The organism is Reyranella sp., from assembly GCF_004297405.1.
In the GTDB taxonomy this organism is placed as follows: Bacteria; Pseudomonadota; Alphaproteobacteria; order Reyranellales; family Reyranellaceae; genus Reyranella.
In genome coordinates this window covers 226,752-341,756 of the sequence record NZ_SCVC01000012.1, presented here as the reverse complement: position 1 = coordinate 341,756, position 115,005 = coordinate 226,752, and the positions used below count along the sequence as shown (strand labels likewise).

The following is a 115,005-nucleotide window of genomic DNA, read 5'->3' as shown; positions in this document are numbered from 1 at the left end:
TGATAGCCACGGCATCGGGCTTCTCACGCGCCCAATGCTCGATCGTTCCCGCCGTTACTGTCGTCATGCGGCAAGGCTCCGCTGCAATGACGAAACGTAGGAGTCCCGCAGGGCTGCAAGCTCGACCCGCTCCTGGTCGGTCGACCATTGCGCCACCGTCGCCCGCAAAGTGCCGAGGATCAGAACGGCCTGCGATGCGGGATCAATGTCATCGCGGATCTCGCCACGCTCGATTCCCTGCTTGATCATGGCGCGCAGACGTCCCACCGAGCGGACCGTCACCTGCTTCATCGGCTCCGCGAGAAGAGGTTCGGTGAGGGCCTCGGCAAGCGCAATCAGGAGCGCGCGGGTCGCGGCCGGGGTCCTCAGGGCGCCATCGAAGTACGATTTGACCGAGTGAAGCAGGGACTCGAGACCCGGATCCTTCGCCGAAGTTTGAGCCAGCCGGTTGGCGAAGCCATCGGCAATGTGGCTGGCGACCGCCGCAATCAGATCGCTCTTCGATCCGAAGTAGTGCCCCGGCAGACCGCGACTATAGCCTGCCGCCTCGCCGACATTTGCCAGGGTCGTTCCTTCGGTCCCGCGATCGGAGACCAGAGTGACCGCGGCCGCCAACAGACGGCGCTCTGCTTCGGTGCGGCGCTCAGCGCGGCTGCGTCCAGATCCGGCTGTTTCTTCCGGCTCGGCCTTCCCTGTGCCGGGCACTGCCTGCTTGGATTTCGTATTGCTGGGTCCGGGCATTCCATCGAGCTCCAGGATCGTCTCTCGGCCGCAAACACGCAGTCGTTTGAGCTTGCTGAATCGAAAACTATATGCTTGCTTATTGGTTAGCAAGTCAAAATCGGATCGGAGGAAGTCGAATGAGCACGCCGGAGATCCTCAAACCAGCCTTGTACGCCGCTGAAGGCACTTCGACCCTGCCGGATCACCCGTCCCTCAGAGGCGGCAAGTGCCAGTGCGGCTATGTCTTCTTCCCACTGCAAACCTATGGTTGCGAGGTCTGCGGCCGCACGGGCGACGCACTCCAACCAGTAGCCCTCAGCGGCGGCGGCATGCTGATCGCCTCCGCAACAGTCCACATCCATGCCGGCAGGACGCCTCCTGCCAAAGCCGACGTCAAACCGCACACGGCGCCTTTCACGATCGGATCGATCAAGCTCGATGATGGGCCGACCGTGCGCACGCTGCTGGTCGATGTCGACGAGCGCGCGCTGAAGCCCGGTCAAAGGATGGTGAGCAAGCTGGTCTCTGTCGGCAGCGGCGCTCAGACGATCGTCGATCTCCGCTTCACCACAGCTTCCTGATCAACAGCAGGACCAGATCAACATGGCCAAGACTCTCAAGGACCTTCGTCCCGTCTATGTCGTCGGCATCGGCTGGCATCGCTATCAACCCCTCAGCGAGACGCCCTACGTCATGCTGGGCTTACCAGCGATTCGCCAGGCCCTGTCCGACGCCGGAATTACCTGGCCGGACGTCGAATCCTCCTACATCGGCACCGGCCTTCTCGGCATGGCAGCCGGTCGCGCGATGCTGAAGCACCTTGGCGCCACCGGGCGCCCGCTCGTGCATATCGAAAACGCATCAGCGTCCGGCTCTGCCGCTTTCCGGCATGCCTGCATCGAGGTCGCCGCCGGGATCGCCGACGTGTCGCTGGCCATTGGGGTCGACAAGCCGGGCGTGGTGCAGCGCGCTTTCACGAAGACAGGCATCGGCAACCTGGCCGACGACGCCATCGTGCCCTTCACCCATTTCGCCCTGCTGACCAACGAATACGCGCACAAGCATGGCGTGAAGCCACAGGATGTCGCCCTGGTCGCGGTGAAGAACCATCGCAACGGCGCCCTCAATCCCAACGCCCATCGTCAGCAGGAGCGCTCTCTCGACGAGATCCTCGGCGGCAAGCCGGTGTCGGGCACGCTCACGGCCCTGCAATGCTGCCCCGTCGGCGAAGGCGCTGCCGCAGTGATCGTCGCCTCCGAAGACGCCATCAAGCGTCTGGGCATCGATCCGGGCCGCGCCATCCGTGTCACGGCATCCGCCGCATCCAGCGAAGGCGCCGGCGCCCATGCGGCGGCCGATGCGGCAATCACCAAAGATACGATCGCCGATGCACTGAAGCAGGCGAGCCTCGCCCCCACGAACGTCGACGTGCTGGAGTTGCACGACGCCTTCACGGTCGAAGAGCTGCACTATGTCGAGGCGATGGGCGTCTGCAAGCCCGGCCAGGCCATCCATCTCCTGAAGGAAGGCGCCTTCGACATCGGTGGGCAGATGGCCGTCAGCCCTTCCGGCGGCCTGATCGCGATGGGCCATCCCATCGGCCCGACCGGCGTCGGTCAGATCGGCGAGATCGCCATGCAGCTCCGCGGCGAAGCCGGCGCTCGCCAGCACAAGGGCGCGAAGGTCGGCCTCGCTCACATGGTCGGCCTGGGGGCGGTCTGCTACGTGCACGTCCTGCAAAGGCCCTAACGGCAAACGAGAACGCAAGGGGCCAGCATGCTGCACGACATCCGGGTGATCGAACTCTCCGGGCCGGAAACGATGATGGCCGGCCGCATCCTCGGCGACCTCGGCGCCGACGTGATCGTGGTCGAACCACCCGGAGGGGCGGCAGGCCGCCGCCTCGACCCTTTCCTCGATGATACCCCCGGTCTGGATCGCAGCCTGACCTGGCATGCCCTCAATAGGGGCAAGCGCGGCATCACGCTCGACCTCGGCAAGGCAGACGGCCGTGCCCTTCTAGCGGAGCTCGGAAGATCGGCCGCGCTCGTGCTGGAAACGGCCGACCGAAAGGCAACGGCACCGAGGGCCGATGTCGCCTTCCCCACCTCGACCGTGCGTTGCCGCATCACGCCGTTCCTGTCGACCGGGCCAAAGCGTGACTATTTCGCCTCCGATCTCATCGTCACCGCGGCCACAGGCGTGCCCGGCATCACCGGAACGCCGGAACGGCCGCCGCTGTTCTACCCCGTACCGCAAGCGATGATGGAGGCGGGCGCCGAAGCGGCCATCGCCTCCCTGGCAGCGCTCTCCGCGCGCGACGTCGACGGGCTCGGCCAGGATATCGAGGTGCCTGCCCGGCTTGCCGGCATGATGAGCGCGCTCAGCGTGCCCATCGTCGTGCCGGCCAACAATCCCGAGCTGCAGCGTACGCCGGCGCGCCAACGGCTTGCGGGCGTGGCGCTTCCCGGCATCTTCGCTTGCAAGGATGGTTTCGTGCTGGTGTCGTTCGCCTTCGGACAGGCGTTCGGCCGCCTGACCCAGCGCCTCATGCAGTGGGCGGTGGAACAGAACTGCCTCGAGGCGCGACTGGGCGCCGTCGACTGGTCGACGGCACCGCAGCAAGCCGAGAAGGGCAGCCTCACCGCCGAAGACATGCGCGCGACCGTCGATGCCATCGCGACACTGTGCCTCCGTCACACCAAAGACGAATTCGGCGCCGAGGCGCGCAAACGCGGCCTGCTGGCCGCCCCGTTGATGGACATGCGCGATATCGGTCAGTCGCCACAGTATCGCGAGCGCGGCTTGTGGTCGTCGCCGGTCACCGTTGGCGCCGAGGGTTGCACGGTCGACGATCCCGCACGCTTCGCCCAGTTCTCGAACTACACGATCGATGTGCGGCGCCCCGCCCCGACGCTGTCGCAGCACACCGCCGAGATTCTCAAGACCGACCTCGGTCTGTCGTCTGCCGAAGTGCAGGCGCTGTTCGTCCACGGCATCATCTGAGGGCATTGCCATGAAGGGACCACTCGACGGCCTACGCGTTCTCGACATGGGCTGGGTGATGGTCGGGCCCGTCACCGGCCGCTACCTCGCCGACCTCGGTGCCGACGTCGTGAAACTCGAAAGCTCGCGAAGGGTCGACCCGCTGCGCACCCTGGGGCCGTTCAAGGACGGCAAGCCGGGACTGGAAAGGTCGATCAGCTATCACAATCTGAACGCCGGCAAGCGCAGTCTCACGGTCGACATCAAGGACTCGCGCGGCCGCGAGGCGATCCTGCGCCTGGTCGAATGGGCCGACGTGCTGATCGAGAGCTTCAGCCCTGGCGTGCTCGACGATCTCGATCTCGCCTACCCGGTCCTGAAGGCGCGCAACCCTGCCCTGATCGTCGCGTCGACCAGCCTGCTCGGCCAGACCGGTCCTCATGCGCGCGGCACCAGCGGCGTCGGCACGATGGGCGCGTCGATGTCGGGCGCCAGCCTGCTGCTCGGCTGGCCAGGGCATGCGCCCTGCGGGACCTACGGGCCGTGGACGGACGCCATTGCACCGCGTTTCATCGTGCCCAGCATCCTCGCCGCCCTGCATCGGCGCCGCGCGACGGGCGAGGGCTGCCACATCGACGTCGCCCAGGCAGAAGCCGGCATCCAGTTTCTGTCGCCGGCCTGGTATCAGTACGCCGCGAACGGCACGGTGATGGAGCGGCGCGGCCATGCCGGCTCGCCGCTGCGGGTGCCACACGGCATCTTCCGCTGCGCCGGCCAGGATCGCTGGATCGCTCTGGATGGGTCCGACGAAGCCGCTTGGCAGGCCCTACGTACGATCGTCGGTGGCCCCCTCCTCGATTCCAAGTTCGATACCCTCATCGGACGCCTACGGGGACGACAAGAGCTCGAAAACGCAATCTCGGCCTGGACCATTTCCCAGCAAGCTGATGAGCTTGAGCGTTCGTTGCAGTCGGCAGGCGTGCCGGCGCATGTCGTCTCCAACTCCAACGATCTGGCGCACGACCCCGACCTGCTCGATGCCCACTACTGTCATATTGACGATCCGATCGTCGGTGACGCGATCGTCGAAGGGCCGCGCTATCGGCTTGGCCGGACACCGGAGCGAGCCACGCGCCGCGGGCCGCGCATCGGCGAGCATACTCAGGAGATCCTTCGCGATCTCTGCGGCTACGACGCCGCCGCCATCGACGAGCTGAAGGCTGCCGGCGTCCTAGTCTGACGCCGGTACCGCAAGCGGATGATGGCAGGCCACGAAATGGCCGGGCCGGCCGACATTCTGGATCTGCGGCTCCTCACGGGCGCAGCGCTCGGTAGCCGCGGGACAGCGCGTACGAAACCGGCATCCTGACGGAACATCCAGCGGCGACGGCGTTTCGCCACGCGCCATCGTCGGACGCTCCTCGCGCCGCCGCGGAACCAGCGACGGCACGGACGCCAGCAGCGTTGCCGTATAGGGATGCCGCGGCGTCGCATAGAGCGAATCAGTCGGCGCGATCTCGCAGACCTTGCCAAGGTACATCACCATCACCCGATCACTGATTCCCTTCACGACCCCCAGGTCGTGCGAGATGAACAGCATGGTAAGCGAAAAGGCTGCTTTCGCATCCTCCAGAAGGTTGAGGACCTGCGCCTGCACCGACACGTCCAACGCCGAGACCGGCTCGTCGCAGACCAGCAGACTGGGCTGCAGCACCAGCGCACGCGCGATGCTGATCCGCTGGCACTGGCCGCCCGACAGCTCGTAGGGCCGCCGGTTGCCGACGACATCGACGTCGAGGCCGACGCTGTGCAGCGTGTCGGCGACGATCCGCCGGCGCTCGGACGCGCTGCTGCGGCCGGCAACCAACAGCGGCATTTCGACGATGTCGAAGATCCGGTGCGCGGGATTCAGCGACGACAGCGGATCCTGGAACACCATCTGCATGCGATGCCGCAGCGCTCGCAGGGCGGCCGCCTTCGCGTCGAAGACCGGCTTTTCCTCGAACTGCACTGCACCGGCGTCGGGTTTCGGCAGGGCGAGGATGGCGCGGGCGAGCGTCGACTTACCCGAACCCGACTCACCCACGACGCCCAGCGTCTCGCCGCGCACGATGTCGAGAGAGACATCTGACAGGGCCTGGACCCGTCGTCCCCCCTTTGCCTTGTACGTCTTCACCAGGTGGGCGGCCGAGAGCAGGGCGTTGCCTTGCAGGTGGGCGGTGCCGCTACCGGCCATGGGCTGCCTCCTCGACCGGGTTCCAGCATGAGAAGCGATGACCAGCGCCGACATCGGTCTCAGATGGCGCTTCCTTCTCGCACCGCGCCAGGCGATGGCCGCAACGCGGCGCGAACCGACAGCCGAGGGGTGGCGCGATCAGGTTCGGCGGCTGCCCCGGAATGACGGGCAAGCGGACATGGCTTTCGCTGTCGAGACGGGGCACCGATTGCAATAATGCCTGGGTGTAACGCATGCGTGGCGCGCCCAGGATGTTGGCCACGCTCGCCTGCTCGACCATGCGGCCGGCATACATCACGGCGACCTCGTCGCACATCTCGGCCACCACTCCGAGATTGTGCGTGATCAGGATCATGGCCATGCGATGCCTGTCCTGTAGATGCCGCAGAAGATCGAGGATCTGCGCCTGCACCGTCACGTCGAGTGCCGTCGTCGGCTCGTCGGCGATCAGCAGGCGGGGATTGCAGGCGAGCGCAATGGCGATCACGACGCGCTGGCGCATGCCGCCGGACATCCGGTGCGCATACTCCTGCACCCGTTGCGCCGGATCGGGAATGCCGACCTCAGCCAGCAGTTCCACGGCGCGCACCTTGGCCTGGGCCGCCGACAGGTCGGTATGCTGCCGCAGGACCTGGACGATCTGCCGTCCGATGGTCATCACCGGGTTGAGCGATGTCAGTGGGTCCTGGAAGATCATCGCGATCTCGCGGCCGCGGATGCGGCGCATCTCGCTTTCCGGCACCTGCCGCAGATCGCGACCGGCGAAGAGGATGCGGCCGGCCGGCCGCCGGGCGAAGCCGGCAGGCAGCAGACCGATGATGCTGCGTGCCAGTACCGACTTGCCCGATCCGGACTCGCCCACCACGCCCAGGGTGCGACCGGCTTCCAGCCGGAACGACACACCATCGACGGCGCGCAATTCGCCATGGGGCAGCGTGAAACAGGTCCTGAGGTCGTCGACCTCGAGCAGCACGTCGCTCATGCCGCCCTCGCCCGCCGGTCGATACGGCGCTGGACCTCTTCGCCCACCATGTTGAGGGCGAAGATGGTGAGGAACAGCATACCCGCCGGAAAGAAGACCGCATGCGGTGCTTCGAGAACGTTGGCCTGCTCCGATGCCATCATCTGGCCAAGTGTCGGCGTCGGCGGCGGCACGCTGAGCCCGAGATAGCTCAACCCTGCTTCGGCAAGTGCGCCCACGGCGACCAGCAACAGGCTATAGGCCAGCAGGGCGGGAACGAGGTTGGGCAGCAATTCGCGGAAGATCAGGCGTGTGTTGCCCATCCCCACGGCCTGCGCGGCGACCACGAACTCGCGCTCGCGGAAGACCATGGTGTTGGCACGGGCGATTCGCGTCACCGCCGGCATGAACACGATACCGAGTGCGATGATCACCTTGACCAGCGGTTGGCCAGGATAGGCGACCATGGCGATGATCAGAACGAGCGGCGGAAAGGCTAGCAGAACATTGACCCCCATCAGGATCGTGCGCTCTGCGGTACCGCGGAAGTACCCGGCGACGATGCCGAGAGCGCCCCCGAACAGCAGTCCCAGGGCGACCGAGCCGAGGCTGACGGCAAGCGTGATCCGGAAGCCGTAGATGGTGCGCGAGAACACATCACGGCCCAGCGAATCGGCGCCGAACCAGAGGCCGGCCGACGGCGGCGCCAGCATGCGCAGCAGGCTCTGCTTGGTCGGATCCTCGATCGGCAGCCAGTGGGCAGTGGCCGCCGCCGTGACCACCAGGGTGAGCCAGGCCAGGGACAGAACGACATTCAGAGGCATGCGCTGCATGATCAGTGTTCGCCGTCGCGCTGCAGGCGGGGATCCACCAGCACATAGACCAGGTCGGTCAGTAGGTTGATGAAGATGAACATCGTGGCGACGAACAGCACGATGCCCTGAGTCATGAGATATTCCTGCTGGTAGATCGACTCGACCAGCAACTGGCCGACTCCCGGCAGGGCGAACATCTGCTCGACGATAATCGCACCGCCCATCAGCCGGCCCATGTTGATTCCGACCACCGTGATCAGGTTGAGCGACGAGGGCCTGAGGGCGTTCTCCAGCAGGATCCGCCAGGTCGGCAGGCCCATGCCGCGCGCTAGGGCGATGAAGTTCTGCTGCAGGGTCCCGATCATCTCGCTGCGCAGCAGCCGCAGGTAGACCGGCACCTCGATCAGGGCCAGCGACACGACCGGCAGAACCATGCTCTCGAGATTGCCGCCGATCCCCTCCCCGAGCGACACGAAGCCCGTGGCCGGCAACCACTGGAGATTGAGCGCGAAGACGTAGATCAGTACGAGGCCAATGACGAAGGCCGGCGTTGACAGCAGGCACAGGCAACCGACCAGGGTGGTCGTGTCGATCGCGCTGCCACGCCGATAGGCGCTCCAGATGCCGAGTGGAATCGCGACGCCCAGCGCCACGAGCTGGGTCAGGAAGATCAGCTCCAGGGTCACCGGCAAGCGCGACAGGATGACGTCGAGCGTCGACTCACCGGAATGGATGGCGTAGCCGAGATTGCCGGACAGCACGTTGCCCAGCCATTGCACGTAACGCACGGCCAGCGGCTGGTCGAGCCCGAGCTGCGCCCTGAGTGCGGCGACACGCTCCGGCGTCGCGGCATCCGCCAGGATCAGGAGCGCCAGATCCCCGGGCAGAAGCGCCACGAGCAGGAAGCTGACGACGGAGACGGCGAGGAGCGTCCCGGCTACGCCGGCGACGCCCCACAGCAGGCGCGAGAGCATCGACTACTGGAGCCAGATGCTGCCGAAGCGAACCAGGCCGTCGGGCACTTCGACCAGCCCCTTCACCCGCTTCGACATGACGATCGTGTCGGCGACGTAGAATAGGTAGGCATAGGGCAGATCCTCGGCGAGGATCTTCGACAGCTCGCCGTAGATTTCCTTGCGCTTGGCCGGATCGACAGTGGAAACGCCCTTTTCGAGCAGTTCGTCGATCTTGGGATTCTTGTAGTGCCCATAATTGGACGACGGCGTGACATCGGCAAACTGCGAGTGGAAAAACGGGAAGGTGTTGATGTGCGGATCGGCACGGCCCGTGAAGCGATAGAGCGACGCCACGAACTGCTTGGACGACATGTTCTGCACGATGCGGTTCTGATCGACTGGCTGCAGGTCGACCTTCATGCCGACCTGCCCCCACATCTCCTGCAGCGACTGCGCCAGGCGCTGCGTCGAGGGTGAGTTGTTGTATTGCAGGGTGAAGGTGACTGGCTTGCCGTAGGCCGCGAGCAGCTCCTTGGCCTTGACCAGATCATACTTCGGATAGTTGGGCACTGGCTGCGACACCGTCATGCCAGGCCCGAACGGGCTGTAGCCCAGTTGCGGGATGCCGAACAAAAGGGTCTTGCGCAGCAGCTCGCGATCCATCGACTGGGCGATGGCCTGGCGCACGCGCTGATCGTTGAACGGCGCTTCGCTGAGGTTCATGTAGACGCCGTCGTAACCGAAACCGCCGGGCTGCAGGACGACGTACTTCTTGTCCTTCTTCATCTGCGCGACGAACTGGAACGATGGCTGCATGATGATGTCGGTCTGCCCCGACAGGAACGCTGCCTGCAGCGTTTCGGTGTTCTGGATACCGCGCAACACCACCTGGTCGAGATACGGCAGGCCGGGACGCCAGTAATCGGTGTTGCGGGTCATCACGAAGCGACTGCCGCGGATCCATTCGACAAACTTGAATGGCCCCGTGCCGACGGGATTGGTACTGATCCCTTTCGGGTCGGCCTTGAAGGCGGTCGGCGAAACCATCGTGCCCGGAGCATCGGCGAGGATCGTCGGAAAGGCCGCGTTCGGCGACTTGAGCACGAACTCGACCGTCAGCGGGTCGATCACCTTCACGTCGACGATCTCCTGCACGAACGACAGGCAACGGCAGCCATTGGCCGGATTACGCGTACGGTCGAGATTGGCGATCACGGCCGCCGCATCCAGCGGCGTGCCGTCATGGAATTTCACATTGGGACGCAGCTTGACCCGGTAGGTCTTCACGTCGTCGGACACCGTGAAGCTCTCGGCGAGGAAAGGTACAGGTTGGCCCTTCTCGTCGATGTCGAACAGGCTTTCGTAGATGCCTGTCGCGAACTGGCGTTCCGTGAAACTGCCCGTCCGGATCGGATCGACGATCGGCGGATCTTGCGCCAGGCCAACGGTCAATGTGCCGCCACGCTTGGGGGTTTCCGCCATTGCGGGCACTAGCACCGCCGCAACCGTTAAAGCGCCAGCAATCCCGGCGCAAATCAGACGCCGTGCGTTCAACATCGTGCCCAAGCTCATCATCTAGCGAATCCTCCTTGGATTGGTCTGTTCGACCGGCTCGCCGATACCGTTTTTGGACGGCCATTTTTCGGGAGTATGTTAATTTGCTTATCAATTAGCAAGCAAACTTATACAGGCCTTGTGCAAGGGCCATCGGACCACCCGCATCGCGCGAGAAAGCTGATCGAACAACAATATTTTGTAGATTTAGCCAGTCGAACGATGTTGGCCTCAGCAAGGGCCTGAGTTTGCTGAGCAACCGCTCCCCATTCGCCACATCTTCGGTGACGCCTCACGCAAAGGCACCGTCGCGCCGACATTCCACTTCTACAATCGGCCAGCTCTCACCCTTGTAGGCAGCGATACATATCCTAAGGGGCAACTGCGAGCCCGGCGGAATGCGTGGTTGCCCCTCGACGTGACCGGGCAAACGCGCCGGGGGAGCAGCCAACCCTCCGGCGAAAGGCTGTGCTAAACGCGCTGGCGGACTCGTACCCTATTTCCTGCGCGAGACGGTCAAGCGACTTCGCTCCACGGCTCAATGCATCCTGAGCCAATGTCATCCGCCAGCGCGAAAGGTATTCCTTTGGAGCACAGCCAAGCGTCTCAGTGAACCGTGCCGCAAAAGCCGACCGCGACATCCCGGCAAGCTTCGCAAGTTCGGCCACAGTCCATGCCGCCTGTACCTTGGAATGCAAGGCGTACAGCACCTTGGCCAAAGCCGGGTCCCGCAATCCCGCCAGCAATCCCGCTGACAAATCGTCCTCACCGATGGCGCCCCAGCGCAGGCACTCCATCATCATGACTTCCAGAAGCCTCTCCAGAATCATTTTGCGGCCGGGAGCGTTGATCGCGCACTCTTCCATGATGAGATCAATGATGCGGGCGAGGCGAAGGGCGTTCTTCTCGGCCGAGCGAATGTGGATCACCTTCGGTAGCAATGCGAGCAAGAGCGGTGCATTGACCGGTTCGATTTCGAAGGTGCCCCCAAGCATCTGAAAGTCGGGTTCCCCTGCCGGATCGCCATGCCGAACGGCGCTGTATGTCGGCTGCGTCTGGACACTTTCGGCATCCGGCTGGCTCAACAGGGAAAAAGCCGGCGTGGAAGGCAGCAGCACGAAATCCCCATGATCGAGAAGCACTGGTTCTGCGCTGTCGACGGCAAGCCAGCACCGCCCCACCAGAACAAGGGCGAATCCGGGTCGGCCATAGGCCGAGTAGCGAACACCCCATTTCCCCCGTCCCGTGATCGGCTTCGAAAAGGCGGCGTGCGGCCGGAGCAAAGCGATGATGTCGCTTAAGGGATCCATTTCTGGACGATCCATAATCTTTCTAGGACGTTCAATTATAGATCGTCTCGATCGATTGTCTATTTAAGGGGCGAAAAGAGAATGGAGCGCCCAATGACAAAGACAGTGCTGATAACCGGAACGTCCTCCGGCTATGGCAAGGCGATTGCCGAGTTCTTTCATGATCGTGGATGGAGCGTGATCGCCACCATGCGACGCCCCGTGCCAGGCGTATTTGCGACTTCCACCAATCGATTGAAGGTGCTTCCGCTCGATGTGACCGACGCCGGCAGCATCGACAAGGCAATCGCTGAGGGTACTGCAGCATTCGGCGCCATCGATGTCCTCGTGAACAACGCCGGAATTGGTCTGGCGTCGGTCGTCGAAGCTACGCCGGACCGCATCGCGCGCGAGATTTTCGAGACGAACACATTCGGTGTTTTCTCTACCTGCCGCGCCATCATCCCGCAGATGCGCCAGCAAGGTCACGGCGCCATCATCAACCTTACGTCGAGCACCGGCATCGGCCCCATGCCACTGGCTGCGATCTACACCGCCAGCAAATGCGCCATTGAGGGCTTCACTGAATCGCTGTCCTATGAGTTGGACGTGTTCAACATCAAGGCCCGGTTGGTCGAGCCAGGCTACGCGCCGACCACGAATTTCAGCGCGAACACCGGGACACGCCTGCAGGGCCTCATCCCCGCCGACTACGATTCCTTCGCTCAATCCTATTTCCAGAAATTGGCCAACTACCCGACCCCTTACTGTACGGAAGCGGAAGTAGCGGAAACGACCTTCCTCGCGGCCACCGACCAGGGCCACAAGATCCGCTATCCAGCGGGCCCCGACAGCAAACTACTCGCCGAGCTGCGCTGGACAACTTCGGAAGATCACTACCTGGCAAAAATGCGCGACATGTTCGCGCCGAGGCTGACGTCCAAATAGCTTCCGCGCGGAAAGGCCAGCCCCAGCTAGCCTTTCCCAAAAGCGAAAAGGAGGACTGAAGCACCGGAAAGTCGAAGGGAGCGTTGCGTGGACGCTTGGTTCTGAGCAGTGAAGACAAACTGACCGGTGCAATTGGCGTCCCCGCTCCGTTATTCATTTGTCCCTGCTATGGCGTTTGCAATCCCTGATCCCCTGATTGGAATTCCCTGTTTCTTTGGGCAGGAGTTTCCGGATCCTGCGAAGGGAATCGCCGCCGATGCTGGGAAAATAGGGCTTTGGGCGCCATTCCAATCAGCCAGTACTTAAAGCATCAGCCCGTTGTTCCCTGCTATTTTCCCTGTTAGCAGGGAATTACCGCGGAGAACGGTTCGTACCGGACTGGCCCCACAGCCAGCCCCCTATGGAATATTCTCAGTGGGTGCCGTCGGCGATTTCTCCCAATTTCCCGGCAGTTGACCCGAGAAGGTGTCAGTCTCGGCGCCCCTTTCCTGCTCACTTTCGCCAGCCTCAAGGCCGTTTCCGCCTTTTCTCTCCGGGCCTCATTCTGACACTTACGTAACAGGACGCAGCGATCGACATCACTGCCCGAAGGCCGCGCGATGAGATCGCTCGATACGGCGGTTAAAGAAAGCCGAAGGCGCGCCGCTGGTCGGTCCAGCTGGTTGGGATGTCGCGTCTCGTCAGCTCAGCCGGGGTTAGCGAGGCTGGCTGCGCCCCATCGATAATGGCCTGGGTGATGCTGGGATCACGAGCTCCGGGGAAGCTGCCAGCTGAGTCTGTATGATTTGGGGTAAGTCGGAGGACAGCTCATGAAGAACATCCTCGTCGCAACAGATTTCTCTACGCGTTCGGACCGGGCAGTTCGGCGCGCGACTTTGCTGGCAAAGAAGTTCGAAGCTCCAATGTCACTTATCCATGTCGTCGATGACGATAGGCCGAAGCGCATCGTTGATGCCGACCGGGATGCGGCTCTTGTGCTTCTGAGCGAGCAAGCTCAATCGCTACGCGAGGTTGATGGTGTGGACTGCAGCGCCAAAGTCACCCTAGGCAGTCTGTCTCAGGAGGTCATCAAGGCCGCCGGAGCAAGCATGGCCGATGTTGTCGTAATTGGCCCCCATCGCCACCGCGCATTCCAGGACGTCTTCGTCGGCACGACATCCGAGCGAATAGTCCGCGCGCGCAGCCATCCCGTCCTCGTGGCAAACGGTGTTCCAGCGAACTCCTATCGGCATGTCCTTGTTGCCGTCGATCTTTCAGATTGCTCCAGGCAGGCGTTGCTCGCAGTAACGGGCCTCGGCTTGGACGCCTACGCAGCAGTCTCAGTGGTCCATGTCTTCGATACGCCAGCTCGCAGTTACATGGCCCTTGCCTCTGCAAGTAGTCGCGCTGTCGAGGACTACCTGGCCAGTGAGAAGGCGCGCGCCGCAGAAGAGCTGGCTGTATTCATGCGCGACTTGGATCGCGTTCCGATCCACCAGGTGTTGAAATTCAGCGAAGGGTCCACGGCCCATGTCATCTGTGCGACTGCGCGCGAAATATCTGCGGACCTCGTCGTCGTTGGCACGCGCGGCCGGACCGGAATCACGAAGCTCTTGCTCGGCAGCGTAGCAGAAGAGGTTCTCCATATCGCGGATCGCGACGTCTTGGCCGTTCCGCCTGCCCGCGTGAATTGACAAACATTTCGCATGCCGCGCCGGTCTTATGCCACACGGTCATCGTCCGGGTATCCAAGCGTTCTAAAGTCGAGACCGCTCGTGTAGAAAAGAGCAATCGGACGCAAGATCGAGCTGAGATTACCCGCAATTCATGCACGCACCGCGAGGCCCATGAGCAAAGACGTCCTGCTGACAATCCTTATCGTGCTCCCCTTCGTTGGCAGCGTTATCGCCGCAACGTTCCGTCCGAATGCGCGCAACTCGGAAGCATGGCTCGCTGGGGGCGTTGCGCTGATCTGCCTGAGCCTGACGGCCTTTGCCTATCCCACAATCGCCGACGGGGGCGTGGTCCGAACCGACGTCGAGTGGATTCCCGAATTCGGTCTGAGCTTTGCGCTGCGCCTCGATGGTTTCGCTTGGATGTTCGCAATGCTCGTGACGGGCATTGGCTTTCTCGTCGTGCTTTATGCGCGCTATTACATGTCGCCCAGCGACCCGGTGCCACGCTTCTTCTCGTTATTGCTCGCTTTCATGGGCAGCATGCTCGGGATCATCATCGCCGGCAACCTGATCATCCTGGTGTTCTTTTGGGAACTGACCAGCATCTTCTCCTTCCTGCTGATCGGCTACTGGCACGGTAATGCTGGGGCACGCGACGGTGCCCGTATGGCTCTCCTTGTTACGGGTCTGGGCGGCTTTGCGCTTTTAGCCGGCGTGATTCTGATCGGCCAAATCGTCGGAAGCTACGACCTCGATATCGTGCTGGCATCCGGCGAGGCCATCCGAGAGCACTCACTATACCTCCCGGCGTTGGTTCTTGTTCTCCTCGGAGCGCTGACGAAGAGCGCGCAATTCCCATTCCACTTCTGGCTGCCCAATGCCATGGCAGCGCCGACCCCTGTCTCGGCCTTCTTGCACTCCGCGACAATGGTCAAGGCGGGCGTCTTCCTGTTGGCGCGCCTGTGGCCAGTCATGGCCGGCACGCCTGAATGGTTCTGGCTGCTCGGTCTCGCCGGAATGGCGTCACTCCTGTTCGGTGCGTTCTTCGCTATCTTCCAGCACGATATGAAAGGGCTCCTGGCCTATTCGACGATCAGCCATCTCGGGTTGATCACGATGCTCCTTAGTCTCGGGAGTCCCCTGGGGGCCGTCGCAGCCATCTTCCACATGATGAACCATGCGACATTCAAGGCTTCGCTGTTCATGGCGGCCGGTATCATCGATCACGAGACCGGCACGCGGGACATGCGAAAGCTAGGCGGGCTCTTCCGTTACATGCCAGTAACGGCGACCCTTGCCATGGTCGCAAGTGCCGCCATGGCCGGGGTGCCACTTTTGAACGGCTTCCTGTCGAAGGAAATGTTCTTTGCCGAGGCGATCGAGACCCATGTCCACTCGGTGCTCGACACTTCACAGCCCTATGTCGCGGTCCTGGCCAGTGCCTTTGCCGTTACCTACTCGCTACGCTTCATTCACTCGGTCTTCTTCGGACGCAAGCCTACCGATTTGCCGCGCGAACCCCACGAACCACCGTTCTGGATGCGCATGCCAAGCATGTTCCTCGTGCTCGCGTGCCTCGTGGTCGGCGTGGCGCCGGCAGCGACCGTAGGCCCTTATCTCTACACGGCTGTAGAGTCGGTGCTGGGGCAGAGGACTCCGAAGTTCAGCTTGGCGGTGTGGCACGGCTTCAATCTGCCGCTGATCATGAGCGCGGTGGCGCTGGTTGCGGGTGCTTTGCTCTATCTGGCGCTCAAGGACTATCTGCGTCACAGCCCGGTGGGACCGCCGCTGCTCCGACACGTGAATGGCCGCCGCCTCTTCGAACGTGGTGTCCTCGTGCCGTCCCTGAAATGGGCTCAGTCCGCGCAGAGGGTGCTCAGCACGCGACGCCTGCAACCTCAATTGCGGATCCTGCTGCTAGCTGCGTTCGCCGCGGCGCTGGCGCCAATCTCTCTCGGCAGCCTTGGCCTGCAATGGCCGGATTGGAGCAACATCGATGCGGTGCTGGCGTTGGTCTGGTTGACGGGCGCCGGCTGTGCGATCGGTGCCGCCTACCAGGCCAAGTATCACAGGCTGGTTGCACTGATCTTGCTGGGCGGTGCTGGATTGTCCACCTGCATCACCTTTGCGTGGTTCTCGGCGCCCGATCTGGCGCTCACCCAACTCGTCGTCGAAGTGGTGACAACCATCCTGATTCTCCTTGGCCTCCGTTGGTTGCCCAAGCGCGTTGAGGACATGAATCTCGGACCAGCCCCGCCCTCCGCTCGGCTGCGCCGCTCTCGGGATGCAGCCATTGCTTTCGTCGTCGGCGCTGGCCTGGCGACGCTCGCTTACGCCGCTATGATGCTGCCGCTATCCGACCCGATCAGCAGCTACTTCCTCGAGCGGTCATACGTCGAAGGTGGTGGCCGTAATGTCGTGAACGTAATCCTCGTCGACTTCCGAGGCTTCGACACGATGGGAGAAATCACGGTTCTGGCGGCGGTGGCGCTTACTGTGTACGCACTGTTGCGTCGTTTCCGCCCGGCCCCCGACAATGTAGGATCACCCGAGCAGCAGATCCGCCAGAACGCCTTCGACGAGGCTGAACCAGACCGTAAGCCCGGCGATACAATCGGCGATTACCTACTGGTGCCGGCGGTTATCATGCAATGGCTGTTCCCGGTCATCATCGTCTTGGCGCTATACCTCTTCCTGCGCGGCCACGATCTGCCGGGAGGAGGCTTTGTAGCGGGAGTCGCCCTGGCGACTGCATTTATCCTACAGTACCTGGCTTCCGGCACGACCCTGGTCGAGGACCGGCTGCGCATCCTGCCGGTCAACTGGATCGGCCTCAGTCTTTTACTCGCCGCGACGACGGGCATGGCGTCGTGGCTGTTCGGCTATCCCTTCCTGACCTCGCATTCGCAGTATGTCGAACTGCCCGTGATCGGTGCCGTCCCTGCGGCCACCGCCCTCTTCTTCGACCTCGGCGTCTTCGGCCTCGTCGTGGGTGCGACTGTGTTGATGCTAATCGCGCTTGCCCACCAGTCGATCCGCAAACTGCGCGCCGCTCGAACGACGACTGCGCGGACTCCGGAGGCATGATGGAGCTTCTTCTCGCGATCAGCATTGGCATCCTGGGCGGTTCCGGCGTTTGGCTTCTTCTGAGGCCCCGCACCTATCAGGTCATCATCGGCCTTTCGCTCTGCTCATATGCGGTCAATCTTTTCATCTTCAGCATGGGCCGACTGCGCTCGGGTGCCGCCCCGATCCTCTCATCCCGGACTGGCAGCCTTGCGGACTATGCCGATCCGCTGCCCCAGGCCCTGGTGCTGACGGCAATCGTCATCGGCTTCGCGACGACCGCCCTGTTTCTTGTCGTGCTGCTGGCCTCCCGTGGCCTCACGGGCACCGACCATGTCGATGGACAGGAACAGTGATGGACGGCTGGGCACATCACCTGATCATCGCTCCCATCGCGTTGCCACTCGTGGCCGGTGCGTTGCTGGCGGTTTACGACGAGCGGCGCCAGTTTCTAAAGGGGCTGATCAATCTCGTCTCCACCCTAATCACCCTCTACATCGCGATCGTGCTGTTGCAGCAGGCCGACACCTCCGCCACAGGCGTCTACCTGCTTGGCAACTGGCCTGCGCCGTTCGGCATCGTCCTCGTCCTGGACCGCTTGTCGGCGATGATGCTCCTGCTCACCGCCGTCCTTGCTTGCGCGTCGCTGATCTTCTCGCTCGCTCGGTGGCATACAGCCGGCTCCCACTTCCACACCCTCTTCCAGTTCCTCCTGATGGGCATCAACGGATGCTTCCTCACCGGTGACCTGTTCAATCTGTTTGTATTCTTCGAGGTGATGCTGGCCTCGTCCTATGGCCTTCTCCTGCACGGCTCGGGCCCGCGGCGCGTCCAGGCGAGCCTGCACTACATCGCCGTGAACCTGACGGCCTCCTTCTTCTTCCTTGTGGGCGTGAGCCTGATCTATGGCGTCACCGGCACATTGAACATGGCCGATCTCGCTGTGCGCATTCCCACCCTGTCCATCGAGAACAGGATGCTGTTTGAGGCGGGCGCGGCAATCCTCGGAATCGCTTTTCTCACGAAGGCGGCGATGTGGCCGTTGGGCCTCTGGCTGCTCAGCGCCTATCCGGCGGCGGCGGCCCCGGTCGCCGCGATTTTTGCCGTTCTCAGCAAGGTAGGCGTCTACGTTCTCCTACGCCTGTGTCCCCTGCTGTTCGGAACGCCAGCTGGCGAAACGACTGGCTACGGCGCCACGTTCTTGCTCGTGGGCGGCCTAGCCACGATCGCCTTCGGCATGCTTGGCGTGCTGGCCTCTCAGGCCATGACGCGCATCGCAAGTTTCAGCCTGCTGGTCTCGTCGGGAACGTTGCTCGCCGCCGTCGGTCTGTCCGATGCCCAGATCACGGGCGGAGCGCTGCTTTATCTGGTCAGCTCGACGCTCACGATCAGTGCCTTCTTTCTCCTCATCGAGCTGATTGAAAGGGGACAGAACCCGGGCGCTGACGTGATCGCCATTACAGCAGAAGCCCTGGGGGAGGAAGAGGACGAAGAGGAACTCAAGGAGGAGGTCGGCACGAGATTTGCCGCTACGCCCGCCGTCCTCGGCGCCTGCTTCGTCGGCTGCGTCTTGCTGCTGACCGGCCTGCCACCGCTTTCCGGCTTCGTAGCCAAGTTGGCGTTGCTCGCCGCACTATTCGCCCCAGCGGAGCAAGGCGCTACATCCGGCATTCCCACCGCCAACTGGGTATTCATCGTACTTCTCCTCCTTTCCGGCCTGACGGCCCTGCTCGCGTTGTCGCGCGTCGGCATTCGTGCCTTCTGGGCCCCTATCGACGCAGTCGTTCCGCGTGTCCTCTTGGTTGAATTTGTCCCGGTCGTCTGCTTGTTGCTGCTGACCCTTGGTCTTGCAATCAAGGGGGGACCGGTGATGCGATATATGGCCGAGACAGCCCGCGCCGTGCACGCGCCCTCCTCCTACGTCGATGCGGTGCTGACGGCGCCTCGTATCCCGCCGGCAGAGACTGGCCGATGAGCCGCCTTCTCCCCTACCCGCTCCTGACGGCGTCACTCCTGACGATGTGGCTTTTGCTGAACGGACTGTCGGTGGGTCAAATCGTGCTGGGCACCGCGATCGCCGTTATGGCGTCGAACGTGACTGCTGCCTTACAGCCTGCCAAACCGCGCTTAAGGCGTTGGTATCTGCTGCCCAAGCTAGTGGCGATCGTCGTGGTCGATATATGGCGCTCCAACCTCGCCGTCGCCCAGCTCATTCTCCGCACCGACCAGACTCGGCGCGTTTCCGGCTTCGTCATCGTGCCACTCGAGCTTCGCGATCCGACCGGGCTGGCAATCCTCGCCTGCATCGTTACCAGCACGCCGGGAACAGCCTGGGTGGAATATGATTCCACTCAGAGCAAGCTGCTGCTCCATGTCTTCGATCTCGTCGACGAAGCCCATTGGATCGACCTCATCAAGAACCGCTACGAGCGTCTTCTCCTGGAGATACTGGTATGAGCGCAACAATCCTCTCCTGGTCGTTACTGATCGCCCAGATCTTGCTCGGGATCGCCATGGCCATCGCTTGCTTCCGCATGGTCCGTGGCCCACGGGCACAGGACCGTATCGTCGCCCTGGACGCGCTCTATGTGAACGCCATGCTGCTCCTGCTGGTCTTCGGCATGAGGACCGGAAGCACGCTTTATTTCGAAGCGGCGCTGGTGATTTCAATACTCGGCTTTGTTTCGACTCTGGCGCTCGCCAAGTTCCTCATGCGCGGGGAGATCATCGAATGATCAACGTAGCAGAACTGCCCGCGTGGGCTGCGCTCGTGACGTCGTTACTCGTGCTGCTCGGCGCTGGCTTTACCATAGTTGGAGCCATCGGTTTGCTGCGGCTGAAAACGTTCTATGAACGCATGCACGCTCCCACGCTCGGTGCCACCTGGGGTACAGGTGGAATCCTGCTTGGTTCCATTGTGTTCTTCTCGGTCCTGCAGTCGCGGCCAGTGCTGCACGAAATCCTCATAGCGGCGTTCGTGACCGTCACGACGCCGGTCACACTTATGCTGCTGGCGCGAACCGCCCTCTATCGTGATCGCAGCGAAGGAAGCCCTGACATACCGCCGCCCGTCAGTGCCAACGGAAAAGCGAAAGCTGCTGCCCCTGACTAATCTCGCCCGGCTCATTCGATAAGCGGAGTTGGGTCATTGATGCTGAGTTAGCTTGAACTCAGTGAAAAAGCGGCGTTGTGCACTACGTCGGCTTTCTTGCGATTCGCAGGTTCGCGCGCATACCGGACGGCCCCTTTACATGTCCGGCGAGGCGTGGATAGGTTCGCACAGGCCGATTGCGGAGGATCCCATGGTTGTTCGTGCGTTCACCGTATTGGCTGCCGTGCTTGGTCTCTTCGGCACGGCGTTCGCTCAGCCCCGGTCCGCCGAGCCATCCCTCATCCTTTTTGAGAACGTCCGCGTCTTCGACGGCAAGAGCGGCTCATTGAGCGCCAACACGAATGTACTCATCCGCGGCAACACGATCGAGAAGATCTCGAAGGATCCAATTCCCGTCAATCTCAGTGCCAGCGACAAGAGGATAGTCGGCGGCGGCCGCACCTTGATGCCCGGGCTGATCGACATGCACTGGCACGCGATGATGGTGCGGCCCACTCTGCCGGCTCTGCTGACCGGAGACATCGGTCACCTCAATCTGATGGCAGGCGCCGAGGCTACGGACACGCTCATGCGCGGATTTACGACTGTACGCGATGTGGGCGGGCCGGTGTTCGGGCTCAAGCGCGCGATTGACGAGGGAATCGTCACCGGTCCGCGTATCTACCCGTCCGGCGCCGTGATCACCGTCACCAGCGGTCATGGCGACTTCCGTCAGCCCTTCGAGGTGCCGCGCGCCCTCGGTGCTACTCAGTCTCGGGGGGAACAGCTCGGTGCCGCCATGATCGCGGACAGTCCCGATGAAGTCCGCGTGCGCGTGCGCGAGCAACTCATGTTGGGCGCGACACAGATCAAGCTGACGGCCGGAGGCGGTGTGGCCTCGCCGCACAGCCCGCTCGACGCGTCCACCTTTACCGAGGCCGAGCTGCGCGCCGCCGTTGAGGCCGCCGAGAACTGGGGTACCTACGTCACGGTGCACGCCTATACGTCGGTGTCGATCCAGCGGGCGATCGCCGCTGGTGTGAAGTGCATCGAGCACGGCCATCTGATGGACCAGCGGACCGCCGAGTTGATGGCCGAGAAAGGCATCTGGCTGAGCACCCAGGCGTTCCCCGACGAGCTGGCGAACGCGTTCCCTCCCGGTTCGCTGGAGAGCATCAAGGCGCGCGTGGTGTTTGCCGGTACGGACAGGACCTTCGAGCTGGCAAAGAAGCACAAGATCAAGACGGCATTCGGCACCGACATCCTGTTCTCCCCGCAACTGGCACAGCGTCACGGAACCTTGTTGGCGAAGCTGGTCCGTTGGTACACGCCGGCAGAAGCATTGGTTATGGCCACCGGGACCAACGCGGAATTGCTGGGGCTGTCCGGCGAGCGCAATCCGTACCCTGGCAAGCTCGGCGTGGTCGAGGAAGGCGCACTTGCGGACCTCCTGCTCGTCGACGGCGATCCGACTGCCAACATCACGCTGATCGAGGATCCGGCCAAGAACTTCGTCGTCATCGTGAAGGATGGGAAAGTCTACAAGAACACTCTGTAAGCCGATGCTGGCCTCGCCTGCCATGGCCTCGCGGTCGCCATAGCGAAGCCTTTCCGATCGTCCAAGGACTCTCCTGGCCCGGTGCCGTCAAGCCCACTTACCCGCTCAGGCGATCATCGCCTAGCCCTGGTGGAGTGGAGTCCGGGTGGTGTCTTGTGCCAAGCCCGGCCTGCGACGGCCTCCCGATAACCATAGTCGAAGAGAGCGCGCATGTACGCTTGATCGAACATGCCGGTCCTTGGCGTTTTGAAATCCCTGCCCACATAGGCGAGGTTGTAGTCGACATCGTCGCGCTTGGTGATGAAGTACGTGCGGACTACATCGTTTTGGCCGCTCGCCGTCAGCATCGTCGCGATGGCGCGGCTGGCGATGGTGAGGGTACGTCGTTCGATTTCGGCGTGCTCGGGATCGAGCCGCGCATTGAGAACAAGGTAGGCGGTCTGCGGACGATTAACCCTGATCACACTGGGGTCGATCGATGCTGGATAGAGAAAGAGTTGGGCGATCGCACCACCGTCGACATGCATCTCCTGGAACCGTGCACCGTCGATCTCGACATCGAGCAGAACGGGCTGGAAGATGCCGGGGATCGAGGCCGACGCCAGCAGGATCTTGCGAAACAGGTCCACCGATCTCGGGTGCCCACTGGCCGCGATGGCGCCCATGTTCCAGATCACGGGGCGCTGGGCGTCGAGGTCGGTAGTGCCGATCATCAGCAGGCGACCCTTGCGATACTCGCGCGCTATGGCGTCCAGCATCTTCTGGTCGGCGTAGCGGGCGATCGTCTCGGCGAGTGGGCTCGCGTCGGCCACGGCATCGCCGAACAGCACCGCGGTGAGACGTCGCCGTAGGAATACCCGCTCGGGCGTCATGGTCGTGTAGACTTCGCGCAGGGCCAGATCGTAGTCGGGCCCGAGAAAAGCGAAGGGTGCGATCAGGGCGCCGGTGCTGACGCCGGTCACCATCGCGAACTCGGGCCGCGTGCCGGTCGTGGTCCAGCCATTGATGAGGCCGGCGCCGAAGGCGCCATTGTCGCTGCCACCGGATATCGCGAGAAAGGACGCTGGCGGCATCGGCGTCGTCGGCTCGCCCGCCGCGCGCAGGGCCGCCTGCTCGCGTTGCAACGCCAAGGTTGCCTCCTCGATCATCGGCCCTGTGTCACCGTCGGCAAAGAACCGCGCATTGGCGATGCCGAGCGGCAGGGCTCGCGTCGTGTCAGCCGAAGGAACCGCCGGACCACGCGCGGGTATGCCACATCCCGTTACGATGCCAAGTCCGATCGCCAGTACAATGTACAAAGCCGGTTTGCGGAAGCTCAAGACGGGCCCTCATTCGATAGGTCATGGCCGAGCTTAGCTCCCGTGAAGGTTGAAGCGTAGAGGGGGGGATTGATGTCACGGTCGAGGCCGCGAGAACACGTGCCGCCCGGCATGAGCGTGCGACTGTTCAGAACGATCCGAATAGGCTGCCGAGTGTGATCACGACGACCAGCGCAAGCAGCGCGCTCACGATGCCCGTCATGACAATGTCGAGGTAGCTCTTGGCGTGCGTCGACCCGCAGACCGCGAGCAGGGTCACCACCGCGCCGTTGTGCGGCAGGCTGTCGAGAGTGCCCGCGCCGATCACCGCCACGCGATGCATCAGCGCCGGATCGATGCCGTGTTCCGCCGCGAGCCTCATGTAGGTCGGCCCGAGCGCATCGAGTGCAATGGTGAGGCCGCCTGACGCCGAACCGGTCAGTGCGGACAGGATGTTCGTGGCGATGGCGAGCGAAACCAAAGGCCCGCCTTCGATGCCCAGCACCCAGTCGCGCACGACGGCGAAGGCAGGCAATGCCGCCACCACCGCCCCGAAGCCGACCAGGCTCGCCACGCTGATCGCCGGCAACACGGAGGCATTGGCGCCGGCATCCATGCTCTGCCGCACCGCGGGCAGGCGCCGCCCGTTGGCGAGCAGCAACACGACGATCGCGGCGGCGAGCGCTGCCGCCACCGACCACACGCCGCCGACCGCTGATAGCGAAGTGCCGCCCCAGCGCGGCTCCGCGAGAAACGCGGTGTCCATGCGCGGCAGGATGACAAACGACATCAGAAGATTTACGCCGATGACGACGACCAGCGGCAGCACCGCCAGCAGAATGGGCGGCGGAGCGTCGGTGGCTCGCGAATGATGAATCTCCGCCGGGTCGAAAGCTTGTGCTGTGGTGGCTCGTTCACGTACCAGCGGATCGTCGGCGGCGACGTCCACGGGTGCCGACGCATCGCTGCCAAACCCCTCGCCGCGCCGTCTCGCCGACGCACGCGCCCGTTCCAGCCACCACAGGCCGAAGCCCAGCATGACGGCCGCGGCGATCACGCCCAGCCCGGGCGCCGCGAAGGGTGTGGTGCCGAAGAACGGCATGGGGATGGCGTTCTGGATCGCCGGCGTGCCCGGCAGCGCCGACATGGTAAAGGTGGAAGTGCCAAGTGCGAGCGCCGCCGGCATCAGCCGGCGCGGAATGGCGGCGGCGCGAAACAACGCCTCGGCCATCGGCGCCAGAACGAAGAAAGCGACGAACAGGCTGACGCCGCCGTACGTCACTAGCGCACCGGCCAGGACCACGGCGAGCATGGCGCGCCTGGTGCCCAGGCGCTCTGTCATCCATTGCGCGATCGCAGTGACCGAGCCGCTGTCCTCCATCAGCTTGCCGAACAGCGCGCCCATCAGGAACAGCGGAAAGAACTGCGCGAGGAATTGAGCGGCGCTGCCCATGAAAGTCTGCGTCCAGTGCGCCAGCAGCGGCTCACCGGCAAAGGCCGCGGCCACGAGGGCCGCCGCGGGCGCGAGCAAGAGCACGCTCCAGCCCCGGAAGGCGAGCCATACCAGAAGGGCCAGGCCGAACAGGACTCCGGCCAGACCCATCAGACGCCTTCCAGCAGTCGGTCGATATCGAGTGTGGAGCGCTGCCCCAGGTCCTTGCCGTGCGCCGCCAGAAAACCGTCCGCGGCGCGACGGCCCTCGTCGCGAAGCAGGCACAGGAATGCCCATTCGGCATTGAGCTTGGACGAGGAGCCGAGCTCGACCAGCATGTCGCTCCTGATCATGTGGACGCGCATGCGCGACCAATGTGCGACTTCAGCATCGGCGGTGGCCGTGACCTGCCGCAGCAACGCCATCATGCGCAGCTCCTTCAGCAGCACGGCGTTGAACGAGACTTCGTTCAGGCGATTGAGGATGTCTCGCGCCGAACGCGGGACACCCGGCCGCTCCACCGGATTGATGGCGACCAGGATCGTGTCGTCCGAGACGCACTCCTGCACCAGCGGCGTCATGGTCGGATTGCCCGAATAGCCGCCGTCCCAGTAGGCTTCGCCGTCGATCTCGACGGCCTGGAACATCGCCGGCAGGCAAGCCGAGGCCAGCAGTACGTCGGGTGACAGATCGGCATTGCGGAACACGCGTGGCCGTCCGGTTCGCACATTGGTCGCCGTGATGAAGAGCTTGATGGGCGCAGCAGCGAGACGCGCGAAGTCGATCGACTCGGAAAGCACTGCGGTCAACGGATTGGGTGCGCCAACGGCGAGATCGTAGGGCGAGAAGAGCCGCGACATCAGATCGAAGGCGATGTACGTGGGTGAGTGATCGAGCGACCAGCGGCCAAGCACCACGTCCATCGGACTGCGTTGCAGGGGGCTGAACGCGGCGGCGCGGGAGACGCGCCGCCAGAAGGCTTCGAGTGCTTCCCGGGCGCGCTCGTTGCCGCCACAGGCATGGCCGTCGACCATCACGGCGGCGTTCATGGCGCCGGCCGATGTCCCGGAAATGGCTTCGATATGCAGCCAGGGCTCCTCCAGGAGCCGGTCCAGCACGCCCCACGTGAAAGCGCCATGCGAGCCACCACCCTGTAACGCGAGGTCGATCAGTTGGGACGGACGCTCGACGGACATCGGCGATCACCTCCGAAGAACTCTGAACTGAGAGGATACCAGCGCTATCGCGACATTATGAGGATCGCCGGCACCGAGCTGGAGGGATATTCGCGGCAATCGGTGGGAACGGCTTGTCATAAAAATCCGACATCAACACGACATGCTCGTTCGACGCGCTGAGCTTTCACTATAGTTATTTCGCGAAAGGCACACAACCTCCGCACGCGTTCGTGTGCTACCATGAGCCGACATGGCGACTAGACTGGTTCGGCTGCTGAAACGCTTGTTGCTCGTGCTGAGCGTGGTCGCGGTGACACTCATCGTGGCGCGGGCTTGGGATTCGCAGCGCGGGCCGCCGCTCGAACTTTGGCACACCTATGTGCCCAGCGACATGCACGCGTCCCAGATCGACAAGGTCGATTGGGCGGAATACATCAAAGCTGAAGAGGCGATCTTCCGCGACGTGCGTGCAGAGGTTGTCGACAAGGTCGATGCCCAGGCCCATGCCCTTGGCAACCGGTTCTACGCAGGCAGCCCGATCTATCCCGGCAACTTCGCCCACGACTGGAATCGCTCCTACATCCTCGAACCCGACGGGGCTCCGGTCGGAGCGGTCGTGCTGTTGCACGGGCTGACCGATTCCCCATACAGCCTGCGCCATATCGCCCGACGCTATCGCGAGCTGGGCTTCGTAGCTGTGGCCATTCGGATGCCAGCTCACGGCACAGTGCCGGCCGCCTTGACCGATGTCGAATGGGAGGACTGGGATGCCGCCACGCGTCTGGCCGTGCGCGAGGCTGTCCGGCGCGCCCCATCGAAGCCGCTGCACATCGTAGGCTTCTCCAACGGCGGTGCGCTGGCAATGAAATATGCCCTCGACGCTCTCGAGGACGAACGACTGGCACGACCTGACCGGCTCATCCTGATCTCGCCCATGATCGGCATCACGAGCTTCGCGCGCTTCGTCGGCATTGCTTCGCTGCCCGCCCTGCTGCCCGCGTTCGCCAAGGCCGCGTGGCTTGGCATTGTCCCAGAGTTCAACCCGTTCAAGTACAACTCCTTCCCGGTCAATGGTGCCCGCCAGTCACACCGTTTGACCGTTGCCTTGCAGGACCGCATCCGGCGCTCTGCGAACGATGGCAGGCTGGATCGCCTGCCACCTGTGCTCACCTTCCAGTCTGTCGTCGACTTCACGGTCAGCACGCCCGCCATTCTCACGGCGCTTTACGCGCACCTGCCAGCCAATGGCAGTGAGCTCGTGCTATTTGATCTAAACCGCGCGGCCGTTGTCGGCCCCCTTATGCGGAACGCGGCCGAATCGGTTTTGACCCGGATTCTGGTCGATCCGCCAAGGAAATTCCGGACAGTCACCATCACCAACGCCGCTGTCGACACCTACGACGTCGTCGAGCGAGTGACGGAGGCTGGCGCCTCGACAGAGCAGACGCGTCCGCTGGCGCTCGCCTTCCCCGCCGGCATCTTCTCGCTGTCGCACGTCGCCCTGCCGTTTCCAATGAGCGACTCGCTGTATGGCATGCAGCCCGACAAGACCGACGAATTCTTCGGCGTCCATCTCGGGTCGATCGCCCCGCGCGGCGAACGCGGGGTGCTGATCCTGAACCTCGACACGCTGCTTCGCGTGTCATCGAACCCGTTCTTCCCCTATCTTCTCGAGCGCATCGAGCAGAGTATCGCCGCGCCTCGCTAGCCGCGATCCTTCAGCCAATCCTCGACGTAGAACCGCAGGACGGCGATCCGGCCGAGTGCAACCAGGGGAGCAGCGAGCGCCATGCCCATTGCCCCGAACATCGCCCCGAAGATCACGATGGCGAACAGGGTCCAGGCCGGTGCCACATTCACGGCGCCCTTCTGGATCAGCGGGGCTATCACGAAGCCCTCGATGGTCTGGATCGTGAAGTAGATGACCATGACCCAGGCGAGCGTCGATAGGCCGAGCGGCATAGCCACCAGAGCCACTGGGAAGGCGGCGATCAACGGGCCGAGATAGGGAATGAAGTTGGCCACCCCCGCCTGCAGGCCAAGCAATCCCGCACCTGGCACACCGAGCAGATGCAAGGTGACCGCCAGCAGTATCGCCACAACGGCGCCACGCAGGAGCTGCCCGAGCAGCCAGCCGCGTAGCATCTGGCCCATCTCGTTCAGGACGGAGCGCACGCGCACCCGTGCGCGTATCGGCACGAGCTTCAGCGCACCCTCTCGGTAACCAGCAGGATTGCCGGCGAAGAACAGGCCTAAGCACACGATGACGATCGTGTTGATCGCGACCGCGTAAGCACCGCTTACGGCATAGTGAACGTGGCCGAACAGGCGCCCGGGGTCGGCGATCAGATGCGAGAGATCCTGTCGCCCGCCCGGTCCGAACAGGTCGATATCGAAAGCCGCAAGATGGCTCTCAAGGACGCCGAGTTGCGTGTCCATCACCCGGAACAGGCTGCGCACCTGCGTTGGCGCTCGATCGATGCCCCAGCTGATCGCCACCGCCGCAGTGCAGCCGAAGACCAGCATGACCAGTCCGAATCGCCAGGGGCGCGTCAGCGGCACGATCCGAGCGAGACCGCGCGTGCAGGCGTCGAGCAGCACGGCGAACAGGATGCCGGCGAACAACAGCAACAGGCTTGTCGCGTAGTACCAGGAGAGCGCCAGCACCGCGACGACAGCAAGTACTGTCAACGCCAAAGCCTGCGGCGCTCCAAGCATGCTGGCCTGGACCGGACCGACTGACGCTCCTTGGGCTTGGCCTGCCGCGCCTGTGCCCAATGGCGCCGATGATGCTGGGGCCTCTGTCGTCATGAACCAGCCCCCCGGGCAGCGGTCTTGGCCGCACGGCTGGCGACTATCGCGCCGTTGGGCTAATATACTGGAAGTTGTAAGGTATCGCGACGTTGTCGAAGTGCCAAGTACCGAACGACGATCACGTCGAGCGGGAGGCTGGATGAGTATCCGATACACAGGGCCAGAGGCACGCCTGCACGCCGCCGAAGTCTTTCGGCTCAAGTGGCCCTGGCTGGTGCTGTTGGGGGTCGTGCTGATCGTTGCAGGCGCCGTGGCGATCGTGTTTCCAGCGGTGTCCGGCGTTCCCGCCAACGAGATACTAGGCAGCGTCCTCATGGTCAGTGGCTTCGTGCAAATCATGCAGGCTGCCAAGATGCTGAACTGGACGGGATTCATCTGGCATCTTCTGCTCGGCATCGTGGCCGCGATCGGAGGTGTCCTGATCTACCTTGATCCCTTTCGGGGCATCGTCACGATCACTATCCTGATTGCGATCATCTTCGCGGTGCATGGCGCAACGCAGATCGCCTTTGCATGGAAGGTTCGGCGTCAGGCCGGATGGCATTGGTTTCTCGTGTCCGGCTGCGTCGCCCTGATCGTCAGTGTTCTGTTGCTGATGAAGCTGCCCTACGGCCATTCGTTTACGCCTGCGACGGTCGCCGGCATTTCCCTGATCTTCGGCGGCTGGGCGTACGTTGCCATGGCGCTTGCGTCACGCAGGACCGATCCACTGTCCATCTAGGAGAGGAGCACAAATGACCGTCTCGGAGACACAGCCCCCAGTCCCCTCGTCCAGCGAGCCGCTGCGCGCGAAAAGTGGATGGATCATAGCTCTCGGCGTCGTTTATCTGGTTGCGGGGATCGTCGCTCTATCGAGCGTAGCCTTCGCCACGGCCGTTACGGTGTTCCTGGTTGGCATCATGATGATCGTCGCCGGCGTGGCAGAGGTCCTCAACGCGTTCCAGCTCAAGTCGTGGGGGAAGTTCCTGCTCTGGATGTTGCTCGGCGCGCTCTACATCGTAGCTGGCATCCTGACCCTGGAGAATCCGCTTCTCACCGCCAAGCTACTCACTCTGATGCTCGGCGCATTTCTGGTGGCCTCTGGCATCGCCAAGATCATCCTCGCCTTCAGCATGAAGGCTGGATCGCCCTGGGTCGTTGTCGTGCTGGCCGGCGTGGTCACCCTGCTCGTCGGCTTGGTGATCGTGGCGCAGTGGCCGGTCGGTGGCATCTACATTCTCGGTATCTTCCTCGCCATTGATCTCATCTTCACTGGAGTTGGCTGGATTTCCATCGGCTTGGGCTTGAAGTCTCGTTCTTGACGAAACGCTCTCATCCAAAGGAGGCGGCGATGAATAGTGGATCACTGACGACAATTTCGTTTTGCCTGCTCGGCATGGCCCTCGCACCCGCTGCGCTGGCGCAGGCACCCAAGAGCGCCGTCGACGTGACAGCCACTACGGGCGCGCCCGAGTTCCGTGATCCCAAGTCCGGAATGGTCTGGACGCCGGAGAATGTCGGCCAGGGCGGCAAGCCGATCCTCCCCGAAGATCACGCCTTCGATCCGACCAGCCAGACCGCGCCGGCACAGGGAGTCGTGCAGAGGGTGACCCCCAGGCCGGTCGGCTCCGTGCCGATCACAGCCGGACCGACGGTGCCGATCGTCAACATGGAGAACCCCACACTCCGAGCCGTGCCTGGGCAGCGCTGGCAGGTCGTCCTTTACCTGAACAACAACAGCAGCAATCCGGTTGAGCCTGTCGTCGAATGCCGCTTCACCAACGGCGGCAATCTGGTGACCGACACGCGCGCCATGGCGTCACAGATCGGACCTGGCGTTCGCGCCGGGATTGCGGTCATGGGGCCAAGGGTCAACTACTTCGTCGACAGGGCTTCGTGTCAGGTGGCGTCACCATAGCGACGCGCGCGCTGAGGCACATAGGCGCCGTCCTGCTCGGGGCGGATGGAAGAGTTTCTGAGCTCAGATCACGATCGCTCACTTTTCGTCCGCGATATGTACGGCCGTCCAATTGAGCGGCGGTTCGAGGGCCAGCGCATTGATGCGCTTGCTCATCATCTCGTAGTAACCCTGCTCCCAGTCAATCGCTGCCGCGGCAGCACGGCAGGCATCGATCGTCTCCAGCGCTTCGGTGAATCTGCCGGCACGATACAGGTGCAGGAACGCCGCCTGTCGGTCCACCAGGGCCCGATAGCCGGCTGACTGCGCGAGGCCAGCATCTCCCAGCAAAGCAAAGATGCACTCGGGCTCTGTCCTGCCCTTCACCATCACGCGGTCGAGTTCGAGTGTGGCGTACTCCCCTACCTGCGCCTGAGTCTTTCCCCCGATGATGATACCGACCGCATAGGCCTTGCATTGGCTTTCGAGGCGCGATGCCAGGTTCACGTCGTCACCGAGGCATGAATAAGTGAAGCGCTGCGCTGAACCGAAGTTGCCGACGGATGCGAGCCCGGTATTCAGGCCGATGCCGATATTGACCGCAATGTGCTTTCTCCCTTCCGCCAGGGACTCGGCTCGCCACTCGTCGTTCAATTCTCTCAGGCGTGCCCGCATAGCCAAAGCCGCATCGCACGCGTGCGCGGCGTGATCGGGTACCGGCAATGGTGCGTTCCAGAATGCCATGATCGCGTCACCCATATACTTGTCGATGGTGCCGCGCCGACCCAGGATCAGGTCGGTCATGGGCGTCAGGAAGCGGTTCATGAAGCGTGTCAGCCCATGCGGGTCGAACTGCTCTGAAATCGTCGTAAAGCCACGCACGTCGGTGAACATCACGGTAATCTCGCGTTGCTCACCACCGAGCTGCAGGAGCCGTGGATTGCGAGCAAGCTGCTCGACGATGTCCGGCGACAGGTAGAGGCCGAAGGCGTTGCGAATCTCGGCTCGCTCTCGCTCTGTGCGCATGAAGGCGGTCGCCGAGCCAGCAATGTAGATCGCCGCCAGCGTCACCGGCGGATAGAGGGGATCGAACAGCAGGTGATACCGGGTAAAGGCGAACCACGGTACGACGATGCCGATGGCGATGAAGAGTGTGGCGACGAGTGCCATCCGGCTGGCGCTGAGCCGCGGCAACAACCAGACGAACAGCAGACCGATGGCGAAGAGATAGAGAAACTCCGCACCATCGGCGAAATCGGGCCGTGCCAGGAATTTCTGCTCGATCATTTGCTCGGCGAGTTGGGCATGCACTTCGACCCCCGGCACTGCGTCCTGCACCGGCGTGTTGCGCAGATCCTTCAGCCCGATGGCGCTGGTGCCCACGAACACCACGTTGCCTTCGATTCGGTCCGCCGGAACCTCCCCCGCCAGCACCGACCGGGCGGAGACGAAACGCGCATTCTGATGGCCGGTGTCGTACAGCGTCACGCGACCACGCGCATCGGTCGGCACCTCCAGATTGCCGGTCTTGATGGCGACGATGCCGGTCCGCTCGCCGAAGGCGAACTCGCCGCTCGCACCCGACGACTTGATCACATAGGAGTTCGCCTCCTGCACGACCCGCAGCGCTTCGATCGACAATGCGGGAAACAGCCCCTCCTGTCCGACGACGCGGAACAGCATCGGGACCCGACGCACCACCACGCTTTCGACGTCTGTGTTCACGCTGCCGTTGCCCTTGGCGGCCGCCTCCAGGATATCGAGCGGCTTCACCACCCCGGCCTGGAGCGGCAGGAATTGGCTGGGATCGTCGCCGGCAAAGGCGACCCCGTGGAACTTGCGCGGCGGGCGCTGACCGCCCTTGAGGTCGAAGCCGAAGCCCAGCACCACCCGCGACTGCGCCATGGCGTCGGCCATCACTTGGTCGTTGTCCTGCAGTGCCGCTGCCAGCTTCTGCACGGTTTCGGGATCGGTATAGGCTACGAGGTCGCGGACCATTCGACGGATCGACGAGCGGTCCGGCTCGGCGAACACCGCATCGAAGGCAATCACCGCCGCGCCCATTTCCGTGAGCTTGTCGATCAGACGAGCCACGATGGTGCGCGGCCATGGCCACTGGCCGAATTCGGCGAGCGCCGCCTCGTCGATGTCGACAATGCGCACCGGCGTTTCGGTCGAATAGGCGCGCGGCTGCATGCGCTGGTAGGTGTCGAAGGCGAAATCGCGCACACGCACCAGCGCTGCCGGATCGATGCTGCGCAGCAGTAGCGCGCTTGCCAGCACGATCAGGGCGACAATCAGCGGCGCGCGCGATGTGTCGAGACGGCCGAGCAGCAGCCTCATGCTCGACTGAAAGCGGCTTTACGATCCTGCCGACCGTGCCGCCGGATCCGAACGTGCAGGCATAGACCGTACAGGCGATGCGTCACGGCCTCTGTCCGGCGAAAGTACCACCGGCCTTGTAGCCCGGCCCGCTGACACCGAAGCTGCCCGCCTGGCCCTTGGCCGGATCGGTCGGCGAAGCGAAGAACGCGCCACCCACCGAACCGGTGCGCCCTGCCCCTGAAATCGCGCCGGTGAACTGCACGGTCCCGGCGGTCAGCGCCGTAGTGCCATTGTAGGTCGCGCCGTCGAAGTTGCCGATCGTGACGCTGCCGGTCTGAGAGCCGAAGTTCCAGGCATTGGTGTAAGTCCCGGCCGCGACATAGCTCTGCGCGCCGTTGCGAACATTACCGAAGGCGTGACCGCTATAGGTCGCACTGCCCGTGTTGGGCAGCTGGACCTGCGGCGTCAGCGTCCCGGCGACGAAGCTCGCGAAATTGAGACGATCGCGGCCGCCAGGATTATAGACGCTGTTAGCATTGTAGCGGATGTCGCCACCCCACACCCCCCAGCTCAAGAAGTCGCACGAGCAGGGCGTCACGCCGGACGCAGCAAAGAAGCTGGCGAGCGAAGCGGTACCTGACGATACGGCAACCGTCCGCGACTGTACGTCCATACCGCCGGAGGTGCTGCTCCCCTTGGTCACGGAGGTGGTGCTGGTCAGGACGTCCGCGGGCCGATCCGCGGTTGCCCAGTTCTTGTCGTCGATGAAGGCGCTGGTCGCGTAGGCGGCGCCGGAGGTGCCCCCCAGACGAAACGACGCCGAAGTGCCGGTATCCCAGTTGTTCACGTTGAACGTCGCCGAAGCCCGATTGGCCGCGGGATCGGTCTTGATGATCACCTTGCCGGGCCCCGTCGCGGTGGAGCCGAGCTGGCGAGTCGTGATGTTGCCGGCGCTGTCGCGCCCTTCGACCAAACCGCCGACAAAGCCGTTCATGGTGCGGTCGGTACGTGTTCCAGGCTGCGTCGGGTAGTCGGGTGAATCGACCCGCAGCGCACCGTTGATCGAATAGTAGGACGAGCCGTTCAGGTTGTTGTAGGGCTGGTCAAACGAAGCCTGTGGCGTCCGCACCGTCGTCGCACCAGTGATGGTGCTGCCATTATCGGTATAGGTCGTGGTCAACCCGTCCGGCGTCAGGACCATCGCCGACGAGTCCGTGCCGTAGATCGAATTCGATGTGCCGGTACTGAAGGTCGAGGCTGCCGATGTCAGGCGGCCGATCGGCTGGTTGGCTGCCAGGCGGTAGGTGCCGCTGTAGCGGCCCGCCAGGGCGACCGACGAGGTCTCGGTATCGCGGAAATACTGGCCGATGAAAACGCCCATGTAGGATTTCTGGTTCGCCCCTTGCCCGGCGACCGAAACCGTCGCCTGCAGGGCAACGGCGCGCTGCGCATTGGGCACCGGGTCGCCGACACCCAGGCCGGCATTGGGCGAGAAGGCAGACTTCAGGGTAGAGACCATCGCATTGCCGGCGAGATCGGCATTGAGCCCAATCGCACCGTTGACGAACGGAACAGTGCCGAGGCTGCTCAGGTTGAGCAGGATATGCTCGGCGAAGCCCGTCTTGGGAAACTGCGCGAAGGTAGTCGGCGTGCCGGCAACGATGCCGAGTGGACGGTTGCTCGAATCGAACAACAGATAGGCGAAAAACTCGCTGCGTGGGCTGACCAGACCAATACCGGCTAGCGTACCGAAGGTCGGGTCGTTGACCATCACCGGGAAGGCGATGTTGGTCGGCTGCCACGGCAGGGTGACGCTGCGACCGTCGTCCAGGGTCAGCGTAACCTGACCGTTGGCGATGGAGCTCGGCGACCGCAGGGCGGCGTTGTTCTGCGGGTTCGGTGCAGCCGCCAGCGTCTGGTTGTTGAACGAACTGACGATGTACGGCTCCTCGCGGAAAAACCGGCCATGCGACACCAGGACGGTGGTCGGTGGTGTCGGCGACGGGCCCGGCCCCGCGGAGGCTGGGCGTGTCTCCCTGATCGCCTGTTGCTGCTGTTGCGAATCGGTGGCGTTGCTCAGCGCATTCGCCGTGCGCTCCGTGAGATTGTCCGGACCGCGCCCCAGGGTGGGCAGCGAGCGCTGGCCATTCGTCGAGCCTGGTGACTGCGCTGAGTTCTGCTGGCTGAGGCCCGAGGTCTGCACGCGCTGTTCTGCAGCGGCCACAGCATTTGCCGGAGTGCCGACGGCCGGGGCACTGCCCTGCTGCGTCCCTCCGCGGCCCTCGAGTTGTGCTAACTGGCCGTTCAGCGCCCCCGGCGGCACCAGGATCGGCCGGCCCGGAAGCGCGCCCAAGCTGGTTGTGACTTGCGAACCCGGTCGGGTGACCGTCTCGGTGCGACCGGCGGCGCTCACCGTCATGTTGGTACCGAACACGAAGGTCGAGATCGTGCGCACTGCCTCGGCATCGACCAGGGTGATGCCGCCGCGAATGCCAATGGTGCTGGACGGCGTGGTGATGGTGATCGGATTGGTCTTGCTGATGCGGCCGCCGACCAGACGGAACACGCCCTTGCTGGCGCTGATCGCCAGGTCACCGGTCTTGCTGTTGGGATCGTAGACAAACCTGTCGATGGTCAGTTGGGCGTTCGGCCCGACCGTGAGCGACGTGCCGTCGAGGAACATCAGATGGGCACGGTCGTTGGCGCGCGTGGTGATCAGCTCATTTGCCTGCACGTCGATGCCGATGCGCAGTATGCGCTCGTTGGCGCTGGGTGGCTTGCCCAGGGGATCGCCGTCGGTCGCCGAGGTCACGCCGACCCGGGCCTCGGCTGTCCCGACAGCCAACAGCGTGACGGACGTCGTCCCGAGCAGCGCTGCGCGCAGAAGGGAAAGGCCGGAAGCGGTCAGTCTGGTCATGGTCATCTCCCTGGGCTCTCCCAAGACCGGCGCTAGAAACGCCAGCTCACGCCGAACAGGACGCTGTTGTCCGTAAACGCATAATTGGGCAGCGACGAGGCGCGGTTGAAACGGCCGGCTGAGACGCTGAAGGTGGTGCGCTCGTCGAATGGCACGGTCAACACCAGGTTGATGATCGTGTCGCTCTGGGTGCGGATCGTGCTGGGATCTATTATCGGGTCGGCGGCGTCATAGGTCCACCATTGCTGGTTGACCGACAGGTTGATGCCCCACGCCATCTGCGACCTGAACAACGGATCGGCGAAGCGGAAGGCCAGCCCACCGCCGACGCCCCACAGAGTATAGTTGAGCCACGTTGTCTGCTGCGTCTGATAGCGCTGTGCGTTGCCGATGGCATAGACCGCCAGCAGATCGTTGATCTGGTACTGGAAGGTCGTGCTGCCCGAGAGCTGCAGGCCGGTATACTGGCTATTGGCCGGCAGATAGCTGGTGTCCGGGTAGTTCTGCTGACGCCACACGAACACCGAGGTATTGCGCACCCGATCGCTGAGCAGCACCCCCGTCTCCAGCCCGGCGCCGTAGCTGCCGTAGTACGGCGTGTCGTTCACCCAGATGTAGCCCAGGGTGGCGAACGGCTTGATCGAGACATCCTCGAACAGGCCCTGCAGGATCTGGAAGCGCGGCCCGGTGGTGAAGTCGAGCAGGCTGACATTGGCCGTCTGCAGGGTGAACTGCCGGTTGGCGTAGCCGGTGAACTGGCTTTCGATGGTCGCTCGATCCTGGGTACCGAGATCGTAGGCGTGGCGCAGTTGGATCGAGCCGACGGCGCCCCAGTCGCCGGTGCCGACAGCCGCCTGATTGAGGTTGGCGACCTGGCCAAACAACCGCACCGAGGAGGTCGGCGGACCGAGATTGGCGTTGGATTGATAGCGTGTCCCCAGGAAGAACTCGCCCGAGAAACGCGACCGGCTTTGCCGCTTCTGGATCTCGGCCATGAACTGCTCGGCGCGGCTGCGCACATCGGGCGGCAAGGCGGACGACTGCAGCGCCGTCTCGAGGTAGGTCCGAGCGACCTCGTAGGAACCCAACCGATAGTAGAGAACGCCAAGTTCCAGCCGCACGCGAGGCAGATCGGGATTGATCAGCAGCATGCGCTCGAGCGCCGAAATCGCGCCCTCCAGGTCGCCATTCTGGCTGGCCAGCGTCGCGAACGTGAAAAGTGCGTCGAGATCGGCCGGCTTTCTGACCATCTCCTCGAAGGCCGCATCGTACCGCTGCTGCAGGTCACCGGCACTGCCGGCTCCCTGACCGGTGGTCTGGGCCCGAGGAGCATTCAACGGCAACAAGCAGACGACAAGGCCGCAAAGCAGGCTACCGACCAGGCCAGCGACAGCGCGACGCAAGCCCCTCCCGCCGAGGCGTGACACGAGGGGCAACAGACCATGGAAGCTCGTCTGACGGTCGGGCCCAGTGGCCCCAGTTTCCCGGCATCCCCCAATCATCCCCACCCTATCCAGTCTAGGCAGTCCCCCTGAACACAATACGCAGCGTATTCATTCACCACTAGCACGAAGCGTGATATTTTCGGCACCAAGGTCCCATCGCGTCCCTCAACTATGGGTGATGCCGGATGCACTTCGTGTGAAGTCACCCAGCGACATCGTCCCGTGCGGAGCGGGACATCCAAGCGCTACCCCCACAGGAGGCACCTAATGACCGCTCCGCGCCCGTCCAAGACGCATATCGGCAACCATGCCCTGAAGCCCGAGACCCTGATGCTCAGCTATGGCTTCGATCCGGTCCTGTCGGAGGGCGCGGTAAAGCCGCCCGTCTTCCTCACCTCCACCTTCGTATTCGGCTCGGCCGAGGAAGGCCGCGACTTCTTCGACTACGCCTCGGGCCGCAAGCAGCCGCCAAAGGGTAGTGCGGCAGGGCTGGTCTATTCCCGCTTCAACCACCCCAACAGCGAGATCGTCGAGGACAGGCTCGCCGTCTATGAGGGCGCTGAATCCTGCGTGCTGTTTTCATCCGGCATGTCGGCGATCTCCACGACGATCCTCGCCTTCGCCCGTCCCGGCGATGTCATCCTGCATTCCCAGCCGCTCTATGGTGGAACCGAGACGCTGCTCTCGCGCACGATGGCAGGTTTCGGCATCGCCGCCGTCGGCTTCGTCGATGGCGTCGATGAGTCCGCCGTCCGCGCGGCCGTGCAAGAGGCGCGTGGCAAAGGGCGGATATCGGTCATCATGACCGAGACGCCGGCCAATCCGACCAACACGCTCGTCGACATCAAGCTGCTGCGGAAAATCGCCGACGAGATCGGGGTCGCTCAAGGCTTCCAGCCTGTCCTGGTGTGCGACAACACCTTGCTCGGCCCGGTGTTCCAGCGCCCCCTCGCCCACGGCGCCGACGTCTCGGTCTACTCGCTGACCAAGTACGTTGGCGGCCACTCCGACCTCATCGCCGGCGCCACTTTGGGCTCGAAGGCGACCATCGGGCCGATCAAGGCGCTGCGCGGCAGCCTGGGCACGCAGCTCGATCCGCACTCCTGCTGGATGCTGGGCCGCTCGCTCGAGACGCTCGGGCTGCGGATGGAGCGCGCGAACTCCAACGCCAGGCTCGTTGCCGAATATCTCCGCGACCATCCCAAGGTCGGCAAAGTCCACTACCTGGAGTTCTTGGAAGAAGGCTCGGCCGCACAGGCGGTCTTTGCCCGGCAGTGTACCGGTGCGGGCTCTACCTTTTCATTCGACATCAAGGGCGGAGAGAAAGAGGCCTTCGCCTTCCTCAACGCACTCCAGATCTTCAAGCTGGCCGTCAGCCTCGGCGGCACCGAGTCACTCGCCAGTCACCCCGCCGCCATGACCCACTCCGGTGTCCCGGCCGAGGTGCGCGACCGCATCGGCGTTCTGGACACGACGATACGTCTGTCGGTCGGCATCGAACATCCCGACGACCTGATTGCCGATCTCACACAGGCATTGGCAGGAACCACCATGAGGTAAGACGTCCCAGAAGTTACCAAGCCGCCACCAACACCTCTCGCAACAGGTCCCTCTCCTTCACGAACTCCTGCTTCGGGTCGGCATTGAAGTTCTTCAGTGAGGGTTCGAGGATCGCATCGACGCTGGATTGAGGCACGTCGAGCGACCCGAGGGTGGCTGGCATGCCGATCGAGGCGAACACCTTCTCGAGCTGATCGGCCGCGCGGAACGGCGCGTCGGCAACCGGGTCGCCCTCCTTCCAGACGCCGAGCGCTTTGGCGATCGCGCACATCTCCTGCGGGTCGCGGTTGCCCAGTCGGCGCATGACCGTCGGCGTCAGCGCGCAATGCGCCGCGCCCTGCGAGACATGGCCGTGGAGATTGAACAGGCTGGACGCGAAGGCATAGACGACGCGGCTCACCCAATGCCGGACCGGCGCGCCACCATCGTCGACCTCGCGGTTCTGCAGGAAGGTCGCGAGGCAGAGATCGTTGCGCGCGGCGACGTCGCGCGGATCGTTGAGACGCGGCAGCGCCCGGCTCATCAGCTCGAACGCCTGCCGCCGGGCGAAGTCAGCCAACGGCGCAGCCTGCGTGTACCCCATGTTCATGATCGCGCGCCAATAGATCGCGCCGCCGCTGGCGCAAACCATCGAGGTCGGCGCCGTCAGCAGCGCGTCATTGTCCCAGTACAGCGCCACCGGCCGCGTCTTGGGATCGAAGAATTCCATGCGGCGGCCGAGGCTCTCCGACTTCACCGCCGAGCCGGCGCGGTTCTGCGCCGAGGAGCCCACGGTGAGGACGTTGATGATCGGCAGCTTGGGCGCCATCAGCTTGGGGCTGATCGCGGGCCGTCCCGGCGGATACTGCGTGATCAGTTGCTCAACTGGCTCCTTCTCGGCCAGCAAGACGGCGACCACGCGCGTGCCCTGGAGCACGCTGCCGGCACCGACGGCGATCAGGAGATCGGCCCCCGCCGCCCGCGCCTTGTCGGCCGCGGCGACCACGTCCTCGATGGGTGAGTCCTTACCCATCTCGTCGTAGAGGCCGGCGAACCGTTCGCCGAGCAGATCGCGGATGTGTGCCACGAGCGGCGTGTTGCGCGATACCGAGCGACCGCAGACGACGAAAGCGCGTTTGGCGCGGTGCCGGCCGACTTCGGCAGGCAGGCTCTCCAGCGCATCCTGCCCGCTATAGACGCGGACGGGATAGCTGACGACGCGAAAATCCAGGGAGGACGCTACAGGGTTATTCATGATGGTCTTTCAGTGACGAGGGCTCCACTATTGGATGCGACTTGCGCGGCGTCCACTGATTGGGCGACGAGGCTTTCGAGGAGTGAGGTCTGCATGCGCCGCTATAGCAAGGCACATCGCCTGTGCAGAATTTACTTTCCAGCCCTTGGACCACTCGTTACCGTTCAGTACTAGGTCAGGAAACGCCTGAAGGCCGCCGGTTTGCAGTTACTCCATCAACACGAGGACGAATCGCTGTTCCTCGTCAAGGCGCCGAGCCCTTAGGCTTTCATGCCATCCCCTCTCGGATTTCTCATTCTTTCGCATGCTGCGCCGGACCAGCTCGCGCGCCTGGTGGCCACGCTTAACCGCCTATACGACCATCCCGCCATCGCCATTCATCATGACTTCTCCCAGACGACCGTTGATACCGCCTGGTTCTCGGACAATGTCGGCTTTGTAGAGCCCAGCATCAAAACCAAATGGTCGGACGTCGCCTGCATCTATGCCGTGCTGGCAGCCTTGAAACTGCTCTACCAGCGCAGTTCACCAGAATGGTTCACGCTTCTGAGCGCCGCAGATTACCCCGTGATGTCGAGCGACGACGTCATATCTGAGTTGCGGCAAGGCCCCTTCGATCTCTATCTCGATCACCAGCTCGCGGAACTGAATCCAACGCCGATCGAGAATCCGGCACATAGCTGCATGGGCACCCATCCGGTGGAATGGCGGCGTATGGTATACGACCGCTACATCTCGAAAGAGTTCCGCTACCCCTCCCTCACCAAGCGCCTGACTTACACGCACCGCCAGATCATCATCCGCAACAGGTTGCTCCTCAGCCCCTTCCAGCCCTTCTCGCCGACTTGGAAATGCTACGCAGGCGATTTCTGGTTTACGGGGAACGGCAAGGTCGCGGACATACTGATGACGGCAGCAAAGGACCACCACAGGACGTTCGAGCACTTCAAGGGGCGACTGTGTCCCGAGGAGGCCGTGCATCACACGATCCTCGCCAACCAACCCGGGCTTAGAATCTGCAAGGACAACAAGCGGTACACGAACTGGCTGGGCCAAGTCTCTCATCCTCGCACGATAGAGATGGAGGACCTCGGGCCAATTCGTAAGCTTCGATCGCATTTCGCCCGCAAGTTCTCACCTGATGGATCGGCCAGTGTCATCGCCGAGATCGATCGCATGCTGGGACTGAAATGACCGGGCAGCGAATCCTTGTCGTCGGCGCCGGTTTTGCGGGGGCGACTTACGCCCGAAATCTTGCCGAAGCCGGCCACTCCGTCACCATCTTGGATAAGCGCGACCATATCGGCGGTAATGCCTACGATTTCGTCGATCAAAGTGGCACGCGCATACATCGTTACGGTCCGCACCTCTTCCACACCAACAACGAGGAGGTCGTCCATTGGCTCGCTCGCTGGGGTGACTGGGTGCGGTACGATCACCGCGTGCGAGCGCTGTTGCCCTCGGGCCTTACCGCGCCCTTGCCGATCAATCGCCGCACGCTGGAGATCGTCTTCGGTGTCCATCTCGCGGATGCTGAGGCGGCACAGGCCCTCTTGGCACGCGTCTCGACCGAGATCGAGCACCCAGCCCATGCAGCCGACTATTTGCACAGCCGAATCGGCAAAGAGCTGACTGACCTGTTCTTTCGTCCTTACACGAAGAAGATGTGGGCACTCGATCTGGAGGAACTCGACGCCGACGTTGTGAAGCGATTGCCGCTCCGTTTCGACGATGAAGATCGATACTTCCCCCAGGACCGCTTCCAGCTCATGCCGCGCCATGGCTACACAGCCATATTCGAGCGGATCCTCGACCACGCGAACATCAAGGTCGAGCTTGGCCAGGCTTTCTGCCGCGGTATGGGGCGAGACTACGAGGCCGCTTTCTTGAGTGTGCCAATCGACGAATACTACTCAGGGTGTTTCGGCCCCTTGCCCTATCGTTCCATCCGGTTCGAACACGCGACAAAGGTGAAGCAGCCGGAGATGAGTTGGGCCGTAACCAACTTCACGGACAGCGGACTTTGGACCCGGGAAACGGCATGGCACATGCTGCCTCATCACGACAATGGACTGGCCAGCGGTACCCATACTCGCGAAGAGGCTTGCGACTACACTGACAATGATTTCGAGCGATACTACCCGGTCCGCACCAGCGATGGCCGTTTCCAAAAGATCTACGAGCAGTACGCCAAGCTTGCTGACGAGACTCCGCAGATCACTTTCATCGGCCGCTGCGGCCTGTACCAGTATCTGGACATGCACCAGGTCATCAACCAATCGCTACTGGGCGTTCGACGGTGGCTCAGAAGGCACGGCTGATTGCGGCCACCCGGACTATCCTTTGAAAGGCCAGCATGGCGACGTCCCCTGGTTCATCGCTCTCAAGGTGATAAAAGCCAGGTAGGTGAAACCCACCACGAAAATCGGAAACAGCGGCATCTGATAGATGTTGAAGCGGACGCCAACGTTGGGAATCACCCAAAGTCCGACAAAGAACAAAAGTTCGAGCGGATAGATCCTTGACGTCATCCGACGGCGAAAAATCGCAACGACAGCCGGCATCAACATCAACATGTCGTAGTTGACCAGGTATGGCGTCAGCAGAAGCGTGCCCGCGGCAAGGACAGCCGTCCGCTCGTTGCTGTGCGAATAGCGCCTAAAGGCGAACCAAACCATTCCGATGCCGGCGAGCGCCCCTGCAATATGGAGCGCCCCCGCGACGTCCGGGGCAACGCCAAGAATGCGTGCGGCAGCCAGGATCGTCGTCATGTAGATCGATACATCCCTGAACATCATGTTCACGATCTCGGGTGACGACGCTTCCCGTGTCATCTCGAAGAAGCGGAGCCAGAAATCAAAGCCGAAGACCAATAGACTGATCAGAGACAGTCCCAGTGCAGTACCGATCGTGTAGGCGAGCGCCTTCCAGTGCCGGCCGGCGACCAAGGCCACTGGAATGAGAATCCAGAGCTGGGGCTTGTATGACAGGATACCCAACAGGATACCGGCGGCCGCCGGAGAGCGCGTCAGCAGGCCCATGCCACCATAGAAAAGGCCGACCGTCAGGAAGGCATTCTGCCCCGAGATCATCGTCCAGAGCGCGGCCGGAGAAGTGATCACGGCCAACCATCCGTAGATATCCGAGCGCCCGACCAGGACGAACGAAATGGCGGCTGTCGTGGCCATGAACGCGCCATACGCAGCCGCAACTCCGAGAAGCGCCACTGGCAATATCAGGAGGAGCCAGACCGGAGGATAGAGGAAAGGTCGAAATCCGACGGGCGATGGAAACCGGTCGATGTAGATCCGATTCTCGTAAGCAACGAACGCCGAGAAATCATAGATGATCGAGAGGTTTCCCTCAAAGAACGCGCGCGCCGCGGCGTGAAACACGAGAAAATCCGGGAACAGAACCCAACGCTGCGGGCCGATCAGAGGCCCCCCGGACAAGAAGAGAGTGATGGTCAGTACATCATAGATGCCGACGACGGCGCAAAAGGCCGCGGCGACGCCCAGCAGCAGCTTTGCCGAACACGCTGTCCGGCCCGAATAGATTGCATTGGCGACTACGGCAGCCTGCTTCATCCAACGCCGCATCGGCGGGCCGATCTGCATGTATCAGGAGCCTGCGTTCCAGCGCGGCTGGCGTCGCCCGCGGTAGAGCCCGGCCAGGTAGGCGAAATGCAAGGGGATAGTCCTCGGGAGATTGTCTCTGTTCAGTACGTACTGACGATAGACCCTCCAGTTGGCCCTCAGAATGGCGGGCAAACGGCCGCCGATAGCCCGGTAGAAGTAGTTCAGGTTATACGCAGCCATCCGGACATAGTCGGCGCCTACATCAGTGCGGCAGCCGCCACTTGGATCCTGGAAATGCACCAATGCGGCTCGGCCAGCATAGTAGATCGTGCCGCCATGCTTTCTGATTCGATAGCAGAACTCGGCATCCTCACCGATGGCGTTGGCCACGAAGTGCTCGTCAAAGCAACCGACCAGAACGGCGGCCGACTTGCGTACGGATAGATTGCAGCCAACAGCCCAACTGCACGGCGAGAAGTCGAAATCGACATTCAGCAGCAGGCGGTCGTCGATCAGCAGCTTCTCGTACTCTTCCTCGGAAATCTCGTCCCGGCTCTTCAATGGCTCTCCCGGGAGAGGCGAAGGACCGGTTACGACCCAGACCTTCTCGTCAGCATAGGGGGCAATATGGGCGGCGAGGAATCCGTCCCCCGTTTCCACGTCGTCGTCGATGAAAACGACGATTTCGCCCTTGGCGACTGCCAAGCCTTCATTGCGCGCGCGCGGCAAGCTCTTGTAGCTAGCGCGTCTGTAGACGATGCGCGAACTCACGCTCTCGAGATATCGATTAGTGGCCTCTTCATGTTGCACGGTCTGATCGATCACGATCAGTTCGAAGGGGGCGTAGTCTTCGCGGCTGAGCAGCACTTCGATCGTTCGACAAAGCATCGCCTCGCGATTGAGTGTTGCAATGACGACCGACACCATTGGTCGCTCAGCCAACTCGATCTCCGACACTATCCGCTCCCCATCACAGAGGGCGGCGCGCGATGGTTATGAGATCGTAGGCCCTCTCCTGCGGGTAGCCAATCCAACCCAGCAGGCGATCGACGAACTGGTGCTTCCATCCATAAGCAGTGATCGAGCGGCCAGGCGTATCGCGCTTGGAACGTACGGGCTCATGAGATTCGAAACGGTTCACGACCATCTCAAGTCCGGCGTCATCGAGCAACGCCTGCATTCCATCCGGAAAGACACGCCAACAATCAATAGGCGCCTCATGATAGGGCCAACTCACCGGGTTGACCGTCACAATGTAGCCCCCAGGTCGAACGACGCGCGACAACTCCCGCATCCATACCCACGGTTTGCGGACGTGCTCCAGAACATTCGCGGCAACGACCGCATCGTAGCTCGCCTCGGGAACCGGGTACTCGTATTCGCTCTTTGCAACGATCTGCAATTGAGGATCTGGCTCCAGTCCCAAGACGTCCCACGCGATACCGGGTCGATGGGAAATATCCTGCAGGGTGGTCGGAAACTTGTCCGGCCCGATCTCCAGAACCCTCATTCCAGGATGAAATAGAGGCGTTGCATACTTTTCGTAGAGTATCCTGCAGTTCGGATGCATTTTTATACTATAGCGAAGCGAAGGTATGGATCAAAGAATTTGCGCACTGCCGGACTTATTCTCCCCTGGATTCCAAACGAGAGCCACTACGACGGATGGCGCCACAACGGGCGCCATCCTGCTCTTACGTTTATGTTCCTAAAGCCGAAAGCTCTTACTTTGCTTTGGCTTTCTCAAAGTCGGGAACTGCCGCCGATGCCGCCGCAAAGCGCGGCGATTTGGTGTGCTTTAGCGCCTCGGCCGCTGCATCGTTCTGCATGATCTTGGCCATGATCGCCTGCTGGGCACGCTCGAAGACGGCGCGATTGTCGATCAGATACTTCTGCGATTCACGCAGCTTGGCCACGTAACCGTTGATCTCGGGGATCACGTAACGCGCCACCATGTCCCAGCTCCGGCGGGTGTCCTCCGGATTGGCCCAATCGTGCACGAAACCGATCACCGTGCCGAAGCCGCCACTCTTGGCGTAGACGTCCTTGATCATCTTCACGAGGTCGTCGGGCGTCCCGATCGTGGCCGCCGAGCCTTCCACGAAGCCCGTCTTGTCCACGGCATCGTCCGGCGAGGAGAAGGGTGTGGCGCCCGGCCGTTGCAGCGTGCCGACGATGTATTCGTTGTGCCAGCGCAACAGCCCATGCCGCGCCTGCTCTCGCGCCTTCTCGCGCGTCTCCGCCACATGCCAGTTCAGCAGCACACGCCAGTTCTTACGGTCGACGGTATGGCCATTCTTCTTCGCCGCATCTTCGGCAAAACCCCACTGGGTCGGCAGCGCCATCAAGCCCTCGCTGGACATCGAGCCGAGCGAGATGATGCCGATGCCGTACTTTCCGGCCAGGGTCATGCCCGACGGGCTGATCTGCGAGGCCACCACGAACGGCATGTCCTCCTGCAACGGCAGGAGCTGAAGGGCAGCATCCTGCATCGTGTACCAGTCGGTCTTGTCGGTGACCCTTTCCCCCTTGAACAGACGCCGGATGATGCCGATCGCATGATCCTGACGATCGCGCTGGACCATCGGATCGATACCGAGCGTATAGGCGTCGGACGGCAGAGCGCCGGGACCCGACCCGAACATCGCGCGGCCACCCGTCATGTGGTCGAGCTGCACCATGCGCTGCGCGACGTTGAATGGATGGTGGTAGGGCAACGAGACCACGCCGGTGCCGAGCATAATCCTCTTGCTGCGCTCACCGGCCGCCGCAAGGAACATCTCGGGCGATGCGATCATCTCCCAACCGCTGGAATGATGCTCGCCGCACCAGAATTCGTCATAGCCCAGCGCATCGAGCTGCTCGACGAAATCGAGGTCCCGGCGGAACTGCAGCCTCGGATTCTCGCCGATCGGATGATGTGGGGCGAGGAAGGCGCCGAATTTGAGCCGATGCATGGGGGAACTCCTGGAGACTGGTTGTATTCCTGATCAGATTAGATCATGGCCCGTTCCGGCGCTGAACGGGAAAGGGTTTGGTCCTCTCGGTTTCGGTCAGCGGACGGACTATCCCTCAGCCAGGGCAGATCGAGCCCTACGCCAAAGACGCTCCAACCGGCTGCCAAACGGCCAACATAGTTGATGCCAGTCTACGTCTGACCTGTCAGAAATTGGCCGAATGAAGCGGCATATTTCCGTCATTGGCCTTGGTTATGTCGGCCTGCCCGTTGCTACGGGTTTCGGCCGTGCCGGCTATCAGGTCCTGGGCTTCGACATCGACCCACGGCGGATCGCCGAGCTCTCCAAAGGCTATGACCGCACCGGCGAGGTGGCACCAGCAGACCTCGCAGCACCTGGCCTGCGTTTCTCCGCGAAGCCCGAAGATCTCGCCGCAGCGGATTTCCACATCGTCACTGTCCCTACCCCGATCGACGCCAGCAAGCAGCCTGACCTTCGGCCGCTCGAGGGCGCCTCGGCGACGATCGGTCGAGCGCTGAAGCGCGGTGATATCGTGGTCTACGAATCGACGGTCTATCCGGGCGTGACAGAAGAGGTCTGCATACCGGTGCTTGAACGAGCATCCGGCCTCAAATGGAAGACCGACTTCAACGTCGGCTATTCGCCGGAACGCATCAACCCCGGCGACAGGGAGCGCCGCTTCGACAATATCCTCAAGATCGTATCGGCCGACACGCCGGAGACGCTCGAGATCGTCGATGCGACCTACAGAAGCGTCATCAGTGCTGGCACGCACCGCGCCGCGTCGATCCGGATCGCCGAGTTCGCCAAGGTGCTCGAGAACACCCAGCGCGACGTCAACATTGCGCTGATCAACGAGATCGCACTGATCTGCGACCGTCTGGGCGTCGATACGCGGGACGTGCTGGAGGCCGCGGGCACCAAGTGGAACTTCCTGCCCTTCCGGCCGGGCCTGGTCGGCGGCCATTGCATCGGCGTTGATCCCTTCTACATCGCCCATAAAGCCGAAGAGATCGGTTACCATCCGCACGTCATCCACTCAGGCCGCCGCGTCAACGACGGCATGGGTGTCTATGTCGCCAACCGGGTGGCCCGCAACATCATGCGTCGGGCCGGCAATGGCCGGCCGGCCGTGACGGTGCTGGGGGTCACTTTTAAGGAGAATGTGCCGGACATCCGCAACACGCGTGTGATCGATATCGTGCGCGAACTCGAGGACTTCGGCATCACGGTACAGCTCCACGACCCGATGGCCGATGGCGACCTGCTGCACGAAGAGTATGGATTGGCGCTGACCCCGATGGACAAGTTGAAACCGGCCGATGCTGTAGTCGTGGCCGTTGCCCATCGCGCTTATCGCGACGGAGGCTGGAAGCTGGTCCAACCACTCCTGAAGCCGTCCGGCGGCTTCGTCGCGGACGTCCCTGCCCTGCTCGACCGCGACGCGACGCCGTCCGGCGTCACGCTCTGGCGTCTCTGAACCTAGTCAGGGCCGCAACGCCTCGACGCAGATCGTGTCCCCGTCGCGCTCGTCGAGAACGAGCGCCCCCGGATCTGAGATGCGCGTCGACGTTCCACCAGCGACTTGGACATCGGCGAAACCCGCTTTCTCGACCAGTTTGGTCAAAGATTGGCGGTCATAAATCCAATGGTGGCCGCGACCGCCCGTCACCAGGCGATTGAGGCGCTGACGCAGGCCGCGTGGCTTGTCGAGGTCGAACAGGAGATAGTCCACGAAGGCGTCGGCATCGTTGTCTTCAAGGTACAGCCGGACGTTGTTGCGCAAGTCCGGCACCGCAAGCCTCAGCACGCCACCAGGCCTCAGCACCCGCAGACACTCCGCCAGGAAGGCCCGGGCTTCGCTGCGGTCGAGATGCTCCATCATGTGCGAAGAATAGATCGCATCGACCGAACCCGTCTCATGCGGGATTCGTGCCGCGGCATTGGCATAACGAACATCATGGCCGCGGCAAAACTCAGCAAACGCGATGCTGTGCTCATCGAGCAGACGAGTCCGACCGAGCAACGCCGTCAGCAGACGCGAGCGTGCTAGCCAGACCGCCGGCGAGTTGTCGTAGTTGAACCACCCTTCTGTCGGCGACTGACCACAGCCTATGTTCAGCCGCACTGCCATGTCCGTTACCGCGCGACGACCAACGTCCGTCGCCCGCCTCTACTTCTTGGAGGCGAGCTTCAGCGGTGGCCGACCGCCGGCATTGGCCGGCACGTCGGCGCCGGCACCGTAGTAGCCGCGATAACGCGAGTAGTAGTCACCATGGTCGCCGTAGCCATAGCGGGCATGCTTGGCGAGGTTCACGCGGTTGATGACGATGCCAACATGGCTCGTCACGCTGAGCAGCGCGCCCACGGCGGTCTTCACGACCTCGCGTGGGGTCTTCGCCCATTGCACGATGAACACCGTGTAGTCCGCGAGCCGCGAGATAATCCGCGCATCCGACACCGCCATGACCGGCGGACCGTCCAGGATCACGAGATCGTAACGCTCAGCGAAGACGCCCAGCGCTGCCTTCATGGCATGCGACTCGAGGATTTCAGGGGCGTTCGGCGTGTTGGGTCGGCCGCAGATGTAATCGACGCCGGAAAGCTCGTGGCGCCGGGTGCACTCTTCGAGCGTCTTCAGCCCCATGAGGTACTCGTCGATCGTACCGCCACGATCCTTGAGGCCGAGGGCGGCCGAGAGGCGTGCCTGGCGCAGGTCGAGGTCGACGATCAACACGCGCCGCGAGGCGTTCATCTTGGTCAGCAGGCCACCCAGCGAGGCAACGAATGTCGTCTTGCCTTCGCTCGGCGTCGACGAGGTGACGGCCACGATGCGTGGCGGCCGGTCGAGGCTGCCGAGACTGATGGCCGTGAACACGGCTCGGATCGATTCGGCGGCGGGCGACGTCGTGTTCTCGAGCACGTGCGCCACCACGTTGGACCGCGTCGCCGCAGCCCCCCGGACTTCCGGCACCATGCCGAGCACACCGACGCCCACCGACTCTTCGACCTGAGCGGCCGAACGGAACACGCGGTCGAGTTTCTCGGCAGCCACGGCGCCGGCCATGCCGAGCATGGAACCGATGATGAAGGCCATCATCAGGCCGCTGCGATAGTTGGGCGACGACGGCGCCCCGGACGGATGGGCATAGGCCAGGATGCGTGCGTCGGCGCGCTGGATGTCCTGCTGCTCGCGCAGTTCCTTGAATCGGTTGAGAAAGCCTTCGTACAGGGTACGGTTCGACTGCGCTTCGCGCTCGAGCTGCTTCTGCTCGGCCTCGTACTGGCTGGCCGTCCCGGCTACGACCGAAGCCTTGTCGACCAATTCCTTGAGGTCGTCTTCCTCGGACTTCGCCGCATCGAGCTCGGCGCGAACAGCCAGGGTGATGCGCTGCGTCTCGGTGAGGAAGCGCGACCGAATCGCGGCAAGCTCGCTGCGGATCTGCTGCATCTTGTAATGGTTCTCGCCGAGCTGCGCGGAGAGTTCCGCGCCTTTGCGGGTAAGCTCGACATCCTGGATGCGCAGCGCCGCCAATGTCGTGTTGCCGGAAACCTCGGGAATATTGGCCAGTTCGCCGGGGTTGAGGCTTGCCTTGCTCAGCGCGACCAAACGCCCTTCCCGCTCGATACGGCGGGCCTTGGCGGCGGTATAGCGATTGTTGAGGTCGGCCAGCGTCTGCGACGAAATCGTGCCCTCGGGACTACCGGCGAGCCCCTTGTCACGCCGGTAGGCGGCAACCGCCTCTTCGGCGACCTGCAGATTGCGGCGCAACTCGGCCAAACGCTGTTCGAGCCATTCGGTGGCACGCCGATTGGCTTCGTTCTTGTTGTCGACCTGATCGGCGAGATAGGCCTCGGCAATCGCGTTGGCGATGCGTGCCGACATGGTGCCGTCGGGGCTTTCCACCGTCACCAGGATCACGAAGGTGCGGCCGAGCAACGACACGCTGAGACGACCGGCGACGGCACCGATCGCCGCGCGGCGGCGCGGATCGCTATCCTCGGCCGGACGGCCGGCGCGCTGCGGCTGCGCTGATGCCTGCTGCGGCTTGGGCGGCGGCGCCAGCAGAGTCGAAATGCCCGTACTCCAGAGGTCACGTAGCGGCTGCAGCGCGTTGTCGATGAAGCCCGGTGGCTTGGTGCCGTTGAATTCCGGATTGTTGGCGAGGCCGAGCTTGTCGACGACACGGCCGATCAGGAACTCCGATTGAATAACTTCGAGTTCGCTTTGGATGGCGCCCATATTGAGCGTGTCGACGCCCGAAAGAGCTGCTTCGGTGCTGACGACCTTGAAGGTCCGGGTGTCGAGCATGATGCGTGCCGTCGCCTTGTAGAGCGGCGTCGCCTGGGCAAGCATCAGCGCCATCAGCGCGGTCGCAATGAGGCCACAACCAACAATCAACGCCTTGCGCCGATTGAGCAGGCGCAGCCACTCCCACAACTCGTTCGGGCTGTCGGCAGGACGCAGAGGCGCAAGCGCCGATGCGTCGGGCGTCGCTACTATCCGGTTCTGATTCGGCTCGTCCAGCATCTGGTCGGCCCTAGACAACGATCCCATCCCACCACACTCCGCAAAATGCCGTCTCGCACGACTGCCGCACCGGCATCGCCGCGGGCGGCCCCTCCTCTACGCCATCCAAGCCTCGAGCGGTCCCACACCGCTCTCCCCAAGTAACTAGACGAGTATCCTTACGCTAAACTGTCAAAACCAACGCTCCGGCACTCGAATGACATCGCCCGGTCCCACGGGCGTATCCTCGTTTACCGTTTCTTCCTGGCCCAGCGTCGCGTTGAAGCGCTGGATCGTGATGCGGGTCTTGGCCGCTCGGCGCGTATATCCGCCGGCTATTGCAATCGCCTGTACCACATTGATGCCCGATACATAGGGGAACGACCCCGGCCGCGTCACTTCGCCGACGATGTAGAACGGCCGCCGTGACACGAGATCCACGCTGAGCCGCGGGCTGCGCAGATAACCGCCGCTGCGATAGCGGTCAGCGAGCGTCGTCTCGATCTCGGGCGTCGACATGCCGAGGACCACGACGCGGCCCGCCATGCGCGGCGAAATCATACCCGTGGAGTCGACCTCGTATTCACCCGACAGCTCGGCATCCGACAGCACGACCACACGCAGCCGGTCTCCCGGTGCCACTCGATATTCTCCAAGCCGCAGGTTCTGCGTGCCCTGCGATGGCTGCTGGATCGTCGCGGTCGAGGTCGGCGGAGTTTGCTCGCAAGCCGAAACAGCCAGGGACATCGCCACCAGAAACACCACGGCACAGCGGGAAAGGATTGTACTGACAGTCACGTGAATCACCGCTTTGCCACTAGACGAATGGAGAATTGGTCGCGCGAGTATTGTGGCCCACCTGAACTCGGGTCGCTGGTCCAGCCGGTCGTGTGCTCATAGAGCGGGCCGATCGAAACTTGGGGGCGCAACATATACTGAAGACCAAAAGAGGCCTTCCAGAAATAGTCGGTGCGCGGATTGGTGTTGGCTACGCCCGGCGCCGGACTGAAGTCAGCAGTATTGATCGACGTTCCACCGACTGCGATCCAAGCGTCATGTATCTCATAGGTAAAATCGACGCCAATCGTGGTCGATACATAATTTTGGTAGGCGCTGTAAGCCGACTCGTTGATGGTCCGGCTGATCGACGGACGGATAGTCAGCGGTTCATAGCCATTCCAGACGCCCGACAAGCCAAACACGGTCGCCGGCGTTGAACTGCCATCGGCGATATACGTCAACGTCTGATAGCCGACAAAGCCTTCGAGCTTGGTCTTCCGCCCGACTGTCCATGTTGCACCGACGTTCAGCCCCCAGCCGGTCGAGTCGCGCGCCTGGCCTGCGGCGTTGATATAGACGTCGTAAACACGCTGCTGAAGGCTCGGCGACACCCAGAACGCGAGATCATCGGAGACTTCGTATCCGAGCCGAATGCGCTGTTCGTACTCGACGCGGTCTCGGCTCGTTGCGGGCAAGCCGCCGGAGAAAATTACGCTGTTATCGTAGTACCAGTAGCGAGTCCCGGCGGCCGTCGCGCGGTAGAAGAACCGGTTGAACCTCTGGTAAAGGCTGAATTCGATGGGAATCGTATCGACCACCGTTGGTGCCGACGCGAATTCGGTGTTTGGTGTGCCGAGCGCCTCCGTCGCCCGTCGGGCAGCAACCATACCCGTGGCATAGAAGTCGTTGCGAATGTCGAGCCGGCCATCGAACTGAAACGTGTAGTTCTGATAGTTCTGACTGGTCGCGGAGGGGTAGAAGCCGAAGCCTCCGTTCGCAAGCAGCCTTATCTCGTGCCTCGACCACTCCGACTTGAGTTCGAGGGATGGACGAATGTAGGTGTACGGCGATCCGACCGTCGGCGCCGGCGTCGCATAGACGTTGGTGTCGTAGCCCACCTGGATGTCCAGCATGGGGTAAAGCGTGAAGGCGCCGATCACGATGCCGAGTTCACCGCGCGTAACCTCCCCACCTCCTCCCGTAGCGGGAGAATTGCCAAGCACTGCAGGAAGATCGACTTGAGGTGTCTGCTCTTGCAACGTCTGAGCGGCAGGCGCCGGCGTAGAGTCCTGCGCCTGGGCCATCGTGGCGGCGCACGACAGCAAGATCCATCCCAGGACGGGGGACCAGACTAATTGCGATCGACTCGCACTAATAGTCATGGGACTGGCATGCCATCCGGGAATGGGTCCGAGCGTCGGCGGGAAGAAATTCCAGCGCGGACTTGGAGCGTCAGCTGCCGCTCGTGCGATTCTGTGGCGGCACATCGAAAACAGGAGGTAGCGGCCCCGTCTGGGTGGGCGGCGGAAGCGTCGGCGAAGGGGGCGACGTCGGCGGCGGATTAGACACCGGCGTGGTTACGGGCGGACTGCCTGGAGACGGCGCAGAAGTCGGCCCCGGTCCTGCGTCAGGTGCGATGAGGTTCACGATGCTGGCCAGTGCCGCAGGCGACGTGCCATTCGGTCCACCTAGCATCTGTGCAACGAGCTGGTTCATGTTACCCGGCGCCACCGGAATCACGGCTTCGCCAGGCAAGCCACCGACAGGACCTGGGATAGGCGGCGTCAACGACGACGCCAGACCGCCGAGTTGCGGTTGCACGCCTTCCAAGCCACCAAGATTACCGGAGCTGGGAGCTGTATTCTGCAAAGGCGCGGCGGCCTGTAGCGGTCCAGCGTTCTGTAGAGGACCGGTGCTCTGCAGAGGCCCCGCACCTTGCAAAGGGCCTGCACCTTGCAAAGGGCCTGCACCCTGCAACGGTGTAGAACCTTGAAGGGGGCCGGCACCCTGCAATGGGCCTGCCGACTGAAGCGGGCCTTGCTGAGCCTGTTGCGGACCGCCTGCGGGACTTTCGGGTGCGCCGTTTTGGAGAGGCAACGCACCCTGGAGTGGACCAGCGCCCTGAAGCGGACCTGCGCCTCCTAGCGGATTCGCGCCCTGCTGCACGCCAAGGTTTTGCTGCGGACCGCCCGGCGCCCCTTGGGCAAGCTCGGGATTGCCCGATTGCGCCTGTGCAAGTTCGGGAGCGCCTGAGAATGCCTGCGCCAGCTCCGGTCCACGCTGGGCTTGGGCTGTGGTAACCGAAAGGAGAACCGACAGCGCAACAAGACCCTGCGTCTTGACTGCAATATTAACCATGACACCCAACCCGATCGTGCAGCGAATTCATGTCACGACCAATTTGAAGGAGCTCGCTCGTCGTCCACTTGGTCCGAATCGATTCGCCCGATTCGGCCCCGCCCAAGTCTTGAGACAAAGTACAGATTTGCACGCAAGAAGCCAAGACCTCACGCAGTCTGCGAACTTGGATGAGTTCTTAGCCTCCACATGCTGATGCCCCGCGAAGCAAATTCTGCATGAACACTTATGGCCCAAGGTCACAAGTCCAGCCTGCAGCAGGCCATATCAAACTCTGCAGCAGCAAACTCTAATCCACACTCAATATGCAAATATAAACTTACGGCTATTTTTGGATAATATCACTCATTTTCAATGGATTGAACCTCACTGTTACAGCAGATGCTTAACGATCGCTCTTCGCCCGATCGGCGAGATTTTCGAGCGCGCTGGCAAAAGCAACCGCATCCCCGCAAGCGACCCGCCAGTAGCCGGCCGCAGCGGAGCGCGCGAGCAGGTCGACATCCGAATCTGCACTGCCGACGAAAAGCACGGGCTTACCCGACCCGATGCAGGCGTAGATCTTCGATGGCAGGACAAAACCCACGAAAGTGTCACGTAGAGTAACCAAGTGGGCTGCCGGTGTGCGCAATAGAGCGGCCAGCTGATCCAGCGGCACGGGGGGTGAGCGGTGGAATGGCAGGCCGCGCTCCTGGAACCTTGCAGCCAGCGTCTCGGCCCCTCCCCCTGTGGCACTAAGCCACAGCCGAACTCGTCCACTTCCTTCCCGGTGATGACGCTCGTAGCCAGCCGCGACGGTTTCGACCTCGTGGGCGATTCCGTAGTTGCCGGCGTAGAGCAGGACGCAGGCGCCCTCGAGTTCCTCGGGTACCGCCATCGCCTTCCCGCCAGCCTCAAACAAAACCGGCGAGCCATCGCGCACGAGCGCCATGCGATCGGCAGCTATGCCTGCCTCCGAGAGACGGCGGACCTGGTCCTGCCCCAAGACCTCGAAGCCATCGACCCGCCGTCGCCAAAAGTTCGTCAGCGCCAGCATGGCGTTCAGCATCCACGACGAACGGGGCTGTGCGGCGATCAGGCATTCAGGATGAAAATCGGTGATTCGATAGATCAGCCGCCCCCGCCAGAGCGGCTTCAGCGGCACGAGAAAGTGGATCAGGAACGGCGGAGATCCCGTGAACAGAATGCCGTCAGCGGCGCGCAACCGGCTGAACGCCGCGGTGAGTAACCGCAAATTGGTCCTTATGGTCCAGAGCAGGCGGCCGGCCATCGACGCACGCGGCACCGGCCGCGTCTGAAGGCGGATCTCCGTCAGGGAGCCCTTGCCCCTCGCCTCGGACACCGTTGAGCTCGAGGTCGACGTGAGTCCAACCAGCGTTACATCGTGCCCCCGCTCCGCCAGCGTCTGCGCGCGCAACTGCATGTATTGGCCGACTGCGCCGAAGTCCGGTGGCAACCAGTCCGCAATGATAACGAGCCGCTTCTCCGCGAGGTCAAAGGGGCTGCGCTCCAGCAGCTCCATCATGCCGCCGCTCTCTCCCTTTTCGAGACGTCGGCGATCGAGCGATAAAGCTCCGCCATTCGTTGAGCGACGGCAGGCCAACCATAGTGATCGATGACATGGCGGCGTCCCGCTTCGCCTCGACGACGGCAGGCTTCGGGATCGGAGAACAGAGTATCGAGCCCCGCTGCAATCGCCTTCGGTGTCGGCTCGACGACGGCACCGGCGTCGATCTCCCGAACGATCTCAGACATGCCGACATCGGGCGTCGCCACCACCGGCAGGCCGCGCCGCATGGCCTCGAAGGCGGCAATCCCGAAATTCTCCGATAGCGACGTCATGGCGAACAAGCGTGCTGCTGCAAAGAGCGCTTCCTTGTCGGCGCCGCTGACATGGCGCGGCAGGATCGTCAGGCGTTGTGCCACGCCGAGCCGCGTCGCCTCCGACGCAAGAAACGCTGCATGGCCATCGGCATCGTCACCTGCAATCACCGCGCGCACCGAAGGTGCGTACACGAGCGCCGCGATCAGCCGATCAAGCCCCTTCTCCCAACTGATCCGGCCGAACGCCAGGACCATTGGCCCACAGGCGATAGCGGCCGCCACATCCGGCGACAGCGGTGACGCGGTTGGCGGCGGCGGATCGTCGACGCCGTGCGGGATCATGGCAATGCGCGGCAGGCGCCAGCCAAAGCTTGCGATGTGCTCCGCCTCCACGGTCGACGTCGCGTGGATCGCCGCTGCGGCTTCGAGGTTCGGGCGCTCGATCAACCCGATCCAGGCCTGCTTCACCCATCGGCTCTTACGCCGGATCAGTTCGGGCACCAGCATGCCTCGCGGCGAGATCACGTAGGGAATGCCATGCGCCCGCGCGGCCCGCGCGCCGGCCAGGATCGGCCAGAGGTAGACGGCGTGCAGATGCACGGCATCGAAACCTGCAACCGATGCCGAAAGCCTCCTTTGCATCGGCGGCGACCAGTAGAGACGGCGTAGAATCCGGCTTGGAAAGTACGTCACTTTCACGCCATCGAGATCGACAGGCTGCAGCAGCGGCACGTCGCTATCGGCGGAGCCATCGACGTTGGTCGTGAAGACCTGGACGTCATGGCCTGCCGCCGCCAGCTCCCGGCACAGCGCATGGACCGAACGGATCGGACCGCCGTATCTCACCGCCGGCAGGTAGGTCGGAACGACATGAAGGAGGCGCAAGAGCTTGTCCGAGGCTTCACTGGGGCTTGAAGTGCCCGGTTGATTGATAGCATAGCTGTTGCAGGGATGGGCTCCGCGATCGAATGAAGCTCCATATTGGGTTCCGGCCGTCGATCGTGGTCGTATTGCTGGCGATCGTGACCGCGCTGCTCTGGCTGGTTACCTGCCAAGCAGGTACAAGCACAGGCGCATTCTGGATCGCGCTTCTCCCTGCCCTTTTCTACACAGGCCTCCTCGGCGTCTCGTGCTTTGCCCTGGCGCGGATCGCAATGATCGAGCGCTGGATGGACTGGAACTCGCCCGGTCGCCTCCTGATCCTCGCCCCACACGAAGACGATTGCGTCATCTCAGCAGGCGGCCTCGGTCTTCGGAACGCCCGCCTGGGCGGCGCCGTGCGTATCGCCTATCTCGCAAGGGACGAAAATCCTGGCCTGCCCGAACGGCGCGCCGCCGAAGCACGTGCAGCCTGGCGCCTGGCCGGCCTCGGCGAGAGCGACCTGCAGTTCCTCAATCTGATGCCGCCGTTGGAGAGCCGCGACCCCGAGAAGCTTCGTCGTGCTTCGGTGGCGCTAAGGGCGCTGATTGACGACTTCCATCCGACTGCGATCGTCATGCCGGCCTTCGAGGGCGGCCACATCCACCACGACATGGTCGCTGCGCTGATCAGCTCCATTGTAACCCCAGCCGATTGCTTCGATCTGTTCGAGGCTCCCGAATACAGCCCCTACGTTTCGCTGCTGAACACCCCCCATCGTGTCCTGTCCCTGGCCGCGCGGTGGCTGTTCTTCGTCATGTATGTCGGCACGCCCGACGGCGTCGATGGCCGGCCCGTGCTCAAGGTGAGGCTCGATCGGGACGAACTCGCGAGCAAGCAGCGCATGCTGGCCGCCTTTGTCAGCCAGAACGCGCCGTCGCTCGTTGCGACTCGCAGCTATCCTGACCGGCTCGTAGCACATGGGCCGCCGCGCCATCGGCGATACCCGTTCGACTTCACATCGTCGTACTTGCGATTGGCTTTGGCCCTGCGTCAGCGCCTACCGGCGTCGATCATCGACCGCCTGTTGCCAGTGCAGCTCGGCACGATCGGCCGCATGGGCACGATCACCGACTGGGAGGCCGAGCAAGGCGCTTCGTCCGGCCGCTGAATCGCCTCAACGTCTTTCGTAAAACTCGAAGACGTGCGGATCTCCCGGAAACTCCTTCCGTGGTCCCCACGGCGTCTTGTCGGTTGGGGCAAAGTAAGGCTCGAGCAGGCCCAACTGGGAAAGAGACTGCGTCATATCCCGGAGATTCCAGCCGACCAGCAGCAGGCCGCCTTGCCGCAGGACGCCATGAAGGACCTTCAGCAACGCCCGAAGATCGTCGTGCTCGATCAGCCCATAATCACCGTGCTCGGGAATGCGATAGGCCAACACGCCACTCAAGACGATGCAGTCGAAGAATCCGGGTGGCCGATACTGTTCGATCTGCTCGATGGGCGCGACGATGTGATGCTTGCTACCCCATACCTTGGTGGACGGATTGCGGTCGATCGTCGTGTAGCGGTTCGGGTCGTCGGCAAACAACCGTTCGTATTGATAGGTATAGACAGCGGTACCGACAAACAGGACCTGCTTGTAGGTAGCGCTCACCCAGGGCAGCGCTTCGTTCTGCAGGAACAGGCGCTCCGGATTCCTCCGCAGCATGTTCTCGTACTGATCGTTCATGCCAACGATACGCAGCAGCACGAAGCGGTGCAGTGACTTCGGGATCAGCGACTTGGCGCCGGGAAAGACATCGTTCACCCAATAGGCGATCTTGCTGAGCGATGTCTTGAGAGTGCCAGTCATCAGGACATTCCACCGAACTGATCGACCAGATCGAGATAGGATCTGGCCCGTTGCTCCAATGTCAAGCTTTCCACGATCATCTCGCGTGGCGTGTAGATCCCCGCTTCGACACCGAACCAGAACTCGTCGAAGGCCGGCAGGAGATCGGCACCGCCCCTGAATTTCACGCCGCAGCGTTCATCCCAGTAGGGAACCGACGTCACTGGCGCGAAGCGCACGCGATGCGGCGCATAGGTCGGGTCCTTCCACAGGCCGCCATGATCCCACGCGAGGATCGGGATGCCGGACGACAAGATCTGCTGTGCCGCCAAGCCCTGCGTCTCGTGATGACTAAGATAAACCATCGAGCGGGCCCGCCGGCTGAGCCTGTGAAGCTGTTCTTCGCGATAGAAACCGTACCGCAGGACCCGGAAGCTGAGATTGCGGCGCCGCAACTCGGCGACCAGTGGCGCGACGATGGTCCGCAGATACCGGCCGCGATGGCGCACGATCTTGTCGTAGACCAGAACATCGACATCCTTGTTGGCCCGCATCGATAACGACCATCGGTCGGTGTCGATGCCGGCCGGCCAGGCGCTGACGAGCCCCGGCCAGACGGTGGAGAACATGCTCGCCGTCCATGCGCATGGCACCAGCACGCGGCGAATCGGCCGCTGTCGTGGCAGGTCGGGATTGTCGTTGGGATGATTGTAGATCGACGTGCCAAAGAGGATCGGCGTCTGCTTCGGCAGCTTGTCGAGTACAAGCGGCTGCCCGATCACACAGGCCAATTCGTTGGGATGCGCATGAAGATAGCGAAAATCGTTGTCGCGGTAGCGCACGCCCAGCCGGTCGAGCCCCGCCCGCAGGTTGAGGTAGACTCGCATCGTGCCGCCGGGCTGCTTGGGCCCCCGTAGCGCCCAACGCGCCATACGCCGCGGATAGCGGTCGAAGGGTGTCCACCGATCCGCATCGGGTTCTTCATAGAAAAGATTGAGAGGCGGCCGTGTGTGCATGGCAAGACTACACAAACTTAAACTGCACTGTCACTGAAGACAAGCAAAGGCGTCAGGTGATGCTCGATACCGCCCTATCCCGTTTTCTGGTCGCCAACATCTTCCTCTCAGCCATGACCTCGCGGTACAGCGCTGCCATATCCGTGGCTACATCGCCGATGCTCCGGCTGCGCTGCATGTTGTTCGAGAGACGCGCGAGTTCGTTACGATCCGTCACCGCCTCAATCATCGCCTCGGCCCATGGCCGTGGGTCGTCAAACGGAAGAAGCCAGCCGTCGATACCGTCGCGCACACGCTCAGCGATGCCACCGAGATCGGCGCCCATGACGGGAATGCCCAGCGCCTGCGCCTCCTGCACGACGATCGGTCCCGTCTCCATGTAGCGAGACGGCACGGTGAGAACATCGATCGTCTCGAGAAACTTCGGCACCTGCTCGTGCTCGACGAGCCCCACCATCTCGATTCGCTTGTCGCGCTTCGCGGCCTGTTCGATCGAGTGCACATACGCAGGCTCGGTGCCGGTGCCCGCGATGCGCAGACGAACCCGTAGATCCTTCGGCACCAGCGCGAGAGCCTTTATGACCAGATCGGCGCCCTTGTAGGCTTCGAGCCGGCCAAGGAAGCCGATAACGATCTCGCGACTGTCGTCACGTTCGCGTACCCGTTCGCTACGCCCGGCAAAGGTCTCGCTGGCAGCCTGCGCAGATACCACGATTTTCTCCGGCGGGATCGCATTGGCGGCGAGCGCAGAGCGCACCCATTGGCTCGGCGCCACAATGCGCTCGGAAAGAGTCGCCATGGATCTCAATTGCCGCGCCTTGGTCGCGGCGCTCGCGGTGATCGAGAGCAATGCCGCGGCTCGCGAAGACATTCGCGATATCTCACTGTCGGTGGCGTCCCACTTCGGCAGCATCGACACCAGCCATGCGGCTGGTGCTGGAAACCCGCGATGTAGCGCCCAGCATCGCGCACACCGCGTGGCGTCGATGCGGCCGTCGCATGGCCCCTTACCGTAGAGCAGCATCGTGCCACGCATGCAGAGTGCCGAAGGCACGTGCATGGTCACCACCGATGGAATGCCCATCCGCGCCACTTGCCGCAGATGGCCAAGGCCCGCGCCGCTGGTCCACGAGTGCAGATGGAAGATATCGGGCTTCGCCTCTTCCACGATGCCCTGGAAGGCCGAGCGGCGGGCCTGCGAGCCGTCCCCTGGCGTTGGTGCGGAAGTTACGTCGGTCGCATCGATCGGATAACGCACGACATCGACACCATGCCACTTGTAGCGATCGTAGCCCTTGTTCGTCGCCGCGATGATCGTGCCATCAATCGAATGACGTGACAGCGCCGTTACGAGATCGCGGACATAGACTTCCGTACCGCCCGTCGAATCGGGAAAGTAGAACCCGACGCAGTGGACGATGCGCAGTGGTCGCCCACCAGCCGGCGCGCCGGCTGACGTCATGGCCAGAGCACTCGAAAGCGCAGCAGCCTCTCGGTCATCGCAAAGCCCAGTACCTTGTATGCGAGGGTCAGAACAGGCCGCACCGGTGGTTTGAAGTCGGGGTCGAGCCTGTAGATCCAGTCGACGATCTCCGCCGCTTCGGTCGGGTAAGCCTTTGCGAAGGAGCGTACGTTCGGCCACATCACGCCGATTGCCGCCCGCTTGCGGCGCAACGTCAGCTCGCCTTGCGCCTCCAGCATCGCCAGGACCTTGCGGAAGATCGAGATGTAGGTCCAGTAGCCGACGTCGCGCTTGAACCCGGCCGTATGCTGCAGCCGCTCGCTGCCATGGCGCCTATGCACGAAGCCGGGTTGGCGATAGACCGCCAATCGCGGCTTACGCATCGAGACTTCAAGAATGAACAGACGGTCGTCGCGCAGGGCGAAGTCCTGACGATGGGGGATATCGCGCACCAGCTCGCGGCGAAACAGGAACGCCGAATAGTGCGACGACCAGACCTCCCCGAGCTGCTGGGCAATGAAGTCGTCGCAGTCGACCCAGTCGTTGACGTGTCGCACGCCAGTGGCATCGTCGTGGTCTTCGTAGCCCGCGACGACGACATCGGCGCCGGTCTGTCGCGCAATGGCAAGCTGCTCGCGGTTGGCCTGCGGTGTGAGCCAGTCGTCGGAATCGAGAAAGCGCACATAGTCGCCATGCGCCATTTCCATCGCCGTCTGCACGGCCCAATCCTTGCCCCAGTTCTCCGTGCGGATCGCAACGACGTCGGTCTGCGCCTGAAGCCAATCCCACGTGCCGTCCGTGCTGCCATCGTCGACCACGATGATCTCGACCCTGCAGCCATTCGATCGACAGGAGCTGATAGCCTGCGGAAGCGACCACAGGCGGTTGTAGGTCGGAATGACAACAGAAATGTCGCTCATGCGGAAGCGGCTGGCGCCCTCAGAGCGTCGTCGTCCGCGGCAAGCCGGCGCGCTGGTCGAGCCAGCGCATGACCATCGGCAATCCGAACTTCGCGATCAGCGACCAAACCAGGAAGAACATCAGCACACTGCCCAGAATCTTCGGCAGCGACATTTCCATGCCGGTGCCGCCGGCATTGAAGACGAACGCCATGACAATGCCCTCACGCAGCATCCAGGGCAGCTGCCTCTGCATGAAATACTTGATGACCAGTGCCAGCAACACGCCGATCACGAAAATTCCGGCCAGCATGCCCGGAAACCCGAGATCGACGTAATTTTCTGCCATGTAACCGACACTGATCGACGTGCCGAGCCGGACCTGTTCTGTCGGATCGGCGCGCGTGAGCCGCATATAAACGTCGGTGTCGGAGAGAGCCGCCTTGTCGGGGAAAAGGATGCGGGGCTGCAGAACGTGAGAGAGCGCGTCCTTCCACTGGCGCATCGGCGTCGTCTCGGGGGTACTGTCGACGACGCTGATCACCGAGCCGAAGATATCGACGTAGGCGAAGCGAATGAGCAGCATGTAGGACGTTTCGCCCCACTTGGTCTCGCCAATGTTCAGCGCCTTGTCACCGAGATAGGCCATGCGCTCACCAAGCGGCACCCGGATCTGCTGGCTCTCGGTCTCGCCCGTGAGATAGTCGCGGTACTCTACCTTCACCGACGTCCAGAACAGGGCGAGCAGGAGGAGTACCGAGAGCCATATCACGGCAGCGGCGCTCGCGGTGAAGGTCCATTTGATGCGCGCGGCGATGGCGGCAAAGGCGACGTAGATGAAGACTGCGCGGAAATCCGACAGGAAGCCCGTGAAACCGACGAATATCTCGATCAAAATTGCCGCCAGCAGCATGCCGCCACCGCGGCCGGTCGTAAAGACGTAGGTGCACAACAAGAACAACGCCACGACTTTGACCTGCGATGCCGCATAGAGCGGCTGATCAAGGCTCCCTACCTGCCGCGAGACAAGGGTACAGAAGACGGAGGCCGCGATTGCGCCAACGTAGACCAGGATCAGATCCTGCGCGCGCCAGCGTTCGTGAGCGTAATAATCGCGGACGGTCGGCAGCTTGATCCCTCCCAGCACCAGCCGGAAAGCGAGCGCCAGCACGATCAGGCTGCACAGCGCGTACCAGTAGGCCGGCAGCACATCGGGGCCGTAGGTGCCGTCGGCCATCGATTCGCCATCGAAGACCGACTGCAGCACGCGCGAGAAAGCCTGCGCCCACTGCCATAGCAGGAAGAAAGCCACCCCCTTGGGCATGGTCGGCATACCGATGATCGACAGCAGCGCATAGGGGATCATGCCGCCGACCGCATAGGAGAAGGGATCCGGCACGAACGGCGCGGCGAAAAGGTTGACGACCGCAAAATAGAACGAGACGCGCTGCAGGAGCGCGAAATCGAGCCGCGCGACGGTGGGCGCCGGCATCGCTGTGGTTGTCGTCATCTTCCGATCGGGAGTTCTCTGGGCGGCACGGCCTTATCTTAGTCGAGTCCGGCCGGCAAGAGCAGTCCCAGCCTGGAGGATGCCCTCCGCCGCCCGTTCAGGCGAATAGACCTTCATGCGTTCTGCCAGATGGCGCCGGGTAAGGGCCGGGTCGAAAGCAAGCACGCGACTAATACCGGCAGCCAAGGCCCCTACATCGTCGAGGGGAACGACCTCGCCGGTCACGCCTGGCTCGACCAGATCGGGCCCGCACCCCATGGCATCGGACACCACGGCCGGAATGCCGCAGGCCATCGCCTCGTTGACCACCAGCCCCCAGGTCTCCTCGGCGCCCGACGGCAGCACGAGGACATCGGCTGCAGCATAGACCTCGGGCAGGCGGCTTTGGTTGACGAAGCCGAGGAAGTTCACGCCGAGCCCGGCTGCCTGGGCCGCGGCCCTGAGACTACCTTCGAGCTCGCCGGCCCCCGCAATGGTGAGCTCGATCGGCCGGCCGTCCGCGGCCAAACGAGCGGCTGCGGCCATGACGTCGAACGGACGCTTGTAGGGAACCAACCTGCCCACGAACAACACGCGGCGACCCGTCACCTCCCCTGCTCCTTGGCTGGCGGCACGAAAAGCATTGTTGTCCACGCAATGCGGCGAGAAGAACAGCCGATCGGCTGGCGCGCCATAATGCTCCAGATAGGCGCGATTGCGCTGCCCGACATAGAGATAGCCGTCAAAGAGCTTCATCACCTGCGAGAAGGCCAGCTCCTTGGCGAGGCGCAGCGCGGCCCGGCGAGGACTGCCGAGCTGGGAATCGCCCCGCACCAAGACGGGAACGCCCAGGCGCCGGCAGGCCCGCACAGCCTGCCAGTAGGATCGCAAGGACCAACCCGGCACGACGAAGGCATCGAAGCGACCTTCGGCGATCCTGTCGGCGATCTCCGGCGTGTTGCAGCCGCCAAAGCGCGACGTCGAGGGTTGGCGCGAGACGTTGGTCAGGAAGCGGCTTTCATAGCCCGACAGCAAATCCACGTCCCAGTCGAAGGCAACGCCGTAGCCGATCTGCGCTTGCTGCTCGGCCGTCTGGCGATGAGCAAAGAAGACCGTGAGGTCGCAACGGGCCGCAAGTTCACGGAAGATCGGCGTGTAGTACTGGATTGGGTGGCTGATCAGGAAACCGATGCGCTGCATCACCCGGTCTTCCTGCCGGCAAGAGCACGGTCGAGCGCCTCCGCAAGCAGGCGCGTCGACTCACGTGCCGAATAGGCCTCGAAGCAACTGCGATCCGCTGTCCCTGCCGAATGGGCCGGCCGCTCCAGGAAAGCCAGCAGCGCCGTTGCCGTTGTCGCCGGATCTGGCAGTGCCTGGTCGGTCAACGTCAACACCTCGCCTGCTCCGGCCTGCCGGATCATCGTCACGGCGGTGCTTTCCTCGTGCAACAGCGCGAAGAGCGGTCGTTCCGACAATATCGCCTGAAAAACCTTGGAGGGGGTGTAGTGCCGCTCGGTCGACCCCAGGACCAGGACGCCGTCGCTCTGCATCAAATGGCCGAGCGTATCGACGTAGCCGATACGATGTGGATGCTCGCTGACCATATCCGCAACGCCTGCTGCCTCGGCACGCGGCAGGACGCGGTGTCCCTGCGGATCGTCCGGCGAACTGCCCGTGCCGACGAAATGCACGCGCAACCGGGAGGCAGCCTGCGGCGCCTGCTCGCGCAGAGCCCGTAGCCCCGCGAGGAAAGCGTCGAGGACCACGAGCCCGGCCGGCAGCAAGGCACCGGCATAGATCAGATGGAAATGTCCGTCGCCCGGCTGGAAGAGGAAGGGCTTGCGCTGCAGGTCACGCACCAACGCATAGTCCTCGGGTGCGCTGCCCATGGACATGTAGGCCAGCACCGACCGACGGGCGACGTCGGGGTTGCGTTCGAGCATGCCGGCCACATAGCCCGGCGCCATGCCGGTGATCAGCGCTGCGTCGCGGACCGACCATGGCTCGAGCAAGCTTGCAAGGCGATACGACGCCCAGGCGCGGCTGAACGGCACCTCGATGCCCGGCCATCGATTGACCCACGGGTCCTGATAGTCGATGCCGAACGGCACGCCGCGGCGCAGATGCAGCAACCGCCCGACCGGCGCGAGATAGTTGGACGGAATGGTGACCAACACAAAATCGAGCTGACCGGCCTTCGCCATGGAGGAGAGCGCGCGATAGCACCCCCAAAAGGCGCGGACGCCGATATCACCGACCAGACGTATTGGCCGCGTCGACAGTGTGGCGGCGTGCACCACCTCGAGACCGGCCGGTACGAGCCGTTCGAGGTCGGGATCGGGCCGCTCCTCGTATTTGGCCGGGTCGCCGGTCACCACCACCGGCTCCCAACCGAACTCCGGCAGATAGCGCGACCACAGACGTGCCCGATGGGCCCCAACCAAATTGCTGGGCGCAAAATGTCCACTGACCAAGGCAATGCGCCGCTTCATACCGACGCCAGTCGAGCGCTGACTTTCCCATAGAGGTCGAGGTAGCGCGCCACGACAGCGTCTGCCGAAAAATGATCCTCGGCGCGACGGCGACACTCGGCGCGATCCAAGCCCCCCACGCGCTCCACGGCCTCACATCCCTCCTCGATCGATTTGATCAGGAAACCGTCGACGCCCCGCCGCACGATTTCCGGCAGTGCCCCGCGCGGGCACGAGATGACCGGCGTGCCACAGGCCAACGCCTCGGCGAAGACGATGCCGAAAGGCTCATCCCATTGGATCGGCACCACCATCGCCCGCGCCTGTCCCAGAAGAACGTTCTTCTGCACGTCGTCGACGGGGCCGACATATTCGATGCCGCCCCTGCCGATCTCCGGCGCAATCCTGCGGCGCCAGAATTCGCCTTCCGGATCGTTTCCGGTCGAGTGATTGCCCGCGATCACCAGGCGCCGCCCGGCGCGGCGGGCGATCTCAATGGCCCAATGCGCGCCCTTGATCTCCTCGACACGGCTCAAGAATACCAGCGGAGCATCGTCCGGCACCGACGGGCTGAGCGTAAGGGCTTCCGTATCGGCAAAATTGGGGATGCCATGCCAGTCGCCACCGGCTGGCCGGCCGCGACGTGCGATGTAGTCGCTGCATCCAGTGAAGGTAATAACTCCTGGCTTCGCGAGTTTTACGGCGAGACCTGACGTACGCAATGTGGGCTCGCGTTGATAGGACATCACCAGCGGTATGCGGCCGCGCAGCAGTGGCAGCAGATAGGCGACGCGCGAGAAGCTGTGCACCAGGTCCGGCTTGAACGCCCTCACGGTCTTCCAGAGGAAGCGCGTATTGGAGATCGTATCGGAACGGGAGAGCGAGCTCAGTCCGGGCCAGGCAAAGAAGGCATCGGCCGGGCACTCCGACCCCGGCCGGGCGGCCAACCCGACCGTATGACCGGCGGCGCGCAGCCGGCGTACCAGCACGTCGACGATGCGTTCGATGCCGCCATAGAGCCGCGGCGGCACTTCGATCTCCGGGTCGGCGGTCAGAAGCAAGCGCATCAGGCAGCCGCCCTTCGAGAGGAGCGCCCTGCTCCATCGAATGCAGAAGCGACTGATGTCAGCAGGATGGCCTGTTCCTTCTCCCAGTTGTAGCGCTCACGGCCAAGCCTCCATGCCTCTGCCGCGGCTTCGGCAAGGGCCGAAGACGATGCCAACTCATCGAGAATCGCTGCCAGTCCCGATGGATCAGCCAGCGAACAAAGACGCGCGGCGGCACCAAGATCAGGCGCCAGCCGGCTTTGGGCAGGCGTGTCGCTCATAACGACCGGAACGCCGGCCAGGAGATAGGTGAAGATCTTGTTGGTGAGGCAGATCCGGCGGTTCTCGCTGACATCCGTCTCAGGGGACAGGCCAATGTCGTATTGCGCAGCCAGCCGGACCATCTCGCCGGGCGGCGCCATCGGCAACAGCTTGACCCGGTCGCCGACGCCGAGCTTTCCGGCCAGCGCGAGGAGTGCATCGCCGTGCCCCCAGCGATTGCTGCCTCGGATGTCCAGCGTGACGGTAGCACGCGTCCGTGCCATCGCCTCGATAAAGGCCTGCAGACCACGATCGAGGCCAATGGTCTGGGAAAACCAGTAAGCCCGGAGGTTTGGTGCTTTCCGCGGCGTTGGATGCGAGGGCGCCATCGATAGCGGGAACACGTTGAGTACGATCGACGGAGAAACTCCGTAGCGCCGCGCATAGGCCTCGCCAATCAACGGCGACGCCGCCGTCGTATAGGCGCAGGACGGCAGGAAGGCACGCTCCACCGTTTCTACCATTCGCATGCGAAAGACTTCGCCAGGCGTTCCCGTGCCTTCGCCGGAGTGAAAATCTTCGGCATCGAAGCCGACCAGCGCACCATGCTGGCGAGCTGCCGCCGCGGCCGCGGGCAATGCGGCAATGTAGTGAGCGATGTATAGATCGGCGTGGGTCTGGCGGGTTGCCCTCGTCAACGCCATGACCGGCGCGCGGGCGCTGCAGGCCGCCACGTTGGCTGGCACCGACAACCCCATCGACAGGAGGCTCTTCGCCAGCATCGTCGCGGCGCGGGCGGTGATGGCCTCCTGCAGCGACCTCTTCACGCGCACGACCTTCCATGGCCTGGAGGCGGCGATCGCGTCATCTTCGCTGCGCAGCGCTTCACTGTAGTCGCAAACGATGGCGGTGATGTCGTAACCGGCGCCATGCAGCGCATCCGCTTCCTTCACTACGCGCGGGTTCGACGCGAGGTTGCCGGGGCTGACGATGCAGACCGAACGCGGCATCGGCGCGGTCAATCCGCCGCCGGCGGCTTCGACTCGATTCGCAGCCGCCCTTCGAGCTGAAGTGCGAGGACGCCATCACCTTGGTTCTGATTGAAATCATAGGCGATGCCGCCGGGGCTGCACGTTGCGACATGGAACAGAATCGCATTGGGCACATCATGGTCAACAACAGCAGGCGGTGAAACTGTAGTGAGATCGAAGCTGTAGTCCCCAGATGCCAAGAACAAGGGCTGCAAATCGAACGTGCAAACATACCTGCCCGGCTGGCTGGGCAAGGTCCGCTGGGAGAATGCGTTGGACGAGTAGAAGCCGACCGGCAAATTGTTGGCGTCGCGCAGTTGCATGTTGAAGCCGAGCCCGAGTGTGTCCGAGGCATCGACTTCCAAGCGGAGGCGAATGGGGGTTCCCGGCTCATAGGCATCAGTCGGCATGCCATGCACGTCGAGCAAGTCAGCAGCGATGATTGCCGAATGACGGCCACGCCCCCAGTCGCGCGAGGCCTTTCCCTTGGCGAGCGAGGCCGAATAGTGCGCGACTGCCGCTTCGACCGGTCCGTCGAAAATAAGCTGCCCGTCCTTCAGGACGATGCCTCGTCGTGTGAGTGCCGTGACTGCAGCGAGATTGTGGCTGACGAACAGCACCGTGCGACCGGCGCTTGCCACCTCCGACATTCGATCCAGACAACGCTTCTGGAATTCGGCGTCGCCGACCGCCAGCACTTCGTCGACGAACAGGATATCGGTCTCGAGATGGGCGGCCACGGAGAAGGCAAGCCGCGCATACATGCCGACCGAATAGCGCTTGACCGGCGTGTCGAGGAATTTCTCGACACCGGAGAAATCAACGATCTGATCGAACTTGGTCAACACTTCCCGACGGGTCATGCCGAGAATGGCGCCGTTCAGGAAGATGTTCTCACGCCCGGTCAGCTCGGGATGGAAGCCGGTGCCCACTTCGAGCAGGCTGGCCACGCGGCCGTTGAGTTCCACTTGCCCGGTTGTCGGCTCCAGGATGCGCGACAGGATCTTGAGCAGGGTCGTTTTGCCGGCGCCGTTGCGGCCGATAATGCTGACGACCTCGCCGCGCTTGATCTCAAAATCGACATCGCGCAGCGCCCAAAATTCCTCGAGCTCATCGCCTTCGACCACGGCGCGGCCGCGCAGCATGTCGGCGCCCTTGCGCACGACGCTACGCGCGCTACGAACCAACGCTTCACCCAGGATCGCACTGTGCTGAAACTTGTTGTGGCCGATGATGAAGCTCTTACCGAGCTTGCCGGCGCGGATAACAGTGTCGGCCATGGTCAGATCATGTCGGCGAAGCGGCGCTCGGTGCGACGGAAGGTGTGGATGCCGAACCATAGCATGCCAGCCGTGACCAGGAGACTGATCGCAAAGCCCGGAAGGTAGAGAGGGCTCTCGCCGCCGAGAATCGCCCAACGGAACCCGTCGATCACGCCGACCAGGGGATTGAGGCTGTAGAGGAGTTGCCATTCCGCCGGGATGATCTTGGCCGAGAAGCCGACCGGCGAAACATAGAGGCCGACCTGGACCGCAAACGGAATGACGAAGCGGAAGTCGCGATACTTCACGATCATGGCAGCCGCCCACAGCGCCGGCCCAATCGCCACCAGAACGGCCAACAGGACAAAGACCGGCAGCAGCAGGATGTGCCAGTCCGGCATCACGCCGTACCAGGCCATGACGCCTGCGAGGATGATGAGGCTCACGCCGAAATCGATCAAACCGACCAGCACCGTGGCGAGCGGAATGATGAGGCGGGGGAAATAGACCTTGCTGACAAGTTGCGCGTTGCCGGTGACGCTGCCGGACGCATCGTTCAGGATCGATGAGGCGAGCGTCCACGGCAGAAGGCCCGCAAAGACCAGCACGGCATAGGGCGCCGTACCTTCGGTCGGCAACTTGGCGATCTTGCCGAACACCACGGTGAACACGACCATGGTCATGAACGGTCGCACGAAAGCCCAGGCAAGACCGATCACCGTCTGCTTGTAGCGAATCGCAACGTCGCGCCAGGCAAGAATGAAGAAGAGTTCACGGTAGCGCCAAAGATCCCACCAATACTGGCGGTCGGCACGCCCGGCCTCGAGGATGAGCCGTTCCGAGGATCGATCGTTCATATGCCGGACTTCTTACGACGCGGCTGGGCAACAAGGCGAGCGTAGAGTGCCCGAGCAGCAGCGGCAAAATGCGACCGCCGATAGGGTTCGACGGCCGAAGAGTCCGCTCTGCCCTGTCCAAGAAGGCATACGATCGTGTTCACGAGGGCTTCGCGGTCGGCAGGATCGACGATCGCGCCAACGCGCTCGTCGGGAATAGCATCGGCAGTGCCGCCACCCCGCCCCCCGACCACCCTGAGACCACAAGCCGCCGCCTCGAGATAGACAATGCCGAAGCCTTCCTCCGTGCTGGGCATCACATAGAGGTCGGCCAGACGATAGAGATCGGGCAGATCGGCATCGGGCACATAGCCGAGGAAGCGAACAATGCCCGGCGCCATCCTGGCAGCGGCAGCTTCCAGGCGGGCACGGTCATCGCCATCACCGGCCACGACATGAACGAGATCAGGGTACTTTTCGCGGAGAGCCGGCAAGACGGCGAACACTGGCTCATGGCCCTTGTAGCGCTCGCTCGCGGCCAGCCGGGCGACCGTCAGCAGTATGGGGCCGGGCCCGAGTTTCAGACTGTCCCGAAATGCCGGTCGTGGCGGCCCCGGTGTAAAAACATCCTGAACGGTATCCGGCAGGACGCGCACGCGGTCCGGCGGCAGGTTGACCCAGGCCAGCAAAATGCGGCGAGTCTCACGGCTCACCGTGCTCACCATGTCGGCAGCTTCGATCAGCCGGCGCGTCAAGCTACGCTGGTCGTTCCAAACATCGGTGCCGTGCGTCTGCAGCCAATAGCGTGCGCCCAAAAGGCGCGAGAGGACGAAGGCGAGCGGCGCCATGAACACATGACCGCAGAAAACCACGTCGACCGGCCGGAAACGCCAGGCGGCCACGAGGGCGGCAATGGAGAACCCCAGGCGATTGAAGATCGCGGTCGCCTGCCGGATACCCCGCGGCAAAGTAAGGCCCGCGGCATCACCGAGCCGCGGCAGGATCAAAATTTCGACACTGCCATCGGCCAGCGATTCGAACAGATCCTGATTATAGCGCGCAATGCCGCCACGGGCGCCGTAGCAGTCACCGACGAGAGCCAGAATGCGAGAGGCCATTGCGTCGTCAGGCAGCGGCCGGGTCGAGCCAGCCGGCACGCCAGACACGACGCGCCCAGGTGCGCGACGCCGCCGAGAAATCGATGTTGTCGCGCGCCGGCTCACCGGCCGTTTCGCGCAACCACCTGCCGACGGGCGTCGAAAAACCGGTCTTGCGTCGATGGCGAATGGTTTCAGGCAGAGGCGTCGATGGCGCTTCGGCTACGGCATCCTTGGCTCCAACCGCCGCCAGCACCTCACCGGGTGGCAGAGCTGCGAGAAAGAACGGGTCAACATAGGGCACGCGAATCTCCACCGAGTGAGCCATGCCCGCCCAATCGGCATCGCGCAGGAGCTGGTTCCGCATATAGAGCGACGTTTCGAGGGCAGCGACACGATCGAAATCGCCGAGCGGCTTACCCGCTTGCAGTGCTGCGGCGATGCGGCTGAGCGGCGCCAGTCGATGCAACCCCTCGTCCACCATCGCAGGCTCCAGCAGGTCGTCGAGTTCCCATGGCATATAGACACTACGCCTGAGCAGGTAGGCACCTGCCCAGTTTCCCCCGTACTGCAGGACGCCAGCCGCCTTGGGATGCAGGCCAATACCAGCGGCAATGACACCGGAAAGGCCGCGCCTTACCAAAGCGCCAAGGCCCGGCACCCATGACACCGGGCGCAACCAGCGGACGCTGCGCGGCACATCGGTGAACGACGGATAGCCACCGAAACATTCGTCGGCGCCCAGGCCGCTCAAGGCCACCTTGATCCCGGCTTCGCGCGCGGCCTTGGCCACGAACCAGGTGTTGATGCCGTCGATGGTCGGCAGGTCCATCGCGTCGAGCAGCGCCGGCAGATCGTGCTCGAACTCAGCATGATCGACCGTGCGCACGATGTGGCGGGCGCCGTATCGCGCCGCGACCTCGGCCGCCAAGGGTGCTTCGTCGAGAGGCAGTCCCTTGAACTCGGCGAAGGCCAGCGTGACAGCCGACACGTTGCGGACGCCAAGATCGGCCATCGTGCCGAGCAACGCACCTGAATCGAGGCCGGCCGACAGGAAGACCGCGACCGGCACATCCGCCACCAGATGATGGCGCACCGAGTCGTGCAGGGCCGCGGCGAGCTGGCCGCGCGCACCGGCGGCATTGCGCGAACCGGAGACGGCTCGATCGGCAAGAGCTGTCGCCACGTCGTAATAGCGCACGGGCTCATGCGGCCCGGTCGCGTCGACGGTGAGCGTCGTCCCGGCCGGCAGAGCATGCACGCCGCGCCAGACGGTGAAAGGCTCCGGCACGCTGCCGAACAAATGGAACCCGACGATGCCGGCCGGATCGGGGTCGCGCGGCACCGCCCCGCCCGCCAGCAGGGCCTTCGCCTGCGAGGCGAAGCGCACGGTCCAGCCGTCGTCCGCCCAATAGAGCGGCTTGATGCCTAGCGGATCGCGCGCCAGCACCAGCGTGCGCTTCGTGGCATCCCACAGGCCGAAGGCGAACATGCCGCGCAACCGGGCGACCATGGCCGTGCCGTACTCGGCGTAGAGCTGCAGCAACACCTCGGTGTCGGACTCGCTCCTGAAGACGTGGCCCTTGGCCTGCAGCTCGGCCCGCAGCTCGCGGTAGTTATAGATCTCGCCGTTGAAGGTGATGCTGAGCCGACCATTGTCGGCATGCATGGGCTGCGCACCGCCCTCGGACAAGTCGATGATGGCGAGCCGCCGATGACCGAAGCCGATGCGGCGGTCATCGGTGATCCAGAGGCCACTGCCGTCGGGACCACGCGCGGCCATACGCTCGTTGATATGCAGCAGTTCGCCGCGATCAACCGGAGGCGCAACGTCGAGATAGGCGTGGATGCCTGCTATGCCACACATGGCTTGTCCGGCGCAGTCTAGCGTGCGCCGGTGCCTTGGAACACCACGGCGAAGGTCCGGAGCACAATCACCATATCGAGCCACAGGGAGCAGTGCTTCAGGTAGTAGAGATCGTACTCGAGCTTGGCGCGCATTTCGTCGGCATCATGGGCATAGCCCTGGTTGATCTGGGCCCAACCCGTCACGCCTGGACGCACGATGCTACGCAACGCGAAGTATTCGATATCCCGCACATAGCGCTTCTCCAGCAAGGCCGCCTCGGGCCGCGGTCCAACCCAGCTCATGTCGCCCCGCAAGATGTTGAAAAGCTGCGGCAGCTCGTCGAGCCGGTAGCGCCTGAGATAACGGCCCACACGCGTGATGCGCGCATCGGATGAGGTCGTGAAACTCGGGCCGGCGGCACCGTGGTACATCGTGCGGAACTTGATCATGCGGAACGGCCGGCCGCGGCGGCCAATGCGTGTCTGCAGGAAGAACACCGGCCCCGGACTGTCGAAGCGCACGAGCAGCCCAACGATCAGAAGCACCGGCAGCAGGAGCGGCAAGACAAGCACGGTGAGGCCGAGCTCGACGAGCCGGCGGACCACGAGATACTGGCGTGACGGCAAGAGCGCGCCGAACTCGTTGGGCGTCAGGCCGCCGAGCGGCGTGCGGCCGGTCAAGGTCTCCACGATATGGCGCCGGTCGAGCACAGGAATACCGGCAATGGCCGCATCCGCCAGCGCCTCGATCTGCCCCTCCTCCAGCTCGGCACTGAGATCGGCCACGATGGCATCGACCCGCAGGCCATCGCGTCGAACGTCGGCGAAGTCGAGCCATCGACAGGTCGGCAGAGGCGGCATGGCGACGATCGTGCTGCGCGGCATGACGGCATAGTTGCGAATGAGATAGCGAGACCTCAGCTGGGCAACCGTCGTCACCCAGAGCAGCGCCAGCAGGCCGCTGCCGAAGAGCTGAAAGCGTGAATAGTCGAGACGCAGCAGCAGCAGGATCGCGGCGATCAGGGCATAAGTCACGATCGCGATCGGGGCCATGTAGCCTGCATTGCCGCGGAGACGGGCACTGGGATAGGCATCCAGTCTCCGGCCACAGTACCAGACGATGGCATAGGCCAACGCCGTCACCGAAATGGTGATCTCAGCTGCGCCGAACTCCCTGGCGAAGGGCTCGGCCGTCGCATAGATCGGGATCGGCAGCACGACGCAGAACAAGAAGCCCAGAACGGCATCGACCCAGGTTTCGATGAAACGCTGCGGCGCCGACCGCATGAGTGGTGCGCCCGCCTGCCGCATGTCCGCATCGGCTACGTCGAGGCTAGCCGGAAAAGCTCTGCGCACGCTCACTCCCAAGACGACTGCGAGCCGTTCGCAACAGGTACTGCCTGCTGCCGCCCACGTTCTATCGCTTAACTGCCACACCCGCAGGCATGCTCCCACAGCATACTTGCACCCAGAGTGAGCTTATATGAATTAAGCCCCGGCAGCAAAGCGTTCCGGATTCCGGTCCCTGCGACCGAATGCCTGCGCCCACCCCATCCCGAGGAAGGCGCTGACGACGAACCCAATGGCCGGCATCTGCAGGCTGAAATCCACTGTCGAATGGAGGATGGGCACCGCGGCCAGCGCGAAGGCAGCGATTGGCAGATAGCGGTGTGTGAACCGCCGCCGCAGCGCACCGCGCAGGCAAATGGCCCAAGGCAGCAGGACAACGGCAAACGCCAGGAGAGCGGCCACTACCCCCAGCTCCACCATGATTTCGATAGGGGTAGAGTGCGCGAGGTCGTTGGGCTGCAGGATGCTGGCGGGCTGCAGGATCATGTAGGCATCGGCAAAGCCGCCGAGCCCCCAGCCAAGCCACGGCGACAAGGCGACGGCCTTGAGGCTGGTTTGCCAGATGCGCAGTCGGGCCCATGTGTCGTCCGAGGCCGCGAACTTGTTGATCAGCGCGCCGCCGGCGATCAGGCCAACCACGACGAAGATCGCCAGGCCGATGAAGAAGACCCGACCGAGGTCGGGTCGTGACCTCCAGCGTCCGCGCATCATCAGAACGCCGAATGCGAACACACCGATCGCGGTCGCGGCAAATCCGGCCCGCGACGCCGAAAACAGCAACCCGCCCAACAGCAGCAGGAGCGCCGCGATCTGGGAGATCCGCTGCCCGGTCAGCCAATCGATGAAGCGTACATCCTCGTCCTCGCCGTAGCCGTAAGGCACATCGACCTTCTTGCGATCACCGCTGAACAGGAGCGCGATGACGGCGACGATTGCCATGCCGGTGTAGCAGGCAAACGAATTGGAGTTCACGAACGTACCACTCATCAGACAATGCTGAGATTCAGTGAACTCGAACTGCATCTTGAGGTAGGTGCCGACGTAACAGGCGTTGGTCGATACCTGCATCGCCATCCCGTAAGCCGCGACCAGCACACCGCTCATCACCATCGTAATCAGGAGCCAGCGTGCGTTGGCGCGGTCGCGGCAAATCGCACGAGCGATCAGGAAAATCAGACCGCAAGCGATACAGCGCAGCAGCGAATTGCGCGCAAAATCGACGGCAATCGCGGGGACCGGCGCATGAGCGCTGCCCAGAATTTCAGCGGCCCGCTTGAACAACCAAGCGTCACCCGCGAGCGGGGCAAAAGTCGACATCTGCCACAGTGCAAAAGCCACCAGGAGCAGGAAACAGCCGATCAACGCCAATAGAGGTCTTTCCTCCGCCGCGGCGATCGCCATGCCATTCCGATGGCCGATGCCACATGCGACGGGGATCGCCATCAGCCCAAACATGATGCAGAGCGGCGCCCAGGCCCAATCGCGGTTGGCTCCCATCGGCAAGGCAGCGAGCATGAGAACCGCGAAGAAGAGCCCAACCATCGTGACGTCGATGGCCCGGCGCAGGTACCACGGCCAGCGGCGGTCGGGGATGACGCCCGGCTCGACACCCTCCTCCCAATGGGCCGCCTCTCGACGGCGGATCATTTCCTCTTCTCCGCGAGCAACCGCGTGAGCTCGTCCTGGGCGCCCGGCTCATCGCGCACGAAATAGCGCACGAAGAGCTCGTCGAGCGGTGTTCGGATCGCGGCGGCAAACCAGCGCTTGTTCGGGCTGAGCCTCCAGGTTCGGGCGACATAGATGCCGACATACTCGCGCTGCTGGGGCGTAAAAGCCTGCCAATTGTCGAGAATGAGCTGCAGGCGAGCCTGCCAGACCGGCAACATCATCGGTGACGTGTCGATCGACATCAGCAGCGGCGCGATGGAGCGCTGCGACGGTCCTTCGAGTCCGAGCCGGATGACGGCCAACCGGAGCCATTGCACGCCGCGGCCAGGGTCGTTACCCAAACCGAAGTTGAGATCGGCTTCGGCACGCTCCAGCCACTCGGTGCGCTGCGCCGGCGTCCGTTCGAAGGTGGGCACGAGGGCGGCGGCGGCCAGCAACTCCGACCGCTGCATATGCCGGGTCGCCGTGGGATCGAAAGCGATGGCACGATCCAGCGACTCGATAGCGAGCCGCACGTCGCCGAGGTCGACTTTGTAGTCCCACCGCAGTTTGGTAACGACGGGATCGGCTTGCTGGGCTTGCCATGCGCCCTTGGAGACGGGCCACGCGACCCATACCAGAAGCGCACCGCCGCCCCCCAACAGGGCGCGCAGCAACCATTCGAAGATGATCAACAGAAGCCGTTCCCCCTAGGGCCTTTCTGTGCCGGCCGTTCCCGCACTCAACCGTTGCCTGCGAACGATGTCAAAGGTCTTGCACTGGCAGAGTGGACTCATCGGCGGGCCGCGGCGACAGCGTGCGCACCTGCACGTCGACCGTCGCGGTGACCACGACATCCGATGAGCCCGTGAAGGTGCCCTTAATCGGCATTGCCTGCTCGGGATCGCGGCCGACTCCGACGCGGATCAGCCGCTCGCTGCCGATGATGCCGTTGGTCGGATCGAACTCCACCCAGCCGGCCCCTGGAAGGTAGACCTCGAGCCAGGCGTGCGGAAAGGCATGCGGCGTCACTTCGCCCGGCGCGGCGTCGAGCACTGGATCGTAGAGATAGCCGGTGATGAACCGTGCGGCGATACCGAGCGAGCGTGCACCTTCCATCATCAGGAGCGCATAGTCGCGACACGTCCCGCCACCGCTTTCGAGCGTCGTCGCCGGTGGTTGTGTGCCGATCTCGAAACGCATGGCGTACTTCAACGTTTCCTGGATGCCCTTGCAGAGCCGCGTCAGCGTCGCGAACGTATCGGCGCCACCCTCGCCTTCGAGGAACTGCTTGGTCCAGGTCGCGACCTCTGCATTGGGGTCGGGATAGTGACGCTCGACGTAACGCGCCAGATCGGGCGCGTCCTCGGCGAGGTAAGAGAGCGGCAGAGTGCGTGCGTATTCCTCAATCGGCGCCAGCTCCGGCGGCGATGCGAAATGTTCGAGCTGAATCGTACTCGACAACTCCAACACCTGCGTCGTGCCTTCGAACGACGCGATCGCGATCGAATTGCCGAACGGATCATGGATCCAGCGCACCTGAGCCGTTGGCTCGATGGCGAGGCCGGTGTGCAACAGGCGAAGGTCGTGGCTGTCGCGCGGCCGGAACATCAGCCGATGGTCTCCGAGCGTCACCGGCTCGGAATATTCGTAGCGAGTGCGGTGGACGATCTCGAGTGTATGCATGCCTAATCATAATGCCTGATTTCGGACACCGTTGCAGTCTCAACCGACCGTGTGCCGATTTTCGCCAAGAGCATGCTCGCCACTTTCGCCGCCCTTAGAGGCGCTCAAGCGAAAGGATAAGGCCCCGGGAAAGTGCCGACCGGCATGAAATGCGTGATGAGTCCTGTCCCCTCCAGCCAGTGATGCAGCAGGAACGCCGGCGGCTCGACATGCGAGGCAGGCTTGGCCTCTGGCCGAAGTTGCAAGGCGATGGCGGTTGTGGTCGAGGGTGCCGTGCAGAGCATCGTGCCGCCAAAGCGTATCTGCATGAACCGGTGAACGTGGCCACAGACCACGCGCTCGACCTGTCGATGACGCGCGACGACATCGGAAAATCGCTGTCCTTCGCGACAGGAATAGAGATCGAGATAGGGTATGCCCGTATCGAATGGGGGCTGATGCATCATCACGATGGTCGGGCGTTCGGGCTCCGCCGCCAGTACCCTGTCGAGCCACACCGCCCCTTCCGCACTGACGACGCCGTGGTGCAAACCAGGCAAGGTGACATCGAGGGCGACGATCCGTACCGGGCCACGATCGTCCACGACATAGTCGATCGGCCCCGTCGCCGGCAGCCAGCTTCTTCCGACGAACACGCGGCGGAAGGCCTCGCGTTCGTCGTGGTTGCCAGGGATCGCCAGCAAGGGAATGTCGAGCGGCGCCAGGAGCTCTCCAAGCATGGCGTATTCGTTGTCATGACCGTGATCTACGAGATCGCCACTCAACAGCACGAGATCAGGTCGCGGATCGAACGCATTCACCGCTGCAATCGCCGCCGCAAACTGTGCATTGGAGTCGATCACACCTTGGTAAAGTTCGCCTCGCGGCCGGACATGAGGGTCCGAGAGCTGAGCGATCAGCATCTACGCAATCTTGCGGACGAACTGCTCCAGCCCCTGCCGCCCCTTCGGCGTGATCGCATAGACGCCCCGTTCCACTCGTTCGAACCAGCCATAGAAGTCACTTCGCAAGATGCTTGCCACATTGGGCACGTCGGCCGCCGTCCGCATGGCAGCGAGTTTCATCGGCCCGTTCAGCGCCAGCAGTTCCGCGCAACGCAACGCCTGTTGGCGGTAGGCTGTCATCAGCGGCGCCCGCATCGCCTGACCGCCGACATTGGGATCGCCGACGCGGCGCGCGTGCTCACCCAGCATCCGCCCCGCCTTGCGCTTGTTCTTGCGGGGCACATAGGGCACGGGATCGAGCACCACATCGGCCCTGTTCCCGCCAACCACGATCAGGCCCAGTCCCAGTCGACGGCAAAGCTTTTTGACGTTCTTCATCTGCTTGGGCCATTGGCCGACAGCAAGATAGACAAGGTCTGTCAGTGCCAGGCGATCGACTCCCTGCAGCACCAATCCCAACCCGAAGACGCGCTTCAGTTCGACCACGACGGGCGGTTCCGCGCCGCGCACCGCCACGACATCGCAGCCGCGCACTTCGCCCTTGACGGCGTAACCCTGGCCTTCCAGCAGCGCCTTCACCGGCGCATAGAGCTCACTCTCCAATGACATAGCTCTCTACCGTAACATGCCGCCAGAAACGCTCCGGGGGAAAACTGTATGACCGAGTTGCTGGATCAAGGTGCCGCCGCCATTGCCGACGCGGTGCGTGCGGGTAAAGTCAAGGCACGCGACGTCGCCGAGATGGCAATCGCCCGTGTCGAGGCAAAGAATGGTCAGCTCACAGCCATCGTCGATTTCGATCCGGCCGAAGCACGCACCTCGGCCGATGCCGTCGACACCAAACGCAAGCAGGGTTTTGACGGTCCCATCCTGGGCGTGCCCTACACGGTGAAGGACACGACCTGGGTGCAAGGCCGTCGCGTCACCAACGGCTCGTTGCTCTACAAGGACTTCAAGCCGCCGCGTGATGCCGTCGCCGTCGAACGCCTGAAGAATGCTGGCGGCATCTTTCTCGGCATGACCAACACGCCGGAAATGGCCGCCAAGGGCCATACGGAAAACAAGGTCTACGGCCCCTCGCGCCATCCGATGAATCCCGCATTGACGCCGGGTGGCTCGTCCGGCGGTGCCGCGGCAGCACTGGCGGCCGGCTTCACGCCGATTGCGCTCGGCACCGATGGCGGCGGCTCGGGACGCCGGCCGGCTTCGCACTGTGGCGTCGTTGGTCTCAAGACGTCGGCTGGCGCCATCCCTTCGCCGTTCGGTTTCGGTGGCGCCTACGGGCCTCTCTATGGCGTGACCGCCCCCATGGGCCGCTCGGTTGCCGACGCCCGGGTAGCATTCGAGGTGATGGCCGGTCCTGACCGTCGCGACCCGCACTCCGTTGCCCTGCTCGACGTGCCACCTCCCGCCCAGCCGCGTATCGCGGTGAGCCCACGGCTCGGCCTCGATGTCGCGGTCGACCCGGATGTCATGGCCGCCTTCGAAGCGGCGATCGAGAAGCTGCACGCGGCGGGTTGGCGTATCGAAGAAGCGGACGTCGCCTGGCCCGAGAACACGAATGAGGCGGCCTTCTCTGCCGTGAATGCCGCCGCCTCGACGTTGCTCTACGGCGAGCGACATGCTGCCGACAAAGACCTCTTCGGCGACAATGTCTCGGGCCTGATCGAGCGTGGCGGTAATGTCCCCGGTACCGATGTCGTGGCAGCTTTCCGTCTGGCCGATGCCTGTGCACGCTCGGTCGCACAGTTCTTCACCGAGTACGACTACCTGCTGACACCGACCACGGCCTGCGTTTCCTGGCCGGTCGAACAGGTCTATCCCAAGGTGATCGAAAACAAGGAAGCGGGTCCACGCGGCCACGCCGCCTTCACGCCATTGTTCAACCTTGCTCTCGTGCCGGGCATCTCGATCCCTTGCGGCACTGGCCGCGACGGATTGCCGGTCGGCCTGCAGATCGTGGCCCCGCGCCTGCATGACCGACCACTTCTCGCCATGGCCCAGCGGGCGGAAATGGCACTCCGTTGACCAGCGTTCCCACCGAGATTCTGATCGTCCTGGGTGTGGCGGCCATCGTCGCCATCGGCATCAGGCTGTTCCGAGCCAATAGCGCTGCCCGACGTGAGGCACCGCATATCCACGATGGGTTGATGAAACGTGCCGAGACTCATGCAGCCACAAGTTCATTCCTCCGGAAGGTATGCCGGGAATACAAAGCCAACGGCCACATCTCGAACCGTCAGGCCGAAGCTGTCGCCAAGGCGCTTGCACGTCTCGAACGCGGGCGAGCTTGAACGGCTTCGTGGGTCGATCGATGGTCAGTCGACAGCTCTCGGAGCCGGCCTTCTCGCCGACTTCATCGATGAGAAAACCCTTCGGGCGATGACGCAGCAGACTAACCTGCTGGCAAATTGCTAGCACTGACGCTCGATGCATCTGTCCACCGAAGAGTCGATGACATCGGAGTTGAATACGCTCTAGTGTCGCGCCGTGCCTCGCTCCCGTGAAAAACTCTCGGCCGCCTCGGCCCGTCGCATCGCCCTTGCAGCACAAGGGTTCAATACGCCCCGGCCCGATGGGGCCTCCAATCTCGGCCATGTGAAGCGCGCCATCGACCGGCTGGGTCTGCTGCAGATCGATTCGGTGAACGTGCTAACTCGCGCCCACTACCTGCCGCTATTCTCACGGCTGGGAAATTACGACAGCGCCCACCTCGACGGTCTTGCCTGGGGACGCAAGAGCCGACGTGGCCTGTTCGAGTTCTGGGCGCACGAGGCGTCGCTGCTGCCGCTCGCCTCGCAGCCCTTGCTGCGGTGGCGCATGGCCTGCGCCGCCGCGGGCACCGGCAAGCGGTGGCTGCCCAAATTCTACCGCGACAAGAAGGCCTATATCGAAGAGGTGCACCGCGAGCTTGAACGGCAGGGGCCGCTGGCAGCATCCGATCTCGGCAACGGCGGCGAGCGCCGTGGTCCCTGGTGGGGCTGGAACGATGGCAAGCTTGCTCTCGAATGGCTGTTCTTCGCCGGTATCGTCACCACCGCGACGCGGCGCGGCACCTTCGAACGGGTCTACGACCTCACCGAACGTGTCCTGCCCGCCCATGTGCAGGCACTGCCGACCCCCTCGCCGGAAGAAGCGCAGCGCGAGCTGCTGCGCATCTCCGCCCGCGCCTTGGGCGTGGCGACCGAATATGACCTGCGCGATTATTTCCGGCTGCCCGTCGCCGACACCAAGGCACGGCTGGCCGAACTGGTCGAGGCCGGCGACCTGCTGCCCGTGTCTGTCGAAGGATGGAAGCAGGCGGCCTACCTCGACCCCGAGGCGCGGCAACCGCGCAACGTCGAAGCGCGCGCCCTGCTGGCCCCCTTCGACCCGTTGGTCTGGGAGCGCGACCGTACGGAACGCATCTTCGATTTCTTCTATCGCATCGAGATCTACACGCCGGTCGCCAAGCGCAAACACGGCTACTATGTGCTGCCCTTCCTGCTGGGCGACCGGCTGGTCGGTCGCGTCGATCTCAAGGCCGACCGGGCCAATTCGAAGCTGCTGGTCCCCGCGGCCCACCTCGAACAGGGTATCGAGGCCAAGGCGGTCGCCGAGCCGCTGCGGGAGGAGCTTCGGTTGATGGCGGACTGGCTCGGCCTGGAAGGCCTCGTTTTGCCCCGCACCGGCGCCTTGGGCCGGGCGTGGAGCGGCAAACGCCAGGGATAGCGGCAAAATAGCGCTTCGCTGCGAAACAGAGCTCTTGGCTTCCGGCTCCGGCACCGGCAAATGACTCGCTCCGCAGAATGCCCTTTGCCCGAAGGAAGCCTGATCATGGGTGTCTATCGTTCGTCCAAGACCACCAGCGGCCAGCATGCTGCCGGCGCCCGCGCCCTGTGGCGCGCCACCGGCATGACCGATGCGGATTTCGAGAAGCCCATCATTGCTGTCGTCAATTCCTTCGTGGAGTTCGTCCCCGGCCACGTCCACCTCAAGGACCTCGGCCAGATGGTCGCGCGCGAGATCGAGCGGGCCGGCGGTGTCGCCAAGGAATTCAACACCATCGCCGTCGACGACGGCATCGCCATGGGCCACGAGGGGATGCTCTATTCCCTGCCCTCGCGCGACCTGATTGCCGACTCCATCGAATATATGGTGAACGCCCATTGCGCCGACGCGATGGTCTGCATCTCCAATTGCGACAAGATCACCCCCGGCATGCTGATGGCGGCGATGCGCCTCAACGTGCCGGCGATCTTCGTGTCCGGTGGCCCGATGGAAGCCGGCAAGGTCCATTGGAAGGGCCAGGATATCAAGGTCGACCTGATCGATGCCATGCTGACGGCCTACAAGCCGGGCGCGAGCAAGGAAGACGTCGACGTTTACGAGCGGTCCGCCTGCCCGACCTGCGGCTCCTGCTCCGGCATGTTCACCGCCAATTCGATGAACTGCCTCACTGAGGCGCTGGGCCTGTCCCTGCCAGGCAACGGCACCGTCCTCGCCACCCATGCCGATCGCCGCGAACTGTTCCTCGAAGCCGGCCGGCGCATTGTCGAACTGACCAAGCGCCATTACGTCGAGGATGACGCTTCGGTGCTGCCGCGCTCGATCGCCAACTTCAAGGCATTCGAGAACGCCATGCGGCTCGACATTGCCATGGGCGGGTCGACCAACACGGTGCTGCATCTGCTGGCCGCCGCCTTCGAGGGCGAGATCCCCTTCACCATGAAGGACATCGACCGCCTCTCGCGCATCACGCCGCATCTCTCCAAGCTCGCCCCCTCCTCGCAGCTCTGGCACATCGAGGACGTGCATCGCGCCGGCGGCGTCATGGCGCTGCTCGGCATCCTCGACGGCAAGGGCATGATCCATCGCGATGTCGCCACGGTGCACACCGCCACCATGGGTGACGCACTGAAGCGCTGGGACATCGGCAACGGCGCCGACGAGGGCGTGAGGAACTTCTATCGCGCCGCCCCCGGCGGCGTGCGGACCACGCAGGCATTCTCGCAGAACAAGCGTTACCCCGAACTCGACCTCGACCGGGCCAATGGCTGCATCCGCGACTTCGACCACGCCTACAGCCAGGATGGCGGTCTCGCCGTGCTCTATGGCAACCTGGCGCTCGACGGCTGCATCGTGAAGACCGCCGGCATCGACCCCAGCGTGCTCAAGTTCAAGGGCAAGGCGATCGTTTTCGACAGCGAGAACGATGCGACGGCCGCCATCCACGCCGGCAAGGTAGCCGCCGGGGATGTTGTCGTGATTCGCTATGAAGGGCCCAAGGGCGGGCCAGGCATGCAGGAGATGCTGGCGGCAACCAGCGCCATCAAGGCGCGCGGCCTCGGCGCCCAGTGCGCCCTGATCACCGACGGCCGTTTCTCAGGCGGTTCGTCAGGCCTCTCGATCGGCCACATGTCGCCGGAAGCGGCGTCGGGTGGAGCGATCGGCCTGGTTCAGGACGGCGATCCGATCGAGATCGACGTGCCAGCCCGCACCATCGCCCTGGCACTTCCCGAGGCGGAGATCGAGAAGCGGCGCGCAGCGATGAAGGCCCTCGGCCGCGCGGCGTGGAAGCCCAAGCGCGACCGCAAGGTCTCGGCAGCGCTGCGAGCCTATGCAGCCCTGGCAACGTCGGCAGCGCACGGCGCCGTGCGCGACGTCGATCAGGTCGGGGGTTGAGATGAACGACCTCGTACTCAAAGGCGGCCGCGTCATCGACCCCTCGCAGGGGATCGACAAGGTAACGGACATCGCCTTCGCCGGCGGCAAGGTCGCCGCGATCGGCGACGGCCTCACCGGCAAGGACACCCGCAACGTCGCGGGCAAGATCGTCTCGCCTGGCCTGATCGACCTGCACACGCACGTCTATTGGGGCGGCACCTCACTCGGCGTCGAGGCCGAGCTGGTGGCGCGCTCCGGCGGCGTCACGACCTTCATCGATGCCGGCAGTGCCGGCCCCGGCAACTTCCACGGCTTCCGCAAGCACGTGATCGAGACCTCGCCGGTCCGCATCCTGCCGTTCCTCAACGTCTCCTTCCCCGGCATCTTCGCCTTCTCCAAGACGGTGATGGTGGGCGAGAGCGCCGACATGCGCCTGCTCGATGCCCGCGAAGCGGTTCGGGTTGCGCGCGAACACAAGGATCTGGTGCTGGGCGTGAAGGTCCGCGTGGGCAAGTCAGCCAGCGGCGATTCCGGCATCATGCCTCTCGATATCGCGCTCGACGTCGCCGAAGAGACTGGCCTGCCGCTGATGGCCCATCTCGACGCACCGCCGCCGTCACGGCACGAGGTGGTGAGCCGCCTCCGTCCGGGCGACATCCTCACCCATTGCTTCCGCCCCTTCCCCAACGCGCCTGTCCGTGTCGACGGCAAGGTGCGCGACGAGATCCTGGCTGCGCGCCAGCGCGGCGTGATCTTCGATATCGGCCATGGTGGTGGATCGTTCGGCTTCGGCACCACACGCAAGATGCTGGCCGCCGGGTTCCTGCCCGATGTCATTTCCTCCGACGTGCATGCGATCTCGATCGAGGGCCCAGCTTTCGATCTCCTGACCACCATGTCGAAGTTCCTTTGCCTCGGCGTCGATCTGCCGACCGTCATCAAGCTTGCCACTGTGAATGCCGCGAAGGCGATCAGCAGGCCAGAACTGGGTACGCTCAAGGTCGACAGCGTCGGCGAAGCCACGGTGATCAATATTGCCGCCGGCAAGTTCGACTACGCCGACTCGATCGGCGAGCGCCTGGAAGGCGACAAGCGGCTACTCTCGGCCGGCGTCGTGTTGGCCGGCAAGTGGTGGCATCCCCTGTAGGGTTTCAATTTTCTGGCCCTGCCGGTCTCTTCTGGCAGGAATAGAGTCCGTGGAATCAAAGGCTTAGAAAGAATCGAACTTTCTAGACGGCCGATCGCAACTTCCACAGGACCGGGATCGTTGAATTATCGTGACTGGGTAATCAGCGTTGCCTCTGCCCCCGCTTCGGCGACGCCGTATCTCCCCATCCAGTCTCAAAGCCCGTCCCCGAGTTTGCTCAGGGACGGGCTGCCTGTTTGTGGGGTCTCAGGCTGCGGCCTGCAGCCACGCAACGGCGAACAGGCGCTCGGGATCGGTCCAGGTCTTCGCAATGGCAAAGCCGCCGCTCGCGGCCAGGGCTGCGATGCCGTCATCGTCGTATTTGTACGAATACTCGGTATGGATCCGCTCGCCTGCGGCGAAGGCAAACCGACGCCCCGACACCGTAACCGTCTGGGGGCGCAGGCTGCGGAAGTAGATTTCTATGCGGCCCTCGATCGAATTGTAGAACGCCTCATGAGCGAAAGCCGCCAGATCGAAGGTGGCGTCGAGTTCGCGGTTCATGCGTCGCAGGAGGTTGAGTGTGAACTGCGCCGTCACCCCGGCTGCGTCGTTGTAAGCGTCGTGCAGCCGCTGTGAATTCTTTTTGAGGTCGACGCCCAGGATCAGAGCACCGTCGTCGCGCAGCAACCGGCGGGCACGACGAAGGAAAGCCGTCGCCTCCTCTGGCGTGAGGTTGCCGATGGTCGATCCGGGGAAGAAGCCAATTCGTCGTGCGCCGTTGATGAAGGCCGGCAAGCTGTCGAGCGCCATATAGTCGGCGCTCACCGGCTCGACGCGCAGCTTCGGATAATCGCGACGCAACCGCGCGGCCGTCTCGTCGAGATGCTCGCGCGAGATATCGATGGGCACGTAAGCATCGAGATCGGGCATGGCGTCCAGCAGCAGACGCGACTTCACGCTGGAACCACTGCCGAATTCGACCAGCACACACCCCGGACCGGCGCGTTGCGCGATTTCGGATGCAGACCCTCCCAAGATCGCCGTCTCCGTGCGCGTCAGATAGTACTCAGGCAGCTCGCAGATCGCGTCGAACAACGCGGAGCCGCGGGCGTCGTAGAGGAAACGCGCTGGAATGGCACGCGCCGCGGAGGCGAGACCAGCCAGAACCGCGCTTCTGAAGTCCTCACGATCGGCCGTACCGACGCGTTCGAGGGAGGCAATGGGCAGATTCATTGGAGATCCTCTGCAAGGCGAATGCCGCCGAACATCCAGCGCGCATCGGGCGGGAAGAAGTTGCGATAGGTCGGACGGACATGACCGCGCGGAGTTACGGCGCAGCCGCCGCGCAGCACCATCTGATTGGCCATGAATTTGCCGTTGTATTCGCCGATCGCGCCGGGCGGCTCGCGATAGCCTGGATAGGCAACATAGGGGCTAGCAGTCCATTCCCAGACCTCGCCGAGACCATCGAGCATGGGAGCGCCCACTTCCCATTCGGCTTCGCGTGGTAAGCGCTTGCCCGCCCACTTCGCGAAGGCAGCCGCCTCGAAGGCGCTGACATGGCAGACTGGTCGCATCGGATCGAGCGGCTCGAGACCCGACAGCGTGTAGATCATCCAGGTGCCGTCGTGCGGCTCCCAATAGAGGGGAGCCTGCCAGCCGCGCTGCCCCACACAATCCCATCCCGCCGACAACCAAAATTCGGGGCGCCGATAGCCACCGTCTTCGATGAAGCCGAGAAATTCGCTGCAGTTCACCGGGCGAAGGGCCAGCGCAAACGCATCGAGCCACGTCCGATGGCGCGGTCCTTCGTTGTCGAAGGCAAACCCTCTTCCATCATGACCAACCTCGACCAGGCCGGGTTCGAACTCGCGCCACGCGAGCGCGCGCGCCTCGCCGGTTCGTCCCGACGGGGCTCGATAGGCAGGCTTGATCGGGTTGAGCGACAGGGCATGCTTGATATCCATCAGGATCAGTTCCTGATGCTGCTGCTCGTGTTGCAGGCCGAGTTCGACAATGTCCCCCGCATTGCTAGCATTGCCTACAGATAGAAAGGCGGTCATCGCGTCGGTGACGTGGCGACGATAGGCCATCACCTCGTCGATACCGGGACGCGTGATCAGACCACGCTGTGGCCTCGGATGTCGCGGGCCGACGGCCTCGTAGTAGGAGTTGAAAAGATACTCGTAGGCCGGATCGAAAACCTCGTAGCCGCCCGCATGAGGGCGCAACACGAAGGTTTCGAAAAACCAGGTCGTATGCGCGAGATGCCATTTGGTGGGGCTGGTGTCGGCCATGGACTGGACCGTCTGATCCTCGGCCGACAGGGGCGCCGCCAACGCCTCGGTATGGGAACGAATCGCCAGGAATCGGCGGAGGCCGTCGAGATCGTGTGCTTGCAGTGCAGGCATTGTCGGGTCGGACACGAAACCTCCGCAGGTCCTAACTTGGTAGCCCACTGTCCGGTTGCAAGTGTGCGATTGCACGGTCACCCTCGCAACGTCGACGCGTCCACCCGAGGCAAGCAAGTGCCAATTTGCGAGATCGATCCCTGGCGCACACAATATTTTGAGAGGGTGCCCTGCCCGGTCGACACTCGCATACCGACTGAGGACAGCGACGCCTGGATTTGGAACCCACGGTACCGCTGGGTCTACGATAAACTGCAGGTTGCGCTCCGGCAGGGCCTGGAGGCCGCGCCGCACGGTGTGGCGCCTCTCCGTTATCCCGTCTTCTCGAAGCCGCTCTACAACCTGAAAGGCATGGGCGTGGGCAGCCTCGTCCTCCGCTCACCAGCCGACTACGAAGCCGCCTACCAGCCGGGCCACATGTGGATGGCTCTGCTCGAGGGCGATCATATCAGCAGCGACGTTGCGCTGGTCGATGGCGCGCCAAAATGGTGGCGCCATGCACGCGGCCTCGCGTCGGGCGATGGCACGTTCGACCATTGGGATGTCAGCTCCGCAGCCGAACCAGCGGTCGAGGCCTGGGGCGGCAACTGGTGCCGACAACAACTCGCCGGCTACACCGGCATGGTCAATCTCGAGACGATTGGCGGGCGCATCATCGAAGTGCATTTGCGCTTTGCCGATCAATGGCCTGATCTCTATGGCGGTGATCGCTGGGTCGAAGCGCTCGTCGCACTCTACTCGGACAAAGTCTGGCAATACGACGACAGCAACAGGCGACGCGGCTACAGCGTCGTGCTCTTTCTCCCGCACGGTCCGCGTTACCATCATCCCCCTCGCGACCTGGTGCACGACATCGCACAACGACCCGGCATCTCCAGTATCCAGATCACCTTTCACGCGAACCTGGCACCGGCCCGTCACGCCATGCCACCCGGCGGTTTCCGGGTGGCAATCGTCAACTGCTGGGACCGCGAAGCCGGCAATGCCGCGCGTGCCGACCTTCGCCGACACTTCACGGCGACCGCTTCTCCCTAGGGGCTATTCCGGCGGACGAAGCCCGCGAACAGGCTCACCACAAACAGCACCAGCGCAATGACGAAGAGGATCTGCGCCATACCTGTCGCCGCCGAGGCTATTCCGCCGAAGCCGAAAACACCGGCAACTATCGCGATCACGAGAAACATCAGCGCCCAATAAAGCATCGCTCGCTCCCTGTGTAATAGGTCGAGCAAGTAACGCCAGGTGACTCGCTGTGGTTCCTGGAAGGCAACCGCTCCGATAGCGGAAACGTTGATCGAGTACCTGTCCACGAACCCATTAGTGGAGTGGCGATGAAACGCGAACTTACACCAACCGAAGCGCGCAGTGGCCTCATTAGCGGCCGGATTTTCCTGATCCTGCTGATCTCGTCGATCGGCGCCGTCGTGGCAATGGCGCTTGCCTGGTACTTTCTGTTTCCCTATGGCGGCTAGCGAACCGCCTGCAGAAAGCTAACGCGAGCTGTCATCGAATTCAGGATGACGGCGCACGTAGGCGACGACGTAGCTGCAGGCTGGCACGATCTTCAATCCGCGGCGACGCGTGTCTTCGAGCGCAGCGCCAACGACCTTGGCAGCCAGGCCTTTGCCCTCGTCCTGTGGCGGCACTTCGGTATGCGTAAAGATCAGCCGATCGCCCTGCTGACGATATTCTGCAACAGCAAGGCCGTGCTCTGTCGGCATTTCGTAGCGATTGCGAGCGGCGTTATGCGTTACTGACATCTATACTCCGCTCGCAGGAATTAATGCATCAGACAGGATGCCGTGCTGCGTACTCGCGCTGCACACAAGCATCGTAACCGCCGCTGTAGGGTACCAAGCCGTAGGATCGGCAGGCGGTCTGGGAGTCGGCGAGAATTTGAGCTTCCGAGTATCCCATGACGGGGCGACTCTGCTGGCGAGCAGCATATTCGCGCGCGCGGCACTGATCATAGGCGGCCGTTCCGACCCGGAAGCCGTAGGCGAGGCACGCATCATCCGACGCCACCACAACGCGCGTCTCCGTCGCGCAGGCTCCGAGAGCTGCTGCTACGGCAAGGACGGGCAACAAGCGCTTCAGCATTCAATACCTCCTGGGGGATGCAACTCACACCCCATCTGGACAACGTAAGGAGGTATTGCCAGTTCCCGCACGGCGACTACCGGTCGACCTGCCAGAACATCGGATACGAGGACTGAATGAGTCCCTTGAGGCTCGTCCGGTAACCCGCCGGAATGGTGAACTGCCCCCACATCAAGGCAGGCACCAGCTCATAGGAAATCACCTGAATATCGGTGGCAATTTTCTTGCGCTCGTCCAGGGTGGCAGCGCGTGTGAACGCCTTCATCAGCTCCGGCACCCGATTGTCACAGGACCATCCCGGGAAATCGTTGCACGTCGCGGCCACGTAGAAGTGCGTCAGCGGCGAATACATGTCGGTGCCATTGGAGTAGACCGGGAACATCGACCAGCCGTCCTTCTTGGCACGACGCGCCAGCACCGTCGGCCAGTCGCGCGGCTGTTGTTCGACGGTGAAGCCGACATCCCGCATGTTCTGGACGAGCACGCGCGAAGCGGTCTGGCTGATCGACCCGGCCACTTCGAGAATGATGACCGGCTCGCCCTTGTAACCCGAGGCGGCGAGTTCTGCCTTGGCCGCCGCCAAATCGACCTTTGCCGCGCTCGATCCGGCATCCGTCGAAAGCGGCGTGCCGCACATCCAGAACGACGCGCAATTCTTGGTCTGGTACTTGTCGGGTACGCCGATCGCCGTAAGCGTCGCGTGCTGATCGACCAGCTTCCACAAGACCTTGCGCACCGCGGGATTGTCGAACGGCGGGAAAGCATGGTTCAGGCGGAAGTTGCCCTGAAACTGATGGATGCCCCCGAGACCCATCAACTTCACATTCTTCTCTGCCTCGAGGATCGGCAGCATGTCGAAGGGCAGGTATTGCATGTAATCGATTTCGCCCGCGATCAGCGCGTTGGCGCCGGTCGATTGATCGGGCATGACGCGCAGAACGAGCTGGTCGATCTTGACGTCTTTGCCACCCGCCAGGAAATCCGGCGCTTCCTTACGCGGCACATAGGCCGGGTTGCGCTCGAGTACCATGGCATTGCCCGGCCGCCACTGGTCCTTGAGGAAGCGGAACGGGCCCGAACCAACCGGATCGCCGATGCGCTGGTCGGCCGGCGTCGCCGCAAGCCGCGCGGGCATCATCACCGGCAGGGGCGCGTTCGGCTTACCCAGCACGTCGAGGAGCAGCGGGAATGGCTGCTTCAGGACCAATCTGATCGTCTTCGGATCCTTGGCCTCGAGGGTCTCTGTGTCCGCCATCAGCATCTTGCCCAATGGGTCACGTACCGACCAACGCTTGAGCGAGGCGACGCAATCCTCTGCAGTTACCGGATTGCCGTCGTGCCACTTGAGGCCATCGCGCAGCACGAAGCTCCAGGTGAGCTTGTCAGAGCTCGCCTCGTAGCTCTCGACCATCTGCGGCTTGATCTCACCCTTCTCGTTCATGGCGAAAAGCATGTCGAAGACATGCAGGCCGAACGTGCGCGTGATCGTCGCCGTGATGACATGGGGATCGAGGATGGTGACCTCGGATTCGAGCACCACCGTGAGTGCCTTCGCGGCCCGCGCTTCCCGCGGCCTGATCAACGACGCTCCCGCCAATGCGGCACTCCCTGCAAGTGCCGTCCGACGTCCTATTCCAATGCTACGCATTCGCTGTTCCTCTTCCCCGAGGCGCGAAAGTAGCGGGCTTTGTACGGAAGCGATACACCCGGCCCTGTTTCACCGCAGGTCGAAACAGGGCCGGAGATGGCTCTACGGCGGCGACAACAACCGACAAGTCACACGATCGACGAAGATTTCGACGCGTGGACCATAGACCGGCATGCCCCAGCGTTCGCCCGGTCCCGCAGGTTGTGCCACGACGCGCACTTCCTGCACCGGTCGATCGCCATTGGTGAACATGCAACTCACGACGGCATCGATGACGCCGGCGCTGTTGTTCGTGACATAGATCACCGACAGCCAATTCTGTTGGGGCACCGCCTGCAGCCACGCGCCGTCAAGCGTAGCGATCGGCACCGTCGGGCCGGCAGTGATGGGAACGGTTCCCATCAAGTTGCCACGCGGCCGTTGGATCACGGGCGGCATTGTCACGGTCTGGCTGTTGGGATCGAATGCCCTGTCCGCGGGGGATGCGGGCACGGCCGCCTGCTGCTGAAGGGTCTGGTTATCCTTGCTGACGTTTTCCGGCGTCCAAACCTTGCCTGTCTTTTCATCACGGAACTGCGGGACCTGGGCAGCCGCGGCCGTTGCCATGACCATTCCCAGCGCAGTAAGCGTCGCAAGATGGATGTGACGCTTCATGTTGTTCTCCTTCAGCACGTTCGCCGTCGCTCTACATGTCGCGATAGCGACGCTGCTCCCACGTGCTCACCTGGGCTTCGGCCTCTTCCTTGGTGATGCCGTAGCGAGTCTGGATTTTGCCGACGAGCTGATCGCGGCGCCCCTCGATGGCAAGCAGATCATCGTCGGTGAGCTTGCCCCATTGCTCCTTCACCGCGCCCTTGGTCTGACTCCAGCTGCCCTTGAACTTCTCCCAGATTGTCTTGGCGTCGTTCTGGGTGGTCGTTTGCCCCGATGCCTGCGCATGCACGGCGACAGGGAGCGCGCCGACGGCAAGGCCTGCGCAAGCGGCGAGAATAGCGAGTGACCGCATCGAAACCTCCTTGTGAATCATCGTGCCAACAACGAAGCGCAACAGCCGAGGTTGCCGCCTCAGGAAGGCCACAGCGATTTCAGGAGGAAGGCCAACGGGATGACGATGGTCATCGCGACATAGAGGTCCAACAGTTCACCGGCCAGCGGACTGCGGGATGCTTCGTCGGACGACATGTTCGACGCCTGCGTAAGGTCAGGAACTTGCCTGGACTCCATGATCGCCCCTCCAGCCGTTGACGTCCCCTCTATGGAAGGAACGCCACATAACGGCCCAGGTTGCACGCGCCACGCGAAATCAGGCTGCTGCCTTTCTAATCGCGTGATCCAGAGCCTGCTGAAGGTCGATGGCCGAATAGGGTTTGGAAATGAACTGTGTGCCTTCTAGCAGCGGCGCCGAGGGGCCGTAGCCGCTGGCGATCACCACAGGCAGCATCGGAAATTGCTGGCGCACCTGGCTTGCCAGTTCCTCGCCACTCATGCCCGGCAGTCCGAGGTCGGTCAGGAGAAGGTCGAACTTGCCATCTGTTGCCAGCATTTCCAGCGCCTGTTCGCCCGTCCCGACGCCCGACACGACGCAGCCCATTTGCGCCAGCATATCGGTCGTCGACATGCGCAGCACGATCTCGTCCTCCACCAGGAGTATTCGCCTGGGGTGGTCGGCAAGAGACGATGCCGGAGCCGGCGTTGGCGTTGGTTCTGGCAAGGGTGCAACGCGTGGCCGGCGGGCCGCCAGAGCCGCACGCACCCGAGTGGCGAGCGCTTCGCTACTGTAGGGTTTGGTAATCAGCGGATAGCCGGTTCGGCTGAAGTCCGGCACGAGATCGCGCGCGAAACCCGAGGTCAACAGAACGGCAATTCCCGGTCGTTTTTTCTGAACCAGTTCGGCGAGTTCGATCGCCGTCATCGTGCCGGGCATTACAATGTCGGTGAACAACAGGTCGAAGTTCGGGTCCTTCTCGAACAGTGCTACCGCAACATCGGGGTTCTCCGCCGCCACGACGCGATACCCCCAGCCGGTGAGCATATCAACGACAGCGCGCCGAACATCGTCGCTGTCCTCGACAACCAGGATGCGCTCGCTGCCCGTCAGAACAGTAACCACAGTTTGATCTTCCTCGACGACCGGATCCTGTGTCCGCGGCAGATAGAGCTTCACGCTGGTGCCCTGCCCGATCGCGCTGTCAATCCGGATGTGGCCGTTCGACTGGCGCACGAATCCGTAGACCATGCTGAGTCCCAGCCCAGTCCCCTTGCCATCGCGCTTGGTCGTGAAGAAGGGGTCGAACGCCTGTGCCACGACCTCCGGCGGCATGCCGATGCCAGTATCGCTAACGTCCATCAGCACATAAGGACCTGGCGTCACATCGGGATGCAGCGCGGCGTAGCGACGATCCAAAGTGGCGTTCGAGACCTCGACCCGCACGGTGCCGCCGTCCGGCATGGCATCGCGCGCATTGATGGCGAGGTTCAGGATAGCGTTCTCGAGTTGGCTCGGATCGATCCTGGCGTTCCAGGGATCTTCGGCAACCTTGAATTCGATGGCGATGCGCTCGCCCAAGGAGTGACGCAACAAATCGGCGAGGTCACCGATCAACTGCGCCACGTTCGTGGGTTGCGGCGCCAGTGGCTGGCGACGGGCGAACGCCAACAGCTGCAACGTGAGTCTCGCCCCGCGCTCAGCCGCCGCCGTCGCGGTCTGAAGGCGCGCCAAAGCCGCCTCGTGACCACTGAGTTCGCCCCTCAGAAGATCGAGATTGGCTCTAATGACCTGCAGGATGTTGTTGAAGTCATGCGCCATGCCTCCCGTGAGTTGGCCCGTCGCTTCCATTTTCTGACCTTGGCGCAGCGCCGTCTCGTCGCGCAGCTTTTCCGTGATGTCAACGCAGCGAATGACGTCGCCGCCGCCCTCCATCTCGCCGCGATAGACTTCGAAGTCCCGGCCGTCGTGCGACACCCGCACGACTGACGAGCGATCGACAGAGGCCGCATCGGCTGGTGCCGTCCCAAGACCAAGTGGCTGCAACAGGGCGCGGGTTGCGGGCGAGCGGTCTGACAGCAACTGGTCGCGCGTCGGAGGGGCTTGCCTGAGCGGATCCCACTGCGCAAGTTGAGTAAACGCCCGATTCCAGGCGACGACCGTCCCCGCGGCATCGAGCACGAAGATCGGGTCCTGAAGGCTCTCGAGCGTCGTCTGAAGCAGTCGTGATCTGGCCGTCAGATCCTGCTGGGTTCGCTCCAGCCGGCCAGCGCCGCTGACAACGATATAGATGCCGGCGACCAGGCACATGAAGGCGCCGGCCATGACAAGGAGCCCGGCAATGTCGGCCTGCTCCTGTTCCGAGCGCAGCGCCGCGAGCTGACTGGCCAGCAGAAGGCGCTGTCCTTCGACGAAGGAATCCCCCAGCAGGCGGACCTGCCCCATCATTGCCCGTCCGGCGCCCGTTCGGTCGAGGGCCAGCGCGGCGTCGCGACCATAGAGCTGATAGGCGCCGACCGTGGCATTGAGCTGCTCGAGCTTGTCGCCGGCGAGAGCGGCGAACTCGCGATACTGTCGCGTGGCGTCGAGATTGCCGGCGACCGACGCCTCTAGCTGCCGCAATCCCGATTCGATCCGTACGCGCGCGCGCTCATAGGGTTCCAGCCGGGTCGCATCACCGGACAGCAGATAGCCGCGCTGGCCGATCTCGGCATCCTGCAGCGCGATCACCATGTCGCGCATCAGCGCCATGGTCTCATAATTGCTGACGACAAGCCGTTGTTGCCGAGCCGCCGACTTGGAATGAGTGATGGCGAGCATAATGCCGCTCGCAATCAGCACGGCGATCGTCAGGCCGACGATGATGCCGGTCGAGCGTGCGGACTTGAGGAGGCTAGGCATCCTCCGCCTCGTCGGCGCCGGGCGCCGGGAAGGTAACGGCTATGCGGCTGCCTCCTCCCTCCTTGGTGGAGATCACAGCTTCACCGCCGAGCTGCATGGCCAGACCGCGGATCAGGGAGAGACCGAAGCCACCGCGACCATCAGGTCCCAGAGTGCCGGTGTCTTGTCCTGTGCCGTTGTCCTCGATCACCAGTTCCACCTGTCCGTCGCTTTCGATCGCCTCGATCCGCACTTCCGGTGACGCAACACCTGCGAAGTCATGGTTGAGGGCGATGCTCACAGCCTCAGTGACGATCAGGCCGACCGGAATTGCCGTGTCGGGCCCCACCGCCATGATCGGCGCGCGGATATGGTAGCGCGGCGCCTGTCGTTCGGCACTCCGGCGGCCCACGGAAAGCTGCCTCACGAGGTCGCTGATGAACTGCTGGAAATCGACCAGCGACCAGCTCGAACGCTCGTAGAGATGCCGGTGCAGGATCGAGAGCGTCAGCACACGGTTTTGTGCATCGCCAAAGAAACGCCGTATGCGCGGCGATCTGATTTCGCCTGCCTGGAGATTCAGCAGGCTCGAAATCATCTGAAGGTTGTTCTTCACGCGATGATGGATCTCGCGCAACATGTGGTCGCGCTGTTCGAGGCCCGCCCGCAGTTCGGCTTCGCGGCTGGCGATCGCTTCTGCCATGGCCGAGACGCCGGCCCCGATCGAGGCCATTTCCGGCGACCAGGAATGGGGTGGTGCGAACTTGATCTCTTCGCCGCGCGCCACTCTTTCGGCATAGGTCTGGATGTAGCGTAACGGCTGCACGCACCAGCGATCGGCTCCCAGCCAGACGGTCAGCAACACCAAAGCGAGCGCCAGGGCCGTCAACGCGAGCACCGCCCAGCTACCGGCGAAAGCAGCGATACCTTCAGCAATCGGCGCAGACGTCACCGCATAGAGCGCGCTGCCTGTGATCGGTCGGAGACGAAACTCATAGAGCAAGCCATCTCGCCCATAGTCTGAAAAACTCGACTGATCGCCGGTGATCGAGGCCGCCAAGCGTGACGGCATCGGCAGCCGGCGCATCGCCGCCGGATCACCGCCGATCGTCGCCCCGTCACGGGCAATCATGGCCGTACCAATCGACCCCATTGGCGGTGCGATCGCTGCCACGTCGGCGAGCGCTTTGAGGGTGATCCCGACAGCACACATGCCACGAAAGGCCCCATCACTCGTGATCGGAAGAGCTACGGGAATGACGGTGTGCGGCCCGATGCGGCTGGCGATCTGTTCGCCGATGGAGAATCCTCCGGCGGAACGGACCTTCTGGAAGACATCACGATCGGCGAGACTAATGCCCACCGCAGTTGGTTGGCTGGCGCAACGCGCCACTCCCTGATCGTCCGTCACCAGAATGACGGAGTATTGCGCAGGCGCCGCTCCGAGTACCCGCACGAAGTAGGCTTCGCAGCGGCTGACATCGGCCGGTTCCGGCTGGGTACTTGCGCTCTGCCGCACCGGATCGGCCGTGCATGCTGCCGAGAGCATGCGGCGCGATGCTTCAATGAGCTCGCCGTAGCGAGCAACGACAAGATCGCCAGCGGCGACCAGCCCGGCATCCTGCAGCGCCGCCCTGTCCGTTTGCGCCTTGTTGGCTTGCCAGGCGGCAAGCCCGAGGATCGGCAGGAGAGTCAGCGCCGCAAGCGCCACCAGCGTGGATCGAAGCGACCACCGCGCTGGCATTGTCCGGCCTCGCAATCAGATCGATACGGTATCGAGCGCCTGCGCGATAGCCGCACGAAGAAGATCGGGATCGAAAGGCTTGGAGATGACGAATGCCGGCTCGACCTGTTTGCCGGTCAGCAGGCGTTCGGGGAACCCGGTGACGAAGATCACCGGCACCGACATTGACTTCATGATCTGATTGACAGCGGAAATGCCGCTGTCGGCGCCGCGAAGCTGAATGTCGGCCAGCACGAGATGCGGCGAATGCTTCGTGGCAAGGTCGATCGCCGCCTTCTCGGTCGCTGCAATACCGACCACCTCATGGCCGGCGTTGCGCACGATGTCCGCAACATCGAGCGCGATCACAGCCTCATCCTCGATCACCAGCACGCGTACCGAGGCGACCCGCTGCAATTCGCGACGCGCCTCCTCGAGGCTGCGCTCGGCGGTGTCGATGTCGACGCCCAAGATGTGCGCGGCATCGCCCACAGTGAATCCTTCAAGGACGGTGAGCAGCAGGACTTGGCGCTGCAACGGCGCCATGTCGGTCAGCGATTCCTTCAGTCGGCCGCTGACGCTTTCACCGCCGCTGGCCGCCTCCTCGATATCGCCGAATGGCTGGCGCAGCCGGTGGAACAGGGCGAATACGCCCACTTTCGTGTCCTCAGCCTCGGCAATGAGATCTGGCTGTTGCACCGCCACTTCCGCGCACAGGCGAACCCATTCATCGCCCTGCTGTTGGGAGCCGGTGACTGCGCGCGCATAGCGGCGCAGGAATGGCAATGTCCTCGTGATCGCCTCGGACATCTTCTTGGTCGCTACCTGCCCTTCCGCCACAGCGCTCTCCCTCTCGCTCGATAGTCCAATCCTGAGAAGCACCCGGAATCGGAAGCCTACACTACGCCCTCACCGCTCGCAGACAACCCGCTAATGACAAGTTGCGAAAGCGGACATGACGACGCCTCCCAAGGCTCTCAGTCTCCATGGGAGGCGTCAAAATCCTCTACTTGGCCGCAATAACGCGAAAGGTCACACAGTGGTTCCCTCGCCGTCGCTGCATCACATGCGACCGATCCAGTTATTGACCTGCTTTTCGGCCTCGTCCTTGGCTACGCCGTAGCGTTCCTGGATGCGACCGACAAGCTGCTCCTGCTTGCCGTCAATCACCGTGATGTCGTCATCGGTGAGTTTGCCCCACTGTTCCTTGACCTTGCCGGTGACCTGCTTCCAATTGCCTTCGATACGGTCCCAGTTCATGACAGACTCCTTCAGCGGTTGGATAGTTAGCTGCTCGGCCAAATAACGTGCGGTATCGGGATGCGGTTGCCGTCTTCGTTTTTCTCTTCCGTTCGGCGTTGAGCGCCCCACATTCACAGTGATGAAAGACGACATCGTCGCCCTTCTGCCCGACCTTCGCGCTTTCGCACGGTTCATGTGCCGCGACCGGGAAGCGGCCGACGACCTCGTGCAGAACACCATCCTCGCTGCACTCGACAAGCATGAGCAGTTCACTCCTGGCACTAATCTCAAAGGCTGGCTGTTCACCATCATGCGCAACCGCTTTTACTCCGATCTGCGCACGCAACGCCGGCGGCCACAGACGATTGACGACGAGGCGACGCCGCAGATTCTGGCCGTCGACAATCCGGAAGCGACACTCGCCCTGAAGGAGCTTTCAGTCGAATTGTGGAAGCTCAGCCCGCAAGCCCGCGAAGCACTTGTGCTCGTGGGGGCCGGTGGTTTCTCCTATGAAGAAGCAGCGAGTCTCTGCGGGTGTTCAGTCGGCACCCTCAAGGCGCGAGTATCGCGCGCCCGGAAGCATCTGTCAGAAAAGCTTCAATAGTTTGGGGAAATTTATCTTTTATTATCAAATACTTACAAGACAGACACGGTAACAATGTAACCAAATACGACTTCGGTCATTTATTTCAGTAGGACGCAATAGTCAGGAGAGAATAATGACCGCGCAGACCCAGCAGGACCAGAACGCTCTCGACTTTCACGAGCAACTCAAAACTATCCTGCCACGCCTGCGGATCTATGCTTTGTCGCTGACACGAGACCGCGATGCAGCCGAAGACCTCGTCCACGATACGGTGGTCAAGGCGCTGACCGGCCGTCACAGCTTCCAGCCCGGTACCAACCTCGCTGCCTGGTTGTTCCGTATCCAACGCAACGAATTCATTTCCGGTTTGCGTCGGCGCCGGCCGACGGTGCCGGTCGACACGGCGATTGCCGAGTCGCTTTCTCATCCGCCACATCAGGACAGTGGTCTGATCATGCGCGAATTCATGAGCGCGTTCGGCAAGCTCGCCGCAGCGCAGCGCGAAGCTCTGTTGCTGGCCGTACTTGAAGGCCTTCCCTATGAAACGATCGCCGATCACACGGGCGTTTCGGTCGGTACGGTCAAGAGTCGTATCTCGCGCGCGCGCGACACACTCGAGCGGCTGCTGCTCGAGGGTGAGACCCGCCAGCCGGCCACTGAAGGCCGCGATGGCATCGCGCAATCCGGGGAGGAAGAGCCCCGGATGACGACGCGCTAGCGATCTCCCTTTTCCAAACACATCGGTTAGTGTGAAATAGCGATGGGTGATTATAGGGGGAGAGTGGCATGGGTCAGGCAGGATCCCACGGAGTCGTCCACCTCCGGGGAGCATGTGATGGCCGATGACAGTAAAGCGGCCGGGGGGCGTTCTCCTCCGGGCCGCCCTGCGCCCAGGGGCAGTGAGCGCCCCTTCGACATGTGGCTGCAGAAACAGCTTCACGCGATGTACGATGAAATCGCCAGCGAGCCGCTGCCCGACGATCTACTCCACCTGATCGACAGCGATGCTGCCCAGGGCAAGCAGAACGGGAAGCCGAAGGATTCTTCCGACGCATCACGCGAGAAGAAGTAGTTACGGGAACTTCGCTTCCAACCACTCCGTTGCATCACATCAGCAAACGGAGGCAGCCATGATCACCGCCGAAGACAAGAAGAAGGCGCTGTCGAATCCCAGCAGCGTATTTCGGCATCCCGCCGACGTCGTTGATAATCGTGATCTCGACACGACCGAGAAGGCAGCCATCCTCAAGCAATGGGAGGTCGACGCCCGCCTCCTTCAGGTGGCGAGTGAGGAAGGCATGGACAAAGGCGAGCCAAGCCTGTTCGCCGACGTGAAGAAGGCGCAGCAACGCCTCGATGCCCCTTCCCTCAAGGAAGACGGCGCGCCCACCAAAGCAGGCCCCTGATCAATCACATGGAAAATGGCGGCGGTCTTTCGACCGCCGCCACCCTTGTCCGCTGCCCGCCGGTCAGCCCGGCCGCCGAGCCGCGAACTCGTTGCGTTGTCCGACGTCAACGGCTTGGGCTGTTTCCGGTTGCGCTGTCTCCGGTTGTGGAGGTTCGCTATACAGACCGCTCCGAAGCGGGAGGGGCGCAATGAAACTGTTCGATCTTTCCGGCCGCGTGGCCGTCGTTACGGGTGGCAATGGTGGCATTGGCCTCGGCATGGCGAAGGGCATGGCCGCAGCCGGTGCGACGGTTGTCGTGGCAGGACGCGACGCAGCGAAGAACGAAGCCGCGGTGAAGGAGATCCACGATCTCGGCGCCAAGGCCAGTGCCATTGCCGTCGACGTGTTGAAGGAAGACTCGTGCCGCGCTTTGATCGCAGGCGCCGTCAAGCAGCACGGGCGGCTCGATATCCTGATCAACAACGCCGGCATCAACATCCGCAAGCAGCCGCAGGAATACACGCTGGCGGAATGGCATCAGGTGATGGACAGCAATCTGACCAGCGCCTTCCTATGCAGTCACGCGGCCTACCCTGAGATGAAGAAGGCCGGCGCTGGCAAGATGATCAACATCGGCTCGATGATGTCGATCTTCGGCGCTTCCTTCACGACCGCCTATGCTGCGAGCAAGGGCGGCATCGTTCAGATGACCAAGGCGATGGCGACGGCGTGGGCCAAGGACAATGTCCAGGTCAACGCCATCCTGCCCGGCTGGATCGATACGGCCCTGACGCAGCGCGCACGTCGAGACGTACCGGCTCTGCACGACTCGGTGTTGCAGCGGACGCCGGCCGGACGCTGGGGCACGCCGGACGACTTTGCCGGCATCGCCGTCTTCCTAGCGGCTGCAGCGTCAGACTATGTCACCGGCGCCGCCATCACCGTCGATGGTGGGTACTCGGTGCAAGGGTAACCGTCGTCAGGGCGAGACGATCCGACAGTGGGCACGATCGACGAACAGGTCGGTCTTGGGCCCGTAAATCAAGACACCTGCACGGATGCCGGCTCCGAGTGCAGGAACGAGCACGCGGGTTTCTTGGACGGTCTTGCCCGCATTGGTGAACCGGCAGTCGATCATCGGGAGCATGATGCCGTTGGCGTTGTTGTTCACGTAGAGCGCGACCTGCCAGCGCTTGCCCGCAATGGCGCTCAGGCTCGCATTGTCGAGCGAGACCAGCGGTACGTTGGGTCCAGCGGAGGGCGGCGACCAGCCGAGCAGCGCAACCGCCGGCCGCTGGATTACGACGCCGTCGATGCGTGTCGCCTGGCCGAGGGGATCGAAGGCAAGATCGGCCGGCGTCGGCTTGCCAATCGGGCTCGTGCCGACGTTGTTCTGGGTCCAGACTTGGCCGGTCTTGGGATCGCGGAATTCCGGAACAGGCTGCGTCGCCGACGTTTCAACGACACTACGCGGCACCTTGGTCGGTGTCTGAGCGGCCGTCTGGGCCATCGCTGTTGTCGCCGTCATCGCGCCAAGCAAACCAAACAGAACGCGCTTCGCTGCAATCAGGGCCATAGGCATGATCAATCTCTCCCCTCGTTGCCCTAGCCTAGACGCCTCCCCCCGATCGAGGAAAGAAGTTTGGGCTACTTCAGCGCAATGCCAGAGCGGCAGCGACCCATAGGCCACCGGCTGCAATGGCCGGACCATAGGGTAGTCTGCTGTGAAGGCGACCGCGCATCGTCGCTCCGCTGGCCCCCGCAACCGGACCGATCGGTACGCCGGCGAGCACGATAACGCCCAGCACTCCGCCGACGACGCCCACGATGAGCAGGAAATCCACGATCAAGGACGGGCCAGCGAATAGGACTACAGCCGCAGCCAATTTTACGTCACCACCGCCCAGCATTCCGGCAGCAAATGCGGCAGCGGCAACCAGGAAGAGCACAACGGCACATCCAACGGATAGGGCGATCGCTTCCGGGGTCGACGTCCTGGCAACCAAGCCCAGGATCGACGAGATCACGAAGAGGGCGGCAATAGCCAGTGGCAGGCTATTGCCGATGTGCAGGGTGCGCAGATCCTGCCAGGCCGCCGCGACGAGCAGGCCTGCGAGGACTATCAGACATCCGGTCTGGAGAAGTGCGAGGAACGGCATCCGTCACCAGCCAGCGCTGGCGAGGAACCGAGTCAGTTCAGCGGGCCCATCGCGTTGAGCACGTTGGTCACTTTACCGGTGACCGATCGCATCGAAGCGATGGCTGCGACGGCAATGATCGACGTGATTAGCGTGAGTTCGACTGCCGTGGCGCCCTGGGTGTTCTTCATCAAGCGACGGAAAATCGACAGCATCTCTGCCCCCACGCAATTCAAGCGAGGCGGATCGGCCTCGCCTCATAATATGAATTGTGACTCAACTTAGGCAGCATACTTAAAGTGATCTATCAGATCAAACGAAACAAACTGCAAATGTAATGATATTTCTAACCTGCTGAATTCAAAGGAGATATTTCAAATCTCTCTCTAAGGATTGATGATACTGACCTTCGCCAACACAAAAGGTCAAAAGCTGGATTCTGATTCCGACTTCCAGCTTGCCGCCAGCCGGCCGGCTGCTGTCCAGAGGCAGAGGATCGCAAAGGCGCCGGCCAGCCAGGGGAACAGGCTGGGAAAGAGGCAGAACAGGACGAAGGCGAGGATGGTTTCCGTCCCTTCGATCAGCCCCGCCGCATAGAAAAACGACTTGGTCCCCCGCTCCCCGCCATCGGGCTCGCCGCGATTCGCGGCCATCACCGCCCGCCCCAGGAAGGACGCGCAGGTGCAGACGAAGGAAGCCAGGAGCAGCGCCGCCCAGATCGCATTGCCGGGCTCTGCCAGGGCAAATCCCAGCGGTACGGCCGCATAGAAGGCCATGTCGCAGACAATATCGAGATAACCGCCGAAGGCCGTCGGCATACGGTGCCGGGCCACCGCGCCATCGAGCCCGTCAAACAGCCGATTGACGAGAATAGCCGCCAGAGCCGCACCGTAGTGCCCGTAGGCCAGCAGGGGAACGGAAAGCAGCCCGACCGCGAGACCGGCGAAGGTCAGACCGTTCGCCGAGACGCCGCGCTGTGCCAGCCACCCGCCCGCATGATCGAGCGGCCGGTCGATCCAGCGCCGCAGAACGGGGTCGAGCATCCCGGCGCAGTGGCGTCAGTCGTGAGAATCGACCGCCCGCAAGGGGACCACCTCGCCGGCTGCCGCGGTGGCCGCCTGACGATCCGCTGTTGCCTGCCGGCGGTAGGCCATCCAGCTGAACGGGATCAAGGCGGTGTAGCCCAGCCCCAGCAGCGACAGGCCGATCCAGGGGGAGCTGGCAATCACCGTCATGACCAGCGCAGCGCCCAGCAGGGCCGGCAGCACGAGATGGCGCGGCACCCGGCCCTTCTTGAACGAGAAGGTCGGCACGCGGCTCACCATCAGGCCGCCGACCACCACGAGGACAATGCCGACGACCAGCGCGTGGCGCGGCCAGGCGGCCTCGATCTCGAAGCTCACCATCAACGGCATCAGCGCCAGCAGCGCCCCGGCCGGTGCCGGCACGCCGGTGAAGAACGATCCCGTCCAGGCCGGTGGCGGCGTGTCGGAAACGAGAGCCGTGTTGAACCGTGCCAGACGCAGCGCCGAGCAGATCGGGAACATCAGGACCACGATCCAGCCCAGAGATCCCACATCTCGCAACGAGGCGAGATAGAGCACGAGTGCCGGTGCCACGCCGAAGCACAGGAAGTCGGACAGCGAATCGAGCTCGGCGCCGAAGCGGCTGGTCACGCCCAACCGGCGCGCCACCCGCCCGTCCAGCGCATCGAAGATCGCCGCGACGATGATCGCGATGACGGCGAGCCGCATCTGCCCCTGCAGACCGAAGCGAATGGCAGTCAGGCCCGAGCATAGTGCCGCCAGGGTCAGCACGTTCGGGATCAGGCGATTGATCGAGAAGCCGCGTAATCGGCCGCGACTCGCGCGCAGATCGTCGTCCATGTCGGACTCCCTAGAACTCGACAGCGGTACGCGGTTCTGTCCCGGCAGGATCGAGCTCAGCCATGACGGTCTCACCGCCGATCATGCGCTGACCCGGAGCCACCAGCAAACGCGCGCCCACAGGCAGATAGAGGTCGGTACGGCTTCCAAAGCGAATATGGCCAAAACGTTCCCCGGCTGCGACCCCCTGTCCCGGCTTGACGTAGCAGACGATGCGGCGGGCGACCCAACCCGCGATCTGCACGCAGCCGATCACGCGGCCGTCGGCACGGCGCAACGCCAGCGCCATGCGCTCGTTCTCCTCGCTCGCCTTGTCGGCGTTGGCGTTCAGGAACTTGCCCGGCCGATAGGCGACGACGTCGATCGTGGCCGCACAGGGCGCTCGATTGATATGCACGTCGAAGACAGACAGGAAGATCGAGACGCGCGTAAGCGGCTGATCGCCAAGGCCCAGCTCCGCCGGCGGCACGGCTTGCACCACCATCTGCACCAGCCCATCGGCCGGCGCGATCAGCAGCCCGTCTTCCTGCGGTACACCACGCGGCGGATCGCGGAAGAAATAGATCGACCACAAGGTCAGCACGAACAACGGCCAGAAGAGCCACGCCGCACCGGTCAATGCCGCAAGGAAAGTCGCACCCGCGAAGAGCGCGATGAAGCGCCAACCGTCGTCGAGGATCGGCACCAGGAAATTGGCCAGCATGATGAAAGAGCTCTCTATGGCCCCAGGGCCGTCAGTTGACCTTGGGCAGGGTGAGGACCTGTCCCGGATATATCAGATCAGGATCGCGAATCTGCTCCTTGTTCGCTCCGAAGATGACCGTGTGATGCCAGCCGACGCCATAGTGCGCCCGCGCAATGTTCCAGAGATTGTCGCCCCGCACGACATGCAGGCGTCGCGAATCGGTGTCGGACGCCGGCGTTATCGTGAGTTTGTCGAAAGGCAGTTCCAGACGCGCCACTGGCCTGCCGTCCTTGGCGATGCGATCGAGGCGCAGCTTGTATTTGCCCTGTTCGAGAGGATCGACCGGCTTCAGGCGCCAGCGGCCGTCAGCGGCCGTCGTTGCCTCCGCCACCATCCGGTCATTGATGTAGGCACGCACGACCGTGCCCGGCGTTGCCTGGCCCGTGATGGTGACATGACCTCGATCGTCGTAGTCGAGCGTGGAGAGCACGAGATCCGCCGACCTCGGTACGCCCGCCGGCGACGGCGGCTGGACCAGGGTCGAAGCCCCCGAAGGAGGCGTGATCACCACCAGCGTATCCTCGCGCGGCTTATCGCCGCCCGGCCGCTCCGGCACGACGGCAACCACGGCCTGCTCCGAGGTGAGCGGCGCGCGCCCTTCGATATGCTGCACGACGCGTAACTCATGCTGCCCGACGGCCAGCGGCGGATCCTGCAGGATGACGACCCATTCCCCGCGTGAATCGGCTTCCGCCTTGGCGATCTCCTTGCCGCCATCCAGCAGCACGATCTTGGCGCCCGGCGCGGCGCGCCCGGCCACGACCGCGCGTCCGTCCGGCCCGATGCGGGCGACGTCGAAGCTCGGCGTCGCCGCGGCGGTATTCGCGGGCGGCGCGCTGGAAGACGGCGCCGGCGGTGCGACCGCTTCCGGCGCCGATGCGGCTTTGGCCGGCTGGTCTATCGCGGCCTGCTCCAGGAGCCCGCCGCGCCATGCAACACCCAACGCAATCGCAATGACGATCACGCCGATCGCAACCAGCCCGAAAACAGTGCGTGACATCGCCCTCCCAACGGTGCGACGACCGTTCCCATTGGCGTCGCGACCATCCTTCGCGAAATGATACCATGTCATTCGGGGCCTGACAGGCACCGGTTCGTCTCAAAAAAAGCAGTTTCCGTGCCCGTGTCCAGTCCCTCCCCCTCCCGTCCTACCTCCCTGTGCGTCTTCTGTGGAGCCCGATTCGGCACCGATCCGGCAAGCCGCGATACGGCTATGGCGCTGGGCCGGATGCTGGCCGACCAGGGCATAACGCTGGTTTACGGCGGTGGTGGTGTCGGCCTGATGGGCCTGGTCGCCAATGCCGCTCTCGATAGCGGCGGCAAGGTCATCGGCATTATCCCGCGTTTCCTGTTGGAGCGCGAAGCCGGCCACCCGGCCCTGACCGAGACGGCGGTAGTCGAGACCATGCACGAACGCAAGCTCCAGATGTTCGAGCGGTCTGACGGTTTCGTGGTGCTGCCCGGCGGGCTCGGCACCCTCGAGGAGCTGTTCGAGGTCCTGTCCTGGCGCACCCTCGGCCTGCACAGCAAGCCGATCGTGATCATCGATCAGGGCGGCTACTGGAAGCCGCTAGCAGCCCTGCTGCAGAACGTCGTGGAAGGCGGTTTCGCCGAACGGACCCACCTCGACCATGTCGCCTTCGTGAACAGCATCGACGAAGTGCTGCCAGCGATTGCAGCCATGCCGCGCTCCGTCGGCTTGGCAAAGCGCCTGGACCGGGTCTAATCCCCTGCTCTGTGCTGGCGTGCCGCCGGTGAGGAAGATCGACTCGATCGCGTCGTCGTAGATCGTCTTCCGCTCTTCTCGGGCTCGGTTGCACTCACTGCAACGTACCGGCATACGCGAAGTCTACTCATGCCGCGACGGCGCCATGTCGGTCCTCAAGAGGCTTGGCGATGCGGCCTTGCCGGTGATTGCCTTTGCCTCACGGCGGTGCAACAAAGACACGCTATAATCAGCATTATATCAACTCAGCCAAACCCAAAGCGGCGCACGGAGTGCAGGTATGTCAGATCTCGAAATCGTCTGGACGAAGGTCGATGAAGCGCCCGGACTTGCAACGTTTTCCCTGCTGCCGATCGTCGAGGCCTTCGTCGCGACAGCCGGCGTGAAGATGAAGCTGAAGGACATTTCGCTGACCGGCCGCATCATCGCCAACTTCCCCGACAAGCTGAAGCCCGAGCAGAAGATCAACGACGAGCTGGCGGAACTCGGCAAGCTTGCGACGCGCCCCGAGGCCAACATCATCAAGCTGCCCAACATCTCCGCCTCGATCCCGCAGCTCAAGGCCGCGATCAAGGAGTTGCAGGGCAAGGGCTATGACGTCCCGAACTATCCGGACAGCGACGCCACCCCGGCGGACAAGGAAATCCGCGCCCGCTACGGCAAGGTGCTCGGCAGCGCCGTCAATCCCGTGCTGCGCGAGGGCAATTCCGACCGCCGCGCCGCCGGCGCCGTGAAGCAGTACGCGCGCAAGCATCCGCACAAGATGGGCGCCTGGAGCAAGGACTCGAAGACGCGCGTGGCCCACATGTCGGGCAACGACTTCTACGGTTCAGAGGTCGCGACCACCATTGCGGCGCCGACCAATGCCCGTATCGAGCTGGTCGGCAGCGACGGCGCGACCACGGTGCTGAAGCCGAAGATTCCGCTGAAGGCCGGCGAGATCATCGACTGCTCGGTGATGAACCGTAAGGCGTTGCGCACCTTCTACGCTTCTGCGATCGACGCGGCGAAGAAGGACGGCATCCTGTTCTCGCTGCACCTCAAGACGACCATGATGAAGATCTCCGATCCCATCCTGTTCGGGCATTGCGTTTCCGTGTTCTTCGCCGACGTGTTCGAGAAGCATGGCGACACGTTCAAGAAGCTCGGCATCGATCCCGACAACGGCCTGGGCGATCTGCTGACCCGGATCGAGACGCTGCCGGAGGCTGAAAAGGCCGCCATCAAGGCCGATATCCAGGCCGAGTACGCGAAGCGGCCGGGCCTCGCCATGGTCAATTCCGACAAGGGAATCACCAACCTCCACGTGCCGAGCGACGTGATCATCGATGCCTCGATGCCGGCGATGATCCGCGAATCGGGCAAGATGTGGGGCGCCGACGGCAAGCTGCACGACGTGATCGCCGCGATCCCCGATCGTTGCTACTCGACGCTGTTCCAGGCCGTCATCGAGGACTGCAAGGCGCATGGCGCCTTCGACCCGAAGACGATGGGCTCAGTGCCGAACGTCGGCCTGATGGCGCAGCAGGCCGAGGAGTACGGCTCGCACGACAAGACGTTCGAGGTCGCCACGGGCGGAACGGTGCGCGTGGTCGCCGAAGACGGCACCGTCCTGATGGAACAGAAGGTCGAGACCGGCGACGTCTTCCGCATGTGCCAGGTCAAGGACGAGCCGATCCGGGACTGGGTCAAGCTCGGCGTGCGCCGCGCGCGCCTGACCAACACCCCGGCGGTGTTCTGGCTCGACGCCAAGCGCGCCCACGACGCGCAGTTGATCGCCAAGGTCGAGAAGTACCTCAAGAACGAGGACACGAAGGGTCTCGACATCCGCATCCTCGCGCCGGTCGAGGCGATCAAGTTCTCGCTCGATCGTATTCGCCAGGGTCTCGACACGATCTCCGTCACGGGCAATGTGCTGCGCGACTACCTGACCGATCTCTTCCCGATCATGGAGCTGGGTACATCGGCCAAGATGCTGTCGATCGTTCCGCTGCTGCAGGGTGGCGGCCTGTTCGAAACCGGTGCCGGCGGTTCGGCGCCCAAGCATGTCGAGCAGTTCCAGCACGAAGGCTACCTGCGCTGGGATTCGCTGGGCGAATTCCTAGCGCTGGGCGCCTCGCTGGAGCATCTGGCGCAGACGTCCGGCAACGAGGACGTGAAGGTCCTGGCCGAGACGCTCGACGAGGCCAATGGCAAGATCCTCGAGAACAACCGTTCGCCCGCCCGCAAGGTCGGCGAACTGGATAACCGCGGCAGCCATTTCTACCTGGCCCTGTACTGGGCCCAGGCGCTGGCCCGGCGCGACAACAGCACGGCCCTGTCGGCCCGCTTCAAGCCGCTGGCGGAGACGCTGGCGGCCAACGAGGCCAAGATCGATGCCGAACTGATCGCCGCGCAAGGCAAGCCGGTGGATACGGGCGGTTATTATCTGCCCAATCAGGCCAAGACATCGGCAGGCATGCGGCCGAGCAAGACGTTGAACGACGCCCTCGCCGCTCTCTGACGCGGCGTCAGGTGAAGCCGCCCCGGGCAGCCGGGGCGGCTCGCTAACGCCTGCGCATTAAGAGTTGTGAGGCGCGAAAGGAAGCACGATGGCGAAGATCAAGGTGAAGAACCCGGTCGTCGAGATGGACGGCGACGAGATGACCCGCATCATCTGGGCGTTCATCAAGGACAAGCTGATCCTTCCGTATCTCGACATCGACCTGAAGTACTACGACCTTGGCATCGAGAATCGCGACAAGACCAACGACCAGGTGACGGTCGACTCGGCCAAGGCCACGCAGCAGTACGGCGTCGCGGTGAAGTGCGCGACCATCACACCGGACGAGGCGCGCGTCGAGGAATTCAAGCTCAAGGAGATGTGGCGGTCGCCCAACGGCACGATCCGTAACATCATCGGCGGCACGATCTTCCGCGAGCCAATCGTCTGCAAGAATGTCCCCCGCCTCGTGCCGGGCTGGACGCATCCGATCGTCATCGGCCGCCACGCCTTCGGCGACCAGTATCGTGCTACCGACTTCGTGGTGCCGGGCAAGGGCAAGCTCACCGTCCGCTTCGAGGGCGAGGACGGCAAGGTGATCGAGCACAACGTGTTCGACTTCCCGGCCGGCGGCGTCGCGATGACGATGTACAATCTTGATGAGTCGATCATCGGTTTCGCGCGCAGCTCGTTCAACTACGGCCTGATGCGCGGCTGGCCCGTCTACCTGTCGACCAAGAACACCATCCTCAAGCGCTATGACGGTCGCTTCAAGGACCTGTTCCAAGAGATCTTCGACAAGGAGTTCGCCGACAAGTTCAAGGCGAAGAAGATCGTCTACCAGCACCGCCTGATCGACGACATGGTTGCCTCGGCCCTGAAGTGGCACGGTGAATTCGTCTGGGCCTGCAAGAACTACGACGGCGACGTGCAGTCCGACACGGTGGCCCAGGGCTTCGGCTCGCTCGGCCTCATGACCTCGGTGCTGATGACGCCGGACGGCAAAACCGTCGAGGCCGAGGCCGCGCACGGCACGGTGACCCGCCACTATCGCGAGCACCAGAAGGGCAAGCCGACCTCGACCAATCCGATCGCCTCGATTTTCGCCTGGACGCAGGGCCTGAAGTATCGCGGCACCTTCGACGGCACGCCCGACGTGGTGAAGTTCGCCGAGGCGCTCGAGAAGGTCTGCGTCGAGACCGTCGAGAGCGGCAAGATGACCAAGGATCTCGCGATCCTCATCGACAAGAGCCAGGACTACCTGACCACCGAGGACTTCCTCGCGACGCTCGACGGCAACCTCAAGGCCAAGATGGCCAAGTGGTAATGGTCCTTTGATCGTCGGGGGTGCCGATGGCTGCCGCGCCGGCTGGGTCGTCTGCCGGCGTGACGTCGATGGCATCCTGGACATAAGAGTTGTGAAGGCCCTCGCAGACGCTTGCGAGGGCCTTTCCATTTTGGCGGTCGACATGCCGATCGGCCTCACCGACACGCCCCGCTCCGGCCGGGCCTGCGAAGCCGAGGCGCGGGCCCTGATGCCGGGCAAGGCCAGCTCGGTGTTCCCTACTCCCTGCCGGCCGGCACTCGCCTGCACGACTCACGCCGATGCCAATGCCACCAGCCGCAGGCTGGGCCTGGGCCTCAATCAACAGACGTTTCATCTCTTCCCCAAGCTGCGCGAGGTCGACGAACTGCTGCGCGGCAGCGCAAGGCTTCGGCGCGTCGTCTATGAGGCACACCCCGAACTCGCCTTCACGCGGATGAACGGCGGCAAGCCCGTGCTCAGCAAGAAGCGGCAGTTGGACGGCTTTGCCGAGCGGCTCAAGCTCCTCGCGAAGCATGGCTTCAAATGGAAGCCACAGACGCTCTCAGGCGCCGCACGCGACGATGTGCTGGATGCCATGGCGGTCTGCCGGACGGCGACCCTGATTGCCGCGGGGACCGCCACACGCCTCGGCCCGGAGCGGCTACGCGACCGCTACGGCCTGCCAATGAACATCTGGTACTAACCCCCGGCTCACCGATCAGTGGAGGAGCGGACGGCAGCCGCACCTCCAACGGTGGGAATCGTCTGGCCGGTATCCGTGAGTTTGCCGTTGTCGTTCTTGAACACCTGCATGTTCGCCTGATGCATGTTCTGCACGATGACGACGCTGCCATCACGCGAGAACGAGGCGCCCTGCGACCAGCCGCCGATCGGGGCTTCGCTGACCTTGGTGAGCTTGTCTCCATCGAGGCGGTACAGCACCAGCATGCCGTTGGGCTTGAACTGCGGTGCGTCCTTCGGGCGCGTGGAGCCCGCGTGCGCCACGCCGGCAATCCAGCGGCCGTCCTGCGACATCATCATGCCCTCGAGATTCTCGTGCCCAATGTCGGACGTGCCAGCGACCTTGCCGCCGGCAAGATCGATGACGGTGAGGACGCCGTTGGCCTTGGGGTCACCGAGGCTCGCGACGACGGCCGTCTTGCCGTCCGGCGTCACGGACGCCGCGTAGGGCCTCGGCGCGACATCGAGAACCGCCGAAGAGGTAATGTTGTCATCGCCAAGCTTCATCAACTCCACCTTGGCATCACCGTTTCGTGTCACCACGCCGGTGCCGCCATCGGGCGCGAGCGCCACATGACTCAGCAGCGTGTCGGCCTTCATCAACGGGACGGTCTTGACCAGTTTCACCTGCTTACCGTCGATCGACAGGATCGAGATCGAGCCGGCCATGCGATTGGCGACATAGGCGCGCTTTCCGTCCTTGGTGATGGAGATGCCGGCAGCACCCGGCCCGGTCGTCAGCGTGTCGAGGATCTTGCGATCCTTGAGATCGACCACGGTGACGCGATCGTCGGGCGTCAGCTTGTTGGGATCGGCCGGATCGAGCTTGGAGGACGAGGCAATGAGAGCAATCGACTCGTCGGGCGTGATCGCGACGGAAAGCGGTGGACCGACGACGCTGCCGGGCACGTTCTCGACCGTGCCCACCACTTTCACCGGCAGCACACCGAGATCGACGATGGTGATGCTGTCGGGCGGCGGATTGGCGACGTTCTTGTTGACGCCGTTTTCCTGTTTGATCTTGTGATCGTTCGACGAGACAGCGAGCTGAGCATTAGTCTGTGCGGACGCGAAGCCAAGAGTAACGCAAATGCCGACAATGACAGTCTTGCGCATGGTTTCCTCCTCGGCTGGCTCCATTGATTGGAGCGATCGAGCCGGAGAGGACCCTAGCGTCTGCGCGGACCGTGCAAAATCACGTTCCCGTTGGTTCGAGGCGATCTCACCTGCAGTGCAGCAGAGGCCTTAGACCATACCCAGAGCGTGCTTGTAGACGTCGAGCAAGGTCTCCTCCTCGGCGCGGTCGGCGGCATCCATACGGCGCATCGACACGATCTTGCGAATCGTCTTCACGTCGTAGCCTACGCCCTTGGCCTCGCTATAGACGTCCTTGACGTCACCGCCGATGGCGCGACGCTCTTCTTCGAGCTTCTCGATACGCTCGACGAAGCTCTTCAGGCGGTCTGCCGAAACCGGCCCGGCCTTGGTCTTCTTGGAAACGGCGCTTCCATCCGGCATATCCGCTACTCCTTGATCCCGATGGCCGGACCATAGGAGCGGCGACTATGTCGACTCAACGACTCTCGGGCGATGAATGATGGGGATAACGTGAACTTGGCCACGAAAGAGCTAGGAATGCTTGTGTTCGGCCTTGTCGAAGGCCTTTTTCTGGTCGCCTGAAGCTTCCTTCTGGTGCTTGGCCTTCCAATCCTCATAGGGCATGCCATAGACGATCTCGCGGGCCTTGGGGTCGGCGATCTCGATACCCCGGGAGCCCGCCTCCTCGCGATACCAGCGCGACAGGCAGTTGCGGCAGAAACCGGCCAGATTCATCAGGTCGATGTTCTGGACGTCAGTGCGTTCCTGCAGGTGCGAGACCAGGCGGCGGAAGGCGGCGGCCTCGAGTTCGGTACGGGTCTTGTCGTCCATGATGGTCTCCTGGAACCGCAAAGATCAGAGCTTCGTCCGGGGATATAGGCTCAGCCCACAGTATAAACCAGCCGGTAAGGGCGACCCCGGCGCATGCGCCCGGCCTTCCTTCAGATGATGCGGCAGTAGGTGGCTGTGCGGCCCTTCCGGCGATTTGCCGCCCGGCGGCGGAATCGGCTGGTGAACTTCCAGTCGCGCCAGGGCGGAGACGAAGATCCGCGTCGGGCTGCTGCGGGCGATCGCCAGTCCGGCGGGATTGCCCGGCGCGAGGATGGGCTTGCCCACTCCTGCGCGCAGTGCGGCCAGGGTTTCTTCGTCCCCTTCTCTCAACCGCACCTGCATGTCGATATGGGGTGCGCCGATACCGAGATCGAAGGTTCGATCGTCGAGCCGGGTAATCGTCTCGTGGCCCCCGGCCGACGCCGCCGAGCAAAAGGCGATTTCGCGTAAGCGATCGTTGTCGTCGACCAGAGCGAAGGGCGTAGTGCCGCTCAGATCGCCGATATAGAGCGCACCACGCGGTGTCGTGACCGACAGTGCCGCAAGATCGACCGCGAGGCCCGGTTCGTCGGCATCGTACTGGAACTCGCCGATAGCGCCCCAGGTCCCAACGCTCCAACCGTTCGCCGCTTCCGCGAGATGCTGCCGGATGAGATCAACCGGCGCGTCGGGCAACGCTTCGCACTTCATGACAGGGCCACCGTAACTGCTGAATGGATCGCCGGCGCCAATCGCTGACCCCAGGCACGCGCATTGTCCGGCGTCTCCACGAGGTCCTGGCGTACTTCCAGCGAACAGTGCGGAATTGCGCGGGAACGTGCATGCGCCGTCAGCGTGTATTCGTAGGAAGCACGCGCCGAGTAAGGCTCGTTGTCGCCGACGACCAGCTTGGGGTCTCGCCGCAGTTCGGTCAGCAGCGGTTCCGGCAGGCGCGGATCGTCGTTCCACAGGACGCCGACATGCCAGGGGCGCACGAAACCCTTCATCACCGGCGTGAAGGAATGCATGACCAGCAGGCAGACCTTGCGATCACCGGCGGTCATCATGTCGAGTAAACGGTCGACCTCGTGATGATAAGGCCAGAAGCAGGCAGCAGCGCGGGCATCGATCTGTTCCTGGGTGAGTCCCTGGTTCGCCGGCACCACGGTGCCGTCGCTGACCTCGGGCGTCGAGCCCTCGCCACCCGGCCAGCGGTTGCAGTCGATCACCAGCCGCGAATAGCCCGACGCCACCAGTGGCGCATCGAGAGCCTTGGACAAGGCAATCGCCGAGTCGAGACCGCCGATATCCCAGCCGATGTGGCGCGACAGCTCGGTCTCCGAAATGCCGAGC

Annotated in this window: 108 protein-coding genes (2 of these 108 running past the window's edge); 38 read left to right on the top strand and 70 right to left on the bottom strand. The window is 63.2% G+C overall.

Features of this window, described 5'->3' with window-relative positions:
- Both EPO50_RS11410 and EPO50_RS11405 read right to left on the bottom strand, forming a co-directional pair.
- Nucleotides 1–67, bottom strand: partial view of a class I adenylate-forming enzyme family protein gene (locus EPO50_RS11410; protein ID WP_296344022.1) — the 5' portion only. Its footprint begins 1,484 nt before the window's first position; only the first 67 of its 1,551 coding nucleotides appear in the window; its start codon is at nt 65–67; its stop codon lies off the left edge, out of view.
- Nucleotides 64–741, bottom strand: coding sequence for a TetR/AcrR family transcriptional regulator (locus tag EPO50_RS11405; RefSeq protein ID WP_296344020.1), 678 nt, complete (start codon nt 739–741; stop codon nt 64–66). Before EPO50_RS11405 ends, EPO50_RS11410 begins: the two co-directional genes overlap by 4 nt.
- A gap of 119 nt (nt 742–860) precedes the next feature.
- Between EPO50_RS11405 and EPO50_RS11400 the strand changes: the two genes are divergently transcribed.
- The 4 genes from EPO50_RS11400 to EPO50_RS11385 are packed head-to-tail and all read left to right on the top strand — an operon-like array spanning nt 861 to nt 4,948.
- On the top strand, nt 861–1,304 hold the full coding sequence (locus EPO50_RS11400; protein WP_296344018.1) for an OB-fold domain-containing protein: 444 nt from the start codon (nt 861–863) through the stop codon (nt 1,302–1,304).
- 22 nt (nt 1,305–1,326) lie between these two features.
- Nucleotides 1,327–2,472, top strand: a complete 1,146-nt coding sequence (locus EPO50_RS11395) for a thiolase family protein (protein ID WP_296344016.1) — start codon at nt 1,327–1,329, stop codon at nt 2,470–2,472.
- Between the two features lie 27 nt (nt 2,473–2,499).
- Complete coding sequence (locus tag EPO50_RS11390; RefSeq protein WP_296344015.1) at nt 2,500–3,729, top strand: CoA transferase; 1,230 nt, start codon at nt 2,500–2,502, stop codon at nt 3,727–3,729.
- A gap of 10 nt (nt 3,730–3,739) precedes the next feature.
- Nucleotides 3,740–4,948 (top strand): CaiB/BaiF CoA-transferase family protein, encoded by a 1,209-nt coding sequence (locus EPO50_RS11385; protein WP_296344013.1) that lies wholly within the window; start codon nt 3,740–3,742, stop codon nt 4,946–4,948.
- Here the strand turns inward: EPO50_RS11385 and EPO50_RS11380 are convergent.
- The 6 genes from EPO50_RS11380 to EPO50_RS11355 form a co-directional block, all read right to left on the bottom strand.
- A complete protein-coding gene (locus EPO50_RS11380) occupies nt 4,940–5,944 on the bottom strand; it encodes an ABC transporter ATP-binding protein (protein WP_296344011.1) in 1,005 nt (334 codons plus the stop codon). The two genes, EPO50_RS11385 and EPO50_RS11380, sit on opposite strands and share 9 nt — an antisense overlap.
- Entirely contained in the window at nt 5,934–6,926 is a 993-nt protein-coding gene (locus EPO50_RS11375) for an ABC transporter ATP-binding protein (protein ID WP_296344010.1), read from the bottom strand. The genes EPO50_RS11380 and EPO50_RS11375 overlap by 11 nt, the downstream gene beginning before the upstream one ends.
- The gene (locus EPO50_RS11370) at nt 6,923–7,729 is read right to left on the bottom strand and encodes an ABC transporter permease (protein WP_296344008.1); all 807 of its coding nucleotides are present in this window, start codon (nt 7,727–7,729) and stop codon (nt 6,923–6,925) included. The genes EPO50_RS11375 and EPO50_RS11370 overlap by 4 nt, the downstream gene beginning before the upstream one ends.
- Before the next feature lie 11 nt (nt 7,730–7,740).
- Nucleotides 7,741–8,694, bottom strand: a complete 954-nt coding sequence (locus EPO50_RS11365) for an ABC transporter permease (RefSeq protein ID WP_296344006.1) — start codon at nt 8,692–8,694, stop codon at nt 7,741–7,743.
- A 3-nt stretch (nt 8,695–8,697) separates the two neighbouring features.
- Complete coding sequence (locus tag EPO50_RS11360) at nt 8,698–10,158, bottom strand: ABC transporter substrate-binding protein (protein ID WP_296344004.1); 1,461 nt, start codon at nt 10,156–10,158, stop codon at nt 8,698–8,700.
- Nucleotides 10,159–10,601: 443 nt separating this feature from the next.
- The gene (locus EPO50_RS11355; RefSeq protein ID WP_296344002.1) at nt 10,602–11,540 is read right to left on the bottom strand and encodes an AraC family transcriptional regulator; all 939 of its coding nucleotides are present in this window, start codon (nt 11,538–11,540) and stop codon (nt 10,602–10,604) included.
- A 93-nt stretch (nt 11,541–11,633) separates the two neighbouring features.
- On the opposite strand from EPO50_RS11355, the gene EPO50_RS11350 reads away from it, so the two are divergent.
- From EPO50_RS11350 to EPO50_RS11310, 9 genes are all read left to right on the top strand, one after another.
- Entirely contained in the window at nt 11,634–12,467 is an 834-nt protein-coding gene (locus EPO50_RS11350) for an SDR family oxidoreductase (protein WP_296344000.1), read from the top strand.
- A gap of 809 nt (nt 12,468–13,276) precedes the next feature.
- Entirely contained in the window at nt 13,277–14,140 is an 864-nt protein-coding gene (locus EPO50_RS11345; protein WP_296343998.1) for a universal stress protein, read from the top strand.
- A 153-nt stretch (nt 14,141–14,293) separates the two neighbouring features.
- Complete coding sequence (locus tag EPO50_RS11340) at nt 14,294–17,209, top strand: monovalent cation/H+ antiporter subunit A (protein ID WP_296343995.1); 2,916 nt, start codon at nt 14,294–14,296, stop codon at nt 17,207–17,209.
- On the top strand, nt 17,209–17,544 hold the full coding sequence (locus EPO50_RS11335) for a Na+/H+ antiporter subunit C (protein WP_296343993.1): 336 nt from the start codon (nt 17,209–17,211) through the stop codon (nt 17,542–17,544). Before EPO50_RS11340 ends, EPO50_RS11335 begins: the two co-directional genes overlap by 1 nt.
- Complete coding sequence (locus tag EPO50_RS11330; protein ID WP_296343991.1) at nt 17,544–19,163, top strand: monovalent cation/H+ antiporter subunit D; 1,620 nt, start codon at nt 17,544–17,546, stop codon at nt 19,161–19,163. The genes EPO50_RS11335 and EPO50_RS11330 overlap by 1 nt, the downstream gene beginning before the upstream one ends.
- Nucleotides 19,160–19,645 (top strand): Na+/H+ antiporter subunit E, encoded by a 486-nt coding sequence (locus EPO50_RS11325; RefSeq protein WP_296343989.1) that lies wholly within the window; start codon nt 19,160–19,162, stop codon nt 19,643–19,645. Before EPO50_RS11330 ends, EPO50_RS11325 begins: the two co-directional genes overlap by 4 nt.
- Complete coding sequence (locus EPO50_RS11320) at nt 19,642–19,923, top strand: K+/H+ antiporter subunit F (protein ID WP_296343987.1); 282 nt, start codon at nt 19,642–19,644, stop codon at nt 19,921–19,923. The genes EPO50_RS11325 and EPO50_RS11320 overlap by 4 nt, the downstream gene beginning before the upstream one ends.
- Nucleotides 19,920–20,300: a monovalent cation/H(+) antiporter subunit G gene (gene mnhG / locus EPO50_RS11315; protein WP_296343986.1), complete on the top strand. Its 381-nt coding sequence runs from the start codon at nt 19,920–19,922 to the stop codon at nt 20,298–20,300. Before EPO50_RS11320 ends, mnhG begins: the two co-directional genes overlap by 4 nt.
- A gap of 190 nt (nt 20,301–20,490) precedes the next feature.
- Entirely contained in the window at nt 20,491–21,837 is a 1,347-nt protein-coding gene (locus EPO50_RS11310) for an amidohydrolase family protein (protein WP_296343984.1), read from the top strand.
- 113 nt (nt 21,838–21,950) lie between these two features.
- Here the strand turns inward: EPO50_RS11310 and EPO50_RS11305 are convergent, their stop codons facing one another.
- The 3 genes from EPO50_RS11305 to EPO50_RS11295 form a co-directional block, all read right to left on the bottom strand.
- A complete protein-coding gene (locus tag EPO50_RS11305) occupies nt 21,951–23,156 on the bottom strand; it encodes a patatin-like phospholipase family protein (RefSeq protein ID WP_296343982.1) in 1,206 nt (401 codons plus the stop codon).
- A 127-nt stretch (nt 23,157–23,283) separates the two neighbouring features.
- The gene (locus EPO50_RS11300; RefSeq protein ID WP_296343980.1) at nt 23,284–24,738 is read right to left on the bottom strand and encodes a GntP family permease; all 1,455 of its coding nucleotides are present in this window, start codon (nt 24,736–24,738) and stop codon (nt 23,284–23,286) included.
- Nucleotides 24,738–25,763, bottom strand: coding sequence for a patatin-like phospholipase family protein (locus EPO50_RS11295; RefSeq protein WP_296343978.1), 1,026 nt, complete (start codon nt 25,761–25,763; stop codon nt 24,738–24,740). The genes EPO50_RS11300 and EPO50_RS11295 overlap by 1 nt, the downstream gene beginning before the upstream one ends.
- A 232-nt stretch (nt 25,764–25,995) precedes the next feature.
- On the opposite strand from EPO50_RS11295, the gene EPO50_RS11290 reads away from it, so the two are divergent.
- The gene (locus tag EPO50_RS11290) at nt 25,996–27,453 is read left to right on the top strand and encodes a carboxylesterase (RefSeq protein ID WP_296343975.1); all 1,458 of its coding nucleotides are present in this window, start codon (nt 25,996–25,998) and stop codon (nt 27,451–27,453) included.
- On the opposite strand, the gene EPO50_RS11285 is transcribed toward EPO50_RS11290, so the two are convergent.
- Nucleotides 27,450–28,556, bottom strand: coding sequence for an AI-2E family transporter (locus tag EPO50_RS11285; RefSeq protein ID WP_296343973.1), 1,107 nt, complete (start codon nt 28,554–28,556; stop codon nt 27,450–27,452). The genes EPO50_RS11290 and EPO50_RS11285 overlap by 4 nt on opposite strands.
- A gap of 142 nt (nt 28,557–28,698) precedes the next feature.
- On the opposite strand from EPO50_RS11285, the gene EPO50_RS11280 reads away from it, so the two are divergent.
- The 3 genes from EPO50_RS11280 to EPO50_RS11270 are packed head-to-tail and all read left to right on the top strand — an operon-like array spanning nt 28,699 to nt 30,456.
- On the top strand, nt 28,699–29,280 hold the full coding sequence (locus EPO50_RS11280; protein WP_296343971.1) for an HdeD family acid-resistance protein: 582 nt from the start codon (nt 28,699–28,701) through the stop codon (nt 29,278–29,280).
- A 13-nt stretch (nt 29,281–29,293) separates the two neighbouring features.
- Entirely contained in the window at nt 29,294–29,860 is a 567-nt protein-coding gene (locus EPO50_RS11275) for an HdeD family acid-resistance protein (RefSeq protein WP_296343969.1), read from the top strand.
- A 29-nt stretch (nt 29,861–29,889) separates the two neighbouring features.
- Nucleotides 29,890–30,456: a hypothetical protein gene (locus EPO50_RS11270; protein WP_296343967.1), complete on the top strand. Its 567-nt coding sequence runs from the start codon at nt 29,890–29,892 to the stop codon at nt 30,454–30,456.
- A 78-nt stretch (nt 30,457–30,534) separates the two neighbouring features.
- On the opposite strand, the gene EPO50_RS11265 is transcribed toward EPO50_RS11270, so the two are convergent.
- The 3 genes from EPO50_RS11265 to EPO50_RS11255 all read right to left on the bottom strand — a co-directional run bounded on the left by EPO50_RS11265 (nt 30,535) and on the right by EPO50_RS11255 (nt 37,080).
- On the bottom strand, nt 30,535–32,778 hold the full coding sequence (locus EPO50_RS11265; RefSeq protein ID WP_296343965.1) for a CHASE2 domain-containing protein: 2,244 nt from the start codon (nt 32,776–32,778) through the stop codon (nt 30,535–30,537).
- Nucleotides 32,779–32,860: 82 nt separating this feature from the next.
- On the bottom strand, nt 32,861–35,677 hold the full coding sequence (locus tag EPO50_RS11260) for a FecR domain-containing protein (protein ID WP_296343963.1): 2,817 nt from the start codon (nt 35,675–35,677) through the stop codon (nt 32,861–32,863).
- 32 nt (nt 35,678–35,709) lie between these two features.
- Nucleotides 35,710–37,080, bottom strand: coding sequence for a tetratricopeptide repeat protein (locus EPO50_RS11255; protein WP_296343960.1), 1,371 nt, complete (start codon nt 37,078–37,080; stop codon nt 35,710–35,712).
- A gap of 309 nt (nt 37,081–37,389) precedes the next feature.
- Here EPO50_RS11255 and EPO50_RS11250 point away from each other — a divergent pair, with 309 nt between their 5' ends.
- Nucleotides 37,390–38,682: a cystathionine gamma-synthase family protein gene (locus EPO50_RS11250; protein WP_296343958.1), complete on the top strand. Its 1,293-nt coding sequence runs from the start codon at nt 37,390–37,392 to the stop codon at nt 38,680–38,682.
- A gap of 13 nt (nt 38,683–38,695) precedes the next feature.
- Here EPO50_RS11250 and EPO50_RS11245 read toward each other — a convergent pair whose 3' ends face one another.
- Nucleotides 38,696–39,916, bottom strand: coding sequence for an iron-containing alcohol dehydrogenase family protein (locus EPO50_RS11245; RefSeq protein ID WP_296343956.1), 1,221 nt, complete (start codon nt 39,914–39,916; stop codon nt 38,696–38,698).
- Nucleotides 39,917–40,186: 270 nt separating this feature from the next.
- Here EPO50_RS11245 and EPO50_RS11240 point away from each other — a divergent pair, with 270 nt between their 5' ends.
- Together EPO50_RS11240 and EPO50_RS11235 are read left to right on the top strand one after the other, a co-directional pair.
- On the top strand, nt 40,187–41,110 hold the full coding sequence (locus EPO50_RS11240) for a hypothetical protein (protein ID WP_296343954.1): 924 nt from the start codon (nt 40,187–40,189) through the stop codon (nt 41,108–41,110).
- Nucleotides 41,107–42,237 (top strand): FAD-dependent oxidoreductase, encoded by a 1,131-nt coding sequence (locus EPO50_RS11235; RefSeq protein WP_296343952.1) that lies wholly within the window; start codon nt 41,107–41,109, stop codon nt 42,235–42,237. The genes EPO50_RS11240 and EPO50_RS11235 overlap by 4 nt, the downstream gene beginning before the upstream one ends.
- A gap of 15 nt (nt 42,238–42,252) precedes the next feature.
- Here the strand turns inward: EPO50_RS11235 and EPO50_RS11230 are convergent, their stop codons facing one another.
- The 4 genes from EPO50_RS11230 to EPO50_RS11215 form a co-directional block, all read right to left on the bottom strand.
- A complete protein-coding gene (locus EPO50_RS11230; RefSeq protein ID WP_296343950.1) occupies nt 42,253–43,533 on the bottom strand; it encodes a glycosyltransferase family 87 protein in 1,281 nt (426 codons plus the stop codon).
- A gap of 3 nt (nt 43,534–43,536) precedes the next feature.
- Nucleotides 43,537–44,451, bottom strand: a complete 915-nt coding sequence (locus EPO50_RS11225; RefSeq protein WP_296343948.1) for a glycosyltransferase family 2 protein — start codon at nt 44,449–44,451, stop codon at nt 43,537–43,539.
- 13 nt (nt 44,452–44,464) lie between these two features.
- A complete protein-coding gene (locus tag EPO50_RS11220; RefSeq protein WP_296343946.1) occupies nt 44,465–45,064 on the bottom strand; it encodes a methyltransferase domain-containing protein in 600 nt (199 codons plus the stop codon).
- 154 nt (nt 45,065–45,218) lie between these two features.
- Nucleotides 45,219–46,451: an LLM class flavin-dependent oxidoreductase gene (locus EPO50_RS11215; RefSeq protein WP_296343943.1), complete on the bottom strand. Its 1,233-nt coding sequence runs from the start codon at nt 46,449–46,451 to the stop codon at nt 45,219–45,221.
- 220 nt (nt 46,452–46,671) lie between these two features.
- On the opposite strand from EPO50_RS11215, the gene EPO50_RS11210 reads away from it, so the two are divergent.
- Entirely contained in the window at nt 46,672–47,952 is a 1,281-nt protein-coding gene (locus tag EPO50_RS11210; protein ID WP_296343941.1) for a nucleotide sugar dehydrogenase, read from the top strand.
- A 6-nt stretch (nt 47,953–47,958) separates the two neighbouring features.
- Here the strand turns inward: EPO50_RS11210 and EPO50_RS11205 are convergent, their stop codons facing one another.
- The 6 genes from EPO50_RS11205 to EPO50_RS11180 form a co-directional block, all read right to left on the bottom strand.
- A complete protein-coding gene (locus tag EPO50_RS11205; RefSeq protein WP_296343939.1) occupies nt 47,959–48,606 on the bottom strand; it encodes a methyltransferase domain-containing protein in 648 nt (215 codons plus the stop codon).
- Between the two features lie 39 nt (nt 48,607–48,645).
- Complete coding sequence (locus tag EPO50_RS11200) at nt 48,646–51,003, bottom strand: AAA family ATPase (protein ID WP_296343936.1); 2,358 nt, start codon at nt 51,001–51,003, stop codon at nt 48,646–48,648.
- 171 nt (nt 51,004–51,174) lie between these two features.
- Nucleotides 51,175–51,780, bottom strand: a complete 606-nt coding sequence (locus EPO50_RS11195; protein ID WP_296343934.1) for a polysaccharide biosynthesis/export family protein — start codon at nt 51,778–51,780, stop codon at nt 51,175–51,177.
- Between the two features lie 5 nt (nt 51,781–51,785).
- Nucleotides 51,786–53,066: an outer membrane beta-barrel protein gene (locus EPO50_RS11190; protein WP_296343933.1), complete on the bottom strand. Its 1,281-nt coding sequence runs from the start codon at nt 53,064–53,066 to the stop codon at nt 51,786–51,788.
- Between the two features lie 1,439 nt (nt 53,067–54,505).
- Nucleotides 54,506–55,645, bottom strand: coding sequence for a glycosyltransferase (locus EPO50_RS11185; protein WP_296343931.1), 1,140 nt, complete (start codon nt 55,643–55,645; stop codon nt 54,506–54,508).
- A complete protein-coding gene (locus tag EPO50_RS11180; RefSeq protein ID WP_296343929.1) occupies nt 55,642–56,829 on the bottom strand; it encodes a glycosyltransferase in 1,188 nt (395 codons plus the stop codon). Before EPO50_RS11180 ends, EPO50_RS11185 begins: the two co-directional genes overlap by 4 nt.
- 83 nt (nt 56,830–56,912) lie before the next feature.
- Between EPO50_RS11180 and EPO50_RS11175 the strand changes: the two genes are divergently transcribed.
- Nucleotides 56,913–57,974, top strand: coding sequence for a PIG-L deacetylase family protein (locus tag EPO50_RS11175; protein WP_296343927.1), 1,062 nt, complete (start codon nt 56,913–56,915; stop codon nt 57,972–57,974).
- 6 nt (nt 57,975–57,980) lie between these two features.
- Here EPO50_RS11175 and EPO50_RS11170 read toward each other — a convergent pair whose 3' ends face one another.
- The 19 genes from EPO50_RS11170 to EPO50_RS11080 form a co-directional block, all read right to left on the bottom strand.
- Nucleotides 57,981–58,658, bottom strand: a complete 678-nt coding sequence (locus tag EPO50_RS11170; protein ID WP_296343926.1) for a class I SAM-dependent methyltransferase — start codon at nt 58,656–58,658, stop codon at nt 57,981–57,983.
- Nucleotides 58,658–59,653 carry a glycosyltransferase family 1 protein gene (locus EPO50_RS11165; RefSeq protein ID WP_296343924.1) on the bottom strand — a complete coding sequence of 332 codons (996 nt, stop codon included), beginning with the start codon at nt 59,651–59,653 and terminating at the stop codon, nt 58,658–58,660. Before EPO50_RS11165 ends, EPO50_RS11170 begins: the two co-directional genes overlap by 1 nt.
- Before the next feature lie 52 nt (nt 59,654–59,705).
- The gene (locus EPO50_RS11160) at nt 59,706–61,115 is read right to left on the bottom strand and encodes a glycosyltransferase (RefSeq protein WP_296343922.1); all 1,410 of its coding nucleotides are present in this window, start codon (nt 61,113–61,115) and stop codon (nt 59,706–59,708) included.
- Entirely contained in the window at nt 61,112–62,035 is a 924-nt protein-coding gene (locus EPO50_RS11155; RefSeq protein WP_296343920.1) for a glycosyltransferase family 2 protein, read from the bottom strand. The genes EPO50_RS11160 and EPO50_RS11155 overlap by 4 nt, the downstream gene beginning before the upstream one ends.
- 19 nt (nt 62,036–62,054) lie before the next feature.
- Entirely contained in the window at nt 62,055–63,524 is a 1,470-nt protein-coding gene (locus tag EPO50_RS11150; protein WP_296343919.1) for a hypothetical protein, read from the bottom strand.
- Nucleotides 63,525–63,557: 33 nt separating this feature from the next.
- Nucleotides 63,558–64,703, bottom strand: a complete 1,146-nt coding sequence (locus EPO50_RS11145) for a glycosyltransferase family 4 protein (protein WP_296343917.1) — start codon at nt 64,701–64,703, stop codon at nt 63,558–63,560.
- Nucleotides 64,703–65,995 (bottom strand): glycosyltransferase, encoded by a 1,293-nt coding sequence (locus EPO50_RS11140; protein WP_296343915.1) that lies wholly within the window; start codon nt 65,993–65,995, stop codon nt 64,703–64,705. The genes EPO50_RS11145 and EPO50_RS11140 overlap by 1 nt, the downstream gene beginning before the upstream one ends.
- Nucleotides 65,992–67,041: a glycosyltransferase gene (locus EPO50_RS11135; RefSeq protein WP_296343913.1), complete on the bottom strand. Its 1,050-nt coding sequence runs from the start codon at nt 67,039–67,041 to the stop codon at nt 65,992–65,994. Before EPO50_RS11135 ends, EPO50_RS11140 begins: the two co-directional genes overlap by 4 nt.
- Nucleotides 67,041–68,291 (bottom strand): glycosyltransferase, encoded by a 1,251-nt coding sequence (locus EPO50_RS11130; RefSeq protein ID WP_296343911.1) that lies wholly within the window; start codon nt 68,289–68,291, stop codon nt 67,041–67,043. The genes EPO50_RS11135 and EPO50_RS11130 overlap by 1 nt, the downstream gene beginning before the upstream one ends.
- A gap of 8 nt (nt 68,292–68,299) precedes the next feature.
- Nucleotides 68,300–69,592, bottom strand: a complete 1,293-nt coding sequence (locus EPO50_RS11125) for an ABC transporter ATP-binding protein (protein WP_296343908.1) — start codon at nt 69,590–69,592, stop codon at nt 68,300–68,302.
- A gap of 2 nt (nt 69,593–69,594) precedes the next feature.
- Nucleotides 69,595–70,431, bottom strand: a complete 837-nt coding sequence (locus tag EPO50_RS11120; RefSeq protein ID WP_296343906.1) for an ABC transporter permease — start codon at nt 70,429–70,431, stop codon at nt 69,595–69,597.
- Entirely contained in the window at nt 70,428–71,528 is a 1,101-nt protein-coding gene (locus tag EPO50_RS11115; protein ID WP_296343904.1) for a glycosyltransferase family 4 protein, read from the bottom strand. The genes EPO50_RS11120 and EPO50_RS11115 overlap by 4 nt, the downstream gene beginning before the upstream one ends.
- 7 nt (nt 71,529–71,535) lie before the next feature.
- Nucleotides 71,536–73,374, bottom strand: a complete 1,839-nt coding sequence (asnB, locus tag EPO50_RS11110; RefSeq protein ID WP_296343900.1) for an asparagine synthase (glutamine-hydrolyzing) — start codon at nt 73,372–73,374, stop codon at nt 71,536–71,538.
- Between the two features lie 17 nt (nt 73,375–73,391).
- Nucleotides 73,392–74,711, bottom strand: coding sequence for a sugar transferase (locus tag EPO50_RS11105; RefSeq protein WP_296343898.1), 1,320 nt, complete (start codon nt 74,709–74,711; stop codon nt 73,392–73,394).
- Between the two features lie 132 nt (nt 74,712–74,843).
- Nucleotides 74,844–76,352 carry an O-antigen ligase gene (locus EPO50_RS11100; RefSeq protein ID WP_296343896.1) on the bottom strand — a complete coding sequence of 503 codons (1,509 nt, stop codon included), beginning with the start codon at nt 76,350–76,352 and terminating at the stop codon, nt 74,844–74,846.
- On the bottom strand, nt 76,349–77,047 hold the full coding sequence (locus tag EPO50_RS11095; protein ID WP_296343895.1) for a hypothetical protein: 699 nt from the start codon (nt 77,045–77,047) through the stop codon (nt 76,349–76,351). Before EPO50_RS11095 ends, EPO50_RS11100 begins: the two co-directional genes overlap by 4 nt.
- Before the next feature lie 70 nt (nt 77,048–77,117).
- Nucleotides 77,118–78,038 carry a transglutaminase family protein gene (locus EPO50_RS11090; protein ID WP_296343893.1) on the bottom strand — a complete coding sequence of 307 codons (921 nt, stop codon included), beginning with the start codon at nt 78,036–78,038 and terminating at the stop codon, nt 77,118–77,120.
- A 104-nt stretch (nt 78,039–78,142) separates the two neighbouring features.
- On the bottom strand, nt 78,143–78,940 hold the full coding sequence (locus EPO50_RS11085) for a phosphodiesterase (protein WP_296343891.1): 798 nt from the start codon (nt 78,938–78,940) through the stop codon (nt 78,143–78,145).
- A complete protein-coding gene (locus tag EPO50_RS11080; protein WP_296343890.1) occupies nt 78,941–79,591 on the bottom strand; it encodes a DUF2161 domain-containing phosphodiesterase in 651 nt (216 codons plus the stop codon).
- Between the two features lie 48 nt (nt 79,592–79,639).
- On the opposite strand from EPO50_RS11080, the gene EPO50_RS11075 reads away from it, so the two are divergent.
- The 5 genes from EPO50_RS11075 to EPO50_RS11055 all read left to right on the top strand — a co-directional run bounded on the left by EPO50_RS11075 (nt 79,640) and on the right by EPO50_RS11055 (nt 85,775).
- Complete coding sequence (locus EPO50_RS11075) at nt 79,640–81,010, top strand: amidase (RefSeq protein ID WP_296343888.1); 1,371 nt, start codon at nt 79,640–79,642, stop codon at nt 81,008–81,010.
- Entirely contained in the window at nt 81,007–81,276 is a 270-nt protein-coding gene (locus EPO50_RS11070; RefSeq protein ID WP_296343886.1) for a hypothetical protein, read from the top strand. The genes EPO50_RS11075 and EPO50_RS11070 overlap by 4 nt, the downstream gene beginning before the upstream one ends.
- A gap of 196 nt (nt 81,277–81,472) precedes the next feature.
- Complete coding sequence (locus tag EPO50_RS11065; RefSeq protein WP_296343884.1) at nt 81,473–82,693, top strand: winged helix-turn-helix domain-containing protein; 1,221 nt, start codon at nt 81,473–81,475, stop codon at nt 82,691–82,693.
- 105 nt (nt 82,694–82,798) lie between these two features.
- Entirely contained in the window at nt 82,799–84,646 is a 1,848-nt protein-coding gene (gene ilvD / locus EPO50_RS11060; RefSeq protein ID WP_296343882.1) for a dihydroxy-acid dehydratase, read from the top strand.
- A gap of 1 nt (nt 84,647) precedes the next feature.
- Nucleotides 84,648–85,775, top strand: coding sequence for an amidohydrolase/deacetylase family metallohydrolase (locus tag EPO50_RS11055; RefSeq protein WP_296343879.1), 1,128 nt, complete (start codon nt 84,648–84,650; stop codon nt 85,773–85,775).
- 246 nt (nt 85,776–86,021) lie between these two features.
- Here the strand turns inward: EPO50_RS11055 and egtD are convergent, their stop codons facing one another.
- On the bottom strand, nt 86,022–86,990 hold the full coding sequence (egtD, locus tag EPO50_RS11050) for an L-histidine N(alpha)-methyltransferase (protein WP_296343878.1): 969 nt from the start codon (nt 86,988–86,990) through the stop codon (nt 86,022–86,024).
- Nucleotides 86,987–88,183 (bottom strand): ergothioneine biosynthesis protein EgtB, encoded by a 1,197-nt coding sequence (gene egtB / locus EPO50_RS11045; RefSeq protein ID WP_296343876.1) that lies wholly within the window; start codon nt 88,181–88,183, stop codon nt 86,987–86,989. The genes egtD and egtB overlap by 4 nt, the downstream gene beginning before the upstream one ends.
- Before the next feature lie 282 nt (nt 88,184–88,465).
- On the opposite strand from egtB, the gene EPO50_RS11040 reads away from it, so the two are divergent.
- On the top strand, nt 88,466–89,203 hold the full coding sequence (locus EPO50_RS11040) for a hypothetical protein (protein WP_296343874.1): 738 nt from the start codon (nt 88,466–88,468) through the stop codon (nt 89,201–89,203).
- Here EPO50_RS11040 and EPO50_RS11035 read toward each other — a convergent pair.
- Nucleotides 89,200–89,370: a DUF1328 domain-containing protein gene (locus tag EPO50_RS11035; RefSeq protein ID WP_020695380.1), complete on the bottom strand. Its 171-nt coding sequence runs from the start codon at nt 89,368–89,370 to the stop codon at nt 89,200–89,202. The genes EPO50_RS11040 and EPO50_RS11035 overlap by 4 nt on opposite strands.
- 129 nt (nt 89,371–89,499) lie before the next feature.
- Between EPO50_RS11035 and EPO50_RS11030 the strand changes: the two genes are divergently transcribed.
- Nucleotides 89,500–89,640 carry a hypothetical protein gene (locus tag EPO50_RS11030; RefSeq protein WP_296343871.1) on the top strand — a complete coding sequence of 47 codons (141 nt, stop codon included), beginning with the start codon at nt 89,500–89,502 and terminating at the stop codon, nt 89,638–89,640.
- 18 nt (nt 89,641–89,658) lie between these two features.
- On the opposite strand, the gene EPO50_RS11025 is transcribed toward EPO50_RS11030, so the two are convergent.
- The 10 genes from EPO50_RS11025 to EPO50_RS10980 all read right to left on the bottom strand — a co-directional run bounded on the left by EPO50_RS11025 (nt 89,659) and on the right by EPO50_RS10980 (nt 98,764).
- Nucleotides 89,659–89,928: a GNAT family N-acetyltransferase gene (locus EPO50_RS11025; RefSeq protein WP_296343869.1), complete on the bottom strand. Its 270-nt coding sequence runs from the start codon at nt 89,926–89,928 to the stop codon at nt 89,659–89,661.
- A 28-nt stretch (nt 89,929–89,956) separates the two neighbouring features.
- On the bottom strand, nt 89,957–90,268 hold the full coding sequence (locus EPO50_RS11020) for a hypothetical protein (protein ID WP_296343867.1): 312 nt from the start codon (nt 90,266–90,268) through the stop codon (nt 89,957–89,959).
- Nucleotides 90,269–90,344: 76 nt separating this feature from the next.
- On the bottom strand, nt 90,345–91,850 hold the full coding sequence (locus tag EPO50_RS11015) for an ABC transporter substrate-binding protein (protein WP_296343865.1): 1,506 nt from the start codon (nt 91,848–91,850) through the stop codon (nt 90,345–90,347).
- Between the two features lie 168 nt (nt 91,851–92,018).
- The gene (locus EPO50_RS11010) at nt 92,019–92,570 is read right to left on the bottom strand and encodes a hypothetical protein (RefSeq protein ID WP_296343863.1); all 552 of its coding nucleotides are present in this window, start codon (nt 92,568–92,570) and stop codon (nt 92,019–92,021) included.
- A gap of 31 nt (nt 92,571–92,601) precedes the next feature.
- Nucleotides 92,602–92,808 (bottom strand): CsbD family protein, encoded by a 207-nt coding sequence (locus EPO50_RS11005; protein WP_296344197.1) that lies wholly within the window; start codon nt 92,806–92,808, stop codon nt 92,602–92,604.
- A 173-nt stretch (nt 92,809–92,981) separates the two neighbouring features.
- Nucleotides 92,982–93,140, bottom strand: a complete 159-nt coding sequence (locus tag EPO50_RS11000; protein ID WP_296343861.1) for a hypothetical protein — start codon at nt 93,138–93,140, stop codon at nt 92,982–92,984.
- A gap of 79 nt (nt 93,141–93,219) precedes the next feature.
- Nucleotides 93,220–95,802 carry a response regulator gene (locus EPO50_RS10995; protein ID WP_296343859.1) on the bottom strand — a complete coding sequence of 861 codons (2,583 nt, stop codon included), beginning with the start codon at nt 95,800–95,802 and terminating at the stop codon, nt 93,220–93,222.
- On the bottom strand, nt 95,795–97,525 hold the full coding sequence (locus EPO50_RS10990; RefSeq protein ID WP_296343857.1) for a sensor histidine kinase: 1,731 nt from the start codon (nt 97,523–97,525) through the stop codon (nt 95,795–95,797). Before EPO50_RS10990 ends, EPO50_RS10995 begins: the two co-directional genes overlap by 8 nt.
- A gap of 15 nt (nt 97,526–97,540) precedes the next feature.
- The gene (locus EPO50_RS10985) at nt 97,541–98,314 is read right to left on the bottom strand and encodes a response regulator (protein WP_296343855.1); all 774 of its coding nucleotides are present in this window, start codon (nt 98,312–98,314) and stop codon (nt 97,541–97,543) included.
- Nucleotides 98,315–98,566: 252 nt separating this feature from the next.
- Complete coding sequence (locus EPO50_RS10980) at nt 98,567–98,764, bottom strand: CsbD family protein (RefSeq protein ID WP_296343853.1); 198 nt, start codon at nt 98,762–98,764, stop codon at nt 98,567–98,569.
- A gap of 121 nt (nt 98,765–98,885) precedes the next feature.
- Here EPO50_RS10980 and EPO50_RS10975 point away from each other — a divergent pair, with 121 nt between their 5' ends.
- From EPO50_RS10975 to EPO50_RS10955, 5 genes are all read left to right on the top strand, one after another.
- Entirely contained in the window at nt 98,886–99,350 is a 465-nt protein-coding gene (locus EPO50_RS10975) for a sigma-70 family RNA polymerase sigma factor (protein WP_296343851.1), read from the top strand.
- 115 nt (nt 99,351–99,465) lie between these two features.
- Entirely contained in the window at nt 99,466–100,050 is a 585-nt protein-coding gene (locus EPO50_RS10970; protein WP_296343850.1) for a sigma-70 family RNA polymerase sigma factor, read from the top strand.
- Nucleotides 100,051–100,167: 117 nt separating this feature from the next.
- On the top strand, nt 100,168–100,404 hold the full coding sequence (locus tag EPO50_RS10965; protein ID WP_296343848.1) for a NepR family anti-sigma factor: 237 nt from the start codon (nt 100,168–100,170) through the stop codon (nt 100,402–100,404).
- Nucleotides 100,405–100,462: 58 nt separating this feature from the next.
- Entirely contained in the window at nt 100,463–100,738 is a 276-nt protein-coding gene (locus EPO50_RS10960; RefSeq protein WP_296343846.1) for a hypothetical protein, read from the top strand.
- A gap of 190 nt (nt 100,739–100,928) precedes the next feature.
- On the top strand, nt 100,929–101,693 hold the full coding sequence (locus tag EPO50_RS10955; RefSeq protein ID WP_296343844.1) for an SDR family NAD(P)-dependent oxidoreductase: 765 nt from the start codon (nt 100,929–100,931) through the stop codon (nt 101,691–101,693).
- Between the two features lie 6 nt (nt 101,694–101,699).
- On the opposite strand, the gene EPO50_RS10950 is transcribed toward EPO50_RS10955, so the two are convergent.
- The 7 genes from EPO50_RS10950 to EPO50_RS10920 form a co-directional block, all read right to left on the bottom strand.
- Complete coding sequence (locus EPO50_RS10950; protein ID WP_296343842.1) at nt 101,700–102,302, bottom strand: hypothetical protein; 603 nt, start codon at nt 102,300–102,302, stop codon at nt 101,700–101,702.
- Nucleotides 102,303–102,372: 70 nt separating this feature from the next.
- Entirely contained in the window at nt 102,373–102,879 is a 507-nt protein-coding gene (locus EPO50_RS10945) for a prepilin peptidase (RefSeq protein WP_296343840.1), read from the bottom strand.
- A 32-nt stretch (nt 102,880–102,911) separates the two neighbouring features.
- Nucleotides 102,912–103,073 carry a Flp family type IVb pilin gene (locus EPO50_RS10940; protein ID WP_296343838.1) on the bottom strand — a complete coding sequence of 54 codons (162 nt, stop codon included), beginning with the start codon at nt 103,071–103,073 and terminating at the stop codon, nt 102,912–102,914.
- A gap of 210 nt (nt 103,074–103,283) precedes the next feature.
- Nucleotides 103,284–103,901 carry a CDP-alcohol phosphatidyltransferase family protein gene (locus EPO50_RS10935; protein WP_296343836.1) on the bottom strand — a complete coding sequence of 206 codons (618 nt, stop codon included), beginning with the start codon at nt 103,899–103,901 and terminating at the stop codon, nt 103,284–103,286.
- A 15-nt stretch (nt 103,902–103,916) separates the two neighbouring features.
- Nucleotides 103,917–104,744: a CDP-diacylglycerol--serine O-phosphatidyltransferase gene (gene pssA / locus EPO50_RS10930; RefSeq protein ID WP_296343834.1), complete on the bottom strand. Its 828-nt coding sequence runs from the start codon at nt 104,742–104,744 to the stop codon at nt 103,917–103,919.
- A 10-nt stretch (nt 104,745–104,754) separates the two neighbouring features.
- Entirely contained in the window at nt 104,755–105,447 is a 693-nt protein-coding gene (locus EPO50_RS10925) for a phosphatidylserine decarboxylase (RefSeq protein ID WP_296343832.1), read from the bottom strand.
- A gap of 31 nt (nt 105,448–105,478) precedes the next feature.
- Complete coding sequence (locus EPO50_RS10920) at nt 105,479–106,489, bottom strand: LysM peptidoglycan-binding domain-containing protein (RefSeq protein WP_296343830.1); 1,011 nt, start codon at nt 106,487–106,489, stop codon at nt 105,479–105,481.
- 57 nt (nt 106,490–106,546) lie between these two features.
- Between EPO50_RS10920 and EPO50_RS10915 the strand changes: the two genes are divergently transcribed.
- The 4 genes from EPO50_RS10915 to EPO50_RS10900 all read left to right on the top strand — a co-directional run bounded on the left by EPO50_RS10915 (nt 106,547) and on the right by EPO50_RS10900 (nt 111,706).
- Nucleotides 106,547–107,215, top strand: a complete 669-nt coding sequence (locus tag EPO50_RS10915; RefSeq protein WP_296343827.1) for a TIGR00730 family Rossman fold protein — start codon at nt 106,547–106,549, stop codon at nt 107,213–107,215.
- Nucleotides 107,216–107,495: 280 nt separating this feature from the next.
- Nucleotides 107,496–109,718 (top strand): NADP-dependent isocitrate dehydrogenase, encoded by a 2,223-nt coding sequence (locus tag EPO50_RS10910; RefSeq protein WP_296343825.1) that lies wholly within the window; start codon nt 107,496–107,498, stop codon nt 109,716–109,718.
- An 88-nt stretch (nt 109,719–109,806) separates the two neighbouring features.
- Nucleotides 109,807–111,024 (top strand): NADP-dependent isocitrate dehydrogenase, encoded by a 1,218-nt coding sequence (locus EPO50_RS10905; protein WP_296343823.1) that lies wholly within the window; start codon nt 109,807–109,809, stop codon nt 111,022–111,024.
- Nucleotides 111,025–111,031: 7 nt separating this feature from the next.
- The gene (locus EPO50_RS10900; RefSeq protein WP_296343821.1) at nt 111,032–111,706 is read left to right on the top strand and encodes a DUF429 domain-containing protein; all 675 of its coding nucleotides are present in this window, start codon (nt 111,032–111,034) and stop codon (nt 111,704–111,706) included.
- Between the two features lie 8 nt (nt 111,707–111,714).
- Here EPO50_RS10900 and EPO50_RS10895 read toward each other — a convergent pair whose 3' ends face one another.
- The 5 genes from EPO50_RS10895 to EPO50_RS10875 all read right to left on the bottom strand — a co-directional run.
- Complete coding sequence (locus EPO50_RS10895; protein WP_296343820.1) at nt 111,715–112,860, bottom strand: YncE family protein; 1,146 nt, start codon at nt 112,858–112,860, stop codon at nt 111,715–111,717.
- 129 nt (nt 112,861–112,989) lie between these two features.
- Entirely contained in the window at nt 112,990–113,262 is a 273-nt protein-coding gene (locus EPO50_RS10890; RefSeq protein WP_020695354.1) for a DUF2312 domain-containing protein, read from the bottom strand.
- A 111-nt stretch (nt 113,263–113,373) separates the two neighbouring features.
- A complete protein-coding gene (locus tag EPO50_RS10885; protein ID WP_296343817.1) occupies nt 113,374–113,673 on the bottom strand; it encodes a DUF1244 domain-containing protein in 300 nt (99 codons plus the stop codon).
- Between the two features lie 24 nt (nt 113,674–113,697).
- Nucleotides 113,698–114,363 (bottom strand): hypothetical protein, encoded by a 666-nt coding sequence (locus tag EPO50_RS10880; RefSeq protein WP_296343815.1) that lies wholly within the window; start codon nt 114,361–114,363, stop codon nt 113,698–113,700.
- A protein-coding gene (locus EPO50_RS10875; protein WP_296343813.1) for an N-formylglutamate amidohydrolase crosses the window boundary here: on the bottom strand, nt 114,360–115,005 show its 3' portion. Its footprint extends 122 nt past the window's final position; 646 of the gene's 768 nt are visible here — the last part of the coding sequence; its start codon lies beyond the right edge, outside the window; the stop codon is at nt 114,360–114,362. Before EPO50_RS10875 ends, EPO50_RS10880 begins: the two co-directional genes overlap by 4 nt.

Coding starts and splice junctions, on each gene's coding strand:
- EPO50_RS11130 (WP_296343911.1), bottom strand. CDS start 68,291: ATGCCGCGTTCGGTCTGCATCGTCAGCCCCGGCAACCTCGCGTCGAAC.
- EPO50_RS10975 (WP_296343851.1), top strand. CDS start 98,886: ATGAAAGACGACATCGTCGCCCTTCTGCCCGACCTTCGCGCTTTCGCA.
- EPO50_RS11200 (WP_296343936.1), bottom strand. CDS start 51,003: ATGCTGGACGAGCCGAATCAGAACCGGATAGTAGCGACGCCCGACGCA.
- EPO50_RS11140 (WP_296343915.1), bottom strand. CDS start 65,995: ATGAAGCGGCGCATTGCCTTGGTCAGTGGACATTTTGCGCCCAGCAAT.
- EPO50_RS10910 (WP_296343825.1), top strand. CDS start 107,496: ATGTCAGATCTCGAAATCGTCTGGACGAAGGTCGATGAAGCGCCCGGA.
- EPO50_RS11075 (WP_296343888.1), top strand. CDS start 79,640: ATGACCGAGTTGCTGGATCAAGGTGCCGCCGCCATTGCCGACGCGGTG.
- EPO50_RS11345 (WP_296343998.1), top strand. CDS start 13,277: ATGAAGAACATCCTCGTCGCAACAGATTTCTCTACGCGTTCGGACCGG.
- EPO50_RS11170 (WP_296343926.1), bottom strand. CDS start 58,658: ATGACTGGCACTCTCAAGACATCGCTCAGCAAGATCGCCTATTGGGTG.
- egtD (WP_296343878.1), bottom strand. CDS start 86,990: ATGAATCTGCCCATTGCCTCCCTCGAACGCGTCGGTACGGCCGATCGT.
- EPO50_RS11325 (WP_296343989.1), top strand. CDS start 19,160: ATGAGCCGCCTTCTCCCCTACCCGCTCCTGACGGCGTCACTCCTGACG.
- EPO50_RS11085 (WP_296343891.1), bottom strand. CDS start 78,940: ATGCTGATCGCTCAGCTCTCGGACCCTCATGTCCGGCCGCGAGGCGAA.
- EPO50_RS11265 (WP_296343965.1), bottom strand. CDS start 32,778: ATGAGGCTGCTGCTCGGCCGTCTCGACACATCGCGCGCGCCGCTGATT.
- EPO50_RS11215 (WP_296343943.1), bottom strand. CDS start 46,451: ATGCATCGGCTCAAATTCGGCGCCTTCCTCGCCCCACATCATCCGATC.
- EPO50_RS11295 (WP_296343978.1), bottom strand. CDS start 25,763: ATGTCCGTCGAGCGTCCGTCCCAACTGATCGACCTCGCGTTACAGGGT.
- EPO50_RS11245 (WP_296343956.1), bottom strand. CDS start 39,916: ATGAATAACCCTGTAGCGTCCTCCCTGGATTTTCGCGTCGTCAGCTAT.
- EPO50_RS11150 (WP_296343919.1), bottom strand. CDS start 63,524: ATGACGACAACCACAGCGATGCCGGCGCCCACCGTCGCGCGGCTCGAT.
- EPO50_RS11055 (WP_296343879.1), top strand. CDS start 84,648: ATGAACGACCTCGTACTCAAAGGCGGCCGCGTCATCGACCCCTCGCAG.
- EPO50_RS11205 (WP_296343939.1), bottom strand. CDS start 48,606: ATGGCAGTGCGGCTGAACATAGGCTGTGGTCAGTCGCCGACAGAAGGG.
- EPO50_RS11165 (WP_296343924.1), bottom strand. CDS start 59,653: ATGCACACACGGCCGCCTCTCAATCTTTTCTATGAAGAACCCGATGCG.
- EPO50_RS11300 (WP_296343980.1), bottom strand. CDS start 24,738: ATGGGTCTGGCCGGAGTCCTGTTCGGCCTGGCCCTTCTGGTATGGCTC.
- EPO50_RS11080 (WP_296343890.1), bottom strand. CDS start 79,591: ATGTCATTGGAGAGTGAGCTCTATGCGCCGGTGAAGGCGCTGCTGGAA.
- asnB (WP_296343900.1), bottom strand. CDS start 73,374: ATGTGTGGCATAGCAGGCATCCACGCCTATCTCGACGTTGCGCCTCCG.
- EPO50_RS11365 (WP_296344006.1), bottom strand. CDS start 8,694: ATGCTCTCGCGCCTGCTGTGGGGCGTCGCCGGCGTAGCCGGGACGCTC.
- EPO50_RS10880 (WP_296343815.1), bottom strand. CDS start 114,363: ATGAAGTGCGAAGCGTTGCCCGACGCGCCGGTTGATCTCATCCGGCAG.
- EPO50_RS11115 (WP_296343904.1), bottom strand. CDS start 71,528: ATGGCCTCTCGCATTCTGGCTCTCGTCGGTGACTGCTACGGCGCCCGT.
- EPO50_RS10985 (WP_296343855.1), bottom strand. CDS start 98,314: ATGTCCGAGGCGATCACGAGGACATTGCCATTCCTGCGCCGCTATGCG.
- EPO50_RS10935 (WP_296343836.1), bottom strand. CDS start 103,901: ATGCTCGACCCCGTTCTGCGGCGCTGGATCGACCGGCCGCTCGATCAT.
- EPO50_RS11025 (WP_296343869.1), bottom strand. CDS start 89,928: ATGTCAGTAACGCATAACGCCGCTCGCAATCGCTACGAAATGCCGACA.
- EPO50_RS11290 (WP_296343975.1), top strand. CDS start 25,996: ATGGCGACTAGACTGGTTCGGCTGCTGAAACGCTTGTTGCTCGTGCTG.
- EPO50_RS11190 (WP_296343933.1), bottom strand. CDS start 53,066: ATGGCCCAGGCGCAGGACTCTACGCCGGCGCCTGCCGCTCAGACGTTG.
- EPO50_RS11135 (WP_296343913.1), bottom strand. CDS start 67,041: ATGCGCTTGCTTCTGACCGCCGACCCGGAGATCGAAGTGCCGCCGCGG.
- EPO50_RS11285 (WP_296343973.1), bottom strand. CDS start 28,556: ATGACGACAGAGGCCCCAGCATCATCGGCGCCATTGGGCACAGGCGCG.
- EPO50_RS11035 (WP_020695380.1), bottom strand. CDS start 89,370: ATGCTTTATTGGGCGCTGATGTTTCTCGTGATCGCGATAGTTGCCGGT.
- EPO50_RS11340 (WP_296343995.1), top strand. CDS start 14,294: ATGAGCAAAGACGTCCTGCTGACAATCCTTATCGTGCTCCCCTTCGTT.
- EPO50_RS11240 (WP_296343954.1), top strand. CDS start 40,187: ATGCCATCCCCTCTCGGATTTCTCATTCTTTCGCATGCTGCGCCGGAC.
- EPO50_RS10995 (WP_296343859.1), bottom strand. CDS start 95,802: ATGCCTAGCCTCCTCAAGTCCGCACGCTCGACCGGCATCATCGTCGGC.
- EPO50_RS10895 (WP_296343820.1), bottom strand. CDS start 112,860: ATGCGCAAGACTGTCATTGTCGGCATTTGCGTTACTCTTGGCTTCGCG.
- EPO50_RS10890 (WP_020695354.1), bottom strand. CDS start 113,262: ATGCCGGATGGAAGCGCCGTTTCCAAGAAGACCAAGGCCGGGCCGGTT.
- EPO50_RS11010 (WP_296343863.1), bottom strand. CDS start 92,570: ATGAAGCGTCACATCCATCTTGCGACGCTTACTGCGCTGGGAATGGTC.
- EPO50_RS11270 (WP_296343967.1), top strand. CDS start 29,890: ATGAATAGTGGATCACTGACGACAATTTCGTTTTGCCTGCTCGGCATG.
- EPO50_RS10965 (WP_296343848.1), top strand. CDS start 100,168: ATGGCCGATGACAGTAAAGCGGCCGGGGGGCGTTCTCCTCCGGGCCGC.
- EPO50_RS11220 (WP_296343946.1), bottom strand. CDS start 45,064: ATGCATCCGAACTGCAGGATACTCTACGAAAAGTATGCAACGCCTCTA.
- EPO50_RS10920 (WP_296343830.1), bottom strand. CDS start 106,489: ATGTCACGCACTGTTTTCGGGCTGGTTGCGATCGGCGTGATCGTCATT.
- EPO50_RS11210 (WP_296343941.1), top strand. CDS start 46,672: ATGAAGCGGCATATTTCCGTCATTGGCCTTGGTTATGTCGGCCTGCCC.
- EPO50_RS10915 (WP_296343827.1), top strand. CDS start 106,547: ATGATACCATGTCATTCGGGGCCTGACAGGCACCGGTTCGTCTCAAAA.
- EPO50_RS11235 (WP_296343952.1), top strand. CDS start 41,107: ATGACCGGGCAGCGAATCCTTGTCGTCGGCGCCGGTTTTGCGGGGGCG.
- EPO50_RS10940 (WP_296343838.1), bottom strand. CDS start 103,073: ATGCTGTCGATTTTCCGTCGCTTGATGAAGAACACCCAGGGCGCCACG.
- EPO50_RS10955 (WP_296343844.1), top strand. CDS start 100,929: ATGAAACTGTTCGATCTTTCCGGCCGCGTGGCCGTCGTTACGGGTGGC.
- EPO50_RS11120 (WP_296343906.1), bottom strand. CDS start 70,431: ATGAACGATCGATCCTCGGAACGGCTCATCCTCGAGGCCGGGCGTGCC.
- EPO50_RS11250 (WP_296343958.1), top strand. CDS start 37,390: ATGACCGCTCCGCGCCCGTCCAAGACGCATATCGGCAACCATGCCCTG.
- EPO50_RS10950 (WP_296343842.1), bottom strand. CDS start 102,302: ATGCCTATGGCCCTGATTGCAGCGAAGCGCGTTCTGTTTGGTTTGCTT.
- mnhG (WP_296343986.1), top strand. CDS start 19,920: ATGATCAACGTAGCAGAACTGCCCGCGTGGGCTGCGCTCGTGACGTCG.
- EPO50_RS10885 (WP_296343817.1), bottom strand. CDS start 113,673: ATGGACGACAAGACCCGTACCGAACTCGAGGCCGCCGCCTTCCGCCGC.
- EPO50_RS11175 (WP_296343927.1), top strand. CDS start 56,913: ATGAAGCTCCATATTGGGTTCCGGCCGTCGATCGTGGTCGTATTGCTG.
- EPO50_RS11400 (WP_296344018.1), top strand. CDS start 861: ATGAGCACGCCGGAGATCCTCAAACCAGCCTTGTACGCCGCTGAAGGC.
- EPO50_RS11370 (WP_296344008.1), bottom strand. CDS start 7,729: ATGCCTCTGAATGTCGTTCTGTCCCTGGCCTGGCTCACCCTGGTGGTC.
- EPO50_RS11380 (WP_296344011.1), bottom strand. CDS start 5,944: ATGGCCGGTAGCGGCACCGCCCACCTGCAAGGCAACGCCCTGCTCTCG.
- EPO50_RS11230 (WP_296343950.1), bottom strand. CDS start 43,533: ATGCAGATCGGCCCGCCGATGCGGCGTTGGATGAAGCAGGCTGCCGTA.
- EPO50_RS11000 (WP_296343861.1), bottom strand. CDS start 93,140: ATGGAGTCCAGGCAAGTTCCTGACCTTACGCAGGCGTCGAACATGTCG.
- EPO50_RS10945 (WP_296343840.1), bottom strand. CDS start 102,879: ATGCCGTTCCTCGCACTTCTCCAGACCGGATGTCTGATAGTCCTCGCA.
- EPO50_RS11160 (WP_296343922.1), bottom strand. CDS start 61,115: ATGACGTCAGCCGGCGCGCCGGCTGGTGGGCGACCACTGCGCATCGTC.
- EPO50_RS11155 (WP_296343920.1), bottom strand. CDS start 62,035: ATGAGCGACATTTCTGTTGTCATTCCGACCTACAACCGCCTGTGGTCG.
- EPO50_RS10990 (WP_296343857.1), bottom strand. CDS start 97,525: ATGCCAGCGCGGTGGTCGCTTCGATCCACGCTGGTGGCGCTTGCGGCG.
- EPO50_RS11275 (WP_296343969.1), top strand. CDS start 29,294: ATGACCGTCTCGGAGACACAGCCCCCAGTCCCCTCGTCCAGCGAGCCG.
- EPO50_RS11355 (WP_296344002.1), bottom strand. CDS start 11,540: ATGGATCCCTTAAGCGACATCATCGCTTTGCTCCGGCCGCACGCCGCC.
- EPO50_RS11125 (WP_296343908.1), bottom strand. CDS start 69,592: ATGGCCGACACTGTTATCCGCGCCGGCAAGCTCGGTAAGAGCTTCATC.
- EPO50_RS11375 (WP_296344010.1), bottom strand. CDS start 6,926: ATGAGCGACGTGCTGCTCGAGGTCGACGACCTCAGGACCTGTTTCACG.
- EPO50_RS11350 (WP_296344000.1), top strand. CDS start 11,634: ATGACAAAGACAGTGCTGATAACCGGAACGTCCTCCGGCTATGGCAAG.
- EPO50_RS11320 (WP_296343987.1), top strand. CDS start 19,642: ATGAGCGCAACAATCCTCTCCTGGTCGTTACTGATCGCCCAGATCTTG.
- EPO50_RS10905 (WP_296343823.1), top strand. CDS start 109,807: ATGGCGAAGATCAAGGTGAAGAACCCGGTCGTCGAGATGGACGGCGAC.
- EPO50_RS11405 (WP_296344020.1), bottom strand. CDS start 741: ATGCCCGGACCCAGCAATACGAAATCCAAGCAGGCAGTGCCCGGCACA.
- EPO50_RS11030 (WP_296343871.1), top strand. CDS start 89,500: ATGAAACGCGAACTTACACCAACCGAAGCGCGCAGTGGCCTCATTAGC.
- EPO50_RS11185 (WP_296343931.1), bottom strand. CDS start 55,645: ATGATGGAGCTGCTGGAGCGCAGCCCCTTTGACCTCGCGGAGAAGCGG.
- EPO50_RS11020 (WP_296343867.1), bottom strand. CDS start 90,268: ATGCTGAAGCGCTTGTTGCCCGTCCTTGCCGTAGCAGCAGCTCTCGGA.
- EPO50_RS11280 (WP_296343971.1), top strand. CDS start 28,699: ATGAGTATCCGATACACAGGGCCAGAGGCACGCCTGCACGCCGCCGAA.
- EPO50_RS11330 (WP_296343991.1), top strand. CDS start 17,544: ATGGACGGCTGGGCACATCACCTGATCATCGCTCCCATCGCGTTGCCA.
- ilvD (WP_296343882.1), top strand. CDS start 82,799: ATGGGTGTCTATCGTTCGTCCAAGACCACCAGCGGCCAGCATGCTGCC.
- EPO50_RS11090 (WP_296343893.1), bottom strand. CDS start 78,038: ATGCATACACTCGAGATCGTCCACCGCACTCGCTACGAATATTCCGAG.
- EPO50_RS10960 (WP_296343846.1), top strand. CDS start 100,463: ATGATCACCGCCGAAGACAAGAAGAAGGCGCTGTCGAATCCCAGCAGC.
- EPO50_RS11395 (WP_296344016.1), top strand. CDS start 1,327: ATGGCCAAGACTCTCAAGGACCTTCGTCCCGTCTATGTCGTCGGCATC.
- EPO50_RS10925 (WP_296343832.1), bottom strand. CDS start 105,447: ATGCTGGCCAATTTCCTGGTGCCGATCCTCGACGACGGTTGGCGCTTC.
- EPO50_RS11390 (WP_296344015.1), top strand. CDS start 2,500: ATGCTGCACGACATCCGGGTGATCGAACTCTCCGGGCCGGAAACGATG.
- EPO50_RS11335 (WP_296343993.1), top strand. CDS start 17,209: ATGGAGCTTCTTCTCGCGATCAGCATTGGCATCCTGGGCGGTTCCGGC.
- EPO50_RS11310 (WP_296343984.1), top strand. CDS start 20,491: ATGGTTGTTCGTGCGTTCACCGTATTGGCTGCCGTGCTTGGTCTCTTC.
- EPO50_RS11100 (WP_296343896.1), bottom strand. CDS start 76,352: ATGATCCGCCGTCGAGAGGCGGCCCATTGGGAGGAGGGTGTCGAGCCG.
- EPO50_RS10980 (WP_296343853.1), bottom strand. CDS start 98,764: ATGAACTGGGACCGTATCGAAGGCAATTGGAAGCAGGTCACCGGCAAG.
- EPO50_RS11145 (WP_296343917.1), bottom strand. CDS start 64,703: ATGCAGCGCATCGGTTTCCTGATCAGCCACCCAATCCAGTACTACACG.
- pssA (WP_296343834.1), bottom strand. CDS start 104,744: ATGGACGACGATCTGCGCGCGAGTCGCGGCCGATTACGCGGCTTCTCG.
- EPO50_RS11260 (WP_296343963.1), bottom strand. CDS start 35,677: ATGACCAGACTGACCGCTTCCGGCCTTTCCCTTCTGCGCGCAGCGCTG.
- EPO50_RS10970 (WP_296343850.1), top strand. CDS start 99,466: ATGACCGCGCAGACCCAGCAGGACCAGAACGCTCTCGACTTTCACGAG.
- EPO50_RS11360 (WP_296344004.1), bottom strand. CDS start 10,158: ATGGCGGAAACCCCCAAGCGTGGCGGCACATTGACCGTTGGCCTGGCG.
- EPO50_RS11385 (WP_296344013.1), top strand. CDS start 3,740: ATGAAGGGACCACTCGACGGCCTACGCGTTCTCGACATGGGCTGGGTG.